Origin of the sequence: Burkholderia sp. Bp8963 (assembly GCF_003854275.1) — a bacterium.
Taxonomy (GTDB): domain Bacteria; phylum Pseudomonadota; class Gammaproteobacteria; order Burkholderiales; family Burkholderiaceae; genus Burkholderia.
In genome coordinates this window covers 1-81752 of record NZ_QTQP01000035.1, presented here as the reverse complement: position 1 = coordinate 81752, position 81752 = coordinate 1, and the positions used below count along the sequence as shown (strand labels likewise).

The window sequence follows — 81752 nt, the reverse complement described above, 5'->3', positions numbered from 1 at the left end:
AAGGAGAAAGCAACATGTGCGGAATCGTAGGTTTGCTGGTGAAGACGCCGGCATTGCGCGAGCGGCTCGGCGAACTGATGGTGCCGATGCTGATCGGCATGACGGAGCGCGGCCCGGATTCGGCCGGGCTCGCGGTGTTCGGCAAGTCGGTCGATGCAAGCCAGCGCAAGCTGAGCCTGTATTCAGGCTTCACCGATGAAGGCGAGCACTTCGCGTGGGAGGCGCTGGCCGACCGGCTCAACGCGTCGATGGACGTGACGGCGCACATTGACGCGAAGCGCAATCATGCGGTGCTGACCGTGCAGAGCCAGGCCGAGACGGTCCGGCGCTGGCTGCACGAACACTATCCGCGGGTCTACGTGCTGTCGGCGGGGCGCTCGATCGACCTGTACAAGGACATCGGCGCGCCGGCCGAAGTGGCCGATCGCTATGCGTTCTCGGGCCTGCGGGGCTCGCATCTGGTCGGCCATACGCGGATGGCGACCGAATCAGCGGTCACGCCGGACCGCGCGCACCCGTTCACGGCCGGCGAGGATTTCTGCCTCGTCCACAACGGGTCGTTGTCGAATCCGTACGGCGTGCGCCGCAAGCTGGAACCGAAGGGCATTCACTTCGACACGGACAACGACACCGAGGCCGCGTGCCGCTTCCTCGAATGGCGCCTGCGCGAAGGCGACGCGCTGCCGGACGCGCTGCAGAAGGGCTTCGAGGAGCTCGACGGCTTCTACACGTTCCTGATGGGCACGCCGACCGAGCTGGCGCTGATTCGTGACCCGTTCGCATGCAAGCCCGCCGTCGTTGCGGAGAACGACGACTACGTCGCGATCGCGTCCGAGTTCCGCTCGCTCGCGCATCTGCCCGACATCAAGCATGCAAAGGTATTCGAACCCGCACCCGAGGAGATGTATGTATGGAACGCGTGACATTCGACCTTGAGCGCACGACCGTCAGGGAGGTCAACCAGTACCTGCACGGCAGCGCCGACACGCTCGACGGCCTGCAGATCGTCGTGACGTCGCCGAACGGGGCGCACAACATCGCGGTCGGCATCGATGCCGACGTAACGGTCACGATCGATGGCCACGCCGGTTACTACGCCGGCGGCATGAATCAGCACGCGACGATCGTCATCGAGGGCAGCGCCGGGACGGGCGTCGCGGAAAACATGATGAGCGGCAAGGTACACGTGAAGGGCTTCGCGTCGAACGGCGCGGGCGCGTCCGCGCACGGCGGGCTGCTCGTGATCGACGGCGATGCGGGGCTGCGTTGCGGGATTTCGCTGAAGGGCGGCGACATCGTGGTCGGCGGCTCGGTCGGCAGTTTTTCCGCGTTCATGGCGCAGGCCGGCCGGATGGTGATCTGCGGCGACGCGGGCGATGCACTCGGCGATTCGCTGTATGAGGCGGTGCTCTACGTGAAGGGCGACGTGAAGTCGCTCGGTGCGGATGCGCGGTTCGAGCCGATGACCGGCGCCGACGTGAGCGCCGTCGCGGCGCTGCTCGACGCGGCCGGACTGGATCACGATCCGCACACGTTCAAGCGCATCGCGTCGGCCCGCACGCTCTATCACTGGAACGCGGACGCGAACCAGGAATACTGAATCCACGCTCGATCGAGAACCCGCCATGGAAAAGACCATTCACTTCGCCCGCTTGCAGCACGAAGCGTCGCACGGCTACGACCGCAAGACGATCGACTATATCCACGCGGCCGCGCAGCGCGGCCTGTATGAAATCCGTGGCCTCGGCGCGAAGCGCCAGGTACCGCACTTCGACGACCTGCTGTTCCTGGGCGCGTCACTGTCGCGCTATCCGCTCGAGGGCTATCGCGAGAAATGCACGACGCAGACCGTGCTCGGCACGCGCTTCGCGAAGAAGCCTATCGTGCTCGACATTCCGATCACCGTGGCCGGGATGAGCTTCGGCGCGCTGTCCGCGAACGTCAAGGAAGCGCTCGGCCGCGCGGCGACGGCGGCCGGCACGTCGACGACGACCGGCGACGGCGGGATGACGCAGGAGGAACGCCAGTCGTCGAAGACGCTCGTCTACCAGTGCCTGCCGTCGCGTTACGGCTTCAATCCCGACGACGTGCGCCGTGCCGACGCGATCGAAATCGTGATCGGGCAGGGCGCGAAGCCGGGCGGCGGCGGCATGCTGCTCGGGCAGAAGGTCAACCCGCGCGTGGCTGCGATGCGCACGCTGCCGCCGGGCGTCGACCAGCGTTCGGCGAGCCGCCATCCGGACTGGACCGGCCCGGACGATCTCGCGATCAAGATCCAGGAGCTGCGCGAGATCACCGACTGGCAAACCCCGATCTACGTGAAGGTTGGCGCGACCCGCACGTTCAACGACGTGAAGCTCGCGGTGCATGCGGGCGCGGATGTCGTCGTGGTCGACGGGATGCAGGGCGGCACCGCCGCGACCCAGACCTGCTTCATCGAGAACGTCGGCATACCGACGCTTGCCGCGGTTCGCCAGGCCGTCGACGCGCTCGAGGATCTGAACGTGAAGGGCACGGTGCAGTTGATCGTGTCCGGCGGGATCCGCACCGGCGCCGACGTCGCGAAGGCGCTCGCGCTCGGCGCCGACGCCGTCGCCATCGGGCAGGGCGTGCTGATGGCGCTCGGGTGCAACAGCGACCGGTACTTCCAGAACGGCATGCTGCACTCCGCCGAAGCGGATTACGCGGCATTGAACACGTCACCCGGCTTCTGCCACCACTGCCACACCGGCAAGTGCCCGGTTGGCGTGACGACGCAGGACGCGGTGCTCGAACGACGGCTGGAGCCGGAGGAAGGCGCGCGCCGCGTGCGGAACTACCTGAAGACGTTGAACATGGAACTCGCGACGATCGCACGCGCATGCGGCAAGCAGAACGTGCATCACCTCGAGCCGGAGGACCTCGTGGCGCTGACCGTGGAGGCCGCCGCGATGGCGCGGGTGCCGCTCGCGGGCACGTCCTGGATTCCGGGCCATTGATCCGGATCCGTGCTTTTTCCTGATTTTCCCGATTGCCGCAGTGGAGTTCACGATCCTTTGCGATGAATAGGGCAGTTCGACGTGTGTGCGGAATGCCCGATGCAGTGTCCGTGTCTTTCCGATCAAGTTCATTTATTGTGGAGTGCGATATGAATAGCTCAACGCAAGGGATATCGAATCCTGCTCAGGATGCGGGCCTGCGCCACGGAAGCCTCGGATTTTCAGAGGTGATCGGGCAGTCGGTGGCGAACCTGTCGCCGACCTTCACGCCGTCGATCAACGTCGTCGCCATCGCGGCGCTGGCCGGCACCGGGACCTGGCTCATTTATGGCCTGTCGACGATCGGGCTGTTGCTGGTGAGCCTCAACATCATCGTGCTGGCGAGCCGCGTCGCGACTGCGGGATCGTTCTTCATTTTCATCGCGCGCGCGCTAGGGCCCATGGCGGGCGGTATTGCCGGCTGGGGGCTGATCGCCGCGTATACGGGCACCGCGATGGGCGTTGGCGCCGCGGGCGTCGTGTTCGTGCAGAATGCGTGCGCGGCTTGGGGCTTCAAGGTGCCGAGCCTCGCCGTCTACGTCGTGCTGGTGGCGCTTGCCTGGTTCCTCGCCGCCCGTGACATCAAGCTGTCGTCGCGCCTTTCGCTGTATATCGAGGCGGCGTCGGTCGTCATTGTCATGGGCGTGCTGCTCTACGTGTTCTGGCTGCATCCGGATCACATCGTCGATCATGCGCAACTCACGCTGCAGGGCACGAGTTCGAAGGGCCTGGCCGAGGCGATGGTGCTCGGGATCTTCTCCTTCGTCGGTTATGAAAGCGCTGCGTCGCTCGGCAAGGAATCCCGAAATCCGTTGCGCGTGATCCCGCGCGCCGTGATTCTGAGCCTCGTGCTCTCCGGTCTTTTCTTCATGTTCGTCGCTTACGCGATGGTCGTGGCCTACAACGGTGACGTGAGCAAGCTCGGCGCCGACTCGGCGGTATTGATGACGTTGCTGACGAACGTCGGCGCGTCGCCGCTCGGGCCGGTCTTCTACCTGATCGCGTCGTTCAGTGCGTTTGCCTGCGTGCTCGCATCGCTGAACTCGGCAAGCCGCCTGCTGTTCTCGATGGGGCGCTATCAGTTCGTGCATCGTTCGATGGGGATGGTTCATCGCACGCATCAGACGCCGCACTACGCGGTCGCGTTCTCGGCCGTCGTCACGTTGGGCGTGTGTCTCGCGATGCTGGGCGCCGGCCCGCTCAACACGTTCGGCTATACCAGCACCTTCGCCACGTTCGGTTTTCTGGTCGCCTATTTCCTGATCTCGATTTCGGCGCCGATCTACCTGAAAAAGCAGGGTGAGCTCAAGGCGATCAACGTCGTCTGGGGCGTGCTCGGCGCGATCGCGATGATCGGCGCGTTCATCGGCAGCGTCTACCCGGTGCCGGATTATCCGTACAATGTGCTGCCGTATCTGTTCGTGGCCTACATGCTGGTCGGAGTCATCTGGTTGATGATGCTGAAAAGGCGTTCGCCGCAGGTGCTCGACAGAATCGAGCACGACCTCGAAACGAACGAATCGGAAATCTTCGGCAAGAAGTGACAGCGCGTGCTTTCTCGATGAGTTCCGACCTCGACAGGCCGGCCGTCGCTCGTCAGGCGCGTGCGGCCGACGCAGCGGACGGCCGGGCGAACGGTGGGCCCGATCGCCCGGACACCGTATTCGAACTGACGGTGGCGCCGGAGCGCGGCGAATGCGCGGCGCTCAGCGTCGGCTGTGTGTCGACACCGGCTCGCGCGAGCAGAGCGGGCCGGACGAACGAAGATTACGCGGGCGTCATGGCAGGGAACCTTTCCGAGCGCGTTGCGCGCGGAATCGTGGTCGCACTGGCCGACGGGATGAGCGGCGGCAAAGGCGGACGCGTAGCGGCGGAGCTTTCGGTGCGGACGTTCATCGACGCCTACTACGGGATAACGGACACGCTGCAGCCCGAAGTGGCCGCCGCCCGTGCGTTGGAATCGATACATCGCTGGCTTCATCAGATCGGCCGCTCCGATCCGGGTTTGAGTCAGATGGCGGCATCGTTTGCCGCGGTGATCGTGCGACGCGCGAATGCCTGGCTGGTGGCTGCCGGGGACGTCCGCCTGTACCTGTTGCGTGACGGGCAGCTGACGCAGGTGGGTAACGACGACCTTGTGCCGGTAGCATTCGGCTCATACGTCGCACACGCGATAGGCATGCAGCCAGCCCTCGTGACGCGCGTCGAAACATTCGAGCTTCGTGAGAAGGACCGTCTGCTGTTGTGTTCGGATGGTCTCTATCGCCGCATTCCGATGCGGGAAATGCACGCCGTTCTGTTGCAGACGAAGGGTTCGCTGGCGGCGGCGCAAAAGCTCGTCGCGCTCGCCGATGCGCGCCATTCGTCGGACGATGCGACTGCTGCTGTCATCGACGTGGACACCTTGCCCACTGTCGATCTCGGTTACCTCGAACGTGTGGTCGGCGCGTTGCCCATTCCCGCGGTGCCGCAGGCAGGCGACGTGATCGACGGCTACGCGCTCACGCGAGTGCTGAGCGACGGCTTTCACTCGCGCATCTTTGCCGGCCACGATCTTGCCAATCCGTCGACGCCGATCGCGCTGAAGTTTCCGAGGCCGCGCGTCGATCAGGACGAGAACGTCCGCCAGTCGATCGTGCGCGAGCGCTGGCTGGCCGGAAAGATCGACGAAGAGGGCGTGCTTGCGCCGATGCCGATCGACCCCGACCGCCAGACCCGGCTGTACGTTGTGATGCCGCTTGGCGACGGCGTCACGCTGGAAAAAATTCTGACTTCGCCACGGCCGCTCGCGCTCGCGCAATCGTTCGAGATTGCGCGGCGGCTTGGGAACTCGATCCATGCGTTGAACCGTCGCAATATCTATCATCGGGACATCAAGCCCGAGAACGTGCTGGTCATGCGCGACAACAGCACGCGACTCCTGGATCTCGGTTTTGCCTATATGCCCGGCATCGGTGTCCCGGTTCCGGACGCTTCACCCGGCACGCCCGCCTATATGGCGCCGGAGCTGATGCGGGGCGCGCAGGGCGATGCCTGCTCCGAGGTTTTCGCGTACGGTGTGACGCTCTATCGCCTGTTCAGCGGCGGAAAGTTTCCGTACGGATTCAATGGGCGAGTGCCGGTCTATCAGCATCGGCCCGACGCACCGGTGTGGCTGGATCTGATACTGGAGAAAGCGCTGCAGCCTGATCCGGCGCGCCGTTATCAGGACGTGCTCGAAGTCTGCTCCGATCTCGAGCGATTCTCCGCGGACTCAACCGCCGCGCAACCGGTGCGGCCCGCACCTTTGCTCGAACGCGAGCCCGTGCTGTTTTGGCAAATGGTGTCGGTATTGCTGCTCGTCGTGTTGTTCGCGGTGCTGTTGAAAATTCGGTGAAGGATTGCCGGTAAGCCGGATGATGTTGGGATGAACGGTAGTGCAATTCGGGTGACGTAGGGGTCTGGATGGAGGGCGAAGCCGAGTTCGCCGACATCATTCTGCCTGCATGCACGTCGCTGGAACGGTGGGACATCGGCGAATGGTCGAATTCCGCTGGCTACGCACATCACGGCTTCAACACGGTCAATCACCGCATGATTACGCTGCAGCATAAGTGCATCGAACCTTTGGGCGAGTCCCGCTCTTGGTGGCCAAAGCCGTGTCCGACGGCTTCGGCGATTTCCGGTTTGGCGGCTTGGCGAAGGTGGTCAGCACGTTCGATTGTGAAATCCACGCGACGCCGCCGCTTCGTACGCGGCGGCGTCGCGCCGAGATTCGCGCCCAGCGCCTGGCTTACCAGCCATAGAAGCGTGGCCAGGTTTCGACTCTTCCGTCAGGACCGACGGCCTGATAGGCGGGATGCTGCGCGCCAGTGGCACACGCGTGGTTGGGTAGGATGCGCAGACGTGTCCCGATTGGAAACCGCTGCTCGATCTCGTGATCGGGCGTTCCTGACCGGGACACTATGCCGTGCTCCTGGTTCGCGCCGCTCATCAGATACTCGCCAAGCACCTCCCCGCTTTCGAGGCAGACGAGGCCGTAGCCAAAATCGCGCTTCTGGCGGTGGGTGCCCCGGTCGCGGCTCATTGCCATCCAGCCCGCATCGACGATGGCCCAGCCTTTCTCGCTTTGGTGGCCGATGACAGTAGTCAATACGCTCAAGGCAATCTCGGACGTGTCGTTGACGCCCACGTTATGCATGACGAGATCGAACATCACGTAGACGCCTGCGCGAACTTCCGTCACGCCTTCCAGATGTTCGGCGGCTAGCGCGGTCGGCGTCGATCCGATGCTGACGACGTCACACGGCAGGCCAGCCGCGCGAATGCGCTCAGCGGCGCGCACGCAGCCCGAACGTTCCTGTTCCGCGATGCGGACGAGATCCTCATGCGTGTCGTAGTCATAGCTGGAACCCGCATGGGCCAAGACGCCGCCGAGATGCATCCCGCCGTTGGCGAGCGTGGCTGCGACAGCGAGAAGTGTGTCTTCCCCGGGTGCAATGCCTGAGCGATGGCCATCCACGTCGATCTCGATCCACACCTCGAACGGTTCGTCGTGTTCCCGGCCGAATGCAACGATGGCCTCGGCGCAGGCGACGCTGTCGGCAACGATCTTCAGGTCGCAGCCTTGTCGGCGCAGCGCCAGTGCCTGCGGGAGTTTCGTCGGGGCCATGCCCACCGCGTAGACGATGTCGCGAATGCCGCTTGCGAAGAACGCTTCGGCTTCCTTAAGTGTAGATACGGTGATGCCGCGTGCACCGGCGTCCATTTGTGCCCGGACCACCTGCTCGCATTTGGTTGTCTTGACGTGCGGACGGAACCTCACGCCGAGCGCATTCATGCGTTGCTGCATGCGTTCGATATTGCGCTGCATGCGCGCGACATCGATCACTGCAGCGGGTGTATTCAACGACTCCAGATTCATCTGTGGCTCCTGCCGATTATTCGCGCGATCGGTGTTCGATTCCGTGTCGCGCGTGGGGAGAAGCCACTATAGGAGTTCGCTGCGAACTTGTGCTTAACGGCCGCTAAATCGACCTTTAAGCAACGCTCAATGCTGGGTCAATTCCGCCAGGGCACTGGGTCGAAGGCTTGCTTCGCGGCTTCCAGAAACACCCGCTGACGGATGGTCAAGCCCTGACGCGTGGGCGTCAGCGCCATGACCGGCGCGGGTTCAAGGCGCCATGCCGGCAACACGCGCTTCAGCTTTCCTTCTGCGATCAGCCGCGCGCAATCCCATTCGGATCGCGCGACAACGCCGAGGCCGTCAACCGCCCAATCCCTCACCACGGTGCCGTCGTTCGAAGACAAGGCGCTGTTCAACCGAACCGTTACGGCCTTGCTTATGCGTTTACCTGTAGCGTCGTATTGAGTGAAACGCAGACGCGTCACGTCTTCATCGTTTTCTCGTAAAGACAGGTATGCGTGCCGGGTGAGTTCAGACGGATGCTTAAGCCCTGACAGGCTATGCGCAAGTGCGGGGCTCGCGCAAAGGAAGCGGTCGTTCGGGGCCAGATAATGTCCTACCCAGGAGGACCCTTTGATGTGGCCGATTGAAATGACCACGTCGGCACCCGACGCGGCAGCGAGCGGACTTTCGACCAAAACGAGCGAAATCGCCAGATTGGGGTGCGAGCGATGCAGGTCTCGAACGAGCGGCGCGACATATTCCCTGCCGAACCCGAACGGTGCTACGACGCGCAAATGGCCGCTTACACCGCTCGACTCTCCCGAGACGCGGGACGGAATGGACTCGATCCGCTCCAGGATTTCGATCGCTTCCTGAACGAGGCGATCGCCTTCGTCAGTGAGGGAAATGCCTCTGGCCGCGCGCGTCGCAAGGCTCACCCCCATACGTTCTTCGATGCGCTGAAGACGTACCGTGACCGCGGGCGGCGTTAGATCCAATAACCTGGCCGCTGCCGCAAGCGATTGTGATACGCCAAGCGCACGGAGCAACTGCATGTCTTCCAGTTGAAGCATTAAGAACTCGCTAACGACGGATTCATTGGCTATTAAACACGACAAAAATATTTATTTCTATAGTACGTTGCATCGGCTGGCAACCGCGGTGGGCCGATCGACGCTGCCGGAGGACTGGCGCGGCGCTAAAAAACCGACAGCCTGCCCGCTTGGCACGGCGCAGCGGACGGCCGGCTTATTCGACCTGGAGTGGCCTTCATGGATCAGTATGGACACGGTACGCAGCACCCTCGAACGATCAACCCAGCTGGGCTGGCAACGCCGGGCGGCCACTACAGTCACGTTTCAATTGCAAATGGCCTGATTTTTGTGTCGGGCCAACTTCCGATCGACGCGACCGGCCGAAAACTCACGAACCGGTCTTTCGAAGCGCAGGCCGAGCAGGTTTTGGCAAATCTGGCTTCCGCGCTTGTCGGTGCAGGCAGCGACGTCAAGAAACTGACCCAGGTCCGCGTCTATATCGTCGATGTCGGGCATTGGGCGAGTTTCAACGAGATCTACGCGCGGTGGGCCGGCGATGCGAGACCCGCTCGCGCCGTCGTGCCGGTTCCGGCACTGCACTTCGGTCTGAAGATTGAGATCGAAGCGGTTGCGGTGGTATAGCCTCGAGCAGTTGCGCTCGTGGCGGAGCTGCAATATTTGGTAGAACAGATTTTTGCCGCTTGCGCGCACGGTGCCGCGTATGAGCACCCGTCCGCCAGCTTTGGAGTGAGTCATGCATTTCGGTTCTTACTGGCTTGATACGTCCGAGCCATTCGTCAGCAACTCACCTGACATGCACGGCGGAAGTTGCGATGTGGTCGTGGTCGGCGGGGGGATCACAGGCTCGGCGGCTGCCTTGGCGCTCACCAAAAAAGGCGCGCACGTCATTGTCTGCGAAGCAGGGACCGTGGGGCATGCGGCGTCGGGCCGCAATGGCGGCATGTGCAACAACGGCTTCGCGCAGGATTACGCTTCACTCTCGCAGCGGATCGGCACGGAATTGGCCAACCGGCTCTATCTCGCGTTCGATGCGGGCGTCGACACGGTGGAGCGGCTGGTCAGGGAAGAGTCGATCGATTGCGATTTCGTTCGAAGCGGAAAGCTCAAGCTCGCAGCGAAGCCCGAGCATTTCGATAAGCTGGCGCGCAGTCAGGCGTTGCTTGCCGCGAGCGTGGACCCTGATACGTGCCTTGTGACGAAGGCAGCGCTTCGTGACGAGATCGGCTCGGACCGCTATCACGGCGGCTTGATCTTCAGGAAGAGTGCCGGGATGCACGTCGGCCGCTATGTGCGTGGACTCGCGAACGCTGCTCAAGCGCGCGGCGCACACTTTATCGAGCATGCGCCGGTTCTCGGCTTGAAGCGGCAAGCGGGCGGCACATACGCGGCACAAACGCCGCGCGGCGAGATCCGTGCGCGTCAGGTGCTGCTCGCAAGCGGCATTTCGCAGGTCGGGCCGTTCGGCTGGATTCGCCGCAGGATCGTGCCGGTCGGCGCGTTCATCATCGTTACCGAGCCTTTGCCGTGCGAGCTGCTCGACCGGTTGCTGCCGACGCGCCGGATGGTTACCGACACGAAGAACTTCGTCAATTTCTTTCGCGTGACGCCCGACAACCGGATATTGTTCGGCGGGCGTGCGCGTTTCGCGACGTCGAACCCGCGTTCGGACGAAAAGAGCGGGCTGATCCTGCGACAGCAGATGGCCGTCGTGTTTCCCGAACTGGCCGGCGTGCGCATCGACTATTGCTGGGGCGGGATGGTCGACATGACGGCCAACCGGCTGCCGCGCGCGGGCGAGCGCGACGGCGTGTATTACTCGATGGGCTATAGCGGCCACGGTACGCACATGGCCACGCTGATGGGCACGCTGATGGCGGAGATCATGGACGGACGCGCCGATCTCAACCCGTGGAAAGGCTTCGACTGGCCGGCGATTCCCGGGCACTTCGGAAAGCCATGGTTTCTGCCGTTTGTCGGCGCATGGTACCGACTCAAGGACACCCTGCAATGAATTCGTTGCGCATGGTGACGTTCGCGCCTGCCTCGTCGCCATGGCGGACCGGCGACGATCAGCGGCGCGCTGCGCTCGTGCATCGAATGCAGCGCGCCGTCAGTCCGCGCATCGACGGCGTTCGCGGATTCGGCACGACTCAGTCGAGGCCGCCTTGGCACAGGTACTTGATCGACAGGTAGTCGTCGAGACCGTAGCGCGAGCCTTCGCGGCCGTAGCCCGATTCCTTCACGCCGCCAAACGGAGCAGCCTCGCTCGCGAGCGCACCTTCGTTGATCCCGACGATGCCTGTTTCGAGCCGTGCGGACACGCGCGCGATGCGCCGCACGTCCTGCGTATAGAAATACGCCGCGAGCCCGAACGGCGTGTCGTTCGCGGCGTCGACCGCTTCGTGCTCGGTGTCGAACGGAAACAGCGCGGCGACCGGGCCGAAGGTTTCCTCGCAGGTGAGCTGCATGTCGGCGGTGGCGTCGGCGAGCACCGTCGGCGCGTAGTAGTTCGGCCCGAGTTCGGGCAGGCGCTTGCCGCCCGCGAGCACGCGGGCGCCGCGCCCGATGGCGTCGCCGACATGGCGCGCGATCTTGTCGACCGCGCGCGCGTTGATCATCGGGCCGATCTGCGCGGCCGGATCGGTCGCGGGCGCGACCTTCAGCGCGGCCACGCGCGCGGCGAGCTTCGCGGCGAATGCATCGTAGATGCCGGCCTGCACGTACACGCGATTCGGCGACACGCAGGTCTGGCCGCCGTTGCGGAACTTGGCTGCCATCAGTCCGTCGACCGCGGCGTCGAGTTCGGCGTCGTCGAACACGATGAACGGCGCATTGCCGCCGAGCTCGAGCGACAGCTTCTTCAGCGTCGCGGCCGATTCGCGTGCGAGCAGCTTGCCGACGGACGTCGATCCGGTGAACGTGATCTTGCGCACGCGGCCGTCGGCGAGCCAGTCGGCGACCGCGTCGATGCCGCGCTCGCGCGACGCGGCGATCATGTTCAGCACGCCGGGCGGCACGCCGGCTTCCTGCGCGAGGAACGCGAGCGCGAGCGCGGTCAGCGGCGTGTCCTCCGCCGGCTTCGCGACCACCGTGCAGCCGACCGCGAGCGCGGGCGCGATCTTGCGCGCGATCATTGCGAGCGGGAAATTCCACGGCGTGATCGCGGCGACGATGCCGATCGGCTCCTTGACCGCGCTCAGCCGTTTGCCGCGCTGCTGCGGCGGAATCAGGTCGCCGTACGTGCGCGTCGCTTCCTCCGCGAACCACAGCACGTACGATGCGCCGTAGGCGACTTCGCCGCGCGCTTCGGCGAGCGGCTTGCCCTGTTCGCGCGACATCAGCTTCGCGAGATCGTCGGTGTGCGCGACGATCGCCGCGTGCCAGGCGCGCAGGATCGCGGCGCGTTCCCGAGCGGGCGTCGCGCGCCATGCGGGCAGCGCGCGTGCGGCCGCGTCGGTCGCGGCGCGCGCGTCGGCCGCGCCGCTGTCGGGGGCGCGGGCGACGGTGTCGAGCGTCGCCGGATCGGCGACGTCGAAGCGAGCGCCGTCGAGCGCATCGCGCCATGCGCCGTCGATGAGGTTGGCGGTACGCAGCAGTTCGGTTCGGGACAGCGTAAGCGGCATGACAGGTCCTTGGATGAAGCCGTTCGGCGGCGGTGTGCGCGCGGCTGCCCCGCGCGGACTGCATGTTGCCGCGTGGGTGGTGGCCGCCGGCGGTCCGTCAATGCCGTTCGCCGAACAGCGATTCGAGCGGGTAGTGCCGTTTGACGAACGGCGACTTGATGATCACGTAACTGAAATACTTCTCGATGCCGATGTTCTGCTCGAGCAGCCCTTCGACGATCGTCTGGTAATGGCTCACGCTGCGCGTGACGAACTTCAGCAGATAGTCGTAGCCGCCGCTCGCGAGGTGGCACTCGACGATCTCGTCGACGTTGCGGATCGCCGCGACGAAACGGTCGAAGTCCTCGCGCCGGTGGTCGGCCAGCGTGACCTCGGTAAACACGACCTGCACGTCGCCGAGTTTCTCGAGCTGGATGTGCGCGCCGTAGCCGCCGATGTAGCCGGCCTTCTCGAGCCGCTTCACGCGGATCAGGCATGGACTGGGCGACAGCCCGACCGCATCGGCCAGCTCGACGTTGGTCATGCGGCCGCGCTTTTGCAACTGGGAGAGGATGCGCAGGTCGATGCGATCCAGCTTGCTGTCCGTCATGTTCACGTGAAAAGGCAAAAATGGAATGTCCGGTTACTTTAGAGTCGAACGATTGCCGCCACAAGCCCGGCTTTCCCTTGGCCGGTCATGCCGGCTGCGCGTGCGCGACGTGCAGCGCGCGCTGCACGGCCGGGCCGGCCAGCACGTCGTCGAGCGTCTTGCGCACGCGTTCGAACAGCAGGTCGAACTCGCCCGCGGTGAAGCTCAGTGCCGGCGCGAAACCGAGCACGCCGTCGCCGAATGCGCGGAACACCACGCCGTTCGCGTACGCGGCGGCGGCAATCCTGTCGGGCACGTTCAGCGCCGGGTCGAAGCGCGTCTTGCGCGCCTTGTCGGCCACCAGTTCGAGCGCGCCGAGCAGGCCGATCGAACGCGCATCGCCGACGAGCGGATGCGCGCGCAGCGCGTCGAGCCCCGCGGCGAAGCGCGGCGCCATCGCCTGGCCGTTCGCGAGCAGCCCGCCTTCGTGATAGAGCTTCAGCACCTCGAGGCCGATCGCCGCGCTGACCGGATGAGCGGAATACGTGTAGCCGTGCCCGACCACGGCCGACTCCGACCGGCTGCCCGCGATGCCTTCGTAGATCTCGTCAGACATCAGCAGCGCGCCCATCGGCGCGTAGCCGGCCGTCAGCCCCTTCGCGACGGTCATCAGGTCCGGGTCGACCTGCTCGGCCTCGCACGCGAACAGCGGGCCCGTGCGGCCGAAGCCGGTGATCACCTCGTCGGCGACGAACAGGATGCCGAGGCGTCGGCACGCGTCGCGCATCGCACGCAGCCAGCCGGCCGGTGGCACGATCACGCCGCCGGAGCCCTGCACGGGCTCGCAGAAGAACGCCGCGACGTTGTCCGCGCCGAGTTCCGCGACCTTGGCCTCGAGCGCGGCGACCGACGCGGCGATCAGCGCCTGCGGATCGTCGCCGAGCGGGTGGCGGTACGGGTAGGGCGACGGAATATGGTGCTGGTCCGCGCGCGGCAGGTCGAAATGGCGGTGGAACGCCGGCAGCGCGGTGAGGCCGGCGCCGATCGACGACGAACCGTGATACCCGCGTTCGAGCGCGATCATCTGCTTCTTCGACGGCCGGCCGGTCGCGTTGAAATAGTGCGTGATGAAACGCACGGCGGAGTCGATCGCATCCGAGCCGCCGAGCGTGAAGTACACGCGGTTCAGCGACGGCGGCGCGAGCGATGCGAGCCGGTCGGCCAGCTCGATCGCGGGTTGCGAGCCGAAATGAAAATAGCCGGTCGCGTAGGGCAGCTTCGCCATCTGGTCGGCGGCGGCCTTCACGATGCCGTCGCGGCCGTAGCCGACGTTGACGCACCACAGGCCCGAGAACGCGTCGAGCAGCGTATGGCCGTCGGCGTCGCGCAGGAACACGCCGTCCGCGGAATCGAGCACGGTGACGCCGCGCGACTCGTGCGCGCGATAGTTGACGACGGGGTGGATCAGGTGTTGACGATCGGCTTCGATCAGCGCGGCTTGGTTCATGGCGGGGCGGGACTCTCGTCGGTTGTCAGCGGTGAGTTCATGCTACCGGGCGGGAAATCCGCACGCGCCTTCAATTTGCGGCCTGAAACGTATGGACACGGCGTTTGCACGAGGCGCTTCGGCATTTTCTGCTGCGCGCCCCGCCGCGCCGGGCGAGCGCGTCAGTAGCCGCGCGCGCGGTCGACGACGCCGATCATCGGCTGCCCCGCGCGATGGCGCGCGAGGTTCGCGAGCACGGCGTCGGCCGCGGTGTCGGGCCGCGTCGCGCTGGCAATGTGCGGCGTGATCCGGATGCGCGGATGGGTCCAGAACGGGTGGCCCGCCGGCAGCGGCTCCGGATCGGTCACGTCGAGGATCGCACTGTCGAGCCGGCCGCCGTCGAGCGCCGCGAGCAGCGCGGCCGCGTCGAGCTGCGGGCCGCGCCCGACCTGCACGAGCGATGCGCCGGCCGGCAGCGCGTCGAACACGCGCGCGCCGAGCAGCCCGCGCGTGCTGTCGGTGAGCGGCAGCAGGCAGATCAGGATGTCGGTGCGGGCGAGGAACGCGTCGAGCGCCGCGTCGCCCGCGTAGCAGTCGACGCCGTCGAGCGTGCGCGGCGTGCGGCTCCAGCCGGCGCACGGAAAACCGAAACGGCGCAGCATGTCGAGCACGGCTTGCCCGAGCGTGCCGAGGCCGAGCACGCCGACGCGGCGCGACGCAGCCGCGCGCACCGGCTTCTCGCCCCACACCTGGGCGCGCTGTTGCGCCGCGTAGTCGAACAGGTCGCGGTGGATCGTCAGCACCGCCTGCGTCACGTACTCGACCATGCCTTCGACGATGCCCGGCTCGATCATCCGCACGACGGGGATATGCGCGGGTACGCGCGACAGGTCGAACTGGTCGATGCCGGCGCCCACCGAGAACACGACCTCGAGGTTCGGCAGCAGTGCGACCGGGTCGTCCGGCGGCTGCCATGCGGCGAGATAGCGGACGGCCTTGGGATCGCCGATGTCGGGCCAGATCCGGAACGCGAGGTCGGGCGCACGTTGCGCGAAGCGCTGCGCCCATAGCGCGCCGCGTACCGGGTCGGATTTGTACAGAAAACTCATCGCGTACTGCTCAGCCGAGCGCCTGGCTGACGATCCCGAACGCGCGCAGCGCCGGATCGCGGGCGGGCGCCGCGCCGCGCGCCATCGCGACGACGGTGTCGACGCGCGGCAGACCGAGACCCTGCAGCCAGTCCGACAGCCCGCTGTCGCCCGGCACGTCGAGCCGCAGGAACATGCCCTCGTGCAGCGCGAGCCAGTGGCTGATGAGCGCCTGCGCGCGCAGCGCGTCCGGCGCGATCACCGGGCCGATCACATGGCCGCGGCCGAAGCGGCGAAACAGCGCGAAGCCGAGCAGTTCGCCATCGCGATCGAGCGCGATCCCGTTCGCGACGTCGAGCAGCGCATCGATCACCGCGCCGCGCTCGTAGCCGGCCGCGCGCGATGCGAGCGCGGCCAGGCGCGGGCCGTCGTTGATCCCGAGCGGGCGCAGGCGCTCGCCAGGCGGCAGCGAGATCAGCGGCGGCTGGAACGCCGCGCCCTGGTGCTGATCGACCGTGCCGATCGCCTTGAAGCCGAACTTCGCGTAGAGCGGTTCGCCGGACGGCGTCGCGTGCAGGAATATCGTGCGCGTGCCGAGGCTGTCGACGACGCGCGAGAACAGTTCGCGGCCGATGCCGCGGCCCTGATGCTCGGGCGACACGATCACCATGCCGAGCGCCGCATGTGCGTCGCCGAAGGGCCAGCCGAGTGCGGTGCCGATGACGCCGGATTCGTCCTCGGCGACGAAGCCGCTGCCGAGCTGGAACACGAAGCGCCAGTCGTCGAGCCGGTGCGGCCACTTGACCGCCTCCGACAGTCGATGCGCGGCGGGCAGGTCGGTTTCGGCGAACGGGCGATAGATAAGCGTGCGGGAAGGATTGAGGTCGGCCACGCCGGACTCCGAAGCGGTAGAAGTGACGTCCTCACTCTGCCAGCGCCGGTGCGGCCCGGATAGGACGATTCGCCTGTTTTGCCGCGGCAGCGGCCGTGCGTTCGAAATCGACGCAAACCGGCGCGATCGGTGCGAACGAACGCGCGTTTCGTGCCGCCGCGGCGCGTCGATCCGGCAGCTTCTGCTGCGCGAATGCCACTACGATGCAAGCACGGTGGCGTCGTCGTTCGTCGCCGTGCCGCACCGCGCGATGCAGCGCGCCCGGGCCGCGAAGGCCGCCGGCCGGCTCCGGCAGTACTTCGCCTGGCCACGCCGCAGATCGTGCTGCCCGCGGCGTGCAACACGCGGCGATTCTGCGTTTCGAGCGGCGCCGAACGATGCGCGAACGACTTTTTGCCCTGATTCAATTTCGTTGAACCCAGCCCGTCCCCGGCCCTGCCGGGGCTTCACACCGACAGGACGTCACCATGATTCAATTTGAACCGAAGTACATCACGTTCGACTGCTACGGCACGCTGATCCACTTCCGCATGGCCGAGATGGCGCGCGAGGTCTATGCGGACCGGCTGTCGCCGGTCGCGCTCGAGCAGTTCGTGCGCGCGTTCGCCGCGTATCGGCTCGACGAGGTCCTCGGTGCGTGGAAGCCGTTCCGCGAGGTCGTCGTCAATGCGATCCGGCGCACCTGCGCGAGGATCGGCGTGAAATTCGACGAAGCCGAGGCCGAGCGCTTCTATCTGGCGGTGCCGACCTGGGGCCCGCATCCGGACGTCCCCGCGGGCCTGTCGCGGCTCGCGACGAAGTACAAGCTGGTGATCCTGTCGAACGCGTCGGACGACCAGATCATGAGCAACGTCGACAAGCTCGGCGCGCCGTTCCATGCGGTGTTCACCGCACAGCAGGCGCAGTCGTACAAGCCGCGGATGCAGGGCTTCGAATACATGTTCGACAAGCTCGGCTGCAAGCCGGAGGACGTCCTGCACGTGTCGTCGAGCCTGCGCTACGACCTGATGACGGCCGAGGATCTCGGCATCAAGCACAAGGCGTTCGTCAATCGCGGCCACGAGCCGGGTACGCCGTTCTACAACTATTACGAAGTGTCGGACATCGGCCATCTCGCGACGCAGCTCGGGCTGTAAGCGACGCTCGCGCCCGCAGGCGGCGCGGTTGCGGGCCGCCGCAAGCGGGCAATCGTCCGAACTTTCGTCCACGCGTGTCCTCGACGAACGACGCGCCCGCGCATTCGACGCAAACATGCGGTTTGCGCGCGGCGAACGCGTGCCCGATGCCGAACGGGCAATTTTGTCGGCGCAATCTGCGGCGGGTGCGGCTTTACGATTTCCTTCGTCGGCGCGCGTTACGCGGTCGCCGCGACAGGGCGCCCGCAACCGGCGGTACCTGCGCGCACGCAGCAAATCATGCTGCGCAGGCGGCCCAAAACGGTCGAATCGTGCGGTGCGACCGCCCCGAATCGCGACAACCGGCATTTTGGCGGTGCTTAAATAAATTGCATGTGCATGACGTCGCGCCCGCCACCAGCACGCGGGCGCGACGGGGTTGAAGAACCACGCTGGCCCCCAGGACCCACTTACCACAGTCAGGAGCAGTTCGGATGAGCGACGATATCGACAACGGCAGCGGCAACGGTGGCTTTACGCGCCGCGACATGATGCGGGTCATGGCGGCGAGCGGCATGATGGCCGCCGGCGCCGGCGGACTGCTGGTGAACCCCCGGACTGCCTTCGCGGCGCCCGCGCCGAAGCGCGGCGGCAAGATCCGGGTCGCGAACGAATCGAGTTCGACGGCCGATACGCTGGATCCGGCCAAGGGCTCGACGGGCGCGGACTACATTCGCTTCTTCATGTTCTACAGCGGCCTCACGCAGCTCGATCAGAGCCTGACGCCGCAGATGAATCTCGCCGAGTCGCTGCACACGACCGACGCGAAGACGTGGATCATCAAGCTGCGCAAGGGCGTCACGTTCCACGACGGGAAACCGGTCGGGCCGGCCGACGTCGTGTTTTCGCTGATGCGCCACAAGAACGCGGCCACCGCGTCCAAGGTCAAGACGCTCGCCGACCAGTTCGCGGACGCGAAGGCGAGCGGCCCGGACGAAGTCACGCTCACGCTCGCCAGCGCGAACGCGGACCTGCCGGTGATTCTCGCGACGCCGCAGCTCGTGATCGTCAAGGACGGCACGACCGACTTCTCGACCGGCATCGGCTGCGGCCCGTACAAGCTCAAGTCGTTCAAGCCGGGCGTGTCGACCGTCGGCGTGCGCAACGACAGCTACTTCAAGCCGGGCATGCCGTATCTCGACGAGATCGAGCTGATCGGCATCAGCGACGGCGCCGCGCGCCTGAACGCGCTGCTCTCGGGCGACGTGCACCTGATCAACGCGATCGATCCGCGCTCGACGCAGCGGGTCGCGTCCACGCCGGGCTATGCGCTGAGGGAAACCAAGTCGGGCCTCTATACCGACCTGATCATGCGCAGCGAAAACCCGATCACCGCGAACCCCGATTTCGTCGAAGGGATGAAGTACCTGTTCGATCGCGAGCAGATCCGCTCGGCAGTGTTCCGCGGCTACGCGGTGATCGGCAACGACCAGCCGATTCCGCCGGGGCATCGCTATTTCAACGCGTCGCTGCCGCAGCGGCCGCACGATCCGGACAAGGCGAAATTCCTGTTCCAGAAGGCCGGCGCGCTCGGTGCCACGCTGCCGCCGATCTATGCGACGTCCGACGCGAACGGTTCGATCGAGATGGCGGTGCTGCTGCAGCAGGCCGGCCAGAAGATCGGCCTGAACCTGCAGGTGAACCGTGTGTCGCCCGACGGTTACTGGTCGAACCACTGGATGAAGCATCCGCTCGGCTTCGGCAACATCAACCCGCGCTCGAGCGCCGACGTGCTGTTCACGCAGTTCTTCAAGTCGGACGCGCCGTGGAACGAGTCGAGCTGGAAGAGCGCGAAGTTCGACCAGCTGCTGCTCGCCGCACGCTCCGAGACCGACGATGCGAAACGCAAGCAGATGTACGGCGAGATGCAGACGATCGTGGCGCAGCAGGGCCGGGTCGGGATCCCCGCTTTCATCAGTTTCCTCGACGGGTACGACAAGCGGCTCGGGGGCCTCGGTTCGATCCCGACCGGCCCGATGATGGGCGGCATGTTCGCCGAGTACGTGTGGTGGAACGCCTGACGCCGTCGCTTGCCGCCGCCGCGCGACCGGTGCGGGTGACCGCGCCGGCCGCGTGCGGCCTTTTCGGGAGTCTCGCTTCATGAACCGAATCCTCATCGGGCTGATCGGCCGGCGCATCGCGGTCACCGCGCTGACGTTGCTGATCGTGTCCGCGATCATCTTCACCATCACGAACCTTCTGCCGGGGGACGCCGCGCAGGCCGCGCTGGGCCAGTCGGCGACGCCGGAAACGATCGCCGCGCTGCGCCAGCAGTTCGGCCTCGACCTGCCGGCGCACGTGCGCTACGTGCACTGGCTCGCGGGGCTGCTGCACGGCGATTTCGGCCGTTCGCTGTCCGGCGACCTGCCGGTGTCGGAGATGATTGGCGGACGCCTGCCGAAGTCGCTCACGCTGGCGGCGATCACGACCGCCGTGTCGGTGCCGATCGCGCTGCTGCTCGGCATCGTCGCCGCGGTCAAACGCGAGTCGGTGGTCGATCGCGTGATCAGCCTCGGCACGCTGTCGCTCGTGGCGACGCCGGAATTCCTGATCGCGACGATCGCCGTGCTCGTGCTGGCCGTGAAGCTGCACTGGCTGTCTGCGCTGTCGTACAGCGGCCCGATCGAAAGCATCCACGATCTCCTGCGCGCCTATGCGATGCCGGTGCTGACGCTGTGCGCGGTCGTGATCGCGCAGATGGCGCGAATGACGCGCGCCGCAGTGATCGAGCAGCTGAGCGCGTCGTATGTCGAGATGGCCGTGCTCAAGGGCGCGAGTCCCGCGCGCGTCGTGCTGCGTCATGCGCTGCCGAACGCGATCGGTCCGATCGCCAACGCGATCGCATTGAGCCTGTCGTATCTGCTGGGCGGCGTGATCGTCGTCGAGACGATCTTCAACTATCCGGGCCTCGCGAGCCTGATGGTCGATGCCGTCGGCAACCGCGATTTCCCGCTGATCCAGGCCTGCACGCTGATCTTCTGCGTCGCGTACCTGATGCTCGTGCTGTTCGCCGACCTGTGCTCGATCGTGTCGAACCCGCGACTGCGCACCTGAGTGTTTCGTCCTCCTTTCGAGATGCCGCCCATGCAACCGATCGAACCCGTACAACGCAGCAGCGCGCTGCCGCCGTCAGGCGACCAGCCGCCGCCGTGGGGCGGCGCGACGCCGCCCGCCGCGCCTGCCCCCGACCCGCGCGCCAAGCGCCGCACCGTGCGCATCAACCTGACGACCGGTGGCCGGGTCGGCCTGTCGATGGTCGGCCTGATGCTGTTCGTCGCGGCGTTCGCGCCGCTGCTCGCGCCGCACGACGTCGGCACGATCGTCACGCCCGACGTGTTCGCGCCGTTCAGCGCGAAGCTGCCGTTCGGCTCCGACTTCCTCGGCCGCGACATGCTGAGCCGGATCCTGTACGGCACGCGGCTGACCGTGCTGCTCGCGCTGGCCGCGGTGCTGCTCGCCGCATTGACCGGCACGACGCTCGGGCTGCTCGCGACCGTGTCGGGCCGCGCGGTCGACGAGACGATGAGCCGGCTGCTCGACGCGCTCACGTCGATACCGTCGAAGATGTTCGCGCTGATGTTCGTCGCGGCGTTCGGCTCGTCGCTGCCGCTGCTGATCCTGACCGCCGCGGTCAGCTACATGCCCGGCTCGTACCGGATCGCGCGCGCGCTGGCCGTCAACATCAGCACGCTCGAGTTCGTGCAGGTCGCGCGGGCGCGCGGCGAGAGCGCGCTGTACATCGCGTGCGTCGAAATGCTGCCGAACATGATCCACCCGATGCTCGCCGATACCGGGCTGCGCTTCACGTTCGTCGTGCTGCTGCTGAGCGGCCTGAGCTTTCTCGGGCTCGGCGTGCAGCCGCCGTATGCGGACCTCGGCTCGCTCGTGCGCGAGAACATCGCGAGCCTCGGCGACGGGTCGGCCGTCGCGATCATGCCTGCGGTCGCGATCGCGATCCTGACGGTGGGCGTCAACCTGTTGATCGACGGCCTGCCGCATCGCGGCCGCCGCAGCGGCGCGGCCGCGGGAGAACACTGATGCGACACGAATCGACTCCGCTCGTCGAGGTGCGCGGGCTGCGCGTGGTCGGCGGCCGCCCGGGCGGCGCCGAAACGACGATCGTCCACGACGTCGACTTCGAGATCCGGCGCGGGGAAGTGCTCGCGCTGATCGGCGAGTCCGGCTCCGGCAAGACGACGATCGCGCTTTCGCTGATGGGCCACGCGCGCGCCGGCTGCCGGATCGCCGGCGGCTCGGTGAAGCTCGGCGGCACGGACGTATGCGCGCTGTCCGCGCCGGCGCTCGCCGCGCTGCGCGGCCGCAAGGTCGCGTATATCGCGCAGAGCGCGGCCGCCGCGTTCAACCCGTCGCGCACGATTCTCGATCAGGTGATCGAGAGCGCGCTGATCCACAAGACGATGACGAAGCGCGATGCACAGGCGAAGGCGGTCGCGCTGTTCCGCGCGCTCGCGCTGCCCGAACCGGAGACGATCGGCAAGCGCTATCCGCACCAGGTGTCGGGCGGCCAGTTGCAGCGACTGATGGCCGCGATGGCACTGATCACCGATCCCGACCTGGTGATCCTCGACGAGCCGACCACCGCGCTCGACGTGACCACGCAGATCGACGTGCTGCTGGCGTTCAAGAGCGTGATCCGGCGCTGCGGGATGAGCGCCGTGTACGTATCGCACGACCTGGCGGTCGTCGCGCAGATGGCCGACCGCATCGTCGTGCTGAGCGACGGCGTGATCCGCGAGGCGGGCGAGACCGAACAGATCCTGCATGCGCCGACGCATCCGTACACGCAGAGCCTGATCGCGGCGGTCACGCCGAACGATGCGCAGCGCGAAGCGAAACCGGCGCCCGCCGTGCCGACGCCGCTGCTCGACGTGCGCGGCGCGATTGCCGGCTACGGCGGCCGTACCGCGAGAGGGTGGCCCGCGAAGGTGATCCTGCACGAAGTGGACCTGCGCATCGGGCGCGGGCAGACGGTCGGCGTGATCGGCGAATCGGGCTCCGGCAAGACGACGCTCGCGAAGGTGATTGCGGGGCTCGTGCCGGCGACGGCCGGCCAGATCCTGCTCGACGGCGAACCGCTCGCGCTCGATTCGGCCAAGCGCACGAAGGAGCAGCACCGCCGCGTGCAGATCGTGTTCCAGAACGCGGACACCGCGCTCAATCCGGTACATACGGTCGAGCGCACGCTGGCGCGGCCGCTCGCGTTCTATCACGGGATCAGGGGCGCGCGTGCGCGGCAGCGCGTCGCGGAGCTGCTCGAACTCGTGCGGCTGCCGCAGGCGGTCGCCGCGCGGCGGACCGGCGAGCTGTCCGGCGGGCAGAAGCAGCGCGTGAACCTCGCGCGCGCGCTCGCGGCCGAGCCCGACCTGATCCTGTGCGACGAGGTCACGTCGGCACTCGACACCGTGGTCGGCGCCGCGATCATGGACCTGCTGCGCGACCTGCAGGCAAAGCTCGGCGTGTCGTATGTGTTCATTACGCACGACATCGCGAAGGTGCGCACGATCAGCGACGACATCGTCGTGCTGTACGCGGGCCGCCGCGTGGAGACTGGCAGCCGCGACGCGCTGTGCGCGCCGCCTTATCACCCGTATTCGCACCTGCTCGTATCGTCCGCGCCGGAGCTGCGCGCGGGCTGGCTCGACGACGCGGCCGAGCGCTGCCACCGGCCGCTGGTGCCGATTGGCGAACGCGCGGACGATGGCGAGCTGTGTCCGTTCCTGTCGCGCTGCGCGATGCGGGTGGACGGCGTATGCAACCGGACGGCACCGGTGCTGCGCACGCTCGAGAACGGCGCGCAGGTGCTTTGCCATCGCAGCGAGGAAGACCTCAAGCGCTTCCAGGCAGAGCCGGTGCAGGCCGACGCCGCGCCGGTGCAGTCGGTGCAGTCGGTGCGTCAGTAGCGCGCGCCGCGCCGCGCGCTCATCGCGCGTGCCGCGGCTGCCGGCCTTCCGCATAGTCTGCTGCGGCGGTCGCGCAAAACGGCGAATTGTGCGCGCACCGCAGGCGAATACGCGGCAACTGCACTTTTTGACGGTGATTAAATGATTCTCAATGAACGGCCGTCACCGGCTTGCAAAAGAAGGATCCGATGAAACTGGAATCGTACTGGCTGGATAGCCGTCCCGCGTTTCGCGCCGGCAGCGAGGGGCCCGTCGAAGGGCGCGCGGACGTGGTCGTGATCGGCGGCGGCTTCACCGGATTGTCGGCGGCGCTCGCGCTCGCGCAGCGTGGCGTGGAGGTGGTCGTGCTCGAAGCCGCAGAGGTCGCGGGCGAAGCGTCGGGCCGCAACGGCGGGCAGTGCAACACCGGCGTCGCACAGGACTTCGCATCGCTCGCTGCGCGCATCGGCATTGAGCCCGCGAAGCGGTTCTATCTCGCGTACGAAAGCGCGGTGAGGAGCGTCGAGACGATCGTCGGCGAGCATGCGATCGACTGCGATTTCCGGCGCGCGGGCAAGCTGAAGCTCGCCGCGAAGCCGCAGCATTTCGCGAGCCTCGCCAGGACGTTCGACGCGTTGCGGCGCGACGTCGATCCGGACATCGAACTGATCGAGCCGTCGCGGATTCGCGATGAAGTCGCTTCCGACGGCTTCTACGGCGGGCTGCTGCAGCGCAATGGCGCGCAGATGCACATGGGCAAGTTCGGCGTCGGGCTCGCGCATGCCGCCGTGCAGGCCGGCGCACGCATCTACGAGCATGCGGCCGTCACGCAGCTCGAGCGGCTCGACGGCGAGCGCCACATGATCACCTGCACGCGCGGCACGATCGTCGCCGATCGCGTGCTCGTCGCGACAGGCGCATCGCAGCACGGGCCGTTCGCGTGGTTCCGGCGCCGCATCGCGCCGGTCGGCAGCTTCATCGTCGTCACCGAGCCGCTGCCCCCCGCGCAGCTGAACAGGCTGTTCCCGAAACGCCGCGCCTACGTGACCTCGCGCCAGATCGGCAATTACTTCCGCGTGACGCCCGACGACCGGCTGCTGTTCGGCGGCCGCGCGCGCTTCGCAATGTCGAGCCCGCGCTCGGACGCGAAAAGCGGCGACATCCTGCGCGCCGGTATGGCCGGCTACTTTCCCGAACTGGCCAATGTGCGGCTCGACTATTGCTGGGGCGGGCTGGTCGACATCACCGCCGACCGGCTGCCGCGCGCGGGCCAGCACGACGGGCTCTATTACTCGATGGGCTACAGCGGCCACGGCGTGCAGATGTCGGTGCACATGGGCCGCGTGATGGCCGACGTGCTGTACGGTGCGGCCGCGTCGAATCCGTGGCGCGAGCTCGACTGGCCCGCGATGCCCGGCCATTTCGGCCACGCGTGGTTCCTGCCGTTCGTCGGCGCGTACTACCGGATGCAGGATTTCCTGCACTGAAGCGAGCGCCGGGGAGGATTCGACATGACAGTGCAATTCGTTGGCTCGCCTCGTGTCGCGCGGCCCGTGTCGCCGGCGATCGGCGACGTGCTGCGCACGATCGACGCATCGTTCGCGCAGCCGCTGAATCTCGACACGCTCGCCGCGGTGGCCGGCTTGAGCGTGTCGCGTTTCACCGCGCGCTTTCGCAGCGAAACCGGGTTGTCGCCGCACCGGTATCTGTGCCTCGTGCGGGTACGGCGTGCGCAGGACCTGTTGCGCGCCGGTCTCGCGCCGTCGGTCGTCGCGACCGACGTCGGCTTCTTCGATCAGAGCCATCTCTGCCGGCATTTCCGGCGGGTGCTAGGGATCACGCCGCGCGATTACGTGGTCGCGCGGGCAGACGGCGCGACGGCGCGTACGTCGCCAACGCGCACGCGCGCCGAACGCCGCGAAGCGACGTGTCGCGTGGCGTAAGCACAAGCATGGATGGCACGCACATCCGAGGATTTCCGGCAGGAGAGCCGGCGAACGACGATTTCCGATATCGCGCGGCGGTTTTCAACGAGACCGTCACGCACCGCACAGGAGCAGAAATGACCGCAGCTTTCGTGTTGCACCGTGCCGATGGCACACCTTCTTCAACCGCATTCCGCCAGCAGGCGTTCGGCGAGCGCGATCCGTTCGCGCAACACCGGGAGATTGCATGGGAAGGGCCCGACGCGATGGCCGCGGGGCGTATCGGCTTCGTCGGCGAGCTCGACGTGCCGAGCTTTCCGCACATCGAAACGATCGTCGTCGTCGAAGGCGAGCTGACGCTCGAGGCGGCCGGGGCCGCGCCGCTGGTGCTCGGCCCGCGACAAGGCGCCGTCATCGGCGGCGGCACCGCGCTTCGCATCGCCGCGCAATCGCCGGTACTGCTGCTGTTCTGCGCGGCCGCGTGCACGACACCGACGAAGCGCGGCGTCTTTGCGCTGCGCGCGGACGCCGACTTCAAACCGTCGGCAACGCTGCCGGCGGAGGTGCTGCTCGGCCCGGCGCCGCAATGCCGCAGCGACAACGTGTTTGTCGACGACGGCGCCGCGTACTGCGCAGGCACGTGGGATTCGACGCCCTATCACCGGATCGTCCGTCCGCATCGCGTGAACGAGTTCATGCTCCTGCTGGACGGCGGCGTACGGTTCGCCGCGCGCGACGGCAGCGTGCTGTCGCTCGGCACCGGTGACGCGCTGTTCGTGCCGCGTGGCGCATCGATCGGGTGGGAAAGCAGCGAACGCGTAGCGAAGTTCTACGTCGTGCAGAACGTCAATGCATCCACCGAGCGAGACTGAACATGTCCCCTCCGCTGCGCCATATAGAAACCCTGGCCACGCCGCCGGCTTCGGCAGATGTCGTCGTGATCGGCGGCGGCATCATCGGCGTGTTTACCGCCTATTACCTCGCCCGGCGCGGGGTGTCGGTCGCGCTCGTCGAGAAGGGGCGCATCGGCGCCGAGCAGTCGAGCCGCAACTGGGGCTGGTGCCGGCAGCAGAACCGCGACGAGCGCGAATTGCCGATGGCGAGCAAGAGCATCGATCTGTGGGAGCGATTCGCCGCCGAATCCGGCGAAGACACGGGCTTTCACCGCTGCGGGTTGTTGTATCTGAGCAATGACGACGCCGAGCTGTCCCGCTGGGCCGACTGGGGCGAGTTCGCGAAAACCGCGGGCGTGACGACGTACATGCTCGACGGCAAGCAGGCCACCGAGCGCGGGCACGCGACCGGGCGGCAGTGGAAAGGCGGCGTGTTCTCGCCGAGCGACGGCACGGCCGATCCGGGGAAGGCAGCGCCGGCCGTGGCCGCCGCACTGATGAAGCTCGGCGGCAGTGTCCATCAGCAGTGCGCGGCGCGCGGCATCGAACTCGAGGGCGGGCGTGCCAGCGGCGTCGTCACGGAGGCCGGCGTCATCAAGACGAGGACGGTCGTGCTCGCCGGCGGCGCATGGGCGTCGTCGTTCTGCCACCAGCTCGGCATCCGTTTTCCGCAGGCGTCGATCCGTCAGTCGATCCTGAGCGTGTCGCCCGTCGAGCATCCGCTGCCGGAAGCGATGTACACGTCCGGCGTGTCCGTTACGCGCCGCAGCGACGGACGCTACGCACTGGCGATCAGCGGGCGCGCGCGCGTGGACCTGACACCGCAGTTCCTGCGCTTCGCGCCGCAGTTCGTGCCGATGTTCGCGAAACGCTGGCGCAATCTTCTGCCGGGCGGCCTCGAAGGGGTGCGCGGCGGCCATGAAACGCTGAAGCGCTGGCGCCTCGATGCGCCGACGCCGATGGAGGCCGTACGCATTCTGGATCCGAAGCCCGACATGCCGACGGTCAATGAAACCTACCGCCGTGCAGTCGAACTGCTGCCCGAACTCCGCGACGCGAAGATCACGCACGCATGGGCGGGGTTCGTCGACAGCACGCCGGATGGCGTGCCGGGCATCGGCGAAGTACCGGGCGTGCCGGGGCTGATCCTCGCGGCCGGGTTTTCGGGACACGGCTTCGGGATCGGACCGGGCGCCGGGCACCTGATCGCGGATCTCGCGACCGGTGCGCAACCGTTCGTGGACCCGGTGCCGTACCGGCCCGGCCGGTTCAGCGAGTCCACATGGGGCAAGGTCGCCGATTTCTAGCGCCTGACCGTCACGCGGGTGCGGGTGGCGGCCTCCGGATGAGGCACTTCGATCCGGAACGCACCCGGCTATAGCGGCCACGGCACGCACATGGCCACGCTTATGGGGACGCTGATGGCGCAGATCATGGACGGACGCACCGATCTCAACCCTGGAAAGGTTTCGACTCGCCGGTGATTCCCGGGGACTTCGGTAAGCCCTGGTTCCTGCTGTTCGTCGGTGCCTGGTATCGACTCAAGGACACCCTGCAATGAATTCTCCCGTTACTCACCTGATGCAAGCCGGCAGGCTGGATCGCTTCTTCATCGACGGCGACTGGGTGTTGCCCGACGGCGACGACCGGTTCGCGGTCGTGTGCCCGTCCACCGAGGACACGCTGTGCGAGATCCCGCTCGGCAGCGCACGCGACGCCGACCGGGCCGCAATCGCCGCGCGCAACGCCTTCGAACGGTGGGCGGCCACGTCGCCGCAAGCGCGCGCCGCGCTGCTCGATCGCGTGCATGCGTTGATGCTGGAGCGCGCCGAGCTGTTCGCCACGGCGCTCGCGATGGAAATGGGCGCGCCGATCGGCTATGCGCGCGGCGCGCATGTGCCGCTCGCGGCCGAACATATCCGGGTCGCGCGCGACAACCTGGCGAGCTACCCGTTCGTCAAGCGGCGCGGGACGACCGCGGTCGTACGCGAGCCGATCGGCGTGTGCGCGCTGATCACGCCGTGGAACTGGCCGATCTATCAGATCACCGCGAAGGTCGGGCCGGCCCTCGCGGCAGGCTGCACGGTCGTGCTGAAGCCCAGCGAGCTGTCGCCGCTCAGCGCGCTGCTGTTCGCGGAAGTGATCGCCGATGCGGGCGTGCCCGCGGGCGTATTCAACCTGGCAAGCGGCAGCGGCGAGGAGGTGGGCGCCGCGCTTGCGTCGCACCCGGAGGTCGACATGGTGTCGATCACCGGGTCGACGCGTGCCGGCGTGCTCGTTGCGCAGGCGGCGGCCCCGACTGTCAAGCGCGTTGCGCAGGAGCTTGGCGGCAAATCGCCGAACATCGTGTTGCCGGATGCGGACCTTCATCAGGCCATTGCGCCGGGCGTGGCCGCCGCGTTCCGGAACATGGGGCAATCGTGCAGCGCACCGACCCGCATGATCGTGCCGCGCAACGTGCTCGGCGCGGTCGAGGAACTGGCCGTCGCGGCAACGCAAAGGCTCGTTGTCGGCGATCCGTTCGTCGAAGCAACGACGCATGGGCCGTTGGCCAATCGCGCGCAATTCGGGCGCGTCGCGCAGATGATCGACGCGGGCATCGACGAACGCGCGAAGCTGATCGCCGGCGGACCCGGGCGGCCTGCGGGTTTCGACCGTGGCTTTTATGCGCGGCCGACGATTTTCTCCGATGTGCGCACCGACATGACGATCGCACAGCAGGAGATCTTCGGTCCGGTCCTCGCGATCCTTCCATACGACACCGTGGAAGAAGCGATCGCCATCGCGAACGACACGGCCTACGGGCTCGGCGCACATGTACAGGGCACCGACAGGGAACGCGTACGCGCGGTGGCCGCACGCATCCGGGCGGGGCAGGTGCATCTGAACTATCCGGCATGGGATCCGCAGGCGCCGTTCGGCGGCTACAAGCAGTCGGGCAACGGTCGCGAGTACGGAATCGAGGGGATGGAGGAGTACATGGAGATCAAGTCGATCCTGGGATTCTACGACTGACGCGATCGCTGCGCATGAGCGCCGCGGCAGTACAGAATGAAAGCCGTCTACTTTCGAAGGTGCCGAAATTGGAAAACCCCGTCATCCCCGACACATCGCTGCAAGCGCATCATGCACACTGGGCAAAGCTGCGGCGCGACCTGCATGCGCATCCCGAGCTGCGGTTCGAGGAACACCGGACGGCCGACATCGTCGCCCGCGAGCTTGAATCGCTCGGCTATGCGGTGTCGCGCGGGCTCGGCGGCACGGGCGTCGTTGCGAGCCTGCCCGGCGCGGCTCCGGGCCGCGGCATCGTGCTCCGCGCCGATCTGGATGCATTGCCGATCCACGAAGCCAACGATTTCGAGCATGCATCGTGTACGCACGGGATCATGCACGCGTGCGGCCATGACGGCCACACCGTGATGCTGCTCGGGGCCGCGCGCGTGCTGAAGGAACTGCCGCAGCTGCCGGGCACCGTCCATTTCGTGTTTCAGCCCGGAGAAGAGGGGGGCGCGGGCGCGCGCAAGATGATTGCCGACGGGCTGTTCGAGCAGTATCCGACGGAAGCGGTATTCGGCATGCATAACTGGCCCGGCTTGCCTGCCGGCCATTTCGGGTTGCGCACCGGCCCGATCATGGCCGCGGGCTCCCGGTTCAGGATCACGGTAACGGGCAAAGGCGCGCACGCGGCGCAGCCGCATCTGGGCATCGATCCCGTACCGCTCGCCTGTTCGATGGTGCTGCAATGCCAGACCATCGCTGCACGGCACAAGGATCCCGTGGATCCCGCCGTTATTTCCGTGTGCATGTTCCATGCGGGAACGACGGACAACGTCATTCCGGACAGCGCCGAGCTGCGCGGGACGATCCGCACGCTGTCGTCGGCATTGCAGCAAAAGCTGCAGCGCGATGTCCAGCTCGCTTGCGAGGGGCTTGCCCGCGCCTATGGCGCGCAAGTCGACGTCGAGTTCTTTCAGTACTACCCCGCGACGGTCAACACGCCGGCCGAGACGGCACTCTGCGAAACGGTGATTCGCGACACGTTCGGCGACGAACGCCTGTACCGCGACGTGCCGCCGAACATGACGTCCGAAGACTTCGGCTTCATGCTGGAGGAGCGGCCGGGCGCTTACGTGCTGATCGGCAATGCGCCGGCCGGAGTGGCCGTGCCGGCGCTGCATCACCCGAAATACGATTTCAACGACGACATCATTCCGGCCGGCGTCCGGTATTGGGTTGCGTTGGCGCAGCATTACTTCAGGCGATCGCCGTGATGCGCCAATCGGGGGACCTTTGATTTTGATGCGACTTACCGGTGATGGCGTGACTGGTCCTGCACACAAGCTAAGGAGCGAGCGCCGAGCGGGGGGAGTCGTCGATCCGCAGCAGACGGCCAGCGTTGGCAATCACGATGAACGTGCCGACGTTGTGCAGGATCGCCGCCCACACCGCGCCGAGCACGCCGGTCGCGGCCAGCGCGATCACCGCGAGCGTCCACGCGAGGCCGATCGCCGCATTGGTCGTCGCCGTGCGCCGGCAGTGCCGACCGAGGCGGATGCAGGTCGGAATCCGCCGCAGGTCGTCGCCCAGCAGCACGACGTCGGCCGACGCGATCGCAATGTCGATGCCGCGCTCGCCCATCGCGATGCTCGTCGAGCCGGCCTTGATCGCCAGCACGTCGTTCAGCCCGTCGCCGACAACGAGCGGATGCAGGCCCGCGCCGATCTCGCGCATCACGTAATCGAGCTTGTCGTGCGGCAGCGCCTGCGCGACCACCGTCTCGATGCCCGTCTCGGCCGCGACCTTGCTGGCGACGCGCTCGAGGTCGCCCGTCAGCAGCGTCTGCCGCGCAAGGCCCAGCGTCCGCAGATCGGCGAGCGCTTCGCGCGCGTCGGGCCGCAGCGTATCGGCGAAGCCGAACCACGCGAGCAGCCGCCCGTCGAGCCCGAGGCCGACCAGCGGCCCGTCGAATCCTTCCGGGGTTGACGGCAAGTTACCGGCATGGTCGGCGAGCAGCGCGGGCCGGCCGAGTACCGCCGTGCCGTCCGGCGTGTCGGCGACGACGCCGAGCCCGCGCAATTCCCGCGTGCGTTCGAACGGCGCAACGGCAGCACCGGTGAGGCCGGACGCGGCGGCATCGCGGACGAGCGCGCGGCTCGCCGGGTGCGCGCTGCTTTCGCCGAGCCGCGCGGCCAGCGCACGCGCCTGCGCGCCGTCGACGCCGGGCTGCAGCCACACCTGCCGGACCTGCAATTCCCCGCGGGTGAGCGTGCCGGTCTTGTCGATCACGAGCGAATCGGCCTCGGCGATCTTGTCGAGGAACGCGGCATTGCGAAACAGGATGCCGTGCCGCGCGCCGACCGCGATCCCGGCAATGGCCGTGGACGGCGCGGCGAGCACCAGCGCACACGGGCACGCGGCCACGATGACCGCGAGCATCGCCGATGCATTCGCGGACGTGAACCAGACGATCGCCGCGATCAGCAGGACGAGCGCGAGATACGCGCCCATGTGCCGCTCGAGCACCTGCGTGACGGGCGGTTTCGCCTGTTCCGCGTGCTGCATCAGCGCGATGATCTTGCCGAGCGTCGAATCCTTGCCGGTGTGAGTGACGTCGATGCGCAGTACGCCATCGAGATTCAACGCGCCGCCATACACGGCGCTGCCTGCATCGACGTCGTGCGGTACGGATTCGCCGGTGATCGGCCCGTTGTCGACGCTCGATGTGCCCGCGAATACGACGCCGTCGACCGGAATGCGCGCGCCAGCCACTACTTCGATGCGGTCGCCCGCACGCAGTGCGTCGTACGCAACGTCGACGACGCTGCCGTCGGTGCCGATGCGGCGCACGCGGCCAGCCGTCAGCCGGCCGAGCGCGCGGATCGCTTCCTGCGAGCCGAGCACGCTGCGCTCTTCGAGCGCATGGCCGAACGTCATCACGATCGGCAGCAGCGCGGCCGTCGTCATGTCGCCGATCGCCCACGCGGCCAGCATCGCGAGCGCGATCAGGCGATCGGTCACGCCATGCAGGCTCGGCGCGCGCAGGCTGTGCCACGCACTCGCAAACACCGGCCCCGCGACGATCAGCGATGCGAGCGCGGCGAGGAGTTGCGCGAGCGTTTCTCCGCCGCCCGACAGCATGCGCCACGCGAACGACAGCACGAGCAGGCCGCCCGCAAGCAGCGCCAGCGCGATCTGCCGCGTGATCGTGCGACGCTCGTTGGAGGACAGCGCGTAGGCCGTCGTGCTGGCGGGAGCGGCGTCCGGCTGCGTGGCGGGTTCGGCGAGCGAATTCATCGGGCGTTTCCGGGCAGGATCAGGTTCGAGGTGTCGTGCGGATCGATCGTCGTCACGCGCCCGGCTTTCGACAGCACGCGCTGTACGCGATCGCGATACAGCCGCGCCAGCAGCCCTGGATCGCCGTTCTCGCGGAGCGTCGCGTCGAGTTGCCGGATTTCCAGCGTGTCGGTCTGCGCAATTGCGACGCGTTCCGCCGCGTGGGCCTGCGCGTCCTGCACGATCCGGTCGGCATCCTGCTGTGCGTCCTGCCGCCGCTGTTCGGCGGCGGTGCGTGCTTCCGCGATGGTCCGCTCGGCGACCTGCAGCGACGTCAGCACCGCGTTGAACGCGCCGGCGGCCGCACCGGGAAACGCGGGCTGCACGTCGACGCGCGCGACTTCGACGCCGAGCCCCGCGTGCGCCGTGTCGAGTGCGCGCAGGTGCCGTGCAATCGCGTCGGCGAGATCGCCGCGCAATCGTTCGCGGCGTGCGGCCATCTGCCGGTCGGCGGCCAGTTGCTCGGGCCGCGCGACCAGGATCGCGTCGAGATCGCGGGTCGCCGCGACCTCGACGGCCGATGCGGACACGATCCGTTCGAGCGCTGCGTCGAGACGGTCCTGCTGCAGCACATACGCGTACGGATCGCTGACCCTGTAATAGAGCACCGCGCTCAACGCGACCGCGCCACCGTCGCCCGTCAGCACGTAGCCGGAACCGGCGAGCGCGTCGGGCAATCGCGCGACACCCTGCGCGGATGGCGCGAGCGCCCGCGGATCGCGGTCGAGCGAGCGGATCCGCTGCTCGAGCACGCGCGCGGCGCCCGGCACGAGCAGGACCGATTCGAACGGCTGCGGCCATGCGATCACGAGCCCGGCGTCCTGGGTGCGCACGAGCGCGCCGAAACGCATCACGACCGCGCGGCTGTCCGCCGGAATCCGCCGGATGTTCGAGCCGGCCCACGCGCATGCAGCGAGCACCGCGAGCGCGGCGACGAACCAGAACGACAGGCGCACGGCCTGCGCGCCCGGCCCGAGCGGCGGTGCGGACGGCTCGGTCATCGCGCGGCCTTGTGCGCTTTGGGCGCCGGCGCGGCCTGCCCCGGCGCATCGGCCGGGCCCTGCACGAGCACGCGGAACGGCGCGGCGTCGGTGCGCAGGATCAGGTTCGTATTGGTGCCGACCACCGCGTTCAGCGTGTCGAGCGAACGCAGCATCGTGTACAGGTGCGGGTTGCCCACATAGCTCTTGCCGTAGATGTCGGCCGCGTCCTTGCGCGATTGCGCTTCGATACCGGCCGCTTTCACGTTCGCATCGGCCAGCGCGATGCGTGCGTCGCGCTCGGCGTCCGAGCGGATCTGCGCGGCCTCGCGATTGCCGTCCGCGGTACGCTGCGCGGCCACGGTGTCGCGTTCGGCGCTCATCCGGTCGACCGTCGCGGCGAGCGTGACGGCCGGCAACGTGAGCCGTTCGAGCCCGACCTGGGCGACGCGCACGCCGTAAGCCGCATAGAGCTGCGCGTCGATCTGCCGGCGCAGCGTGTCCTCGAATTCGCCGATCTTCACCTGGGCCGGATCGGTGTTCACGAGCGACGCGAGATCGTACCCGGCGGACGTCGTCTGCAGCGCGGAGCCGACGAGCGAGCGGATCTGCCGCGCCGCTTCGTCCGGCTCGTTGCCGACCGCACGCATGAAGCGCCCGATGTCGCGCGCATCGGCCGGCACGCGCCACGCGACGTAGGCCTCGACGATGATGCGCAGCCCGTCGCGCGTGCCGACGTCCTGCAGGCCGCTCGACGTGGTGTGCAGGCGCAGGTCGACGGGCGTCACCGCATCGATCGGCGCAGGCAGGCGCCACGCGAGCCCGGGTTCGAGCAGCACCCGCACGGGCCGCCCGAAGCGCGTGATCACCGAGGCCTCGCCGGCACGTACCTGCACGAAGCTCGCGACCACGAGCGCGACGAGCACGCACAGCAGCGCGATGGCGACGCGCAGGCGGAACGCGCCGGGCGGCTGCGGCGCGCCGTGATGCGCGTGGTGGTGGTCGTGGCTATGGCCGTGGTGCGCATGATCATGCGCGTGCGAATGAAACAGACTCACGATGTCGCCCCAAGTGCAGCGTCGCCCGTATGCGGTGCGGCAAAACGGCCTGCCGCCGTGTTGCGCCTTCCGCGCGGAAATCGCCGCGACATGTCAATGGATGCCGGCCAGATCGCCGGCGGGTGTATTGCGAAGATCGACGGTCGCCCGCGTGCCGTCGGCCAGCCGGTCGTCGATGATCGTCATGCGCGCGTTGCGCAGGCCGCGTTGCAGCCGGTCGAGGTAATACTCGAACGGAAACGCGGGGCCGCCGAGCCGGTACGCGACCAGGTCGGCGTCGAAATCGATCTGTTGCACGCGCGCCGACGACACCGTGTCGCCGGCCTGTGCTTCAGCGTGTGCGACCCGTTCGAGCGCCTGCTGCTGCGCGTTGCCGAGCAGGCCGGCCGCGAAACCGCGCGCCTGCGCGACGCTGCCCTGTGCGCGGATCTGCGCAGCCTGTACGTCGTGGAAGGCGGCGGCCGCACCGGTCGGTGGATGCACGCTCTCGATCACGACCGCAATCACTTCAACGCCGCTTTGCAAGCGGTCGAGCTGCTGCTGGATCGCGCGCTTCAACTGATCGGCCATCGCGGCCTGATTCGTTTCGAGCAGCGATTCGAGCGTATGCGACGCGAGGTAGTGCACAAGTGCGCGATTGGCGCTTGTGCGCACCGTGCTTTCCGGGTCGATCGTGCGATAGAGCGCCGCGCGCGCATCGGCATCGGTCGGGCCGAGACGGTAGTCGACCCGCACGTCGGCGTTGACGATCTGGAAGTTCTGGCGGTCGCCGTTCGCGCCGGCGATCACCTGGGTGGTTTCCCACGGATGCGGCACATCCCACAGACGGTCGAGGCGTTCGGGCGTCGGGCCGTCGGCAAGCACCGGCGACGTATCGGCGCCGCCGTCGTTCGCGCTACCCGCGATCGCGACCTGGTGCACCGCGCCGTTGTCGACGATGCGCGCGCGCCCGAACGGCCAGGGCAGACCGACGTGCAGGCCCGGCTGCCAGACCGCGGCCGGCGCGCCGAACCGTTCATACACCGCGCGCTGCTCCGGGTTCAGCACGACGACGGCGGTGAGCAGCCACGCGCAGGCGACGGTGGCGGCGAGTGCTGCAGGCAGCAGCCGCACGAAGCTGCGCCAGCCCCAGCTCTGCCGCAGGTCGATGCCGTAGCGATGGCGCAGTTCGGCGCCGAGCGATGCGATCGGCGACGGGCGCCGGCTCAGCAGCCCGGCGATCGCGCTGGTCGGTACAACCGCACCGCGCGGCACCGCAAACCATGACAGCACGCCGCGCAGGGCCAGTTCGGCGGCGACGGCTGCGTTGAACAGCGCGATCGCATGCACGAGCCAGTCCGCCGTGCGATGCTGGAATGCGAACCATGCGCCGGCCAGCGCACCTGCGAGCGCGGTGACGAGCGCGACGCGCAGCACCCGCGTGAGCGACGCGGAAACCGCCGAACCGCTGGCGGCTGCCGCATGATGGCGTTCGGCGACGAGCGTGAGAAAGGCAAGCACGATGCAGGCGGCGCTGGCCGCGAGCGTGGGTTCGGGCGCAGCCATCGCGCGAACCAGCATGACGGGCGACGGCGGCTGCCACGCAAGCGCGGCAAGCGCGACGGAGAGCGCGCCACCAGCGGTGACGGCCCACGGCCGCCAATCGATCGCCGCGGCAATCGCCGGCCACGGGTTGTCGTCGTACTCCGGCTCCCGCTTGCGGCTGAACGCATTGCGCAGCCAGTCGCCGAGCAGCGTGGCTGCCGATCCTTCCGGGGGATGGCGGCGTGCGCGGCCGGCGAGCAGCACGCCGATCGCGACGACGAGCACGTTGCACCATGCGCTGGCAAGCGGTGCGCACCAGCGCAGGTCGGCAGGCAGGATGTCGACGGCGCCCAGCGTGCCGAGCGCGGCAACAAGCAACGCGGCGGCCCCTGCGACCGGCGCGAGTGCGTCGCGGCCGGCCGGGCTGCCGGGAATGTCGTCGTTGCTTTCCGCCTGTTGCTCCATCGGGGATTCCTTACGTACGCGTTACAGGGTGCGCAGGAGTCCGTGCGGAATTCTGCGAGCGGCAATGTAGCGCGGCGGATGATGAAACTCAAGGTGGCCAACGTGATTGGAACAATGAACAGACCCTAGAACGCGATCGCCGCGATCTGTTACGGTACGGTGAAGACCACGTGGAAGTACGGAACGGGCAACAGGTCCGCCTGGCGTTCGTCGAGCCAGCGGGCCGGGGCGAGCGACTGGCACTTCGGACAGTGCCGGTTGCGGCAGGAGTTGTACGCGATACGCTGGTGTCCGCAGGCGTCGCGCTGCTCGACGTGAACTCTTTCGACGGCCTGCTCTCTCGATTGCAGGCTCGCAAATTCGGTGCAATCGACTCGGCAATGAACATCAGCTCGAAACGCGCCGAACAAGTGGATTTCACGGAGCCGTTGTATCTGACTCCGGCTCAGCTTGTCGCCCGCAAGGGTAGCAAGCTGCTGCCGACGCCAGAGTCCCTCGGGGGACATAGTGTGGGCGCCCTGCAGGGCTCGATTCAGGAACAATTTGCCAAACAAATGTGGGCGTCGAAGAATGTGAACGTCCAGAGCTATCAGACCTAAGACGAGGCGTACGCGGACCTCGTTACCGGCCGTATCGATGCAACGTTTGTGGAATCGACGGCGGTGAGTCTCGGCTTCCTGAGCAAGCCGAACGGAAAGGACTTCGCATTCGCTGGCAATCCCGTCAATGATGCGAAAATTATCGGTACGGGTGTCGGTATTGCCGTGCGCAAGGGCGACAACCAACTCCGCGAGGCGCTCAATGGTGCATTTGCCGAACTCAAACGCAACAGCACCTATCAGCAGCTTCTGAAAAAGTACTTTACCGTGGACCTGGCCGTGCATTGAACGGCGATGGACGTGTACCGCGTCAGGTCTGCGCCGATTTGGAAAAAAAGACATGAGCAGAGCACAAACCCCCGCAAACGACTCCACTGGCAAGGCAAACGGTCGGACAAAGTCGAGCGTAGCAAGGAGTAGTAGGCGGCCGGCGGGTACGGGGGAGATTGCCCCGTACCGCGTAGTTGCCGATGCGATCGCGCAGCTTTTCCAGCCTTATACAGAAGTCGTACTGCACGACCTCGCGACCCAAACAGTCGCTTATGTCGCGAACAATCTGTCCAAACGGGAGATCGGTGACGATTCGGCGCTCGAGGAAATCGGCTTTGACGCGCAGGAAAACGTGATCGGCCCGTACGAAAAGCTTGGCTGGGACGGTCGCAAGATCCGCTCGATCACGGGTGTATTGCGGACTGAAGCGGGCGAGCCAATCGGGGTCATGTGTATCAACTTTCACCTGGCGGCTCTCGACCAGGCGAAGCAGGCGCTCGAACTGTTGCTGTCGAGTGCGGTGCTGCAACCTCAACCGGAGAAGCTGTTCCGTGACGATTGGCAGGATCGTGTGAATGTCTTCCTCGATCACTGGTTGCAGGAACGTAAGCTCACGTTGTCGATGCTTACACGGGAACATAAGCGCGAGTTGGTTGCCGCCCTGTACGCGGAAGGCGCGTTCAATGGAAAGAGTGCTGCGAACTATGTCGCAAAGGTCCTTGCATTAGCTCGCGCAACGATTTTTAACTACCTGAAAGATCTGAGAGGTGAAGGGTGACAGAAGATTTGTCTGGTGTATCTGAAGTGCGAACACCTGCAACTTACCGGTTCGTTCAAGCTTCGCGGTGCCACGAACAAGGTGCGGATGCTCGATCCGAAGACGCGGTGAAACGGAGTTCTGACGGTGTCGAGCGGGAACCACGGTCAGGGCGTGGCACTTGCGCGCAAGCTCGCGGGCGTGCCGGTCACAGTCTACGCGGCGAGCACGACATCGCCCGTGAAGCTCGACGCGGTGTTTGCGTCGGTTGGGGGAGGGAGCCTGATTTCCGGTGTCGGCACGGCAATCCGTCGCCTGATTTCGGAAGCGGCCGATTTGAGGCAAATGCGCGAAGACGCGTGACGTGCATTAATGCGTTGCATCGCAGGCCGGCGCGGACGTCACGTTGCTCCGCGGTGTGGCATTCGGTCGAGGCGGCCACGGGCCGCCCCGAATGACTATCCGAAGAGAATCAGCTGACTTTGCTTCGCAGGAAGTCGGACACGCGCGTGAGCCCGTCCTCCAGAACAGTGCGGCTGTTCGCATACCCGATTCGTACGTAACCCTCCATGTCGAGCGCGCTACCCGGCGTAAACATCACACCCGTCGCCTCGAGCAGTTCCGTGCAGAATTCACGCGACGGCATGTCGAACGCGTACTTGAGTAGCGCCGTCGTCCCAGACTTGGGCTTGACCCACGAGATCGTCGGCTCGCGTTCGACCCATGCGCTCAGAATCGCGAGATTGGTGCGTACGATGTCGTGATTGCGTTTCAAGATCGCGTCGCGATGCTCAAGCGCGAGCGTCGCAAAGTAGTCGTCAATCATGCCGACGCTGATCGTGTTGTAGTCGCGATGTACGCTGACTGCGTGAATCAACTCGACCGGTCCGGCAATCCAGCCTAGACGTAGCCCTGCGAGGGAGTAAGTCTTCGACATACTTGCGGTGCTGATGCCGCGCTCGTAGAGGTCTGCAATCGACGCGCTGTAGCCGCTGCCGACCTGGTCGGTCCCACGATAAACTTCGTCGCAGAGAACATATGCGTCGCAGCGCCTTGCGATCTCGACAATCTTCTCGAGGAATGCTTCGTCCATCAGCGACCCGGTCGGATTGTTCGGGTTGTTGATCGCGATGAGACGTGTCTTATCATCGACGAGCGATTCGAGTTCGTCGAGATCCGGCAAAAATTGGTTTTCTTCGCGAAGCTTGAGGATCTTGACGTTCGCGCCGTAGCTCTCGGGAATCGAATAGTGCTGCTGGTAGGTCGGCAGTACCGACACGACGGTATCGCCGGGCTCAACGAGCGTTTCGTAGATGAGCGCGTTTCCACCGATCGCGCCGTGCGTGACGATGACATTCGATGCCGATTGCCGCAAGTACGTACCGGCGATCGCCTCGCGCAGGCGCTGCGTGCCTTCGATCACGCCATATGTCAGCTTCATCGGACGCAGGTCGTCGAGCACGGTTTCCTGGCGGCCTGTCATCGTGAGCAGTTGATCGACTGTCAGAGATTCGACACAGGTCTCCGCGAGGTTGTACGTGCAATGATTTTCGTAGAGATCCATCCAGCGCTCAACGCCGAATTCCTTGATCTTCATGACCATTCCTTCCGTGAGATGGTTGAGCGGCCAAACCGCGGCCGCATGTAGAGAAAATGATGTCCGCGTAGTGGCCGCGACGGCTACTTGGCGATGATGTCGCGTTTGAAGTATTGAACCGACAGCTTGCTCAATGTGCCGTCCTTTTTCAGCTCGGCAAGCGCGGCCGAGACCTGACCGCGAAGTGCGGTGTCTTGCCTCCTGAACGCCCAGCCGACGCCTTCACCGAGGGTCACCGGATCTTGCAGTGGTTGGCCGATCATCGCAAAGTCGCGACCCTCAGGTTTGTCCAGGAAGCCCTCTTGAGCAGTCTGAGATTCCAGGACAGTAGCATCCAGGCGACCAGAGGCGAGGTCCGCATAAACCAAATTCTGGTCTTGGTACGGCGTAGTCACGATCCCGTGCGGCTCCCAGTTGCGCTTCAGGAAGTCCTCCTGCGACGACCCTTGTAGCACGCCGATGCGCTTGCCTTGGAGGTGAGCGGCGTCGGGCAATAGTCCGGAATTTTTGCGGGCGACCATTACCATTGGGACGACGTAGATCGGCGGGGTGAAATCGACGAGCTGCTTGCGCTTTTGGGTAATGTTCAACGCCGAGTTGACCAAGTCGAATTTGCGGGCCTGAAGCGCAGGCAGGAGACCGTCGAAAGCATTCTCGACCCACACGCACTTGACTTTCATCTTTGCGCAAACTGCATTTCCGATATCGATATCGAAACCCTGCAGTTGCCCGGCCGCCGTTTTGCTCTCGAATGGAGGGTAGGCGGCTTCGATGCCGATCCTCAGCGCGGCATTGCCGCCTGCGAATGCGACTCCAGCCGTTCCCAGGGACAGGGCGACGGCGCAAACCAGGTGCTTCATGTTCATACCAACTCCGTAGGTGGTAATCGAATAACGGGGCCGTAACCTGTTGGTCCGCGGGCCTCGGCGGGCTACCTTGCAATGCAAAGCTGAGGGGTAGACGAATTGTCCATTTGAGACATTGTCGGCAAGTATCTGCTTCCAAAAGTAAAAAGTCCATAGTAGACTAAAAAATCTAATCAGATGACATGGAGCGGGTTCCCCGAGATCACTAGATGAGTGCTCTACTGAACGACTTACCGCGCGTAGTGGATGAGGCGCGGGTCCGCGCTGCATTGCCGGAACTGGATACGCGTGGTGCGCTGGAGCGAATGTTTCGGTCGCTGGCGGACGGCCGCGCGGTGCAACCGCCGCAGACCCTGACGCTTTTCCCCGATATCGCAGTCGCCACGGCGCTGTATCGACACGTCACCCGCGTGGTCGAACACTGATTGAAGACATGCGTATCCGGCGGCGCCTATTTCAGCTGCCGGGGCACGCTCGAGGAGACAACGCGTGACCTATCAACGAATCGAGATTCCTCTGCCGTCCCCGGCGCCGGGGGTTGCACTGCACCTGACAGCGCATCAATTCGGTCACCCTGATAACGGGCGCAGTATCTATCTGCATGCCGGACTGCATGCCGACGAACACCCGGGCCTGCTGGTGTTGCAACATCTGCTCGAGGCACTACATGCGCTCGACGGTGCCGGAAGGATCACCGGCTGTGTCACGGTGGTGCCGTACGCAAACCCAATCGGTTTGTCTCAACGATTGTTCGGTCCTGTCGTGGGGCGCTTCGATTTCGAGAACGGGGAAAACTTCAATCGCAATTTCCCGCTGCTGGATCAGGGCGTTGCAATGCGTTTGCAGGAGCCGGTTGCACGCGATCTGACGCGACACCAGTGGAAGCGCTATTTCCGAAGCTTGATTGGTGAGCGCGATGAATTGAGCCCCGCTGCGGCGATGAAGCTCGAACTGGCCAAGCTCGCGATCGATCACGATATCGTCCTTGATCTGCATTGTGACACCGATGCGATCGCACACGTCTATGCGTCGGCGCTGCAGCGTGAGCGAGCCGTAAAGCTGGCTCGCCTGATCGGGGCGCCGGTGGTGATGCTCGAGCCGGAACAAGCTGGCGGAGGGGCATTTGATCAAACGCATTCGAGTGCATGGGGCGAATTGCAGCAGGCAGGTCTGTTCGACGCGGACGAAAGCGGTTTCTCGGCGACGATCGAGTTGCGAGGTCAGGCCGACGTCAATGATGCATTGGCGATGGACGACGCTCGACGCTTGTTGCACTTCGCCGAGTCAGAGGGGGTGGTGGTCTTGCCAGACACAGACGACACGCCTCGGTTGAGCGAACCGCCTGCGGTATTTCCTCTCCAAGGAGCGGCGCATGTCAGATGTCCTTGTGCGGGCGTGATCGTCTATAAGCGTATGCCCGGAGAACATGTTGGTGCGGGCGAGACATTCGCCGAAATCGTGCGTCTCGACGGGGCGATCAATTCGCGCGTCCAAGTGACTAGTCCGATCAGCGGCGTCCTGGTCGTGCGTCAGTTGCAAAAACTAGTGAGGCCGGGGCAGCGGGCAGCATTGATCGCCGGAGATGTCGCGCTCGCCGGACGTGAACCCGGCAATTTGCTGCTCGATTTCTAGCCGTCCCATCATGCATGTCAGGCCGACCGTAGACGGGGAGCAAGAGTAATGGAGAGACTGGAAATACCGCTACCTGGTACAGCATCAGGGATGCGCCTGACGTTGTGCGAATACGCATTCGGATCGGTTGATGCAGATCGCTCGCTCTACGTTCAAGCGGCATTGCATGCCGGCGAGGTGCCGGGGCTTCTCGTGATTCAGCATCTGCTGGAGCGGCTTGCATCGCTGGAGCAAGCCGGGGCGTTGTGCGGGCGTATCACTGTCATGACCTGGGCAAATCCAATCGGTATGCAACAGGTAGTCGGCGGCGCGCTGACCGGACGCTTCGATTGTGCGGGGAGTGGCAATTTCGATCGTCGTTTTCCGGATATTCGTTCAGAGATCGCCCGACGGGGCTGCGCTGCGGATCGGCCCCGTACACTTCGCGACGCAAAGATGTGGCTGATCGCGATTGCGGCGCAAGCAGCACAAGGTACCGATCCAGTCGAATCTCTGAAAGCGACATTGCTATCGCGCGCTTTCGCGCATGATATGGCGCTCGATTTGCATTGTGACAAAACGGCCATCATGCACGTGTACAGCAATTGGGCGCATGAGAAGCGTGCTGTCTCACTCGCGCAATGCCTGGAGGCTCCCGTGCTGCTTCTCGAAGACCATGCTGGTGGCGGAACGTTCGATCAAGCGTTTCACGAAGCCTGGACTGCGCTGCGGCAATCCGGTCTAACGTGTGATTCCCGTCACGGCTTCGCCGCAGTTGTCGAATTGCGCGGACAACGCGACGTGTCTGACGAGCTAGCGATTCGTGACGCCGACGCATTGCTTGATTTTCTGCGTCTCGAAGGCTTCGTTGTAGACCGCCACGCGGATTCGCAACGAAAGACGCCAGCAATCACCGCGCTTGAAGCAGTCGATCATCTGAAAGCAGCCCAGTCAGGAGTTGTCAGCTGGCGTGTTCCAGTTGGAACGTATGTCGAAAGGGGCGCGGTGATTGCCGAGATCGTTGGCGAGGCGCCCGATCGAGCGATGTATCGCACAACAGTTCAATCGCGCACGGACGGAATACTTGTCGCCAGAATGCACGTCCACTATGTCCTAGCTGGGCAGCGGATCGCGATGGTCGCGGGGAACGAGAGAATTCCGGGGCGTATCAAGGGAGCGCTTCTTCCGGACTGATCTGCGGTCTTCCCGCCCGCGGCGTGCCGGCCAAGGACAAGGCACGCACGCGAGCCGCGCATCAGTAAATCGCGTAGACTTTTCTTACCGGTTCAATGACATCCCAACGCCCGGTCCAGCCGGGCGGCAGGATGACGAGGTCGCCGGCTCCGATTTCGACGACTTCGCCGCTCGCGTCATCGGTCAGGTTAGCGCGTCCGGAAAGGATGTACGTGAACTCCGTATCGGGCCGGTTGACGACCGGCCAAGCGTCTGCGCGAGTCACTCACGCACGGCGAACAGGTCCAGGCCGCACTGGGGCAGACGCTGGCCCAGCAGGCCCGCGCCGAGGCCGAACGCGACGCGGCGCAGGCGCGGGGCGGCGCGCTGGAAAGCGAACTCGCGGCGCGCGCCCGGGACGCGCTCGGGACGCTCACGGCGGAGCGCACCCAACTGGCCGCGCAAGTCGACGCGCACCGGTTGCTGCTGGCCGACTATCGGGCCCGGCTGGCATCCGGCGGCGCCGCGGACTGATGCACAGGCAGGTCCGCGAACGCGTATAGGATGCCGGCCACCCCGAATGCGAGCGTGCCGCACGCCCAAGAGCCTGCAGACGCCTGATTAATGCTTCCTTCGCTGCTTTGCGATAAATTCGGGCATTCAAGCGACGCTACGCGACAAATCCGCGAGGAGCGCTGAGCTTTTTTCGCTGGAACGCGACAAAATACAAGGTTTCGGTGACGCTGCGCGACAAATTCTCAATCTCGGTGCAACGTTCTTCGCTGGAACGCGACAAAAATGGCAACTTCCGCGCATATCAGAATGATCAACCGTCGGATAACCGCCTGGTCCTGGCTCAAGCATCCTGTTGTTGACGACCGTCAGAGAGACGGTCTCGCATCGTCGTGAGCGGCACAAGCGCCGCGCATGAGGGTCGGCTGGCAGCCGGCAGTGCCGCGGACTGAAGCGCCGGACTGGGCCAACACGTGCGCGGCCCGCGCATGAGTGATCACATGAAAGAGCGCGGGCGACCGAGGCCGTCGACGCCGTGCCGTACCCTTCGTCACAGGCGGTGGGGGTCCTGAGGTTCGGTTGCGGGCATCGAGGACTGCGCACACGGTACTGGAGACCGGATTAGCTCAAGTTAGCTTTCACGTGAGCTGATTTGATCGGCGTGAGCTGATGTGTCTTGGTCGATGCCGTCGCTGAGCATGGCTTGACGACGGCACTCGTTTGGAACCTGCATGCGATCCTATGCAGGATCTTCTCGCGGATGCAGACGAGTTATCGGTCAACCCACCCAATCGTATGCGATGGAAAGCAACTGCATGGTGAGCGTTTTCGGGATGGGCGGCCTGAAATTCCAGTGTTGCAATATGCTGCGCCGCCCAAGTCGCGGATCGTCAGCCGCGCGAGTGGTATCGACGGTCGAGGAGAACAAAGTAGCCCATGACGCGCAAGCACTGCGTTTATATACAGCATGGGCCAACAAGGCGCGATCGTATCTGCGGTGCTACCCGGCGGACGGGATGCGGGTGGAGCCGCATCTATTTGCCGCGTAAGCGCGCCGCCTGTCAGCAGTCCGTGTCGAACTGCTGCCGCATGTGTGAGAACGGCGATTCAATTCCAACAGCTCACTCACCGCGCGTATCGAAAGTGAAACATTTCTTTCGATTCTCGCAAATCAACTATGACTGGGGCATCGCAGAAGCACGACCAGTCAAGGACTCCATTCGTTTGGCATGAGTTTGGCATAGCCGAAAAGGCCCCGCTTGGGGAAAGGAGGCGGCTGCCGTGTCGATTCTGGATCTGGAGAGGTGAATGACAAGCGATCTGCGCCGATCCGTCGAGGTCGACTTTCTTCGGGGAGTCGTGCTGATCGTGATTGCGGTCGATCACATATCCGGCAGCGCATTGGCGAAATTCATGCTGCACAATTATGCTTATTGCGACGCGGCTGAGGTATTCGTGTTCCTGGGCGGCTATGCTTCGGCCGCTGCCTACACCGCAATTGCGACGAACCGTGGTGCGGGCGCGGCGATTGCCCGGTTCATTCAGCGTAGTGGAGAGATCTATCGCGCCTATCTCGTCACGGCTGCGTTGATGCTAGGCTGCGGTGCGCTGATGACGCTGTTTCATCTGCGCACGCCAATGCTCGAGCTCACCGAATGGCCCCTGTTTGCGAGACAGCCACTGGAGATGGCCGGCGATATTGCGATCTTCCGGCATCAGCCTTATCTCGCGGCGGTTTTGCCGATGTACGCACTGTTCGCGCTCGGTGCGAGCGCGCTGGTACCATGCGCGCGCTGTTCACCGCGAGTCACGCTTTTCGGCAGTCTCGCAATATGGCTGCTTGCGCCGCTGTTTGGCGAAGTACTGCCGAGCGAGAACGCGAGCGGCTGGGGATTCAATCCGTTCGCATGGCAGCTGATGTTCGTATTGGGAATGCTCGTGCGATTGCATCCGGCTCCGGCAGCCCTCTACGGGTCTCGTACCGGTGTGTGGCTGACCCGTATCTCGGTTGGTGTCGCGCTGAGTTTCGCTGTTTCGAAGCTGATGCTTCAAACGCAGCCGATGCCGGGCGTGATGAAACAGCATCTCGCCCCGCTGCGCATCGTCAGCTTCGCCGCAATCGCTTGGCCGGTCGCGGTCATGGTGCATCGCGGATGGTTGCGCAACGTTGCAAATCGCGCACGGAGCATCGTGAACGTCGGCCAGCAGGGGATGGCTTGTTTTGTCGTCGGCTCGGTCGCATCGCTCGTCATCGATACGGCCATGCGTAATGCTGGGCCGTATCGTGCGCCGTTTGTGGCCGGGCTGGTCGGCGACGCGCTTGCCGTCGTCACGGTGATGACCACAGCGTGGGTAGTCCGTCGACGCAAGCAGCGCATTACGGTGCGACGCAGGAACGAGGGCGCGGAACTGCAACCCAGGCGACGCCAACAGACCGCGGACGCAGCCTAAGCCACCCAAATCTCTTCGCCAACGACTGGACTCCGCAGGTTGCTGCGGCCGAGAAAGTCAGCGGCCCGCTGCCAAGTGCCTCGTCCGATGCCGGCAAGGAAGGGGAAGTCGGGCTGCATGCGGCGCATTCTCAAGCCGCCCTAACGGACGACAACGGTGGGTTGCATGGTCGCGGTCGATCACAAAGCTAGCACGGCCTGGAGCACTCGCGGATGTTCGAAATAGGCGTCATGTGCCAGGCCCAGGAAGGCTTCGAATTCCGAATATCCCAATGCGACGCCCTCGTTCGAGCATTTCGATTCATTTCCGAGTGGTACCTTGCTGCATAGCGAGTCGGTCAACGCGTAGAAGTCGAGCCAACGGCAGACCAGTGCTGAGGCCTTGCAGCGCTGTATTCTCTGCTCATATGTGCGATCGCGGGAGATCAGGAACTCCAACGGACTGCCTGCCGTGACCAAATCAAATGGTTGCAGCGGCGGAGCGGCGTCTGCGTCGGCGACGATCCGTGCGATTGCGTCGACCGCGACAGCGCTGCCGAAACTATGCGCGAGCAATGTAATACGTTGGTAGCTTGCCAACTGTGGGCTAATCTCCCAGAAGGCATTGACGATGCGCCGTCGTACCCGATCGCAAAATCCCCCGCGGTTGTTCAGATAGCAATAAGCCGCGTAGGAGCTATCGATGTTGGACGTGACGAAGCCGGATGCGAGCAGCCCTGTGACGCCGACCCATAGCCATCCCGCGACAGTTCCAACGTGCGACGGCAGGAACAACGAGAAAAGCAACTGGGCGAACTGAAAAAAAACCAGCAAAGTCAACAGGTACCAAACGAGCAGGAACAAGGCCCCAGAGCAGAATGCCCAATGCAGTGATCTGGACGTCCGCGGTATCGCGTTCCAGTGACGAAGCCTAAGCCAATACCGGACGAGAAGGCCCCCCAGAAGGGGGGCCGAAGACGGGGCGAGCGGTGGCCTGAGGTCATTCCAGAAGATTTCGACGATATCGATGATCTTGCGTTGACCATTCCTGAGCCGAATATCGAACCGTGTGCGGTCGTTATCGTCGCCTCCGACTCGATGAAACGACTCGACGGATTCGCCGTGCGTCTCAAGGTAACCCTCGATGCCATCGGATAGACGTGCCGCATAGTGCTCACGAACACTTCTGGTCATGCCCGGAATCAGCATGATAAGTTCATTGACGGTTTCCATTTCAGCACCTCATGCTTTATCAAGCTCTCGACGACGACCACCAATGCGTTGGAGCCAATTCATGCGGCCCAGGGGAACGAGCCCGAGATGCAGCGGCGCCGGCGTAGACCGCGCCGGCGCCGCTCTGGTTCGCGGCTGTTCCATAAGAAACGTAGAAGCGGAGAAATGACCTGTCAAGAAAACGACCGTGCATGCGAGATGCGGCAGGCGCGGGGTGTACGTCACCAGTCTCCGGACGGCTTCATGCTGTCCCTCGGCAAGATGTTCGCGCCAAGCAAGAATCGCGACGCACCCGGCGGCGGCTTCACGCACCACCTCGGCGACCGCGTGACGATCGATGCGCCGCCGCTTGGCGCGGTCGTCAACACGGTCCGGCGTCCTACCGAGATCGCGCCGTGGGCGTTCGGCGTACGCGGCGCTATGCTAGCCTGCTCGGGCGCGGGCTTCTTCAGGCTGCTCGAGTGCCCGTGCGGTTTCATCCGCGACGAAGCCGCCCGCTCACTGACTTTGATTAACTCTTCACCCACTTCTCGTGTCGCGCCCAACGCTGGTGCGCCAGTGCAGAGACTTCGGCTTGCGACGGAGGGGTTTCCACCGGCGTGTCCTCATCCTCCGGATGACTGAGCCTGGTTGCCTGAATGAGCCCGTCGAGCATCTCGGTCTGCAGGTCGTCCGGCACGTGATTGCCGGGATTCGCATGGTGCACAGCCGGCGCGAGTTGAGACATCGTCGGTCGCGGCAGTTTTTGCGGTGCGTCAGTCCTGGCTGCCGCCTCGGTGAACAGGTGGGCAAATGACACCGCCAGTTCCTCCCTCCGGCTCAACGACCGGTCGATATTGAACGCCTCTCGCACGGTCTTCAGGATCGACGTGTGCTGCAACTGGTCCTGGCACACCTTGCCTTTCTCGACCCATGGCGACACAATCAGGGCCGGCACACGGAGGCCCAAGCGATCGAACGCAAATTCGGGCGGCTGATGATTGCCGTCGTTATCGTCGGGGCGCGGCGAGTCGATGCCATCGGGATTCGATGCGGCAGGCGGAATCACATGGTCGGGGAAGCCACCGTGCTCGTCGTACGTGACGATGAGCGCGCACTTGCCCCACGTCTCGTCATTCGCGCGTAGGGCGTCGTAGACATCCGCGATGAGATGCTCGCCCCAACGTATGTCCGCGGGGGCGTGCTGATCGTTCTGTGGTGCATAGTGCGTGGAGCTGAACCGTGGGAGGATGAACGAGTAGTTCGGCAGTGCCCCGTTCTCAATGTCTTGGGCGAACCGCGGCTTGAAGCGGCGGAAATTCTCCGTCTTGTCCGCCAGTCGGGTAAAGTTCTTGACCTCGTTCAGATCAAAGTCGTAGACCGCCCAGGTCTTGCCGGCGCGCTCGACCAGTTCGTAGATCGTGAGGGAATCGAATGGTCGCTTGAAGACGTTGTGGGCGAATCCTTCCGACGTGCCCGCATGAACATACAGGCGATTGGGATGGGTCGGGCCCGGCACTTCACAGAACCATTGCTCGCATAGCACGAAGTGATCGGCGAGCGCGTTGATCGCGGGCAGGTCGGCTGGACTGAATACCTTCATCACGACATCCACGTCCTGATCGGTGAAGTCGCCCCGGGTATCGTGTTCGAGCGCTTCGCGGTAGCTCGAAACGAAGCCGCTTCCTGTTGCCTTGCCCTGCGCATCCTTGTCACCGAAAAGCTGCTCGTTGACGTCCACGACGTTGTGGAACGGCCCGCGCCCGTGCTTGGTCGGAATGGAGAACGGGGCGCCGCCCTGGACTGGAATCTCGCGCCCGCCGTCCACGTTCACCAGGACCGGAATGCCTCCCGCATCATGGATTCCGTTCACGCCGTCGCGAAGCCCGAAGATGTGGTCGAAAGAACGGTTCTCCAGCATGAGAACCACGAAGTGTTCGATATTTGCCATTGGCTTCTCCAAAGATGACAGATTTTTTTCAGGAGCTTGGGTCTTGAAAACACGCACGGCCAGACCGGGGCGAGTCGGCACGGCTTAGACAACGCGTGTCTGCTGCTTTCCGATTTATGCTACTTGACGAAATTCGCCTTCGCCAAGGAAATTCCCGGTTATTTCGACCGATGACCATTGCGGATTCGACTGGGGTTGCTACAGGGAAAGCGCATCGCATGGGCGATTGGCGATGGCGCTGCAATTCTTTTTGACAAAAAAATTACACGCATATCATCATACGTAAATTTATGTAGGGAATTTTTAAAACAATTTTTTTGAAATTCAAATTGAATGCAATTGAAAAGTGAAAGGAATTCGCTAATTCAGGCTTGATAATCGGGCGGCATACTCTAGAATTGGTGCTGGATTGCGAATTTGCAGCGGTATCTGGCCAACAGCGTTCGAGCCAGGAGAGAACGTATGCTTGCGCATGCTTTGACCATCGTTGCGAACGAGCTCGAGCGACACTTGAGCGAGAACTACGATCCGCCAGCGGTTGCGCCGCAGGTCAGGCTCGGAAATATCGCCGAAGGCGTCGGTGGCGGCGCCGGCAATCCGGGGGCGATGCCTCGCGATGTCCTCGGTTTCTCGATGGTCAACATCCGCGAGGAGAAGACGCTCAAGAACCTGGCGACCCAGGTCCGCAACGACGCAACGCTGCGTGTCGTCTACCGGAACCCGCCCGTCTTTCTGAATTTCCACATTCTGATTGTCGCGACGCATACGAATTACTCGAATGCGCTGCTGCTGCTTTCGCGCGCGATCAAGTTCTTCCAGTCTACGAACGTGTTCGATCAGAACTCGGTCGCGCCGGCTTCGCTGGTGACCAACGCGCCCACGAATGCGCTCGATCAACTCGAAACCTTCAAGCTGATCTTCGACATCTATTCGCCGACCATGGAGGAGGTGAATCACCTGTGGGGGACGCTCGGCGGCAAACAATATCCGTTCGCGCTGTATACGCTGCGGCTACTCGAGATGACGTTCAAGGCCGCCCAGGCTGAGGCCGGACTCATCACCGAGGTGGTCAACGGCACCTATCAATAAGAGCACGGCGACGGTTGACATGGGCGAGCGCACAACGAATTCCTACAAGCGTCTATTTGAAGTCAGGCTTCTGCATCATTACTGGCTCGACGACGGCATCATCGTGTTCGACTCGCTGGCTGCGGACAAGCAGGCAGAGCGGCTCCTGACCTATGATGTTCGACCGGTGCTCAGCGTCGCGCCGACGCCGTCGACGCGCAGGCAGTTGGGCGACCTGCGATGCCTCGTTATGCTGACGCCGCTGGGCTTCGTCGTCGCCGCGCCGGACGGTGCGAGCGTCGCGGCGGACGCGGCGTTCGCGTTCGTCGTTTCGGTTGCCGATCGGCGGTTCGTCGACTACACGGCGCTGACTTTCCGCCCACAGCGCATCTACGACGCATTCGATCCGACCGACCACGCTCCGGGACGGGCCGTCTACCGCTACAAGGAAGGCGTTCCTGTGCTGGACAATCTGACTGGCGCCAAGCGCAACTTCGGCGCGGACACCGTGTTGTACCTGTCTCGCGACTACCCGGCGCCGAGCGCGAGCGATCAGGTCGAAGCACTGGTACTGTCGGGCGGCACGCTGTCGCAGCTCACGAGCGACAATCCCGCTGCAACGATGCAGCAGCTGGGCGCGGTGGCGACGCTTCCCGTATACGTCAATCAGGGCGATGCGCCGGCCATCGTGCCGCCGGCAGGTGTGACCGGGGCGCCCGCACGCGGCCTGCAGTTGTCCGACGACGTGCGTGACGACGTGTTTGCACTGATTCGGCTGACGGCGGTGCGCGGCGATGACGATGCGTTCAGCTTCGTCGACGGAGCCGGCGCCCCCAAGGTGCCCGCGCCTGTCTATCAGGTGCGCTTCAAGAACCGCTCGACGCGTTGGACGTATCTCGACAAGGGGACCGGCGCGCTCAAGGCAACGGAGCCGGCACCGCTGCCGCTTACGTATTTCGGCAATGCCGGTACCGGGCAAAAGCCTTCCCGAGGCATCGTCAAGGCTCAGCAGAGCGGTGCCCGAATCACCCAGCTCGTGTCGGAGATTTACATCTAGGCGAACACTGTCCTATTTTGCTGAAAGGGGATGCTCATGGCTTACAACACACCAGGCGTCTACGTCAAAGAGATCGCGACGCTGCCACCGTCGGTCGCCGGAGTGGCCACGGCGATTCCCGCCTTTATCGGCTATACCCAGTTCGCGACGATGACGACGGATGGGGACCTGACGATGAAGCCGACGCGCATCAGGTCGATGATGGACTACGAGAAATATTACGGTTTCGCCGACAAGGAAACCAAGATCAAGGTGACGATCACGACCGCGTCGAGCAGCGCGTACGCGAAGATCGATGAGGCTGATCGTTCGAAACACATGATGTGGTATGCGCTGAGGATGTATTTCGACAATGGCGGAGGCCCTTGCTACATCTGTTCCGTCGCGAACTACAAGGATCTGGACGGGGACGAGCTGAAGAGCGGACTTCAGGCCGTCGGCAAGGTGGACGAGCCGACCCTGATCGTCTTCCCCGAGGCGCAGTATCTGACGCTCGCAGCCTATGATGCGTTGCACGACCAAGCGCTGAAGCAGTGTACGGCGCTGCAGGATCGCTTCGTGATCATGGACATGCACGGGGGGGATGGCCTGTCGCTGAACGATGCGAAGGCCGACGTGTTGGCCGCCGCCGGCAATTTCAGAAACAACGCCTGGGGTTCGGACGAACTGAAATACGGCGCGGCCTATGCGCCTAACGTGGAAACCATGATCCGTTTCAACTATGACCCGAGCAAGACGGACGTAATCGTCGACGGCGGTGCTGCAGCTTCGCTCAGCTCGCTCGAGGCGAAACATAACGATCAGTACCACATGGCGCTCGGTGCCATCAATCAATTGACGTGCAAGCTGCCGCCTGCGGGCGCCGTCGCGGGTATCTACGCTGCGGTCGACAATGCGCGCGGTGTGTGGAAGGCGCCTGCGAATGTCGGCGTGGCAAACGCGATCCAGCCGACCATCCAGATCGATAACGACACACAGGATTCGCTCAATGTCGATGCGGGGAGCGGCAAGTCGATCAACGCGATTCGCGCGTTCACTGGCATGGGTACGCTGGTATGGGGCGCACGCACGCTCGCCGGCAACGACAACGAGTGGCGCTACGTCAACGTGCGGCGCTTCTGCATCTTTGCGGAGGAGTCGATCCGCAAGGCGACGATGCAATTCGTGTTCGAGCCGAACGATGCAAACACCTGGGTCAAGGTCAAGGGCATGATCGAGAACTTCCTGACTACACTCTGGCGCCAGGGCGCATTGATGGGGGCGAAGACTTCGGATGCCTTTTCGGTGTCGGTCGGTCTCGGCAACACGATGACGGCGCTCGACGTGCTGGAAGGACGCATGATCGTGGTGGTCGCGCTGGCACCCGTGCGGCCCGCCGAATTCATCGTGCTCCAGTTCGTTCAAAAGATGCCGGTGTCGTGACCTATCTCGATCTGAATGTGTGATCGGACCTGAAGAGGAGCGAAGCGATGAGCCCACTACCGTACCCCTTGCCGCGGTTCCATTTCCAGGTCGACTGGAACGGAACGATGATCAGTTTCACCGAAGTGACGGGGCTGGTCATGGAGCGCGAGAAGATCGAATACCGCCACAGTGACAGCCAGGATTTCCACAAGATTGCGCAGCCCGGATTGCAGAAGACGGCTGCGATCGTGCTCAAGCGCGGCAAGTTCGAGAATGATGTCGACTTCAACACGTGGTACGACGAAGTCGCCGACGATCGTGCGAACAAGCGGCGCGACGTGATTATTCGCCTGCTCAACGAGAAGCATCAGCCGGTGGCCGCGTGGAAGGCGTCCCGCTGCTTTCCGTTGAAAGTCACGGCGCCCGATCTGAAGTCCGACGCGAACGAGATCGCGATCGAGAGCATCGAGATCGCGCACGAGGGGCTGAGCCATATCGACATCGGCGGATGACGATCATGAGCGACTACTACCCGCCGTGGAGCTTCTACTACAAGGTCGAGTTCATGCTGGGCGACGGGCCCGCACCGACGGCCGATGCGCGTTTCCAGACTGTGTCCGGCCTGTCGGTGGAATACGACTACGAGAGCTTCAAGGAGGGCGGTGAAAACCGCTTCGAGCACAAGCTGCCGATCCGGACCAAGTATGCGGACATGGTGCTCAAGCGCGGCATGCTGATGAGTTCGGCGGTGCTCGACTGGTTCACGGCCGCGTTTCGCGACCGGCAGTTTACGCCCGCCGACATCCACGTGATTCTGATGAACGAGAAGGGCGCCCCGCTGCGCACGTGGAACGTCGCACATGCGATACCGAAGAAGTGGCTGGTCAGCGATTTCAACGCCAACGAGAGCGCGCTCGTGATCGAAACGATGGAGCTCAGTTACCGGTATTTCAGCCTTCAGGATTCGACGTAGCGCGCGTGCTGTTTCGTTCGACATTTCTCACGGGATGGGCGGATATGCCGGTCGAGATCAAGGAGTTGCACATTCGCGTCACGGTCTTGGGCAAGCCGCCCGAGACGGCCGGCGGCGCATCGAATACCGTCGCTGCGAAGGGCGCGGGACACGACGAGCACGGCGCTGGCAAGGACGAGGTCGTGGCCGAGTGCGTCGAGCAGGTATTGCAGATCCTACAGGCGATGAAGGAGCGGTGATGGCGCTACCCGGTAAGCACGGCAAAATGCTGATCCTCGCGTTTGCCGATTCGAAGGCGGCCGAGAGCGGCGGCGTCGCCGAGGCCGACGATTCGTTCGAAGCGCTGATCAACCCGGAGAACTACACGCTGTCGTACAAGCTGAAATTTTCGCAGGGCGGTCAGGGGCAGGGCACCAGCGGCAAGCAGCTCAAGTACGAATACACAGAACCGTCTGAAATGTCGTTCGAATTCCTGTTCGACAACACCGGCATCATCGACGGCGAGCCGCGCGACTCGGTCGCCGACGATCTCAAGCGCTTCAGGACGGTGCTCGTCGACTACCAGGGCGATTCGCACGAGCCACGTCACTTCAAGCTCGTCTGGGGCGAGAACTCGATTTTCAAGGGCCGCGCAACCGCGGTCGACATCACGTACAAGCTGTTCAAGTCCGACGGTACCCCGATTCGCGCGACCGCCAAGGTGACGTTCAAGAGCAGCATCGAGGAAGAGAAGCGCGCGGCCAAGGAGAACAAGCAATCGCCCGACCTCACACATGTCCGCATCGTGAAGCTCGGCGATACGCTGCCGCAACTCTGCTATGAGATCTACGGCGATCCGAGGCTCTATCTGCAGGTTGCCGATCGCAACCGGTTGTCGAATTTCCGCAGCCTGAAACCGGGTGACAGGCTCGAGTTTCCGCCGGTCGCCAGAACGAACGTCTCGACGGGGAGCACGAGGTGAGCGACACGTCGACGATCCCGACCGCGGCGACCCCGGACGTCTGCACCGCCGTGATCCTGGTGGGCGGTCAGGTTGTGCCCGATACGTTGCACCTGCTGTCGTTGACGGTGAGCCGCGAGCTCAACCGGATTCCGTCGGCCTCGTTGCAGTTCGATGATGGCGAAGCCGCGAAGGCGACGTTTCCGGCCAGCAATTCCGACCTGTTCGTGCCGGGTAAGGCGATCGAGATCCAGCTCGGTTACCGCTCGCAGAACGAGACGGTCTTCAAGGGAACGATCGTCAAGCAGCACCTGAAGGTCCGCAAAAGTGGTGGCGTGCTGAGCGTCGATTGCTACGCCGACGCCGTGAAGCTGACGGCAGCGCGCAAGAGCCATTACTTCGTCGGCAAGAAGGATAGCGACATCATGGAGGACATCCTCGTCGCCCATGCGATGTCCCATGATGTCGAGGCGACGCTGCCGAACCTTGACGAAGTGGTGCAGTACGACGCGACCGACTGGGACTTCGTGTTGTGCCGCGCGGAAGCGAATGGCCAGGTCGTGATGGTCGGGGACGACCGGATCACGATTGCGAGGCCCAGGATGGATGGCGCGCCGGTGCTGCAGATGACCTACGGCGCAACGGTGCTCGAACTGGACGTGGAGATGGATGCGCGCTGGCAGAGCAAGGGGATCAAGGCGGTCAGCTGGAACGCGGCTGACCAGGCGACCGTCAGCGCGGACGGCAGCGAGCCCGCCACGCCGCTGGCCGGCAACATTGGGGCGGCAGATCTGGCCAGGGTCCTCGGCGACGACACGGACGAGATCACGCACGGCGGCGCCATCGACCAGCCTCAATTGCAGGCGTGGGCAGACGCCCGGCTCATGCGGATGCGGCTGGCGCGGCTGCGCGGACGGGCGCGGTGCCAGGGCTTCGCAGGCGTGCTGCCCGGCAAGATCGTGCAGATCGGCGGGATCGGCGCACGGTTCGAGGGCAAGCTCTACGTGTCCGGCGTGCGGCACACGCTGTCGGGCGGCAATTGGGAGACCGACGTGCAGTTCGGCCTCAACCCTGCGCTGTTCGCCGAGACCTACAACCTGCGGCCGCTGCCGGCGGCGGGGCTGTTGCCGTCGGTGCTGGGGCTCCAGATCGGCGTGGTAACGCAGCTCGGGAACGACCCGGCCGGCGAAGATCGCATCAAGTGCCGGCTGCCGCTCGTGTCCACCAGCGATGACGGCATCTGGGCGCGCATCGCGACGCTCGATGCGGGCAAGGGCCGCGGGACGTATTTCCGCCCGGAAATCGGCGATGAGGTCGTGGTGGGCTTCCTGGGCCAGGATCCGCGCTTTCCCGTGGTGCTCGGGCAATGCAACAGCAGCGCGAAGCCATCGCCCGAGCCTGCGAGGGACGACAACAACCACAAGGGTTACGTCAGCCGCGAGAAGCTGAAGCTCACCTTCGACGACGAAAAGAAGGCCATCAGCTTCGAGACGCCGGCCGGGAACCGAATCGTATTGTCGGAGGACGGCAAGAGCATCGTTCTGCAAGACGAGAACGACAACAGGATCACGCTCGACGCCAACGGCATCACGATCGAAAGCGCGAAGGATCTGGTCTTCAAGGCGGCCAAGGACGTCAAGCTGTCGGGCATGAACGCGGAATTCAGCGCGCAAAGCGGTTTCAAGGCCACTGGCACCGGGACGGCAGAGCTGTCGGGTGCGCAGACCAAGATCAACGGCGACGCGACGACGGTGATCAGCGGCGGCATGGTGCGGATCAATTGACGCGCGCCGTCAGGGCGGTCGGGCAGGTGCATGGAGCAACGATCGACAGTCGGGAGGCATGATGTCTTTTGCGGCAAGGGTATCCGACATGATTGTCAGCACGGCGACCAACGGCGTGCCCACACCCATCATTCCACCGGGAGAACCCACCGTTCTGATCGCCGGGTTGCCCGCTGCACGGGTCGGAGATAGCTGCGGCGCGGATGCGATCGTGATGGGCTCGACGACGGTGCTGATCGGCGGGCTACCTGCCGCCCGCATCGGGGATCCCACCGGCGGGGGCGGGACGGTGGTGTCCGTCGGCGCGCCCACCGTGCTGATCGGGGGCTGACCGATGAACCAGGATTTTCTCGGTCGCGGCTGGTCGTTTCCACCCGACTTCAACGGACCGGTGCCGGGCGTGACGATGCTCGAGGATGAGGTCGACGTGGCTTCGAGCCTGCAGATCCTGCTCAGCACAATGCCCGGCGAGCGCGTGATGCAGCCGCTCTACGGCTGCAACCTGAGCGAATTGCTGTTCGAGACACTCGACACACGGCTCAAGACCCTGGTTGCCGACAAGGTGGAATCCGCGATCCTATACTACGAGCCGCGCGTGGCGGTGGAAAGCGTGGTGCTCGACGACAGTAGGGCGCTCGAGGGCGTGCTGCTCATTCAGGTGGTCTATACGGTCAGATCGACCAACTCGCGGTTCAATTTCGTCTATCCGTACTACCTCCAGGAGGGCACCGACATCAACCTGACCACGACGATCAACCTGCTGCCGGACAACACCTAGACCACGACACACACGTCAGACATGGCCGACGATTGCTCACAGAATACTGATCCGCTGAAACTGGTGCGCGAAGGCACGAGCCAGGACGACCGCGTGTCGGCGGCGCTTGCGCCCGTATCCGTGCCGGTCGATGCACGCACAGTGGCCGACGACATCGTGTTCGCACAGGGCTATGCGCACCTGCTCAAGCGATACGATGCGAACAATAAGGATAAGGGCGACGATTGGGCAGCGTTTTTCGGCACGGATGTCGCGGTGCCACTGGCGATCGCGTCGGTCGAGGATGTCAACGCCTACAAGGTGCGCATCCGGTCCTGGTTCGATTTTCTGAACGACCTGCGCAATGCCGGAGGTCCGCCGGCACTCGAGGATCATCTCGGTTACCTGTTCGCCGCCATCGGCGCGCTGGCCGGCGCGCTGGACGATCTCGGACAACACCTGCCGGATTCGGTTGCGCTCAAGGGTGTGTTGAGCAACCTGATCGACACGCAGCTCGCATCCGCATTCGAGCGCTTCATCGCATATTACAAGGGTGCCGCGGCGCTCGGTGTCGTGAACGATGTCGCGCCGGTGCCGGCCATGCAGATTCTGCGCCGCACGGCAGACTCGTTCGCCAAGGTGCTGAGTACGGGACTGTCGGGGAATTGGAGTCGTGGCAAGACCTGGGCCGACTATGTTGCCGGCATCGTTGCGGACACGTCGGTCTACGGCCAGGGTGGCGGGGCGCTGCCGGACCCGTTCGGCCGCATCAATCACTGCGCGACGCACCCGTTGTTCCGCTCAGTCTTCGACGCGTTCCTGAAGGTGTTCATGCGCGTCGTCAACGACGCGCAGGCCGGACTCGACGATACGCTGAGCCATTCCTCCGGGCATCCGCCACATTACGCGCTCTACGTTGCTTTCCTGCGGTTGCTGACGCACGCCCGGACGGCCGGGAACACGCTGGCGCAACGGCATCTGGACTTCCATTACGGGACGGTTCTCGGCCTCAAGCCGAAGCCCGCGCAGCCAGGAGGCGTGCATCTTCTCGCCGAACTCGCCAGGCAGGCGGATCGCTACGATTTCGCGCCTGGCCAGTTGTTCAGGGCCGGCAAGGATGCGACGGGCAAGGCCGCGTTCTTCGCCAACCGCGCCGATCTCGTCGCCAACAAGGCGACCGTCGCGGCGTTGAAGACCGTGTACCGCCACGGCCGCGAGCCCGTGGCCGACAGATTGCAGGACCGGGACCGTCTCTTCGCGTCGCCGGTCGCAAATTCCGACGACGGGCAGGGTGCGCCGCTGACTTCGGTCGACCGGTCGTGGCAGCCGTTCTTCAACAAGGTCTACGTCGACGGCGCGCTGTCGGCGATCCGGATGCCGCCGGCACAGGTGGGATTCGCGATCGCGTCGCACCATCTGCTGGCGGCGGAGGGTACCCGCGTGTTCGTCGTGACGCTGACGACCGGCGCCGTCATTCCGACTGCCTCCGGCGATAAATTCACGGCAGACGTCACTTGCCTGTTGACGACGGCGAAAGGATGGCTCGCGAAGCGGCCCGCGGCATTTGTGCGCGTCGGCATCCAAGCGCTTGAACTCACCGTCGAGCTGAGCGGCGCTGACGATGCCGTCGTGCCCTATTCGGCCACGGTGCACGGCTACAACTTCGACACCGATCTGCCGCTGCTGCTGGTGACGCTGTCGCAGGACGAAGCCCGCCACTATGCGTATCCGCGCCTGCAGGATATGACGGTTGCGAAGATCAGGCTGGATGTCCACGTGAGCGGCGTGAGGACGCTTGCGGTGGCCAACGATTTCGGGCCGGTTGATCTGTCGAAGCCGTTCCAGCCGTTTGGCGCATCGCCGGTCGCCGGGAGCAGCCTCGTTGTCGGCTCGAAGGAGATATTCCAGAAGCAGCTTGCGCGGATGGAGTTCGACCTGAAGTGGCTGGTGCCGCCGGCGGTCTATGCGTCTGCCCATGGCATGCCGAATGCCGGCATCGATTTTCTCGGCGCGGGGACATGGTTTCCGTCGGGCACATCGATCTCGATTGCGCCGACGTCTGGAGACACCACGACCTTCCTGGTGGATGGCCATGTTGACGATACGGTGCTGGACGCGCCCGACTTCGGGCCTGCCGAAGCCTTTGGGACACAGTCACGCCACGGCTATGTCAGGCTCAAGCTCGATAACGACATCGGTCAGGATAATTATCAAACGGACCTCATCGCCTATTTGCGAAAGGATCCCGATTCAGCAGGCTACCCCGGCAAGCCGCCCCAGGGGCCCGTCGCCGCCGCGCTCACCGCGGGTTACGCGGCCACCACGACGCTCGCGCTGGATACTGCGTCGGAGGCCGCATTCAAGAGCCGTATCGGACGGTTCTTCCATCTGGCGCCCTTCGGCACCGCCGAGCAGCATCCGTATCTGAGCGGTGGCAGCGCAGTTCCGCTGCTGCCGCAGTTCCGGTTTAGCCGCGGCGGCGCGATGTTCACGAGCGAAGCCGAGTGCTACATCGGCATTGCGGGGCTCGTGCCGCCGCAGAATCTGTCGTTGCTGTTCCAGGTCGTGGATGGAACGGCCAACCCGCTCGCGCAGAAGCCGGCGCAGCATATCGACTGGAACTATCTCGCGCACGACCAGTGGGTCGACTTCCCCGAGAATGGTGTCGCGGATGCGACCGAGGCACTGCTCAACTCGGGCATCGTCACCTTTGCCGTGCCGTCCGACGCGACGAGCGACAACCGGCTGCTGCCATCCGGCTGGTTCTGGATCCGTGCCGCGGTGAGCGAGGCGAGCGATGCGGTTTGCCGGCTGCAGTGCGTCGCGGCCCAGGCGTTGGAGGCGGTGTTTTCCGATCAGGGCAATGCTCCGGATTTTTCCGCGACGCCGTTGCCGGCGGGGACGATTACCCAACTTGCCACGCCGGCGTCCGCGATCAAGAGCATCACCCAGCCATATCCGTCGTTTGGCGGTCGCGGCGCGGAGCGGCCGCAAGCGTTCTATCAGCGTGTCAGCGAGCGCCTGCGGCACAAGGATCGCGCGATCGATCTGTGGGATTACGAACGCCTGATTCTCGATGCGTTCCCGCAGATCTACAAGGTCAAGTGTCTCAATCACACGTGTTACGAGCCTGCCGACAGCGACAGTACGGGCCCATGCAGCGGCGGTATCTATCGCGAGCTCGCGCCCGGGCACGTGACGATCGTCGCGCTGGCGAGCCTGACTTCGCAGCAGCATCGCGATCCGCTCAAGCCGTATACGAGCCTGCGCCTGCTCAACGAGATCCAGTCCTTCCTTCAGCGGCGCTGCGGCTGCTTCGCGCAATTGCACGTCAAGAATCCGCAGTTCGAATCGGTGCGCGCCGAGTTCAAGCTGAAATTGCGCGACGGATACGATCAGGCTTACTACACGACGCAACTGCAGCAGGCGATCACGCGCTTCCTGTCGCCGTGGGCCTTCGACGGCATCGGTGTGCCGTCGTTCGGCGGCAAGATCTACAAGTCGACGCTGATCCAGTTCGTCGAAGGGCAGCCCTATGTGGACTATGTGACGGATTTCCAGTTGTTCCGGGACATCCCGTGTCAGCCGGCCGGCACCGTGGACCTGGACGAGATCGCCGGATCGCGTGCAGTGTCGGTGCTGGTATCCGCCGGCAGGCACGGGATTTCTCCTATCGGAGCCGCTCCGGATTCGGCGCTGGCTGAAACATGCGGGTGCGGACCATGAGCGCGATCCTTCCCCCCCTGGACCAGAACCCGGTGCTCGATCCGTCCCAGGATTTCTACCTGCTCAGGCGCGAAGGCATCGGGTTCATCCAGCAAGCCGGCAGCGATCACTGGACGGATTACAACGTTAGCGACCCGGGCGTGACGATCCTGGAGGCGCTTTGCTACGCAATCACGGATCTCGGCTACAGGATCGGCTGGCGCATCGACGACATCCTGATGCCGAAGACGCCGTCGGCCAATCCCGGGCAGCCTTATCCGGATCAGGCGTTTTTCACGGCGCGCGAGATCCTCACGGTCAGTCCGACCACCACGAACGATTTCCGGCGGGTGCTGATCGATCAGCCGGGTGTGCGCAACGCGTGGCTCATTTGCAAGGCGTGCGCCTGCGAAGCGAGCTACTGGGCGTTCTGCGATAGGAGCGGCCAGCTCGTACTGCAATACCCGAAGCCGGCCGATACGCCGCAACCGGCGCGAGAGGTGTGGGCGCTCGGACTGTACGAGACGTTGCTCGAGCTCGGCGACGATCCCGAGCTCGGTGACCTGAACGATCGGATGATCGTCTACCAGACGGTTCATCACGACAGCAACGGCGCACACCCGATCGTGATGGAGCTGCGCTTTCCGGATATCGCACTGCTCGATCGCGGTGCGTGGCAGCGCTTCCTCGAGCGCGACGCCGTCTTTGCCGATGCCGGCGCGTACAAGATCGAACTGCTGCGTCTCGGGGCGACCAGGACGTACAACGTCTTCGATCTCGCCACAGCGCAGCAGCAGGACGAGTATCTGCGGAGCGAGTGGAACAACGTGTTCTATCTGAGCTTCCGGATCACGCTGCTTGCGTCCGGCGAGACGATCGAGATCGCGAACGCCGCGTTGCGCGTCATCGCGGACAATGCCGTGCGACACGCGGTGAGCGCGGCAGGCTGGAAGACGCTCTTCACCGATACCGGCGCCGGCGGCTTCATCGCGCGCTACCGTCGGAAGGCGAAGGCGACCCTTGCCGCGATCAAGAGTGCAAAGAAAGTGCTGCAGGCGTCGCGCAAGCTGGATGAAGACTATTGCCTCGTGACAGGCGTCGGTATCGAGGACGTTGCCGTCTGTGCCGACATCGAAGTCAGACTCGACGCCGATATCGATCGCGTCCAGGCAGCCATCTGGTTTGAACTCGAACAGTACATGAGCCCGCAGATTCCGTTCAGGACGCTGGAGGAGCTGCTGGGCAACGGCACGGCGGTGGAGGATATCTTCAACGGCCCGCCACTCGACCACGGTTTCATCGAGGACGGCGACCTCGACACGGCTGCGCTGAAGGCCATGCTGCGCGGCGCCGACGTCATCCATCGCCTGATGGGCATCGATGGCGTGGTTGCGGTCAATCAGCTGCGCATGACCAAATACGATGCGGAGGGCAACCCCGTCGCGGGCGCCGCCGATCCGACCTGGGTGAATGGGCAGCCCGTATACGACCCGGGCAGGATCGGCGCTGCCTGGCTGCTGTCGATTCGCGCCAGGCATCAGCCGCGCCTGTACCTGAACCAATCGCGGTTTCTGTTCTACAAGAGCGGCCTTGCGTTCCTGCCGAGGATGGATGAGGCGATGGATACGCTGAACCAGCTGCGCGGCGAAGCCGAGCGGCCGAAGCATGCGGGTCCGCCGAACGATCTGCCGGTGCCGCGCGGCCGCTACCGGAATCCCGATGAGTATTGCCCCGTACAGTACAGCTTTCCGCTGGCCTATGGCATCGGGCCGGCGGGATTGCCGTCCAACGCGTCGGCCGAACGTCGTTCACAGGCCAGGAACCTCAAGGCCTATCTGATGATGTTCGAGCAATTGCTCGGCAACGCGCTCGCGCAGCTCGCGCACACGGCCGACCTCTTTTCGCTCGATTCCCGTGTCGCACGGACATACTTCATCAAGGCGTTCGACGATACCGACATCAAGGGCCTTGAAGACATCGTCAAGGACATCGACGACGCCGCCAAGCTCGCCGCATGGCTGCGCAAGGTCGAGGCGCTGACCGAGACGCCGGCCGAGTTCCACGCGCGGCGCAATCGGTTCCTCGACCACTTGCTGGCACGGTTCGGCGAACAATTCAACGAATACGCGTTGCTGCTCACCAATGCCGCGGGGGAGGCGGTGGCGCAGCCGCGCCTGATCGACACCAAGCTCGCGTTCCTCAGGCACTATCCGGCCATCAGCCGCGCTCGCGGCAGGGCGTTCAACTACCAGGTGGAACCCTGTGCTCAGGGCAATGAACCCGGCATCAAGCAGCGCATCGGCCTGCTGCTGGGCGATCCCGATGTGGCGTTCGTCTGGACGCCGCGGGTGCCGGGCGCGGGGAAGTATCCGGTTGATTACGGTCTTGTCGACGGCATTGGCAATCCGTGGCTGGCTGGCTCGGTGACGGTGGCGGCCGGGAGCAAGACGGACGCCACGCAGGCCGCTTACCGGCTGCTGCTCGCGCGCATGATTCTGCCCGACGCCTATGCCATCGCGGCTGGCGGCGGTGGATTCACGTTGTCCCTGAAGGATGCCGCCGGAACGGAGATCGGCCGCGGCCCGCAGGCATTCCCGACGCTTGACGATGCGGCGTCGATGCGCGACACGCTGCTCGCGTGGAGCGCCAACGAGCGAATGATCGTAGTCGAACATCTGCTGCTGCGGCCCAGGTTCATCGGCGATGCGCTGTTCCCGGCCTGTTGCGATGGCGGCTGTGCGACCTGCGGCGACGAGGATCCGTACTCGTTCCGGCTGACGTACGTGATGCCCGGCTGGACCACGCTGTACGCGGACAATCTCGACCTGCGCCGCTACGCCGAGCGCACGATCCAGCAGGAGACGCCGTCGCACCTGCTTGCCAAGACATGCTGGGTCGGCAATGACGGCTTTATCGAGAATCCGTGCGATGACGTCGTCGACCGGCTCGCGACGCTGCTGATCGCCGACGGCAAGACGGCTGGCAACGAACCGCCGTCGCCCGACGACGCCTGTGTCTGCGCGCTGGCGATCTATCACGCGTTCAGCGATGCATTCAGCGCCTGGTATGCCGACAAGAAATTCGCTTTCCTGCATGCGGACGCGCTCCCGGCACTGATCGACAAGCTGTTCCAGGCGGTGCCGATGCCTGCGGCAGGCGCCTGCACGACGGTATTCGACGCCGCGCTATGGGACAAGGTGCGTGCGCTGGTGTCGGCGCATTTCGTCGACATCGTGCGGCATGGCTGGCAGTTCGAGCGCTTCGAGTGGGCGTGGTGCGAGTGGCTGGCTGCGAATGCGGCGATCGACTGGACCGACGAGCGTCTGGTCGAGCGCGTCGAGACGATTCTGGCGGCCAATGTGCAGACCGCATCGGTCACGGCGGCTCAGCTCTGCGCATGCGCGCGCACCATCGTGACGAACTACGGCGAGCATTTCCACGCATGGTTGCAGAGCAAAGTCGTGGCCGGCACACGCGTCGAAGACCTGGGTGAGCGTCCAGTGCACGTCGTCTCGCTGTGCCCGGGGATGACCTTCGCGGCCGACACGCAGCAGAAAGTCGCCGCGCTGTTGAAGGAACGCTATGACGCATACGTCAAACCGTCCTACTGGCTGCGGGTCGTCGTCACGCTGCTGGCCGGCCTGCGCAATACCTATCCGGGCGCGACGCTGCACGATTGCGATCAAACCAGCGATCTGAATCCGGTGCGGCTCGACAGTACCGCTATAGGCAACTACCCGCGGCGCACAACCCTATGATTTCTTGATGCTGGGGATCACCATGGCAAGCTTGCTTGATCACTTTCCGGTCTTCGAGGCGAATCAAGTCCTGATGGCCGGGCTGCTGAACGATGTCTTCGACTATCACGACGAGCATGGGCGCCAGACACGGTCCCATCTGGTGGGCGTCGGCATCGTTTGCGGCCTGGAGATCAAGCGCTTGGGCAGCGTGATCGCGCTGTCGAGGGGCTGCGGCGTGACCTCGGAGGGCTATCTGATCGTCGAGCCGCACGACCTGTCGCTGACCGCCTATCGCGACTACACGCTGCCGGCCGACATCGACTATCCGCCTTTCAGGAACGGATCGAAGCAGTATCTGCTGTGGGAGCTGTTCGAGGACGGCGTGCCGAATACCACGCCGCTCGCCACGCCGGCGAAATTCCTCGACGACAAGGCGGTTCTGCTGTTTCTCGAGCTGAAAAAGGCGCAGCTACGCAACTGCAGCCCGAACAATTGCGACGACAAGGGCTCACAGGTCACCGCAACCGTGCGCCGCCTGCTGATCGCGCAGAGCGATCTCGACAAGATCGTTGCCGCGGCCAACGCGTTGGGCAGCTGGATCACCACCGGCGATCTCGATGCGGCGTTGTCGGCCAGGCTGGACTTGCCGGATCTGCGGCTGCGCCGGTTCGACGTGCCCAACACCCATCCGGTGACGTCGAACGACGTGTATGCAGCTTTCCTCGGCATGATGCGCACCGGACGGCTCGTGCACGTGACCGGAGATGCACTGGGCAAGGCCTACGCGGCATTCCGGCCGCTGCTCGCGGCCCGCTACCCGTCCGATCCGTTTGCGAATTTCATCGCGACCTACGGCTTCCTCGACAGCGCGCCGATCAACGCCGAGCAGGTCAGGTTCCTGCAGTACTACGCGGATTTCTTCGACGATCTGCTGCGCGCTTACGACGAGTTTCGCTGGGCAGGGCTCGAGCTGAACTGCGCATGCTGTCCGGATGACCGGCTGTTTCCGCGCCATCTGGTGCTGGGGCTGCTGAATCCTGCGGCGGGCAAGCCAGATAACCGCCGCCAGGGATTCGTGCCTTCGCCGGCGATCGGGGACTGTGCCCGCAAGACCGAGGAAGTCTTGCAGCTTTTCGCGCGGCTGGTGGAGATGGCGGCGCGCTTCACCAACGCGCCTCAGTTACCCTCGCCTGAGATACCCCCGACGGAACCCGGGTTGATCGTCGATTCGGTAATGGACCCGAGGTTCAGCGTCGATCCTCAGATCCGCATCACTCCCAGCGTACAGGATTGTGGCGACAGGAAACTGGAAGACAAGGCGATACCGTACTACTACGTGCAGACCGGCTCGCCGCCGCTATATCAGCTCTGGAGCCCGACGAAGACGAGACGCAACCGCGCCAACTGCAATCTCGGCTATCACTCGGATCAGTATGCCGGCCCGGTGCCGGACTTCGTCGCCAGACCATTGTACTACGACCTCGAGCCCTACAACTTCCTGCGAATCGAGGGACATCTCGGCAAGGATTATCAGCGGGTCATGCGGACGCTGCTGCTGATGCGCTTGCTGTACCGTCTGCCGATCGACATCATCGCGCTACGCACCGGCGCGTACGACGAGCGTCAGCCGATCGACATGAGCAACGAGGCCGCACGTTTTCAGGATCTTGAGTCGCTTTATGCGGTGCTGCGCAGCGATCTGATGTCGGCGCTCAGCGAGGGCGTCAGACAGCTCTACGAGCGGACTATCAAGATGGAGGGGGGGCCGCCACTCGACGCGGGCACGCCTGAGCTCAGGCTTCTTCAGGAGTATGCGCCGCACTTCCGATTTTTGGCGAACTCGCTCGGCTCGTGGTACGAGCACTACCTGCAGCGGTTCGAGCAGCTGCGCTATCTCAACATCGGCGTGGACCCGGTCGAACAGGGCCGAATGACGTACATCTACTCCGAATTGTTCAGTGGGACACAGCGCCCAAACGGAGAGGCTAATCCGCATGTCGCCGCGATCTACTATTTCAGCAAGCTCGCCGAGAGTCTGCCCCCGACGCTGGGCGCGCTGAACTATGCGGATTTCGAGCACAAGTATCAGGACATGCTGGCGCTGATCCGCTTTTTCCGGTCGTCCATCACCAGCGTCGTTCCGCGAGAGGTCGGGGGCCCCGCGCCCGACGAAGCTTTTCTCGACCTCTGCGAAAGTATCCTGCTGGACAGCAGGCTCGACGCCATCAAGGCGGCGCAAGACAGCTACGCCGCGCGGGTTGCCGAACTGAAGCGCTTGCAGTGTCTGTCGAATTTTCTGCAGCGGGAGCCCGGCATCCAGCACAAGGCCGGCGTGCCGCTGGGCGGCACGTTCATCGTGGTCTATCACGGCGAACCGGTGCGCCCGCGACCGACTGAAGGTGTCGGGTTCGATCCTGGTGCGTTGCTGCACGAATCCCTGCGGGTGTTTGCCGCGACCCGCGCGGTGCCCGGCATCGCGCCGCGCCATGGCGTGACCGACGTTGTCGATCCGACCTTGCTGGCCAACGCGATCGACAAAATCAGTGCCGATCGCTCGCTTGCCACAAACAAGGATCTCAGCCTGATCATCGACTGGCTGCGTGGCCACACTTCGGTCCCCGGCAGCCCGGGGGGCGGGCGCATCGTCGAGGGCGATCCCGTTACCGGAATGATTGGCGAGGCGGTTGGCGGACTGACCGATGGCACGGTGATCGCCGACTTTTTCCTGCCGTACCAGGTGTCGGGTACGCCGGGCATCCAGTACGTGCTGCCGAAGGTACCGCCGACCTTCACGACCACGGTCGGCTGCACGGGCGCGGACGGCAGCGCGGAGGTTTCGATCCAGGCTAAGGGCGGGGTGCCGCCTTACGAGGTTGCGGTCGACGGCGGCGCCTATCAGGCGCTGAGTGGATCGCTGCATCTCGGCCCAGGCAACCACGGCATCCGGCTGCGGGACGCCGACGGCGCGGAAACGCCAGTGCAGACCGTGACCGTCGCGCAGCGGCTCGCCATCAGCGAGCGGGCCTCCTATGTCTGCAAAGACGGAAAGTACGTGGCGACTGCATCCATCAGCGGTGGTGCGCCGCCGTACGAAGTCAACGGCAAGGAAGTGCGCGAGGTCGTCACCGATCCGACGCCGAGCGGGACGACGGTTTCGGTTACGGTGACGGACAACCACGGCTGCACTGCCACGGCGCAGTTCAGTTACGTCTGCCCTCCGCCGTGCACGCTGCCTTGCAACGGCATCGCGCTCAACCGCAACTTCAGGTTCTTCATCCCGGACCCGGATCCCAATAATCCATACACCAGCGTCAGCCTGGGGTGCTCGGCGTTCACTGTTGAATCCGCGCAGGTGCAGGGCCACTCGGTCCCACTCGACGCCGACGCGGTGACAAACATTCTCAAGTCCACTCTGGGGCGTTTGCCGGGTGGCGACTTCCTGAACCTGGTGAACGAGTGTATGGCGCAGATCAACAAGCTCGTCGCGAGTAAGCCGGAGCTCGTCGAGGCAGGCAAGGGGCAGTGGCTGACGCTCGGCTACAAGCCAGTGTCGCCGGGCACGTCGGGTCTGCTGTCGATCGAATATTTCGAATGTCTGAACTTTGAGCTCCGGCTCGAAGGGGACTATGTGAGGTCGAGTGGAAAGACTGGTCTGAATGTCACATACACGTCCAAGGGCACGTCGATTCAGATTGGCGAAACTGTCATCTCCATTCCGCCTTTGGACGGCACCAGGACCGACAAGTGCAGCGGTACGCAGCCTGCGCCGCTGTGTCCGGCACCGCGGCCCAGCGTAGTGATCCAAGGGCCCGCAAGCGCGATGACGAATGACGCGGTCGAATTCACCGTAGTCGTTTCAGATGAGTCCCGTGATCTGAGCTTCGTATGGGACGCACCGGATGGCACGCCGGCCATGGGTACCGGCTCGACGTTCAAGACCAGGTTCGTCGAGGACGGCAAAAACAGGCCCGTGACCATTACGGCGTTCGACGCGATGGGCTGTTCAGCCGGGAAGTCGGTGTTGGTGCAGGTGATCCGTTCCCCCCGGTAGCGCGTGACCGACCACACATGCGAGGCACGGCGTGAACAGCATCCGGCAACACATCATTCGCCGCGAGATCGTCGAACTTGTCGTCACGGGCACCGAAGCGGACGGCTTCGCGCTTCAGCACGCGGTCGCGGAGCTCTGCCGGGACTGGCTCACACCGGCATTGGACGCGGCATTCTCGCGCGTCGTGCCGAGCGACGAGCATTGGAGCTTCGAGCGGCTCGACGTGGATGTCGGATGTTTCACGCTCGAAACCCTGGAGAGCGACTTCGTTGCCGCAGTCGCAACGGCGGTCGAGAAGCAAATCAACGAGCGCTCGACCTGGCCGGTCGGATTCGCGTCGGAAACCGGGCGCGCGATGCAGCGGCGGACAGACGGTCAATCGATACATGAAGCATTGCTGGATTTCCTCGCGACCGGCGCGTTGCCCTGGTGGTTTCATCTGCCTGCGGGACAGACGTTCGAGCAGGTGCTGATCGAGTCCTGGCGGGAGACCGGGCCGCCCGCCGCGCTATCGCCGGCGCTGATCGATCTGATCGGCGCGCCGGTGGCAAGGCTGCGACTGGTGCGCCAGTTCTCGACGCAGCTCATCGAGGAGTTGCTGGCGAGCCAGCCGTTTCCGGTGGCCCAGGCCGTCAGGGATTTTCGTGCGCATGTCGATTTGCGAGAAGCCGTCGAGGAACCTTCGCATGACCCGTCGCGTTCGTCGATCGATCGGCAGTGGCAGGCGGTCTTTGCCGTGCTGGCTTCGCGGCAGCCTGTCACGGTCGAGCGCCTTGTCGATGAATGGACGCGTGCAGCATCACCCGATGCGGCATCACCCGGCGAGCGCGCGCTGCGGCCGGGCGCGACGACGCTGACCGGTTCGGCGGGGCCGGTGGCCTCGAGCGAGGTTGCGCGGCCCGCAGAGAACGCGGATGGCGGTCGACACGTGGCGCCCCGTGCAGCTGCGATGCCCGGCGCGCTAGAGATGTCTGCCAGACCGATCGATCTCGACGAAGGTGTCTTCATCGACTGCGCGGGCGTGGTGCTGCTCCATCCGTTTCTCCCGACCTTGTTCGAACGGATCGGCGTTGCCGCCGGCGACAAGTTGCTCGCGCCGGATCGCGCGCTCGCGTTACTGCATTTCCTGGCGACCGGCGCGACGCGCGCGCCCGAGCATGCGCTCGTCCTGCCCAAACTCATGTGCGGCCTGCCGCCCGATGCATTGGCCGACGCGCCCGTCGAACTGACCGAGGCCGAGACGACCGAAGCCGAACAGATGCTGAAGGCCGTCATTGGCCACTGGGGGGCGCTGAGCGACACGTCGCCCGATGCGCTGCGCGGTACGTTTCTGACGCGGCCAGGCAAATTGTCCATGCGTGGCGATGACGATCTCCTGCAGGTGGAGCCGCAGTCGTTCGACGTGCTGCTCGACCAGTTGCCGTGGGGCATCGGCACGATCCTGCTGCCGTGGATGACGCGATTCCTTTGGGTGGAGTGGCGGATCTGACGATCCGGGAGGACATCGCATGGGTGCCACGAACGCAACAGCGGAAAAGACCTCGACCACGACCTCGGCGACACGCGCGCAAGCGCAGGCGCCCGGACGACAATTCTTTTCGCGTGCAGGCGGCGGTGACTTCTTCCCGCGTGTGCAGACCAAGATGACGGTCGGCCAGCCCGGTGACAAATTCGAGCAGGAGGCCGACCACACCGCCGACAAAGTCATGCGCATGGCCACGCCGTCTGTCGCGGGCGGAGCGGAAAAACTGCAGCGTCAGCCGGACGACAAGATTCGGAAAGCGCCGGCCGAAGAGCCAAAGATCCGGCGCCGGGAAGAGGAGAAGATCTTTCGCGCTGCGTCGCCCGACGACAAGATTCGGAAGGCGCCGGCCGAAGAGCCGAAGATCCAGCGTCGGGAGGAGGAAAAGATCCTGCGTGCCGCGGCGGGCGAAGGCAAGCTCCAGAAGGTCGAGGCGCCGCGGGTCCGGAAGATGGATGGTCCGCATCGCGATGAAGAGAAAATCCTGCGCGCAGCCGACGACAAGCTGCAGAAGGCCGATGCAAACGAACTCCAGCGCGACGCCGCACCCGGCGGCGGCACGCCGTCCGTCACGAGCAACGTCCAGTCGGGCATTCACGGCAGGATGACCGGCGGCGAGCCGCTCGCGGCCGACGTGCGCGGCTACATGGAACCCCGCTTCGATGCAGACTTTGCGAACGTGCGCGTGCATCACGACGCCGAAGCCGGGAAACTCAGCAATCAGCTGGGTGCTCGGGCATTTACGTACCGGAATCACATTTTCTTTTCGCGTGGCGAGTACCAGCCCGGCACGAGCGACGGCAAGCACCTGCTGGCGCACGAGCTGACGCATACCATCCAGCAGGGCCACTCGGTGCAACGGGCACCGCAGATCTCGACCACCGCATCGCCGTCGACAGTGCAGTGCCTGGGAAAGCAGGATGCGCTGGACAAGTTCGCAGAATGGGCATATGCGATCCCGGGCTTCCGGCTGTTGACGCTGATCCTCGGCTTCAATCCGATCAGCATGCGTTCGGCCGACCGCACTGCGGCCAACATCCTGCGCGCACTGATCGAGTTGATGCCCGGCGGCTCCTTCATCACGCGGGCGCTAGACAACCACGGCATCATCAACAAGGCTGCGGCCTGGGTCGAGGCAAAGCTCAGCGAGCTGGGAGATATCGGCAGCGAGCTCTCGACGGCGCTCAAGAGCTTCCTGGATTCGCTGAGCTGGAAGGACATCTTCGACCTGGACGGCGTGTGGGAGCGCGCGAAGCGCATCTTTACCGACCCGATCGAGCGGCTGAAGAACTTCGCCATCTCCACCGCGCTCGAACTGCTCAAGATAGTGAAGGACGCGATCCTCAAGCCGCTCGCCGTGCTGGCTCAGGGCACGCGCGGTTACGACCTGCTGTGCGTATTGCTGGGCGCGGATCCGATTTCAGGCGAGCCGGCGCCGCCCACTGCCGACAACCTGCTTGGCGGCTTCATGAAGCTGATCGGCGAAGAGGAGATCTGGCAGAACATCAAAAAGGGCAATGCGATTGCGCGCGCGTTTGCATGGTTTCAGAACGCGGCGGGCGGATTGAAGAGCATTATGCAGGCGATCCCGAAGAAGATCATCGATACGATCAAATCGTTGACCTTCATGGATGTCGTCACGGTGGTCGGCGCGTTCGGCAAGATCGTTGGCGCGTTCGTCGACATCGCCGGCGATTTCATCCGCTGGGGCCTGACGACGATCTGGGAATTGCTCAAGATCATCTTCGATGTCGTCAAGCCGGGCCTGATGGGCTACATCCAGCGTACCGGTGGTGCGATCAATAGCATCCTGAAGAACCCGATGCCGTTCCTCCACAACCTGGTCGCGGCCGCCAAACTCGGGTTCACAAATTTCGCCGCGAATTTCGGCACGCACCTGAAGGGGGGGCTCATCGAATGGCTCACAGGCTCGCTGCAGGGCGTCTATATCCCGAAGGCGATGACGCTGATCGAACTCGGCAAGTTTGCGCTCAGCGTGCTGGGCATCACGTGGCAGCAGATCCGCGGCAAGATCGTCGCCGCGCTCGGGCCGAACGGCGAGCGGATCATGCAGGGGCTCGAAACCGCGTTCGATGTCGTGATGGCGCTGGTGAGGGGCGGCGTCGCGGCGGTCTGGGACCTGATCAAGGAAAAGCTCGCCGATCTCAAGGACCAGGTGGTCAGCGGCATCATCTCGTTCGTCACCGATACGATCGTGAAGAAGGCGATCCCGAAGCTGATCGGGATGTTCATCCCCGGCGCCGGGTTTATCCCGGCGATCATCTCGATCTACGACACCATCATGGTGTTCGTGCAGAAGCTCACCAAGATCTTCCAGGTGGTGAGTGCGTTCATCGATTCGATTGTCGCTATCGCGGCAGGCAACATCGGCGGCGCGGCCAAGCGCGTGGAGAGCGTGTTGGCAGGGCTGCTGTCGCTCGCTATCAGCTTCCTCGCCGGGTTTCTGGGGCTGAGCAAGGTCACCGACAAGATCATGGAGGTGGTGCAGAAGGTGCGGGCCAAGGTCGATGCGGCGATCGGGGCGGCGGTTAATTGGGTGGTGGGGAAGGCGAAGGCGTTGTTTGCGAGCTTGTTCTCGAAGAACGGCAAGCCGGATGACAGGACGGATGAGCAAAGGGAGACAGACAAGAAATCTGCGTTGGCGGAGGCCGAGGCACTGGTGCCTTCACCAGACGATTTCGATGAAGACAGGATATACGGCAAGCTTGGCGCTATCAAATCGCGCTATCGGTTGACGGCGCTGGAACTGGTAGTCGAGTCCGAAACAGAGAGCGAAGAGCTATTCCATTTCGAGGCTGCGGCCAGTCCCAATACTCCTGGCCACCACCTGAAAGGCAAGAAGGGCAAACCAATCGGTTCACTCGGTGTGAAGAGGAGCATGTTGGGCTGGGAGCAACCGACCTTGGATCACTTCCTGAAGGATCCGATCTGGAACAAGATAGAGAGTACATCCGGAGATTACAAGTCCGCCAAAATTGATATTCGCCACAAGGTGTCCATCAGTGACACCATTGCAAACACGGATAAAGTCCTCGGTAAGATGACAGTGAGCGAAGCGGCCAAGGAGTTGAGGGGTAAGACAGTGGACGGAAAGAATTTTGCGCCGCCAGAACCGGTCAAGGGTAAGCCGGGTATCGTCGTCGCCGCGCGCCAGTACTTGCAGGCGGCCAACAATGACTTGTCCAATCTCTTTCTCGGGGATGCGTCAGTCAATCGCAGCCTAGGCAAGAAATATGACACCGGTTGGGCTGGGTCTGATGACGATCCGAGTAAGCAACAGCAGGAATATGCCGACAAATGGGGCTTCAAGGTTGAGGATGAATATTTCTCCATTACGATCGAGCGACAATCCAGGCGCCGTGGGACGTCGAATGTTACAAAAGACCTAACCCCTACGTAGGCAAGCGGCTATCCTGTTGGCACAGTAGGCCCTTGGCACGGACAACAGCGAAGATGAGGAAAATGAGGTCCATCGACGAAGCAACTGCCCCTGATCCTGAAAGCGTTATCGCCACTTTGGACGAGTTGGTAACGTCGCTGGGTTGGCGTCTACACGCTTTCAATCGCGACGACGAGTCGGTCGGACTGGTCTCTTTGGGGCACGATCCGTTCTTCGAGCAAATCATTTGGATCTACGATACAAAGCGGGCCCTCGTCCGTTGCCTTTTGGTCGGACGCGAGAGGATCCCCGCAAATCGCGAGGCCATCATCTTCGAACTCTGTGCCCGCATCAACGATGGTCTGATTTTCGGATGTGCGGAATACAGCTTCTCCGATTGCGCACTTGTTTTCCGTGACACCGCCCCTGTCGGGGCCGGGAATTTGAAGGAAATACTGACCGATCTGAGCGGGCGAGTGCTCAATCTCGGGGCTCGCTATCGGCCTGTCATTGCTGCAGCGCTCGCTGGTAGCAGCGCGATCGAAGCGATGACATATGAGAACAGCTCCGAGGGCAATGGGGCTCCAGAGGCACGTTGAATGCTGACGCGCATGCACGGAGAGTTTTCGACAATATGAGTTCCAACGCCGGCAATCTCGATCTGGTCCTGGAGTGGCTTGAACGTATAGTTTCTGGCCGTTTGAAGGTGCATTTCGAGAAGGCGGATCGCGTTGAGACAGGGGCGCTTGGTTACTGTGATGACGAGTCCTGGTTGCCGCGCTTTATCGCACAGCAATCACCGTCGGCGATGGAATTTGCGGTGTTGATGCTAGCACTTGTGCCGCATGTACAGCCTGTTCTATTCGATAAGATCATCTCCGCGTACCTGCCCGATGGTGGCGATTTTCCGGAGTTCGGTGGCGTCAGGGGCGCCAATCATCGCAGCATTCTGCCGACTGGCGAAACAGCGCAATTCATCCTGGCCGGCGAGGATCTCGAGCGGCGCTTTGAAGTCCAGCGCATCCTGTCAAGCGATCACTGGTTCGCCCGCAAACGCATATCGTGGCTGGAGCCTGTCCGCGAAGGCGAACCCATTATGAGCGGCCGCCTGATCATCAACCCGGAAATCATCGAGGAAATCGTCACCGGCAAAGTCGGCCGCCCGGCTTTCAGCCTCGACTTTCCCGCCGAATACATCGAGACATCGATGGACTGGGACGATCTCGTGCTCAATCCTGCGACGCGGAACCAGATCTGCGAGATCGAGAACTGGATCAAGCACAACGATACGCTGCTCAACGAATGGGGCATGAGAAAGCGGATCAAGCCAGGCTACCGCGCGCTGTTCTACGGCCCGCCCGGCACCGGCAAGACGCTCACCGCGATGCTGCTCGGCAAGCAGACCGGCAAGGACGTATTTCGCGTCGACCTGTCGCGGGTCATCTCCAAATATATCGGTGAGACGGAGAAGAATCTCTCGAGGCTGTTCGACAAGGCGGAGAACAAGAACTGGATCCTGTTCTTCGACGAGGCCGAGGCCCTGTTCTCCAAGCGCACGGACATCCGCGACGCGCACGACAAATACGCGAATCAGGAAGTCGCGTATCTGCTTCAGCGGATCGAGAGCTACAACGGGCTGGTGATCCTCGCATCCAACCAGCGTGGGAATATCGATGACGCATTCGTGCGCCGGCTGCAGGCGATCATCCCGTTTCCGATGCCGCGTCCGGAGGAGCGCTACGAGATCTGGCGCAAGACGTTCCCCCCGCAGATCGCGATCGCCGACGATGTCGACTGGCATCATGTCGCCGCCCGGCACGAGTTGACCGGCGCCGGCATTCTCAACGTCGCGCACTTCTGCGCGATCGACGCGCTGGCAAACCAGTCGCTGCAAGTGGATCTGAAAAGCCTGGAAACCGCGATCAAGCGCGAGTACGTCAAGGAAGGAAAGGTGATGTAGGTCGTGTGCTACGATGCTCCGTCGTATATTTGACCTTGGCCGCCGGGAGCGACGCTTGACAACGAGTGCGTTATGTTATCGGTTGATGATTCAGCTGATCCAGTAGTCAAAAGAGAGGCATTCTGTCCCTCCGATGTCTGTTTCGTTTCACCTCGAGCTGCTACGCCACGATCTCTCTGAATTTGCGCGCTAGAAGCCAGTAGCTCGGTTTTCCGTGCAGAGCCAGCCGATGTGCCAAAATAGAAACCGATGATCGTAATCCATGCTGTTCCTAACGCGCCGACGACCACGTTGAGCATTTGATTATCTTTGGATCCGTTCGAGATTCCAGGAATAAGGAGTGCAGCAATCGTTAGAAAAAATGCGAGAGAAACACCAACTGCCAACGCTTTCGGCACCCAATCCTTCAACCCGATTTGCGCTTGCCGCGCCGCCTCCCGATCAGCGGCGGCAATGCCTGCCAGCTCAAGTTCTTGTTGCATTTGCGATTGCGCCGCGGACAGCGTCAGTTGTTCGAGCATGGGTCCGTGACTGGATTCCGTATCTTTGACTTTTTGCATTCCCCCGACCTGGCCGAGCGCTGTCAATACCGAATCTGGGTCGCCCGGTACACTCAAGGCGTGAGAAATCAGCTTCGCTGCAGTGGTTACGGCAAGGCCAACTGATCCTCCCAACAATCCGGAAAGTAAAGGTGCATCATCCTTTATCAGAGCGGCAACTTTCGTCCAGTCCATTACGCTGCTCCCAGCAGGAGATTGTTGGCTACTCGATCGACCCATCCGCGTCCGAAAGTCGGCCATGCGTGAAGGTCCTTGAGGTACTTCAATCGATACGCGAGGAAACGCAAAATGAACACGTGAGGGTCGGTATTTATGATCGCCTTCAACGTCTGGTCCCCGTATTTCCCGTCTATTTCGATCGGTCCGTTACATGATTTTTGTATCCACAGTACAACAAGTCCTCCATTAAAATTCGCGTCGAGAATTTGAAATGCCACCTGCGAACTATACGCATCGACCTCGTCTAGTTTAAGCGGATCCCAGTACTTTGACTTAGCGATGCGGTAAGCCCTTTCCTTAGGTAGCAACTGCATCGGCCCCGAATACCCATCGGCGCGTGCCACCCTCGCGGTAACACCCCACATCGTTTCGCCCCCAGGATCATTGGGATTAAACGAGTAGCCTCCCTCGTTACCGATCAGTCGGCTAAATGCTACACCGAAGCTCATGGTCATCTCCTTCACGACAATGATGTCAAGTCGCATGCAGCGGCGACAACCTGTGTACGAAACCGCAACATAGAACAGCAACTGCTTTGGAGCTACGCTATCAACCCGCGACCGCCCCTCGCCCCTCTCGAACTTTCGAGCTCCAGAGGGGTGCCGCCCTCGCGGCAACGGTGACGACTCACGAGAAAGCGCTTTGCCCTCTTTACGCCATTGAATTATCTAGACGAACAATGGAAGAATGAATGGGTCGACAACCTATTTCTGTAGTAGGGAAAACCACCCGGGATTTACCTGAATCGCGGCGTTTGTGTACGAATCGCTGTAGCGGTTGCGGCGAACCTCGCAGGAACAGTCTCGGCGATAATCTTTCCGAGCGCGTCCCGCGCAGGTATTCCGCCGTGTTTGTCGACGGTGAGAGCGGTCGATGCAATACACTGGAGGTTGCGCAATGTTCGCCGCTTCGAGGACTAGATCGTCTGAATTCGCGCGGCGCCTACGCGGCTTCTTGTGCAAGGTTTCGACGTTTACAAGTCGGCACTTGCATGCGACAAAGGCGTATCGGCGCGTGTTCGCACCGTTGCGCTGCGCCAGATCGGATGCGGCGACTTCGTTCTCTTTCCAGGTCGATTTCCGATCGCAGAAAATTTTGCCCGCGTCAGATGCGGGCTACTTTCCGATTGCGATGGTCATCTCACGTCGTGGTTGAACCCTAAAAGTCCGGGCAAGATAATCGTATGAACTACTTCGGCGAACTTCAAGATTTGCGTTTCCCACATGGACCATTGCGAATCGAGCGACTCAAGGCGCGAGACTCGCTTGAGCCAACCTTGCTGTCGCTGGCCAGCAGAAAGCCATGCTTGCGAGATTGCGATCAGGCTTATCTTTGCTCAAGCGTCGCGCGCACGATGGTGAGGCGCCTCTCGATTTCTGCAGCCGAATACGGATTCATCGTTGGATCAGCGGACGCGAAGTCGTACACCGCTTCCAGATTTCTCAACGTCATCGTGTTATTAGGTTCGACGGCAATCGCCTCGAGCAAGTCGTCGGCGAGCGCCTTGATCGTTGCCGACTCGTCGATTCGAAACTGACTGTCGACCGGCGCGGTAATAGCCGCAAGGTTGCGGGCGCCGCCGAAGTCGGGGGCCAGTTCCGCAGCTTCCCGAAAGAGTGCGGCTGCGCGCTTTTGAGGCGCCGTTGGCGCTGGCGACGTTGATTGCGCCCAAAGTAGAAATCCCTTCAACGCGCGTGCAAGCGCGAACGCACGTGGCGCGCCGTCGACGCCAACCGCACGTTCATACTCGGACAGTCCGGTGCTGATCCAGTCGGTCGCCAGTTGATGATTGAGGCCGTGTGAACCGTCCGGCGTTTGCAAGCGCACATAGCCGACAACAGCGTCGAAGTATCCCAATTCCGGCAGGAATCGCTGCAGCGACCAATCCGCGGTGCGGTTGCGGGCCCGTATCCAACCCGATTGTCCACCAACCTTCGAGCTGATCTCCACCCAATCGGATCGCGTGCCTATGATCTGATAGGCAAACGGCGTGCGTGGATCGACGAGGATGGGTTCGCCGGGGACCGCATCGTCCGGGTTCTTGCGAACAGCCAGATTCTTTCGGAACGCACTTTCGATAGCGGACAGATCGGCGCGTGTGACCTGTCGCGGAGCCATTGCAACAGCCTGAACGGGCAACGCACCGTTCAGGCGCAGGGGGGGCTCCTGCTTGCTTCGCAGCGTGACGTTGATCATATCTGTCGCGCCGCGACGCAGGAAACGGACATAGCTCTGGACGAAGATCTGCTCTCCTTCCTCGTATATGCGTCCCCAAATGACCACGAGACCGTTTCCGGGCCGAACTATTTCGGGGCCGTCGCCATGCGTCACTTTGGCGATGACGTCGTCGACGTCGCAATCCCGCCCGGGCTTGGCCACCAATGTGGTGACGCCGATGCTCCCATACTTGAGTATTGAATAGAGCACTTCGAATTGGACCAGCGCGGCAAGTCGTGAGCCGGATGCAGTCACGTCCGGATGCTCGCTCTTCAATGCCACCCGATACGGGAGGATCAGCACATTGACCGCGGCCCCGCCAAATACGCCGGGCGAGTCGCATGGGCGCTGCTCGACTGCCCATGCCGGTGAGTTCAGTGCGAACGCGAAGCTAAGGAAAACGGCCATGACCGCAACACGCATCGATAGTCGCTTCACGGGCGCACTCCCGTGCCGGCGCAGGGCGCTTTGGCATCGTACAGTTGGAGTTGGAGCAAGCCAGGCGACGTATGCGCAGGATCCATCTGCGCCGCACTGACTGCGCGACCTGCGGTAAGGTTCACGAACGATCGCAGGCCATCTATGCTCGTCAGTTCCTGTCCCCTGGGAAGCCGCGTGGCAACCTGCTTCAAGAGCAGGTTCGCTTGACACAAATTGGCATGCGCATTCTCGTAGTTCTTTTCGCGCATCGCCTTGATCCCGAGTGACACTGCAATGAATGCATCGATGTCCGTGCTGCGCGCGATCAACTGGACGAAGTCGTTGGTAGGCGAACTGCTTCGTTCGGGATACGCGATCCGATGGAAACCTGTGGGGAGGCTGGCATCCGTGTTGGTGGCAAAGCGCAACGGGACAAGCAGGAAATTGATCAAGGCCTGTTGATTCACGCTGCGCCCGCCCTGTTTTTGCGCATCGAGCCGTCCCCAGATCTCGATCAGCACGCCCTGGTTGTACAACGACTCGACCAGTCGAGGATCGTTGAAATCCTGGCCGTCGAATGCCGGCGTTCGATTGACGCAGTTCGCGAAGTGCACTGCGGCATTCGACGACTGAATCCATTTCTCGTCACGAGCTTGATCAAGCTGCCACTGCAATCGAGCGAGAAATCGCAGCATCTCGTCGCGGCTGGCAAAGGCGGCAGGCGTATATTCGGGTTCGTCCAGGAACGCCACGTACTGGGTGGGCTGGCCGTGCTGCGACGATTCGTTGCAGTCGATGATTCTGGCGTGTGCGACAGCGATAGCCGTCACGGCCGTTGCCATGACCCATCCTTTTATTAATGAAGAAACAGGCATCGCTACCTCGCTCAACGAGAGAGTATCTTGATGTTCTGATCAAGCGTGTCGGAGAGTTGCTGAAATTGGTCATCCTTCGGCGTATCGGCAATCCTGTCGAAGTACGCCACGGACTTGCCTTGCCGCGCATCGAGCACAAGTCGTCGGTATTCGACAAGCAGCGGCTCCGCCTTGGTGCAGTAGGCTGCCCCAAGTACGCGTATCACTCGCATATGTACCTCCCATCCGAATTGCTTCGTCGGCCTCTCGATCACACTGGGAAGCACGCGACACACGCTGGGCGCATCGGTGAGCGCGAGTGCGCGCAAGCCGGCTTCAGCACCCAACGCGCGATTGCCTCCGTAGCGCATCTCGTACAGCAAAGGCGTAATCGCGTGCTCGCCATATAACGAGAGCAACACGGCTGCGCGCTCACTTGTATCGACGTCGGCGTCCGCCTTAGCCATGACATCCAGTTGTGCCTGCATTTCTTTCGCATACGAGAGCTGGACGGTTTGCCGTTGCAAGGCGAGGTCCACGGAATCCTTGATGAAATATCCGAGTACTGCCAAGACAATGCTGCCGAAGAGAGAGGGAAGCGCAGGCCCCATCCATGTGAGGAACCGCGCCAGGCGGGACGTAGGCCTCGCCTGCGCGTTTGCCTCGAGTGTCTCGAGCCGGTGAATCAATGACGGCTGCAGGCGTTCGAGTTCGGATTCAATCCGGTCGACGCGGTCTTCCACGGATGGCATGCTCCCGTCTCCCCGTGTTGGGAACTCGCTTCATAGCCATAACCGGCCCAACGGGCCCGGATGATCGTCTTCGCGCCACGTCACCGTGTCACGACATTCGCGATGGTCATGATTCGGTCAATGCCCTGATTTCACCGAAAACGTCACACTGGAACGACCGGCACATGGCATCCCGAGTGCCAATCATCGAACGAGCTTTCAAGCGTGCGGACCACGTTGCACGATTGAACAAATGGTAGTGCTTCCGCTTCGTTTGGCAAAGCGCATCGAATGATGGCTCGCGGTACCGGATCGACCGGCTTTTACGCGAACGTAGGTTTAGTCCGCTAAATTCGCACAACCGGACTTTGAGAAAATTCGCCGACAAGACCATGACAAGTGCTTTCGGGGCGTAAGAGACGGATTCAAAAAGGCTGCTCCGTCCGTCTGAAGATGTTCCAGCAGACGAGGCAGCAACCGAGTTTGAGAAATGCTTCGTGAATGTCGGCCCGACGTTCAAAGCGAATGCGAAGACGACGGAA

64 protein-coding genes and 6 pseudogenes are annotated in these 81752 nt (G+C 63.8%); 46 read left to right on the top strand and 24 right to left on the bottom strand.

Going from position 1 to position 81752, the window contains the following annotated elements:
- Positions 1-14 precede the first annotated feature (14 nt).
- From DID96_RS25860 to DID96_RS25835, 6 genes and pseudogenes are all read left to right on the top strand, one after another.
- Positions 15-923: a class II glutamine amidotransferase gene (locus tag DID96_RS25860; RefSeq protein WP_124602095.1), complete on the top strand. Its 909-nt coding sequence runs from the start codon at positions 15-17 to the stop codon at positions 921-923.
- A complete protein-coding gene (locus tag DID96_RS25855; RefSeq protein ID WP_124602094.1) occupies positions 911-1600 on the top strand; it encodes a protein glxC in 690 nt (229 codons plus the stop codon). The genes DID96_RS25860 and DID96_RS25855 overlap by 13 nt, the downstream gene beginning before the upstream one ends.
- A gap of 25 nt (positions 1601-1625) precedes the next feature.
- On the top strand, positions 1626-2978 hold the full coding sequence (locus tag DID96_RS25850; RefSeq protein ID WP_124602093.1) for an FMN-binding glutamate synthase family protein: 1353 nt from the start codon (positions 1626-1628) through the stop codon (positions 2976-2978).
- 149 nt (positions 2979-3127) lie between these two features.
- A complete protein-coding gene (locus DID96_RS25845; protein WP_124602092.1) occupies positions 3128-4561 on the top strand; it encodes an APC family permease in 1434 nt (477 codons plus the stop codon).
- A gap of 17 nt (positions 4562-4578) precedes the next feature.
- Positions 4579-6393: a bifunctional protein-serine/threonine kinase/phosphatase gene (locus DID96_RS25840; RefSeq protein ID WP_124602091.1), complete on the top strand. Its 1815-nt coding sequence runs from the start codon at positions 4579-4581 to the stop codon at positions 6391-6393.
- Positions 6394-6455: 62 nt separating this feature from the next.
- Positions 6456-6641 (top strand): annotated as a pseudogene (locus DID96_RS25835) (hypothetical protein); the annotation flags it as partial.
- A gap of 148 nt (positions 6642-6789) precedes the next feature.
- On the opposite strand, the gene DID96_RS25830 reads toward DID96_RS25835, so the two are convergent.
- Together DID96_RS25830 and DID96_RS25825 are read right to left on the bottom strand one after the other, a co-directional pair.
- Positions 6790-7920: a DSD1 family PLP-dependent enzyme gene (locus DID96_RS25830; RefSeq protein ID WP_124602090.1), complete on the bottom strand. Its 1131-nt coding sequence runs from the start codon at positions 7918-7920 to the stop codon at positions 6790-6792.
- Between the two features lie 137 nt (positions 7921-8057).
- Positions 8058-8978, bottom strand: coding sequence for a LysR substrate-binding domain-containing protein (locus DID96_RS25825; RefSeq protein ID WP_124602089.1), 921 nt, complete (start codon positions 8976-8978; stop codon positions 8058-8060).
- A 198-nt stretch (positions 8979-9176) separates the two neighbouring features.
- Here DID96_RS25825 and DID96_RS25820 point away from each other — a divergent pair, with 198 nt between their 5' ends.
- Entirely contained in the window at positions 9177-9581 is a 405-nt protein-coding gene (locus tag DID96_RS25820; protein ID WP_124602088.1) for a RidA family protein, read from the top strand.
- A 112-nt stretch (positions 9582-9693) separates the two neighbouring features.
- On the top strand, positions 9694-10971 hold the full coding sequence (locus tag DID96_RS25815; RefSeq protein ID WP_124602087.1) for an FAD-binding oxidoreductase: 1278 nt from the start codon (positions 9694-9696) through the stop codon (positions 10969-10971).
- A gap of 139 nt (positions 10972-11110) precedes the next feature.
- On the opposite strand, the gene DID96_RS25810 is transcribed toward DID96_RS25815, so the two are convergent.
- The 5 genes from DID96_RS25810 to DID96_RS25790 all read right to left on the bottom strand — a co-directional run bounded on the left by DID96_RS25810 (position 11111) and on the right by DID96_RS25790 (position 16617).
- On the bottom strand, positions 11111-12583 hold the full coding sequence (locus DID96_RS25810) for an NAD-dependent succinate-semialdehyde dehydrogenase (protein WP_124602086.1): 1473 nt from the start codon (positions 12581-12583) through the stop codon (positions 11111-11113).
- A gap of 97 nt (positions 12584-12680) precedes the next feature.
- A complete protein-coding gene (locus DID96_RS25805; protein WP_010100337.1) occupies positions 12681-13172 on the bottom strand; it encodes an Lrp/AsnC family transcriptional regulator in 492 nt (163 codons plus the stop codon).
- 85 nt (positions 13173-13257) lie between these two features.
- Positions 13258-14658 (bottom strand): aspartate aminotransferase family protein, encoded by a 1401-nt coding sequence (locus DID96_RS25800; protein WP_124602085.1) that lies wholly within the window; start codon positions 14656-14658, stop codon positions 13258-13260.
- A gap of 161 nt (positions 14659-14819) precedes the next feature.
- Complete coding sequence (locus DID96_RS25795) at positions 14820-15746, bottom strand: glyoxylate/hydroxypyruvate reductase A (RefSeq protein ID WP_124602084.1); 927 nt, start codon at positions 15744-15746, stop codon at positions 14820-14822.
- A gap of 10 nt (positions 15747-15756) precedes the next feature.
- Positions 15757-16617 carry a GNAT family N-acetyltransferase gene (locus DID96_RS25790; RefSeq protein ID WP_124602083.1) on the bottom strand — a complete coding sequence of 287 codons (861 nt, stop codon included), beginning with the start codon at positions 16615-16617 and terminating at the stop codon, positions 15757-15759.
- A gap of 467 nt (positions 16618-17084) precedes the next feature.
- On the opposite strand from DID96_RS25790, the gene DID96_RS25780 reads away from it, so the two are divergent.
- The 12 genes and pseudogenes from DID96_RS25780 to DID96_RS25725 all read left to right on the top strand — a co-directional run bounded on the left by DID96_RS25780 (position 17085) and on the right by DID96_RS25725 (position 30781).
- Positions 17085-17753, top strand: coding sequence for a haloacid dehalogenase type II (locus DID96_RS25780; protein ID WP_124602082.1), 669 nt, complete (start codon positions 17085-17087; stop codon positions 17751-17753).
- A gap of 473 nt (positions 17754-18226) precedes the next feature.
- A complete protein-coding gene (locus DID96_RS25775) occupies positions 18227-19813 on the top strand; it encodes an ABC transporter substrate-binding protein (protein WP_124602081.1) in 1587 nt (528 codons plus the stop codon).
- A gap of 79 nt (positions 19814-19892) precedes the next feature.
- The gene (locus tag DID96_RS25770) at positions 19893-20846 is read left to right on the top strand and encodes an ABC transporter permease (protein ID WP_124602080.1); all 954 of its coding nucleotides are present in this window, start codon (positions 19893-19895) and stop codon (positions 20844-20846) included.
- A gap of 30 nt (positions 20847-20876) precedes the next feature.
- Positions 20877-21830: an ABC transporter permease gene (locus tag DID96_RS25765; RefSeq protein WP_124602079.1), complete on the top strand. Its 954-nt coding sequence runs from the start codon at positions 20877-20879 to the stop codon at positions 21828-21830.
- Positions 21830-23713 carry an ABC transporter ATP-binding protein gene (locus tag DID96_RS25760; RefSeq protein ID WP_124602078.1) on the top strand — a complete coding sequence of 628 codons (1884 nt, stop codon included), beginning with the start codon at positions 21830-21832 and terminating at the stop codon, positions 23711-23713. The genes DID96_RS25765 and DID96_RS25760 overlap by 1 nt, the downstream gene beginning before the upstream one ends.
- A gap of 188 nt (positions 23714-23901) precedes the next feature.
- Positions 23902-25179: an FAD-binding oxidoreductase gene (locus DID96_RS25755; RefSeq protein WP_124602077.1), complete on the top strand. Its 1278-nt coding sequence runs from the start codon at positions 23902-23904 to the stop codon at positions 25177-25179.
- A 24-nt stretch (positions 25180-25203) separates the two neighbouring features.
- Positions 25204-25635, top strand: coding sequence for a helix-turn-helix domain-containing protein (locus DID96_RS25750; RefSeq protein WP_124602076.1), 432 nt, complete (start codon positions 25204-25206; stop codon positions 25633-25635).
- A 119-nt stretch (positions 25636-25754) separates the two neighbouring features.
- Complete coding sequence (locus tag DID96_RS25745; protein ID WP_124602075.1) at positions 25755-26489, top strand: cupin domain-containing protein; 735 nt, start codon at positions 25755-25757, stop codon at positions 26487-26489.
- 2 nt (positions 26490-26491) lie between these two features.
- The gene (locus tag DID96_RS25740) at positions 26492-27817 is read left to right on the top strand and encodes an FAD-binding oxidoreductase (RefSeq protein ID WP_124602074.1); all 1326 of its coding nucleotides are present in this window, start codon (positions 26492-26494) and stop codon (positions 27815-27817) included.
- Positions 27818-27883: 66 nt separating this feature from the next.
- Positions 27884-28071, top strand: a pseudogene (locus DID96_RS39065) (FAD-dependent oxidoreductase); the annotation flags it as partial.
- Entirely contained in the window at positions 28068-29525 is a 1458-nt protein-coding gene (locus DID96_RS25730; RefSeq protein ID WP_124602073.1) for an aldehyde dehydrogenase family protein, read from the top strand. The pseudogene DID96_RS39065 and the gene DID96_RS25730, both read left to right, overlap by 4 nt.
- 68 nt (positions 29526-29593) lie before the next feature.
- Positions 29594-30781 carry a M20 aminoacylase family protein gene (locus DID96_RS25725; RefSeq protein WP_124602072.1) on the top strand — a complete coding sequence of 396 codons (1188 nt, stop codon included), beginning with the start codon at positions 29594-29596 and terminating at the stop codon, positions 30779-30781.
- A gap of 70 nt (positions 30782-30851) precedes the next feature.
- Here the strand turns inward: DID96_RS25725 and DID96_RS25720 are convergent, their stop codons facing one another.
- The 5 genes and pseudogenes from DID96_RS25720 to DID96_RS38430 all read right to left on the bottom strand — a co-directional run.
- On the bottom strand, positions 30852-32804 hold the full coding sequence (locus DID96_RS25720) for a cation-translocating P-type ATPase (protein ID WP_124602071.1): 1953 nt from the start codon (positions 32802-32804) through the stop codon (positions 30852-30854).
- Positions 32801-33844: an SPFH domain-containing protein gene (locus DID96_RS25715; protein WP_124602070.1), complete on the bottom strand. Its 1044-nt coding sequence runs from the start codon at positions 33842-33844 to the stop codon at positions 32801-32803. The genes DID96_RS25720 and DID96_RS25715 overlap by 4 nt, the downstream gene beginning before the upstream one ends.
- Complete coding sequence (gene hflC, locus DID96_RS25710) at positions 33841-34881, bottom strand: protease modulator HflC (protein ID WP_124602069.1); 1041 nt, start codon at positions 34879-34881, stop codon at positions 33841-33843. The genes DID96_RS25715 and hflC overlap by 4 nt, the downstream gene beginning before the upstream one ends.
- Positions 34882-34974: 93 nt before the next feature.
- The gene (hflK, locus tag DID96_RS25705) at positions 34975-36870 is read right to left on the bottom strand and encodes a protease modulator HflK (protein WP_124602068.1); all 1896 of its coding nucleotides are present in this window, start codon (positions 36868-36870) and stop codon (positions 34975-34977) included.
- Between the two features lie 152 nt (positions 36871-37022).
- A pseudogene (locus DID96_RS38430) lies at positions 37023-37187 on the bottom strand (transposase zinc-binding domain-containing protein); the annotation flags it as partial.
- Between DID96_RS38430 and DID96_RS39600 the strand changes: the two are divergent.
- The 4 genes from DID96_RS39600 (at position 37122) to DID96_RS38680 (ending at position 38859) form a co-directional block, all read left to right on the top strand.
- On the top strand, positions 37122-37469 hold the full coding sequence (locus DID96_RS39600) for a transporter substrate-binding domain-containing protein (RefSeq protein WP_409333815.1): 348 nt from the start codon (positions 37122-37124) through the stop codon (positions 37467-37469). The pseudogene DID96_RS38430 and the gene DID96_RS39600 sit on opposite strands and share 66 nt — an antisense overlap.
- Before the next feature lie 63 nt (positions 37470-37532).
- On the top strand, positions 37533-37757 hold the full coding sequence (locus DID96_RS39595) for a transporter substrate-binding domain-containing protein (protein WP_409333814.1): 225 nt from the start codon (positions 37533-37535) through the stop codon (positions 37755-37757).
- A 52-nt stretch (positions 37758-37809) separates the two neighbouring features.
- Positions 37810-38517: a transcriptional regulator gene (locus DID96_RS25690; RefSeq protein WP_124602065.1), complete on the top strand. Its 708-nt coding sequence runs from the start codon at positions 37810-37812 to the stop codon at positions 38515-38517.
- 126 nt (positions 38518-38643) lie between these two features.
- Positions 38644-38859 (top strand): hypothetical protein, encoded by a 216-nt coding sequence (locus DID96_RS38680; protein WP_221624612.1) that lies wholly within the window; start codon positions 38644-38646, stop codon positions 38857-38859.
- A gap of 109 nt (positions 38860-38968) precedes the next feature.
- Here the strand turns inward: DID96_RS38680 and DID96_RS25680 are convergent, their stop codons facing one another.
- On the bottom strand, positions 38969-40093 hold the full coding sequence (locus tag DID96_RS25680) for an aminotransferase (protein WP_124602064.1): 1125 nt from the start codon (positions 40091-40093) through the stop codon (positions 38969-38971).
- Positions 40094-40176: 83 nt separating this feature from the next.
- A complete protein-coding gene (locus tag DID96_RS25675; RefSeq protein WP_124602063.1) occupies positions 40177-40959 on the bottom strand; it encodes a transporter substrate-binding domain-containing protein in 783 nt (260 codons plus the stop codon).
- A 209-nt stretch (positions 40960-41168) separates the two neighbouring features.
- Between DID96_RS25675 and DID96_RS25670 the strand changes: the two are divergent.
- The 3 genes and pseudogenes from DID96_RS25670 to DID96_RS25660 form a co-directional block, all read left to right on the top strand.
- A pseudogene (locus DID96_RS25670) lies at positions 41169-41336 on the top strand (ornithine cyclodeaminase family protein); the annotation flags it as partial.
- Between the two features lie 112 nt (positions 41337-41448).
- Positions 41449-42591: a succinylglutamate desuccinylase/aspartoacylase family protein gene (locus DID96_RS25665; protein WP_124602062.1), complete on the top strand. Its 1143-nt coding sequence runs from the start codon at positions 41449-41451 to the stop codon at positions 42589-42591.
- Positions 42592-42639: 48 nt separating this feature from the next.
- A complete protein-coding gene (locus tag DID96_RS25660) occupies positions 42640-43764 on the top strand; it encodes a succinylglutamate desuccinylase/aspartoacylase family protein (RefSeq protein ID WP_124602061.1) in 1125 nt (374 codons plus the stop codon).
- 61 nt (positions 43765-43825) lie between these two features.
- Here DID96_RS25660 and DID96_RS25655 read toward each other — a convergent pair whose 3' ends face one another.
- Positions 43826-44029, bottom strand: a complete 204-nt coding sequence (locus DID96_RS25655; RefSeq protein ID WP_124602060.1) for a cupin domain-containing protein — start codon at positions 44027-44029, stop codon at positions 43826-43828.
- Positions 44026-44220, bottom strand: a complete 195-nt coding sequence (locus DID96_RS25650) for a hypothetical protein (protein WP_124602059.1) — start codon at positions 44218-44220, stop codon at positions 44026-44028. The genes DID96_RS25655 and DID96_RS25650 overlap by 4 nt, the downstream gene beginning before the upstream one ends.
- Positions 44221-45564: 1344 nt before the next feature.
- Between DID96_RS25650 and DID96_RS25645 the strand changes: the two genes are divergently transcribed.
- A complete protein-coding gene (locus DID96_RS25645; protein WP_124602058.1) occupies positions 45565-46707 on the top strand; it encodes an OpgC domain-containing protein in 1143 nt (380 codons plus the stop codon).
- Between the two features lie 179 nt (positions 46708-46886).
- Here DID96_RS25645 and DID96_RS25640 read toward each other — a convergent pair whose 3' ends face one another.
- A complete protein-coding gene (locus DID96_RS25640; RefSeq protein ID WP_124602057.1) occupies positions 46887-47918 on the bottom strand; it encodes a hypothetical protein in 1032 nt (343 codons plus the stop codon).
- 213 nt (positions 47919-48131) lie between these two features.
- Here DID96_RS25640 and DID96_RS39055 point away from each other — a divergent pair.
- Positions 48132-48433 (top strand): annotated as a pseudogene (locus DID96_RS39055) (hypothetical protein); the annotation flags it as partial.
- On the opposite strand, the gene DID96_RS25630 reads toward DID96_RS39055, so the two are convergent.
- The gene (locus DID96_RS25630) at positions 48430-49848 is read right to left on the bottom strand and encodes an alkaline phosphatase family protein (protein ID WP_124602056.1); all 1419 of its coding nucleotides are present in this window, start codon (positions 49846-49848) and stop codon (positions 48430-48432) included. The pseudogene DID96_RS39055 and the gene DID96_RS25630 sit on opposite strands and share 4 nt — an antisense overlap.
- Before the next feature lie 462 nt (positions 49849-50310).
- Between DID96_RS25630 and DID96_RS25625 the strand changes: the two genes are divergently transcribed.
- From DID96_RS25625 to DID96_RS25545, 17 genes are all read left to right on the top strand, one after another.
- Positions 50311-50937 (top strand): DUF4255 domain-containing protein, encoded by a 627-nt coding sequence (locus DID96_RS25625; RefSeq protein ID WP_124602055.1) that lies wholly within the window; start codon positions 50311-50313, stop codon positions 50935-50937.
- Positions 50938-50956: 19 nt separating this feature from the next.
- A complete protein-coding gene (locus DID96_RS25620; RefSeq protein ID WP_124602054.1) occupies positions 50957-51973 on the top strand; it encodes a hypothetical protein in 1017 nt (338 codons plus the stop codon).
- Between the two features lie 36 nt (positions 51974-52009).
- Positions 52010-53395: a phage tail sheath C-terminal domain-containing protein gene (locus tag DID96_RS25615; protein ID WP_221624611.1), complete on the top strand. Its 1386-nt coding sequence runs from the start codon at positions 52010-52012 to the stop codon at positions 53393-53395.
- A gap of 47 nt (positions 53396-53442) precedes the next feature.
- Positions 53443-53889, top strand: a complete 447-nt coding sequence (locus DID96_RS25610; RefSeq protein ID WP_124602052.1) for a phage tail protein — start codon at positions 53443-53445, stop codon at positions 53887-53889.
- Between the two features lie 5 nt (positions 53890-53894).
- Positions 53895-54350, top strand: coding sequence for a phage tail protein (locus DID96_RS25605; protein ID WP_124602051.1), 456 nt, complete (start codon positions 53895-53897; stop codon positions 54348-54350).
- A gap of 44 nt (positions 54351-54394) precedes the next feature.
- Positions 54395-54589, top strand: a complete 195-nt coding sequence (locus DID96_RS25600) for a DUF5908 family protein (protein ID WP_124602050.1) — start codon at positions 54395-54397, stop codon at positions 54587-54589.
- Positions 54589-55311 carry a LysM peptidoglycan-binding domain-containing protein gene (locus tag DID96_RS25595; RefSeq protein WP_124602049.1) on the top strand — a complete coding sequence of 241 codons (723 nt, stop codon included), beginning with the start codon at positions 54589-54591 and terminating at the stop codon, positions 55309-55311. Before DID96_RS25600 ends, DID96_RS25595 begins: the two co-directional genes overlap by 1 nt.
- A complete protein-coding gene (gene vgrG / locus DID96_RS25590; RefSeq protein WP_124602048.1) occupies positions 55308-57074 on the top strand; it encodes a type VI secretion system tip protein VgrG in 1767 nt (588 codons plus the stop codon). Before DID96_RS25595 ends, vgrG begins: the two co-directional genes overlap by 4 nt.
- 58 nt (positions 57075-57132) lie before the next feature.
- The gene (locus DID96_RS25585; RefSeq protein ID WP_221624610.1) at positions 57133-57405 is read left to right on the top strand and encodes a PAAR domain-containing protein; all 273 of its coding nucleotides are present in this window, start codon (positions 57133-57135) and stop codon (positions 57403-57405) included.
- Between the two features lie 3 nt (positions 57406-57408).
- Positions 57409-57852 (top strand): GPW/gp25 family protein, encoded by a 444-nt coding sequence (locus DID96_RS25580; protein WP_124602047.1) that lies wholly within the window; start codon positions 57409-57411, stop codon positions 57850-57852.
- Positions 57853-57873: 21 nt separating this feature from the next.
- Positions 57874-61557 (top strand): baseplate J/gp47 family protein, encoded by a 3684-nt coding sequence (locus tag DID96_RS25575; protein WP_124602046.1) that lies wholly within the window; start codon positions 57874-57876, stop codon positions 61555-61557.
- Entirely contained in the window at positions 61554-65294 is a 3741-nt protein-coding gene (locus tag DID96_RS25570; protein ID WP_124602045.1) for a hypothetical protein, read from the top strand. The genes DID96_RS25575 and DID96_RS25570 overlap by 4 nt, the downstream gene beginning before the upstream one ends.
- A gap of 7 nt (positions 65295-65301) precedes the next feature.
- Positions 65302-69327, top strand: a complete 4026-nt coding sequence (locus tag DID96_RS25565; RefSeq protein ID WP_124602044.1) for a PKD domain-containing protein — start codon at positions 65302-65304, stop codon at positions 69325-69327.
- A 31-nt stretch (positions 69328-69358) separates the two neighbouring features.
- On the top strand, positions 69359-70816 hold the full coding sequence (locus DID96_RS25560) for a contractile injection system tape measure protein (protein ID WP_221624609.1): 1458 nt from the start codon (positions 69359-69361) through the stop codon (positions 70814-70816).
- Positions 70817-70835: 19 nt separating this feature from the next.
- Positions 70836-74270: a DUF4157 domain-containing protein gene (locus DID96_RS25555; protein ID WP_124602042.1), complete on the top strand. Its 3435-nt coding sequence runs from the start codon at positions 70836-70838 to the stop codon at positions 74268-74270.
- A gap of 62 nt (positions 74271-74332) precedes the next feature.
- Complete coding sequence (locus DID96_RS25550) at positions 74333-74848, top strand: YbjN domain-containing protein (RefSeq protein ID WP_124602041.1); 516 nt, start codon at positions 74333-74335, stop codon at positions 74846-74848.
- 35 nt (positions 74849-74883) lie between these two features.
- The gene (locus DID96_RS25545) at positions 74884-76209 is read left to right on the top strand and encodes an ATP-binding protein (protein WP_124602040.1); all 1326 of its coding nucleotides are present in this window, start codon (positions 74884-74886) and stop codon (positions 76207-76209) included.
- Positions 76210-76217: 8 nt separating this feature from the next.
- On the opposite strand, the gene DID96_RS25540 is transcribed toward DID96_RS25545, so the two are convergent.
- The 6 genes and pseudogenes from DID96_RS25540 to DID96_RS25515 all read right to left on the bottom strand — a co-directional run.
- On the bottom strand, positions 76218-76943 hold the full coding sequence (locus tag DID96_RS25540) for a hypothetical protein (protein WP_124602039.1): 726 nt from the start codon (positions 76941-76943) through the stop codon (positions 76218-76220).
- Complete coding sequence (locus DID96_RS25535; protein ID WP_260464008.1) at positions 76943-77437, bottom strand: glycoside hydrolase family 108 protein; 495 nt, start codon at positions 77435-77437, stop codon at positions 76943-76945. The genes DID96_RS25540 and DID96_RS25535 overlap by 1 nt, the downstream gene beginning before the upstream one ends.
- An 877-nt stretch (positions 77438-78314) precedes the next feature.
- Positions 78315-79643: a hypothetical protein gene (locus DID96_RS25530; protein ID WP_124602037.1), complete on the bottom strand. Its 1329-nt coding sequence runs from the start codon at positions 79641-79643 to the stop codon at positions 78315-78317.
- Entirely contained in the window at positions 79640-80467 is an 828-nt protein-coding gene (locus DID96_RS25525; protein WP_124602036.1) for a hypothetical protein, read from the bottom strand. The genes DID96_RS25530 and DID96_RS25525 overlap by 4 nt, the downstream gene beginning before the upstream one ends.
- A 44-nt stretch (positions 80468-80511) precedes the next feature.
- Positions 80512-81231: a hypothetical protein gene (locus tag DID96_RS25520; RefSeq protein ID WP_124602035.1), complete on the bottom strand. Its 720-nt coding sequence runs from the start codon at positions 81229-81231 to the stop codon at positions 80512-80514.
- A gap of 404 nt (positions 81232-81635) precedes the next feature.
- Positions 81636-81752 (bottom strand): annotated as a pseudogene (locus tag DID96_RS25515) (IS5/IS1182 family transposase); the annotation flags it as partial.

Bases quoted from the DNA above. Each gene is read 5' to 3' on its own strand.
- DID96_RS25720 (WP_124602071.1), bottom strand. From the start codon at position 32,804: ATGAATTCGCTCGCCGAACCCGCCACGCAGCCGGACGCCGCTCCCGCC.
- DID96_RS25805 (WP_010100337.1), bottom strand. From the start codon at position 13,172: ATGACGGACAGCAAGCTGGATCGCATCGACCTGCGCATCCTCTCCCAG.
- DID96_RS25775 (WP_124602081.1), top strand. From the start codon at position 18,227: ATGAGCGACGATATCGACAACGGCAGCGGCAACGGTGGCTTTACGCGC.
- DID96_RS25535 (WP_260464008.1), bottom strand. From the start codon at position 77,437: ATGAGCTTCGGTGTAGCATTTAGCCGACTGATCGGTAACGAGGGAGGC.
- DID96_RS25660 (WP_124602061.1), top strand. From the start codon at position 42,640: ATGGAGAGACTGGAAATACCGCTACCTGGTACAGCATCAGGGATGCGC.
- DID96_RS25640 (WP_124602057.1), bottom strand. From the start codon at position 47,918: ATGGAAACCGTCAATGAACTTATCATGCTGATTCCGGGCATGACCAGA.
- DID96_RS25760 (WP_124602078.1), top strand. From the start codon at position 21,830: ATGCGACACGAATCGACTCCGCTCGTCGAGGTGCGCGGGCTGCGCGTG.
- DID96_RS25745 (WP_124602075.1), top strand. From the start codon at position 25,755: ATGACCGCAGCTTTCGTGTTGCACCGTGCCGATGGCACACCTTCTTCA.
- DID96_RS25815 (WP_124602087.1), top strand. From the start codon at position 9,694: ATGCATTTCGGTTCTTACTGGCTTGATACGTCCGAGCCATTCGTCAGC.
- DID96_RS25540 (WP_124602039.1), bottom strand. From the start codon at position 76,943: ATGGACTGGACGAAAGTTGCCGCTCTGATAAAGGATGATGCACCTTTA.
- DID96_RS25615 (WP_221624611.1), top strand. From the start codon at position 52,010: ATGGCTTACAACACACCAGGCGTCTACGTCAAAGAGATCGCGACGCTG.
- DID96_RS25605 (WP_124602051.1), top strand. From the start codon at position 53,895: ATGAGCGACTACTACCCGCCGTGGAGCTTCTACTACAAGGTCGAGTTC.
- DID96_RS25850 (WP_124602093.1), top strand. From the start codon at position 1,626: ATGGAAAAGACCATTCACTTCGCCCGCTTGCAGCACGAAGCGTCGCAC.
- DID96_RS25580 (WP_124602047.1), top strand. From the start codon at position 57,409: ATGAACCAGGATTTTCTCGGTCGCGGCTGGTCGTTTCCACCCGACTTC.
- DID96_RS25630 (WP_124602056.1), bottom strand. From the start codon at position 49,848: ATGGCAAATATCGAACACTTCGTGGTTCTCATGCTGGAGAACCGTTCT.
- DID96_RS25855 (WP_124602094.1), top strand. From the start codon at position 911: ATGGAACGCGTGACATTCGACCTTGAGCGCACGACCGTCAGGGAGGTC.
- DID96_RS25620 (WP_124602054.1), top strand. From the start codon at position 50,957: ATGGGCGAGCGCACAACGAATTCCTACAAGCGTCTATTTGAAGTCAGG.
- DID96_RS25860 (WP_124602095.1), top strand. From the start codon at position 15: ATGTGCGGAATCGTAGGTTTGCTGGTGAAGACGCCGGCATTGCGCGAG.
- DID96_RS25585 (WP_221624610.1), top strand. From the start codon at position 57,133: ATGATGTCTTTTGCGGCAAGGGTATCCGACATGATTGTCAGCACGGCG.
- DID96_RS25740 (WP_124602074.1), top strand. From the start codon at position 26,492: ATGTCCCCTCCGCTGCGCCATATAGAAACCCTGGCCACGCCGCCGGCT.
- DID96_RS25765 (WP_124602079.1), top strand. From the start codon at position 20,877: ATGCAACCGATCGAACCCGTACAACGCAGCAGCGCGCTGCCGCCGTCA.
- hflK (WP_124602068.1), bottom strand. From the start codon at position 36,870: ATGGAGCAACAGGCGGAAAGCAACGACGACATTCCCGGCAGCCCGGCC.
- DID96_RS25780 (WP_124602082.1), top strand. From the start codon at position 17,085: ATGATTCAATTTGAACCGAAGTACATCACGTTCGACTGCTACGGCACG.
- DID96_RS25795 (WP_124602084.1), bottom strand. From the start codon at position 15,746: ATGAGTTTTCTGTACAAATCCGACCCGGTACGCGGCGCGCTATGGGCG.
- DID96_RS25750 (WP_124602076.1), top strand. From the start codon at position 25,204: ATGACAGTGCAATTCGTTGGCTCGCCTCGTGTCGCGCGGCCCGTGTCG.
- DID96_RS25555 (WP_124602042.1), top strand. From the start codon at position 70,836: ATGGGTGCCACGAACGCAACAGCGGAAAAGACCTCGACCACGACCTCG.
- DID96_RS25570 (WP_124602045.1), top strand. From the start codon at position 61,554: ATGAGCGCGATCCTTCCCCCCCTGGACCAGAACCCGGTGCTCGATCCG.
- DID96_RS25520 (WP_124602035.1), bottom strand. From the start codon at position 81,231: ATGCCATCCGTGGAAGACCGCGTCGACCGGATTGAATCCGAACTCGAA.
- DID96_RS25525 (WP_124602036.1), bottom strand. From the start codon at position 80,467: ATGGCAACGGCCGTGACGGCTATCGCTGTCGCACACGCCAGAATCATC.
- DID96_RS25600 (WP_124602050.1), top strand. From the start codon at position 54,395: ATGCCGGTCGAGATCAAGGAGTTGCACATTCGCGTCACGGTCTTGGGC.
- DID96_RS25825 (WP_124602089.1), bottom strand. From the start codon at position 8,978: ATGCTTCAACTGGAAGACATGCAGTTGCTCCGTGCGCTTGGCGTATCA.
- DID96_RS25755 (WP_124602077.1), top strand. From the start codon at position 23,902: ATGAAACTGGAATCGTACTGGCTGGATAGCCGTCCCGCGTTTCGCGCC.
- DID96_RS25830 (WP_124602090.1), bottom strand. From the start codon at position 7,920: ATGAATCTGGAGTCGTTGAATACACCCGCTGCAGTGATCGATGTCGCG.
- DID96_RS25800 (WP_124602085.1), bottom strand. From the start codon at position 14,658: ATGAACCAAGCCGCGCTGATCGAAGCCGATCGTCAACACCTGATCCAC.
- DID96_RS25730 (WP_124602073.1), top strand. From the start codon at position 28,068: ATGAATTCTCCCGTTACTCACCTGATGCAAGCCGGCAGGCTGGATCGC.
- DID96_RS25550 (WP_124602041.1), top strand. From the start codon at position 74,333: ATGAGGTCCATCGACGAAGCAACTGCCCCTGATCCTGAAAGCGTTATC.
- DID96_RS25840 (WP_124602091.1), top strand. From the start codon at position 4,579: ATGAGTTCCGACCTCGACAGGCCGGCCGTCGCTCGTCAGGCGCGTGCG.
- DID96_RS25575 (WP_124602046.1), top strand. From the start codon at position 57,874: ATGGCCGACGATTGCTCACAGAATACTGATCCGCTGAAACTGGTGCGC.
- DID96_RS25680 (WP_124602064.1), bottom strand. From the start codon at position 40,093: ATGAAGATCAAGGAATTCGGCGTTGAGCGCTGGATGGATCTCTACGAA.
- DID96_RS25565 (WP_124602044.1), top strand. From the start codon at position 65,302: ATGCTGGGGATCACCATGGCAAGCTTGCTTGATCACTTTCCGGTCTTC.
- DID96_RS25845 (WP_124602092.1), top strand. From the start codon at position 3,128: ATGAATAGCTCAACGCAAGGGATATCGAATCCTGCTCAGGATGCGGGC.
- DID96_RS25820 (WP_124602088.1), top strand. From the start codon at position 9,177: ATGGATCAGTATGGACACGGTACGCAGCACCCTCGAACGATCAACCCA.
- DID96_RS25610 (WP_124602052.1), top strand. From the start codon at position 53,443: ATGAGCCCACTACCGTACCCCTTGCCGCGGTTCCATTTCCAGGTCGAC.
- DID96_RS25625 (WP_124602055.1), top strand. From the start codon at position 50,311: ATGCTTGCGCATGCTTTGACCATCGTTGCGAACGAGCTCGAGCGACAC.
- DID96_RS25715 (WP_124602070.1), bottom strand. From the start codon at position 33,844: ATGACCGAGCCGTCCGCACCGCCGCTCGGGCCGGGCGCGCAGGCCGTG.
- DID96_RS25675 (WP_124602063.1), bottom strand. From the start codon at position 40,959: ATGAACATGAAGCACCTGGTTTGCGCCGTCGCCCTGTCCCTGGGAACG.
- DID96_RS25595 (WP_124602049.1), top strand. From the start codon at position 54,589: ATGGCGCTACCCGGTAAGCACGGCAAAATGCTGATCCTCGCGTTTGCC.
- DID96_RS25810 (WP_124602086.1), bottom strand. From the start codon at position 12,583: ATGCCGCTTACGCTGTCCCGAACCGAACTGCTGCGTACCGCCAACCTC.
- DID96_RS25645 (WP_124602058.1), top strand. From the start codon at position 45,565: ATGACAAGCGATCTGCGCCGATCCGTCGAGGTCGACTTTCTTCGGGGA.
- DID96_RS25770 (WP_124602080.1), top strand. From the start codon at position 19,893: ATGAACCGAATCCTCATCGGGCTGATCGGCCGGCGCATCGCGGTCACC.
- DID96_RS25690 (WP_124602065.1), top strand. From the start codon at position 37,810: ATGAGCAGAGCACAAACCCCCGCAAACGACTCCACTGGCAAGGCAAAC.
- DID96_RS25545 (WP_124602040.1), top strand. From the start codon at position 74,884: ATGAGTTCCAACGCCGGCAATCTCGATCTGGTCCTGGAGTGGCTTGAA.